Source organism: Paraburkholderia sp. A1RI_3L (assembly GCF_048957895.1).
Lineage (GTDB): Bacteria > Pseudomonadota > Gammaproteobacteria > Burkholderiales > Burkholderiaceae > Paraburkholderia > Paraburkholderia kururiensis.
On sequence record NZ_JARCHA010000011.1, the window covers coordinates 1 to 115343 of the forward strand.

The window sequence follows — 115343 nt, forward strand, 5'->3', positions numbered from 1 at the left end:
CAAAAATGTCGATAATTTATCTTATGTAAATTCAATGACCGGGAACGAGAAACTCTCAACTCCGGTCCATCCGACGTCCTGCATATCCCACGTCCTGCGTTCGCTGCACCTAACCCCAACCTGCCTCATCCACACCGCCGCAGCTTCAAAAACGCCTCCGCCGCCATTACGGCATCGTTGAGCGCATCGTGCGCGTTGCGCATGGGAAGCCCTAGCGCATCCATCATGGTCGCAAGGCGCAGGTCGATGTCCGGCGCGCCTTGCTGGCGCCATGGCGGCAGTCGGCGAAACATGTAGTCGTAGAACATGGCCGACACCTCGATCCTGCGCTGCGGCAAACCAATGCCCAGCATGGGCACCGCCACCCGGTCGAGCATCGCCAGATCGAATTCGAGGTAATAACCCACGAGAGGCCGGCTGCCGATGAAACGCAGCAGCGCCGCCAGCGCCTGCGCAACCGGCACGCCATCGGCCAGGTCTCTGTAACGCAAGCGGTGCACGCATACGCTGTCACGCGAAACGTCCCGTGTGGGCCGGATCAGCATCTCGAATCGCTGGCTGGTCAGGATCACGTTGCCGGCAATGCGGACCGCCGCGATCGAAATGATTTCGTCCGCGCGCCTGTCCAGCCCGGTTGTTTCGCAGTCCAGCGCAACATATTCGTCAGGTGGCGGCGGTTCGAACATGAAGTGGTAGGCCGGATCCTTCAGCCGACGCGCAAGCCATCGCCGGCGCAGCGGCTGCAGCCAGGCACTGGATGTGAGCGTCACGCCCCTGCTCCGCTCACAGGAACTCGGTCCGGAAGCGCTGCCGCAGCAGCGTCCTGAACCGCTTCACCACGCCGAGCGCGTCCTTGAGCAGGTCGCGCTCCAGCGACGACAAATGCCCAACCTGCACTTCGCCCGACACGGGCCTGTGCGCGTCGATTTCCGTGAGACCGGCCTTCAAGCGCAGCCCCATCAGAAAATGCAGGCTCTCCGTCAGTTCCGAAGCCATGTCCGCGCTCACGGCGTCATGAGCGATCAAGGCGTCGAGCCGTTGCACCGTACCGGTCTCGCGCGTGACCCGGTACGCGAGCGCGAGGCTGCGCACGCCGTGCACGATCGGGAAGATGCCTTCCTTCTTGATGTCCAGCCCGCGGTCGGCGTCGGCGAGTGTGAGCAGCCGGTTCCACCATCCCTGCGTGTTGCCGAAAGCCTCGGTTGCCGACGCAAACCGCGCGAGCATGACTTCGCTGTCCAGTGCGAACTCGATCAGCGATGCCCGCAACGGGTCCAGCAGCGCGGCGTCTCCGCACACGGCACGCGCGTCGAAAAAAATGGCCAGGTTCATCAATCCTTCGGCATCCGGAGCGATGAGCCACTCGCGGATGCGCCGGCCGAACGCACTCACCGGCATGCACCAGTCGGGCCGGCTCAACATGATGCCGCCCGGGCACGGCGGATAACCGAACGCGGCGAGCGCATCGGAAAACCGCGCGACGATCGCGTTCAGGTCCGCGGGCGGGCTGTATCCATCGCGCAGCACCAGGGCGTTGTCCTGATCGGTCTTGAGCAACTGCTCGCCGCGCCCTTCGCTGCCCATGACGAACAGGCAGCTGTTCGCGACGAGGTCAGGCGGCGCAATCATCTTCCAGGCGCGTTCGAACAGGCGCCCGTTCACTTCCTGCACCTGGCGCGCGATCAGTTCCACACGCGAGCCGCCCCGAAACAGCAGCGACACCATGCGCGTGACGCTCGACGCCGCCTGGGCAAGCGCGTCCAGATCGCGCGCCATGTCGATCTGCTCGGCCAGCAGGAACGAATGGTTGGCGAGAAAGCTGAAGACGTCGAGCGATTCGAGCAGACCCACCACGTCGTTGTCTCGCATGACGACGAGACGATGAACGCGGTGGCGCAGCATCGTGGTGAGCGCGTCGCCGATCTGCGAGGAAACCGGCACGGCGACGAGCGTGAATTCGCTCATCCTGCCCACAGGCAAGCGGTCCAGCGGCGTGCCGTCGAGAATCGCCCGTTGCAGCGACGTGCGCGTGAAGATGCCAAGCCGCGGCAGCGCGGTGGTGTCGTCGCGCACCAGCACGCTCGACACGTTGTGCTCCTGAAAAAGCCGGACGACGGAGACCACGTCCGCACCCGCGTCGACAAAATGCGCCGGCCGGATGAACGCGGCGTCGACGCGAGCCAGCAGCAGCGACTGCATCTCCTCCTGGCTGCGCCGCTGCGCGATGACACCGAGCTTCCTGCCGATATCCGAGAAAAGCAGCGCGCCAAACCCGGTGTTGGACGCAATCAGATCCTTTACCGTCTGGCGTGCGAGGCGGTACGCGAGCACCTCTTCGATCGCGACGAAGCGGCTGCCCGACTTGCCGGCCACGAGGGCGCGTCCGTCGAAGCAGTCGTCCGGCCCGTAGGTCGCCACGACCTCCTCGCCTTCGTACTGCGTGACGCACCCTTTGGTTACGACGAAGAGATACGCGGGCGTGGCGCCCGCTTCGAGAATGGCCTCGTTTTCCGCGTAATACGCGATATCGACGTTATCGCGCACGAGGCGCCGTTCGCCCTCGTTCAGGCAGTCGAACGGCGAAGCGGCGAAATTGAAGGCGTTCGGCATGGATGCCTGTCCAGACGAAAAACGTGCGGACCGCCTTCAAACAACTCATGCGGTCCGCACGCCTCTACCGTTGCAGCAATGCTCTGCGGCAATACGCTTAGTGGCCGGAGGCGCGCGCGGCACCCAGCCCGGTTTCCGAGCGCACCTGCTGAATAGCGAACGACTCGCGCTCACGCTTTGCCCGCTCGCTGCGGTCGAGCACGGAGAAGAGCCACACGCCCACGAAGCCGATGGTCATCGAGAAGAGTGCCGGAGACGTGTACGGGAACCACGCCGAACCCTTCGGATAACCCAGCGTGGCTTCCCACACCGAAGGCGACACGATGGTCAGACCCACCGACGAAATCAGCCCGAGGAATCCGCCGATCACCGCGCCTCGCGTGGTGCAGCCCTTCCAGAGCATGGAGAGGAACAGCACGGGGAAGTTGGCCGAGGCCGCGACAGCGAACGCAAGCGACACCATGAACGCGATGTTCTGCTTCTCGAACGCGATGCCGAGCACGACGGCCACGATGCCGAGCACTACGGTCGTTACGCGCGACACGCGCAGTTCGTCGGCGCTGTCCGCCTTGCCGCCGCGGAAGACGGTCGCGTACAGGTCATGCGAAACCGCAGACGCACCCGAAAGCGTGAGACCCGCGACGACCGCGAGGATGGTCGCGAATGCCACAGCGGAGATGAACCCGTAGAAAACGTTGCCGCCCACGGACTTCGCCACGAGCACGGCCGCCATGTTGGCCGTACCGGCCCCGCCCTTGATCACGCCCTTCGCGACGTCCGCCAGTTCCGGATTGGTGAGCACGAGCGTAATCGCACCGAAGCCGATGATGAAGATGAGGATGTAGAAGTAGCCGATCCACGTGGTGGCCCACAGCACCGACTTGCGTGCCTCCTTCGCGTCCGGAACGGTGAAGAAGCGCATCAGGATGTGCGGCAGACCTGCCGTGCCGAACATCAGCGCCATGCCGAACGAGATGGCCGAGATGGGGTCTTTGATGAAGCCGCCGGGGCCCATCACGGAGCGTCCGATCTTCGCCGCTTCTTCAGGCGACTTGCCCGCTGCCGCGGCGATGGCCGTCTTCACTTCCACGCCCTTCGCGAACAGCGCTTCGGGGCTGAAGCCGTACTGCGACATGACCATGATGGCCATGAACGTGACGCCGGCCAGCAGCAGACAGGCCTTGATGATCTGCACCCACGTGGTCGCCGTCATGCCGCCGAACAGCACATAGACCATCATGAGACCGCCGACGATCACGACCGCCACCCAGTAGTCGAGCCCGAACAGCAGCTTGATGAGCTGCCCCGCGCCAACCATCTGCGCGATCAGGTAGAACGCGACCACCACGAGCGTGCCGATAGCGGCGAACGTGCGGATGGGGCCCTGCGCGAAGCGGTAGCCGGCCACGTCGGCGAAGGTGAATCGCCCGAGGTTGCGCAGGCGTTCGGCCATCAGAAACGTGATGACGGGCCAGCCCACCAGGAAGCCGATCGAGTAGATGAGCCCGTCGTAGCCGCTCGTCATCACCGCGGCGGAAATGCCCAGAAAGGAGGCCGCGGACATGTAGTCGCCCGCAATGGCAAGGCCGTTCTGGAAGCCGGTGATGCCACCGCCCGCCGTATAAAAGTCGGCGGCCGAGCGCGTGCGCGAGGCGGCCCACTTCGTGATCCAGAGCGTGCCGGATACGAAGAGCGCAAAGAGAACGATGGCCGTCGTGTTGGTGGCCTGCCGCGTGGTTTGTCCGACGTCGCCGCCTGCAGCCAGCGCCACGCCCGTCCACGAAAGGGCCGCGAACGCGGCAAGGCTGATGAGATGTTTCCTGTTCATTTAGCAACGTCCCTGAGAATGTCCTGCGTCATGCGGTCGTATTCGCTGTTGGCCCGGCGCACGTAGATGCCGGTGATGACGACCGTAAAGACGATCAGTGCCACGCCGACGGGGATGCCAACCGTCGTGACGCCGGTGCCGATGGGGCGTGCGAGGAACGACTTGTCGAACGCGATAAGGGCGATGTAGCCGTAGTAGACGAGCAGCATCAGGGTGATCAGCAGCAGCCCGAGGCCGTTACGCCTTCGTTTCAGTTCGGCGTACCCGGGGTGCGCCTGGATCTTTGCGATCAGGGGATCGTCCATTTGAGGTCTCCTCGATTGTTCTGCATGGGACGCCTCATTCTCGCCACGGATGCTGACTGACTTCTTACGCGGCAGGCGGAAATCCCTGCCTTGCGCGCCGTGGTTTTCCCTGGGCTGAGGCAATTTTCGGCATGCGCGCGGCGGCGCCCGGCCGCCGTCTGGCTGGTTGCGCGGGTTGCGCGCGCAACAGGAGATGCATGCCGGAATCACGCCGGCATGCCGCGGTGGTTCGTCGGGTTCCGTGAGGTTCGTCAGGTTCGGCGGTCAGCCAGGCAGCCCTGCGCAGCCGATGGCGTGCCGCCGCGCGATCTCGTCGAGTTGCGCCCGCCACTCGGCCACCTGCCCGGCATCGTGCAAATCTTCAAGATCGCGCAGCAGCGCGGCGACTCGCGGTTCGTACGCGTCCACGCCCGACCTCGTCAACGCGTGCAGCAACGGGCCGTCCTGCCCCGCCGTGTAGTAGCCGATCCCAAGACCTTCCAACGCGTAGCTGTAGTACTCGTCGTTGATGAGTACCCCGATGGCGCATCGGTGTCCGTAGCGTCCGCGAAGTCGGCAACTGCCGCTTTCGTCCTCGGAAATGGCCCCTTGCGTCAGCAGATGCGACTGCACCGTCGTGAAAATTTCGTTGAGCCCTTTCATCGCCGGCCACCCCAGGCCATCATGCGGTTCGTTGCAGGTCGTTCCAGGCTTCGTGCGAGCGCTGCTTGCGCCGCCAATCTCAGCCTCTCTGCTTTTTTATCGTCAAATAGAACGACCGGCCGCATCCTGACAAACCCTGTTTCGCCTCGGTGTGACGCTCGCTTGTGCGCTTTCCACGCTATCAGCGCCCTCAGCGTCCCCTGCCGCCCTCCCCGCGCGGCTTGGCCGCCGCGAGCGTATGGCCGACCGGTAACGACCTCCAGCGTTTTCGCGTGGTGAAGGCGTAGGACGGATGCAGGACGAGAGCACGCCGGCCTTCGGCGAAAGCGGCCAGCTTGGCGCACACGCGCGCATTCACGCTTTGCGCCGGGAAATTGCCCTGCGCATCGGCTTCGCCTGCCGGTAAGCCCGTCAGCAGTCCGATCGCTTCATCCACCGTTGCAATCGCGTAGATGTGGAACTGCCCCGCGGCCGCGGCTTCCACCACGTCCTCGCGCAGCATCAGGTGCTTCACGTTGGCCTGCGGGATGATCACGCCCTGCTCGCCGGTCAGTCCGCGCGCACGGCACAGATCGAAGAACCCTTCGATCTTCTCGTTGACCCCGCCGATCGCCTGCACCTCGCCATGCTGGTTCACCGATCCCGTCACGGCCAGCGACTGCTTCACGGGCACATCCGCGAGCGAGGAAAGCAGCGCGCACAGCTCTGCCACGGATGCACTGTCGCCCTCCACCTGGCCGTAGGTCTGCTCGAACGTGAGGCTCGCGGCGAGCGGAACCGGCTGGTCGCCGCAATAACGTGCCGTGAGAAACGACGACAGGATGAGCACCGCCTTCGAGTGCACCGCGCCCGCCAGCTTCGCCTCGCGCTGGATGTCGATGACCTGCCCCTCGCCCGCGTGGGTGCGCGCCGTGATGCGCGCGGGGTGCCCGAAGGTGAAGCCGCCCATTTCGGCCACCCACAGACCGTTGACCTGGCCCGGCCGCGCCCCGCTGCTGTCGATGAGCAGCGTGCCGCGCAACGTCTCTTCCGCGAGGCGCGAGCGGACGCGGTCGCAGCGTGCCACCTGCGTGTCGAGCGCACGCTGCACGTCTTCGCGCGCCACCACCGCGGCGCCCCGCTCGCGCGCCCGGTAGTCCGATTCGCGCAGCAGGTCGACGAGCGTGCGCATGTGCAGCGAGAGCTTTTCGGCGTCGCCCGCGTGGCGCGCCTGCTGTTCGATCACGCGCGCCACGGCACCGGCATCGAGCGGCAGCAGGTGCTGGCGCCGCGCCACCGAAGCAATGAGCCGCGCGTAAAGCATCTGGCTTGGGCCGTCGCGCTGCAGGTCGTCTTCGAAATCGGCGGGCACCTTGAACAGCTCGCAAAAGTCGGGGTCCAGTTCGTAAAGCAGGTAATAGAGCCAGCGCTCGCCAAACAGGATCACCTTCACGTCGAGCGGCACCGGCTCGGGCTCCAGCGAAACGGTGCTGACCATGCTGTACATTTCCGCGAGCGATTCGATGCGGATCTCGTGCTTGAAGAGCGCGCGCTTCAGCCCTTCCCAGGCAAAGGGCTGACGCAGCACCTTGTCGACTTCGAGCAGCAGATAGCCGCCGTTCGCGCGATGCAGGTCGCCTGGCTTGATGAGCGTGAAGTCGGTGACGAGCGTGCCGAGCAGCGCCCGATGCTCCGCCCGGCCAATCAGGTTCTGGTAGGACGGGAAGTCCTGAAACACGACCGGCGCGCCGGCGTCGCCCTCGTGGTCGAGCAGCACGTTGACCTGATAGCGCGAGAACGATTCGTTGCCCGGGGCCGCATCGCCGTCCGGGCCTTTGCGGAATTCGTCGACGCTGTCGAGCACGTCCAGTTGCACGGCATCGAGATACGTCAGCACGTGCGGCAGATCGGCATAGCGTTGCCGGACCTCGTCCACGAGATGCGCCACCGCGGCCATGGCGACCTCGCGGTTCAGCGCGCGCAGCCGTTCACGCCGCTCCTTCTGCCAGACGGGCACCTGGCGCAGCAGCCGCTCGAGCCGCTCCTGCAACGCGGCAAGCGCCGTGTCGAAGGCGCTTCGCCGTTCCTGCGCAAGCTCCTGATATTCCTTTTCGCTGAACGTTTCCCCGTCGTGCATGGGCGCAAGCGAAAAACCGAGCGGCGTGCGCACGAGCGCCACGTTCTGTTCGGCCGCGTCGTCGCCCAGCGTGGTGAAGGCCTTCTCCTGGAGCGTGGCGAATTCGGAGTCGATCTGTTCGGCCCGCGCGCGATACGCGTCGCTTTCGAACGATGCGGGAATGGCGAGCCGCAGCTCTTCCACGAGCTGGTACATGTCCCGCTGCAATTTGCTCGCGCGGCCGGGCGGCATACGAAGCGCACGCGGCTTGTGCGGCTGGGCGAAGTTGTTGACGTAGCACCAGCCGTCCGGCGCGGGCTGCGTCCTCGCGCGCTGCTTCAGAAACTGCTCGAGCACCGTGTGCTTGCCCGAGCCCGACGGCCCTAGCACGATGAGGTTATAGCCGTCGTGGGCCATTTCGATGCCGAAGCGAATGGCGTCCACGGCACGTTGCTGACCGACGATATCCGGCGGATCGGGCAGATCGGCCGTGGTTGCAAAGCTGAATTGTTGCGGGTCGCAGACACGGCGCAGGCGGTCTGCGGGGACAGGCAGGGTGAGGGACATGGAGAACGAGCCCTTTCGTTATGGATGATGGAGGTTCGTGTGCCGCACGATCTTCCTCAGGACCAGCGCGGCGGCCGCGATCAGGCAGACGACCACGAACCACAGGGCAAGGACGTAGCCGATCAGGAGCCAGAACTCTTCGACGCGCTGCTGGAGCACGCGCGCCTGGTAGGACGGCGCGTCGTGTGCGGCGTCCGCAAACGACACGCGATAGCGGAAAAAGGACCGGCAAACGGCGCTCTCCGGTTCGCGGGACGCGAACAGCGAGCCGGCCGGTATCGCCTGCACGCTCGCGCATTCGGGCGCGTTCATGCCGGCCACGATCGCGGCATCCACGGGATGATCGTAGGTAGCGCCCAGCCACGTCACGGCGGTCGCAAAGGCGAAGCTCAAGACGAGCGCATGGAACCACCGGGTCGCGCGGCGATGCCGCCGGCCATGAAGCCTGGCTTTCATGACGTCACTCCACGTTGTTTCGCGTTGTGCTGCGTTGCCCGCACCGCCCTTGCTCGCCCGCAAACGTGCGCACGCACCCTGCGCGGCGTGGCGAAAACGGTCGTGCCGGTATCCGTTCATGCTGTGGATTTCACGGCTCGTACCTGTTGATATGGCTCAAACTTGTCGGCCGCGGGAACAAATGGGCGAGCTGGAGCCGGCAGACCGCGCATCGGGCGGTCTGCCGGGATGAGACATCGCGTCTCAGGAAGGGAGGAGGCAGAAGGCGCTTGCCGGCATGCGCAAGCGCGGTGAGATCGGGTTAGTGGATTCGACGCGCTTCGACATGCCCCGCGCGGGCGTTTCAGTCTTGCGGATCGAGGTCGAAAACCTGTTCCATCATCGCCCACTGCTCGCCTTCGGGCGTTCCGGCAAGGCGCATCTGGCACGGGTCGGTCAGCGTCCACCAGCGCTGGGTCTCGGGGTCGGCGGCCATTGCGGCCATGTCGGCGGCGAAGTCGTCGCCGTGGTATTCCCAGTAGCCGAACAACAGGTTTTCCGGCTCGCGCAGGAAGATCGAGTAGTTGCGTATGTTGCTTTGCCGGATCCGTTCGAGCACCGCGGGCCACACTTGCGCGTGCAACCGCCGGTACTCCGCGATCTGTTCCGGCCGGATTCCCACCACCATCGCCATCTTTCGCATGCGTCCTCTCTATGCGGTTTGCAGGTTCGATGCGTCGACGGTGAATTCCACATGCGCGGCCGCGCGAACCGCGTCCCAGTCCCACTCGATGCCAAGGCCCGGTTCGTCCGGGGCATAGGCGTGACCGTCTTCGATACGCACGCGGTTCGTCGTCAACGAATCCAGTTGCGGAATGTACTCCAGCCAGCTCGCGTTCGGCACCGCCGCGCACAGGCTCACGTGCAGTTCCATCAGAAAGTGCGGACAGATGTCGAGGTTGAGTGCCTCGGCCATATGCGCAACCTTCAGCCACGGTGTAATGCCGCCCACGCGGGCGACGTCGGCCTGCACGATCGCGCAGGCATCGGCCTTCACGTATTCGCCGAACTGGCCCAGGTGATACAGCGACTCGCCCACGGCGACCGGCACGCTCGTCGCAAGCGAGAGCCGGCGATGCGCATCCACGTTCTCCGCGGGCATCGGCTCCTCGAGCCAGCCAGGGCGAAACGGCTCGAATGCGTGCGCGCGCCGCAGCGCTTCCTGAAACGTGAAGCCCTGATTGGCGTCGGTCATGAGCTCGAAGCCCTCGCCCACGGCTTCGCGCACGGCTTCGAGGCGACGCACGTCCTCCGAAACGTGCGGCCGCCCCACTTTCAGCTTCGCGCCGCGAAAACCGTCCGCGCGCGCCTGCAATGTCTGCTCGACGAGTTCTTGCGTCGACAGGTGAAGCCAGCCGCCCTCCGTGGAATACGTTTTCGTGCGCGGTTTCGCACCGCCTGCCGCAACCCACAGCGGCACACCTGCGACGCGCGTGTTGCGGTCCCACAGCGCGGTATCGATGGCGGCCAGCGAGAGGCTCGTGATCGCGCCCACCGCGGTCGCGTGCGTATGAAACAGCAGGTCGCGCCAGATCGCCTCGAACGCAGCCGGGTCGCGGCCGATGATGCGCGGCGCCAGGTGATCGCTCAGCAGCGCGACCACCGACGACCCGCCGGTGCCGATGGTGTACGTATAGCCGGTTCCGCTGCTGCCGTCGTCGCAGCGAATCGTCACGAGCACGGTTTCCTGCACGACGAACGACTGGATCGCGTCGGTGCGCTTGACCTTCGGCTGCAGATCTACCTGGCGGATTTCGACCGCATCGATTCTTGTCATGGACATTCGTCTCCGAACGGGAATGGTCACGCCGCGTCGCCCGGCGCTGCAACGTCTCAGCGCCTCAGCGTCTCAGCCTTTCACGCCGCCCAGCGTGAGCCCGGCGATCAGATGTTTCTGCACGATGAACGTCAGCACGATGGCGGGCACGATGATGACCACCGCCATCGCGCACATGCCCGCCCAGTCCACCGAAAACTGCGCGGTGTAGTCCATCAGCCCCACGGGCAGCGTCTTGGTTTCGGGGCTGCGGCACAGCTGGGTGGCGAGCGCGAATTCGTTCCAGCTCGTGAGGAACGAAAAGATGCCGGCCGATGCGATACCCGAACGCGCAAGCGGCAACTCCACGCGCCAGAACGCCTGCCAGCGCGTGCAGCCGTCGATCAGCGCGGCCTGCGAGAGTTCGATCGGCACTTCGCGAAAGAACCCGTCGATGAGCCACACCGTGAACGGCACGTTCATCGCGAGGTAGACCACGATCACGCCAAGGCGCGTGTCGAGCAGCCCGGTCCAGGCCCACAGCATGAAGATAGGCAGCGAGAGCGCGATGCCGGGAATGGCCCGCGTCAACATGAGCAGCACGAACAGCACGTTCTTGCGGCGGAACTCGAAGCGCGCGAACGCATAGCCGCCCAGCACGCCGATCACGAGCGCCGCGGCCGTGCTGACGCTCGAAATGATCAGCGAATTCACGAAGTACTTCGCGATGGGCAGTGACGCCATGGCGCCGAAGCCGAACATCGCACGGAAGTTGTCGAGCGTGTAGCTGCTCGCCACAAACGGCGACTCGTTGGAGAGAATCGCCACGTTCGGGCGAAACGCATTGAGCACGACCCAGAGCCCGGGCAGGCAGATCACGCACATCACGGCGAATACGCCCACCCACAGCGCGCAGCGCTTCAAGGCCGCGCCCCACGGAAACGGGGCCGATGCGAGGAGCAAGGGTTGGGCAGCTTGTGGCTCGTTCATCTATGCCGGTCCCATGTGCCGCCGAGCGGCATTGAGTTTGCGAAAGAAGTACAGCGTGAAGAGAATCGACACGAGCACCGACACGTAGCCGATCGCGTTCGCGTAGCCCATGTGCGAGTCGTCGTAGGCGATGCGGCCCACCATGGTCCACAGCAGTTCGGTGCGGCCTCCGGGGCCGCCGTTCGTCATGATCCGCACGATGTCGTAGGCGCGGCCCACGTCGAGCGAGCGGATGGTCATCGCGATATAGATGAACGGCATGAGGTACGGCAGCGTCACGTAGCGAAAGGTCTGCCACGGTGTGCAGCCGTCCACCTTCGACGCCTCGACGGGATCTTTCGGCAGCGCCATGAGCCCCGCGAGCAGGATCACGGCGAACACGGGCGTCGAGTTCCACACTTCCGCAACGATCAGCGAGGCGAGCGCCAGGTGCTCATTGACGAGAAACGGCACCGACGTCTCCATGCCGAACACCGACTGGAGCAGATGATTGATCACGCCGGTGCTGTCGTTCAGCATGAACTTGAATTGGAACCCGACCAGCACCGGCGAAAACATCATCGGGAACATCATCACGGTGCGCAGCGCGCGCTGCCCTGCCGTTACGCGGTTCAGCAGCAACGCGATGCCGAGGCCCAGCAGCATCTCCAGGTTCAACGCGACCGTGAGAAACAGCACCGTGCGGCCGAACGCCGACCAGAAGTCGCCGTTGGCAAGCGCACGCGCGTAATTGCGCCAGCCGATGAAGTGCGTGAGCGTAGCCGGATCCGTGAGCCGGTACGACGTAAAGCTCGTGTACAGCGAAAACAGCAGCGGCAGCACGACGACGATCGCGACCGAAAGAAACGCCGGCAACAGCAGCTTCGCGGGCAGCGACAAGCGCTCGCGCACGACCTGTGGCGCGTAAAGCGCGCGCCGTGTGAGCGGTGAATTGCCGGGGTGCATGTCGTCGCCGTCCTGTCGTTCGAGGTTCGCCATTTGGCGGCAGGTGAGATCAGTCAGATCGATCGGTCACTCGTCCTGGGCCGCGTCCTGCATGATGTCCGAGACTTTTTTCGCGGCATCGTCGAGCGCCGCTTTCGAACTCTTGTCGCCGATAATCGCCTTCTGCAGTTCGGGCCACAGCGCGTTGGAGATCTCGTTCCACTGCGCGATGCGCGGCGGCGTGAACGAATCGTCCTTCGCCGCGGCACTGAACACGGCGATCGCGTTCGCCATGTAGTCGTCGTGCTTCGCCTGAAACTCCTTCACAGCGTCGCGCTGCGCGTCGAGCCGCGACGGAATGGTGCCGAGGCGCGCCTCCACCATCTGCGAATCATGGCTTGTCAGGAACTCGATGAAGCTCGCCGCGATGTCGGGCCGGTTGCATGTCTTCGTGATCGAGAAACTGTGCGAGCCCGACCAGCCCGGCCGCTTGCCGGCCGCACCGAGCGGTGCGCGCACCACGCCGACGTTGCCCGAAAGCTTCGAGGTCTTCGGGTCGTTGTAGAACGACGCGAAGCCCGGCCAGTCCATGTCCAGCGCCACTTTGCCCGCAGCGAAGTTGTTGCCCAGGTCGTCCCAGACGTAGTTCGGCGCGCCCTTCGGCACCGCGCCGGCCTTGTAGAGGTCGACGAACCAGTCGAGCGTCTTCACGCCCGCGGGCGAGTTGAACACGGGCCGCATTTTCGCGTCGAGCAACTGGCCGCCGTTCGCGACAAGCAGCGAATAGAAGGTGCCGGTCAGCGCCTCGTCCTTGCCGGGGAATTGCGTGCCGTAGAAGCCGGGCGCCTTCGTGAAGAACTTCGCCTGCTGCGCGAATTCAACGAAATTTTTCGGCGGCGCCAGCGCTTCGTTGAACTGCTTGCGGTACGCGGCCTGGGTGGCGGGATCGTCGAAGACGGTCTTGTCGTAGTAGAGCGCCTCGATGTCCGTCGAGCGCGGAATCTGCACGAGATGCCCCTTCACTTCCGACTGCTTGAGCAGGCTCGGCGCAAATTGCGCGAGATAGTCCGCGGGGAAAAGGCCCGTCAGGTCACGGAAGATCGGATACTGCGCGGCGAAGTTGGTGTGATTCGACGATACGCAGTAGTCGATGTGATTCGACGCGATGTCCTGCTTCAGTTCGCGATCGAGCTCGAAATGGCTCTTGCGCGACACGATTTCCACCTTCGCGCCGGTTTGCTTTTCCCACAGCGGAATACGCGTATAGAGCGCCTCGTACTGCACGCCGCCTATCAGCTTTACGCGCAGCGTGTAGCCCTTGTATTCGTTGTCGGCATGCGCCGCGCCGGCAGCGACAATGCCCGCCAACGCCAGTACCGACACCACCGCCCGCACGATCGCACCGTGCGCAGCCTTCCTCCTGTTGCAGCCCGACATGTTGCGTCTCCTTGTGTTGGCCGTCGTGCCGCGACGGCTTTGCTGTTGCGGGTTGTCATGCCATGCGTCGTACCGCTTCGCTGTTCCGGGTGTTCCTGTCGCTCCGCGTTGCCCTTGCGACTCGCGCCGGCACGCAGGGTGGCCCCGTCAACGAAGACGTCGGCCGCTTTCCTCGTCAAACAGATACACGTGCTCCGGCGCCGCGTGCAGCGTCGTGACATTGCCCGGCTTCAAGGCAGCGCGGCCGTTCACCAGCACGCAGCACCGCTCGCTCGCAATCGTGCCGAACAGTTCGGTTGCCGCGCCCGTGGGTTCCACCACGTCGACGCAAAATGGCAGACTGCCGGCCGTGTCGGACGCCCGATGCGGCACCAGATGCTCGGGCCGCACGCCCACGGTCACACGCTGCCCCGAGGCCGCTGCCACCACCGGCGCGGCCAGCGCGCTGTCGCCGATACGCACCCGCGCGCCCTCGCCGGTGCGCTCATAGATGCCGCTGAGGCGGTTCATGGCAGGCGAGCCGATGAAGCCCGCGACGAACAGGTTGTCGGGATCGTCGTACAGGTCGAGCGGAGCGCCGATCTGTTCAATGGCCCCGCCGTTCAGCACGACGATGCGGTCGGCCATGGTCATCGCCTCGATCTGATCGTGCGTCACGTACACGGTGGTGGCCTTGAGCCGCTGGTGCAGCGCGCGGATTTCGGCACGCATCTGCACGCGCAGCTTCGCATCCAGATTCGACAACGGTTCGTCGAACAGAAAGACCTTCGGGTCGCGCACGATCGCCCGGCCCATCGCCACGCGCTGCCGCTGCCCGCCCGACAGATGGCGCGGATAACGGTCCAGCACACCTTCCAGCCCGAGAATCGCCACGGCTTCGCGGGCGCGCGCATCGATCTCTTGCGGTTTCAGGTCGCGCAGCTTCAGCGCGAAGGTGAGGTTTTCCAGCACGCTCATATGCGGATAGAGCGCGTAGTTCTGGAACACCATCGCGATGTCGCGTTCCTTGGGCGGCAAGCTGTTGACCACGCGCCCGTCGATCAGGATGCGCCCGTGCGTCACGCCATCGAGGCCCGCCAGCGCCCGCAGCAGCGTGGACTTGCCGCATCCGCTCGGGCCCACCAGCACGAGAAACTCGCCATTGCGCACGGTCAGGTCGATGCGCTTGAGCACCGGCACCGCGCCGAACGACTTCTGAACCTGCTCGAACACCACCTCGGCCATGCGTGCGTCTCCTCCAGCGGAACTGCGTCTGCAACGGACCGGGCGCACGATGCGTCGCGACCCCGGCTGCGCCTCTGCGCTTTGCCTCTGCGCTTTGCCTCTGCGCTTTGCCTCTGCACTTTGCCCGATACCTTTCGCCATATTTTATTTATAAAATTCTCTTTCATACATAAAATGATGGTCGGTGTTTTCCCGCCCCCCTCGGCGTGCTTGCGCATCGGTGTATCGGCTCCGGCGGCCCGCGGTGCGGCACTACAATCGACCCCGGGCGACATCCGAACCTTTCCCCGGCATCTGCGAAGGACACTACGTTGGACACGACGCGCTACTCGGCACCGGCTCTCGAAAAGGGCCTCGACATCATCGAACTGCTGGCCAACCATCCCGAGGGCCTGTCGCTCGTCGAGCTTGGCCGCGCGCTTGGCCGCACGACGAACGAAATCTTCCGGATGGTCGTGACGCTGGAGACCCGCGGCTACCTGATTGCGAACGGCGAACGCTACGCGCTCTCACTGCTGCTGTTTCGGCTCGCGCACCGGCATCAACCCGTGCGTTCGCTCGTGTCCACGGCGTTGCCGCTGCTGACGCAACTCGCGAACGAGGTGCGGCAGTCGTTTCATCTGTGCGTCTATCAGGCGGGGCGCGTAATCATCGTGGCGGGAGTGGAAAGCCCCGAGCGCTGGGGTTTCTCGCTGAAGGTGGGCACGCTCATCGGCATGACGGACACGGCATCGGGCCAGGTGCTGATGGCGTTCCAGGATCCGACTGAGCGCGAGCGCATGCTCGCCCTGCACGTGCCCGTGGATGGCGAACTCGAAGTCGATGCGCCGGCGCTTGCGCATGAACTCGACCTCATCCGGCAGCGCGGTTTCGCGCGCATGCCGAGCCGCCAGGTGAAGGGCGTGCGCAACCTCGCCTACCCGGTGTTCGGCCGCGACGGACACGCCATCGCGTCGTTGACGACGCCTTATATCGAGCGCATCGACAACGCGCCCGTGCCGTCGATTGCCGAGGTCGGCGAAAAAATGAAGGAAGCCGCGAACATGCTGACCACGCTGATGGGACTGGACGTGTACTGGCACGCACCGTCGGATTGAGCGGATACGCCGGATGGCGGCTATCGGTCATTCCGATATTCCTGAAATATCGCCAATGCCGATATCTTGAATTTATCGCTAATGCCGATATACTGCGTTTATCGACATTAGCGATATTTCCTCCCATGCGGCAACTCATCACCACATCAGAGCAAGTCGGGCAGATTCTGCGCAGCGCACGGCGGGCGAAGGGGCTCTCGCAGGCTCAGGCCGGCATTCGGCTCGGGCTCAGCCAGAACCGCGTGTCCGAACTCGAGAAGGGGGCGGCCACCGTCACCGTCGCGCAACTGCTCGCCATGACCGCGCTCTACGACCTCCAGCTCGAAGTGGCGAGCCGCGGCGAGCCAGGCGCGACGGCGTGGTGACCATGGGCCGTCCTACCCATACCCGCGCACTCTCGGTCTGGGCCAACGGCGCGCGCATCGGCGAGTGGCGCAACCCGGCCAGCGGTGCCATGGAGTTCCAGTACGACGCCGGCTGGATGTCCTCGCCGCTCGGCCGTCCGCTCTCGCTCTCGCTGCCGTTCGGCGTCGACACCACGCCGCTGCGCGGCGATCGCGTGCGCAACTTCTTCGAGAATCTGCTGCCGGACAACGAAGCCATTCGCCAGCGCATCGGCGCGCGCTTCAAGACGCCGTCGCTCGACGCGTTCGACCTGCTGGAGGCCATCGGCCGCGACTGTATCGGGGCGTTGCAGATTCTTCCCGCGAACGCGACGTCCGACGGTTGGGACACCGTCAGCGGGCGCGTGGTGGACGAGGCCGCCATCGAGCGTCACCTGCTCGACACGGTATCGCCCAACCCCGGCCGCGCACCGGCGGATCAGGACCCGGACGACTTCCGCATTTCGCTTGCCGGCGCACAGGAGAAGACGGCCTTTCTGCGCTACGAGGGCAAATGGATGCTCCCGCACGGCGCTACGCCCACCACTCATATCTTCAAGCTGCCGCTCGGGTTAATTGGCGGCCGCAAGGTGGACATGCAGGCATCGGTTGAAAACGAGTGGCTCTGCATGCGCATTCTGGGCGCCTACGGGCTGCCCGTTGCATCCACGGAGATGCTTCAGTTCGGCAGCCAGAAGGTGCTCGCCGTGGCGCGCTTCGACCGGCGCTTCACGCCGGACGGCAAGACGTTGCTGCGTCTTCCGCAGGAGGATTTCTGCCAGGCGCTGGGCCTGCCGCCTCATCTGAAATACCAGCGCGACGGCGGGCCGGGACTCGTGCAGATTGCCGACCGGCTTCGGCAATCCGCGAACGGGCTGAAGGACATCGAAACGCTGCTGGGCGCACAGATTCTGTTCTGGATGCTGGCCGCACCGGACGGCCACGCGAAGAATTTCAGCCTCCACCTGCTGGCGCGCGGCGCCTTCGCGCTCACGCCGCTCTACGACGTGATGTCGATCTGGCCGGTTGAAGGCGACGGCGGCAGCCAGTGGTCCTGGTACAAGGCGCGCCTCGCCATGGCCGTTCCCGGCAATCACCCCCGCTACCGCATGCAGGAGATCCGCCGCGCACATCTGGACGAGATGGCCCGGCGCTGCTTCTACGGTGAGAACGCGACGTCGCTTATCGCGCCGATCATCGAGAGAACACCGGCGGTCATCGCCGAAGTGGGCGCGGCGTTACCGTCAGGCTTCCCGCCGCGCGTGGCCGAGACCATTTTCAAGGGGCTGCAGCGCAATGCCGATGCGCTTGCAGGCGAGTACGACTCATGACGCCTGCGGTCCGCCTCGTGTTTCCTCGGCAGCCACGACCCGCTCGAGCGCGGCTTCGAGCATGGCTCTCGCCTGGTTCGCCACGTTGCCCAGGTGCCGATGCAGCACGGCGTCGTCCACCGATCGCGAGGTGCAGTCGTCGCTATAGCGCTCGAAGGCGTCCAGACGCATGATCAGTTCGCCCAGGTGCTGCGGACATTCGCAGCGCACCACCGACGACGACTGAGCCATCACGCGTTCCAGCGCTTCGTCATCGAAACGGCGCGGCGCACGCACGCCGTTGCTCTCCAGACCCACGGGCGCTTCGCCCTTGCCGCCCGCGTAGAGGTCGCCCGCGAGCTGGCGCATTTCCACGGCACTCATCGGTGCGCGATACAACCGCACGCCGCCCATGCGCAGCGTTTCAGTCGCCTGCGCGTTGCCGTATGCGTAGCTGACGGCAGCCATCCGCGCATGCAGGCGGTCGCGCATCTCCAGCACTTGTGCAGCCATTTCGCGGGTGAGCGAAAGCACGTCGATGACGAGTGCATCCGCCGCCGCGCCCTTGCCCGCGGCCGCGCCGACCTCGGTCAGGTCTGAGAAGTCGAGCCGTTCCACGGCGTCGGCGCGCTGCGTCTGTTCGAGCGCGGCCCGCAGCCGACGCGAGATCGCAGCGCCTACCGTTGCAATGCGCACGCGCTGTCCCGACTCGTCGTGCACGGCCTGAGTGGACGCCACGGTGCCGCCCGGCCGCGTCTGCAAGAGCGCTTCCAGCTGATTGCGAGCGAGGCGCGCCACCGAACCGATGGCATGCCCTTGCCGCACGAGCGCCTTCAGCAGCACGAGCCGGCGCACGTCGTCCTCCGAATACAGACGCTGCCCCGACTCGCTCTTCAACGGACCAATCACGCCGTAGCGCCGTTCCCACATGCGCAGCGTCGTAGGCGGCATGTTCGCGAGCCGCGCCGCTTCGCCGCTGCGGTAGCGGTGCCCGCCGTCCGTTTGGCTCACGCGTTCCTTATTGCTACGGGATGTGGCCGCCGCCAGCTTGGCCTTTGTCTTCATGCGGTCTCCTGATTCGTTAAGGACGTGGGTGAGCTTCATGCCCGTGGAAAGGGATGATAGCGCACGAACCTCTTTTGAAACGCATTCTCGTGACATTGCAAGACTTAATCCCGTATCTTCCGATTCACTCTGATTGATATACCCGATACTCGTCACGCAATCGGATAAACTGTCACACATATTCACCTCCCCACCCGCCGATGCCGTCCCGCTCGCCTCGCCCTTCGCAACCGCCCGTTGTCGTCTGGTTTCGCGACGACCAGCGTCTCGCGGACCATCCCGCGCTGGAATACGCCGCGGCGAGCGGCCATCCCGTTGTCTGCGTCTATGTCTACGATCCTGAGCCGCACGATGCGCGTGCGCCAGGCGGCGCCGTGCGCTGGTGGCTGCACGAATCGCTGCGCGAACTCGATGCCGCGCTGGCAGCGCGCGGTGGCGGACTGACCGTGCTGTACGGCCCCGAACAGGAGGTCATCGAAACGTTCGTCGCGCAGACCGGCGCGGCCAAGGTGTGCTGGAACCGCCGCTATTCGGCCGCGCAGCGCAAGACGGACGCCGCCATCAAGTCGGCGCTGAAAGCGCGCGGCATCGAGGTGTTCACCTTCAACGGACACCTGCTGCGCGAGCCATGGACCGTCACCACCCGCGGCGGTCAACCGTTCCAGGTATTCGGGGCGTACTGGCGCGCGGCGCGGCACGACTATGCGCCGGAGTTGCCCCGCCCAGCCCCAGGGCGTATCGACTTTTTTCGCGTGCCGGAGCACGTCACCTCGCGCGTGAAGGCGCTCCCGGACCTGAAACTTCAGCCGTGCGCGCCCGATTGGGCGGGCGGATTGCGCGACACCTGGCAATGCGGCGAAGAAGCGGGACAGCGCCGGCTCCAGCAATTTCTCGCCGACACGCTCGCCGGTTACGCCATCGGCCGCGACACGCCGGGCGCGCAGGCCACGAGCCGGCTGTCGCCGTATCTTCGCTTCGGCAATCTCTCGGTGCGGCAGGTGTGGTACGCGGCGCTGGAGGCCAGTCACGCCGGCCCTCGAGCAGATTGTCAGGCAGAGGCAGACGCGTACCGCGCAGCCTCGCCTATTGCGGCAAGCCTCGACAAGTTTCTCGACGAGCTGGGCTGGCGCGAGTTTTCGTACCACCTGCTCTACCATTTCGCGCCGCTCGATCGCGTGAACTTCCGGCGTCAGTTCGATGCCATGCCGTGGCGCGACGACCCTGAATCGCTGGACGCCTGGCAGCGCGGCACGACCGGCTATCCGCTCGTCGACGCCGGCATGCGCGAGCTGTGGCACACGGGCTGGATGCACAACCGCGTGCGCATGGTGGCGGCGTCGTTTCTCGTCAAGCACCTGCTCATGGACTGGCGGGCGGGCGAAGCCTGGTTCTGGGACACGCTCGTGGACGCCGATGAAGCCAGCAACCCCGCGAGCTGGCAATGGGTCGCGGGCACCGGCGCCGACGCCGCGCCGTACTTCCGGATTTTCAATCCCGTCCTGCAGGGGCAGAAGTTCGATCCCGAAGGCGACTACGTGCGGCGCTGGGTGCCGGAACTGGCGCGGTTACCCGATGCATCGATCCACGCACCGTGGCGCGCGCAGCCGGCGCAACTAGAGGCCGCATCGGTGCGGCTCGGCGAGAGCTATCCGTTGCCGATGGTCGATCATCAGCATGCACGCACGCGAGCGCTCCAAGCGCTCCACGCCCTGCAGCGGTTGCGCGGCGAACAGGCGGACAGAGCGGCATAGGCGGAGGCGTTGCGCCACGCCATCGACGATCGGTGATCGGAACAGATCGCGGCGGGGAGACCGGTCCGTACCCCGTTAGCTTCGAACGTCCCCCCGTGTCGATTCCTCTATCCCTCGCGCGCCTCTTTCAAGCGGCCTCGCACAAGCCTGCAGCCCCGCCGCGCAGCGCCCGGCCACTTCGTCGCGGCACGGGCCTTGCGGACTCTCTGCATGCATGTCCTCGATTAGGACGCGCAATTCGTCTACGACTTTCGGGAGGAATTCGATCATGAAGACTTCAGTGAAGAGAATGCTCGTATCGATCGCGGTGGCCACGTTCGCGGGCGGCGCATTCGCTCAGGCGGGCGGTGGTGCCGGCGCAGGCGGTGCCGGCAGCGCGGGCGCGGGTGGCGGTGGATCAGGTGGCAGCGCAGGGGTGGGCGCGGGTGGCGGCACGACCGGCGGTGCGGGCGGTGTGGCTACACCGGGCACGTCGCCGGGTGCGGGGACGATGGGCCGCTCAGGCACCAGCCCGACCGACAGCGGCTACGGCTCGCCGGGCGTGACCGGCACGGGCGGCGGCATGGGCACGGGAACCGGGGCCACACCACCGAACCATTCCCGCATGGGTCGCTCGAACAGCGACAACTATCGCGGCGAGAGCAACGATATGAATAGCCCGAACCAGAGCGGTCAGTAGCAACGTGGCGGCGTGACGGCGGGCTGCGCGGGCGCTGCGGCGTCTGTGCGGCCCGCTCCTGTCGCGGCCCCGCAACGCAGGCCGTGTAGTTTCTTCGTCCATGCGTTCATTCCGGCAGGCCGCTCGATGCCAACTTCGATTGCCCGCTTCGCAACGCCCCCACGCGAACGGTGATGTGTCGGCGCATCGAGCACCGGGCGGTCGCCGTGTTGGTTCAAACGCTCGCTTCACCAGGTCGGCTCACCGGCCGGTCTCAAAAGCCGGTCTCAAAAACCGCGCGTCACCTGCGGCCCGAAGGTCTTTTCGTGCACGGCCTGGCAGTGCGCGCATCGCGTGGCTGTCGGGCAAGCAAGAAGCCGCTCCTCACCCACCGGCTCGCCACAGCCGCTGCACGTGCCATAGCTGCCGTCGTCCATGCGCGCCAGCGCCGCCTTGATTTCGCGAAGCTCCGCCAGATGCAGGTCGATCACCGCGTGGTCGATGTCGGCGAACAGGTCCGCTGAGGACTCGTCGCCCTCGTCGGGCGCGCTGCCGGCCATGTCCGCGTAGGGTTCGTCCGCGCGATGCGCCTCGCGCGACCCGATATCCGCGCGAACCGTTCGCTCGCGCTCCACCAGCAACGTGCGCAGGGTTTCCATCTGGCGTGGGTCCAATGCGGTCATGATTCACTCCTCGTTGTCACGCGCGCTGTCGTGCGCGTCGTCATCGTCATGCAAACAGGCTGCCGGGGTGGCTCGCCCATGTGATCCGGATCATTGCGTCCGGACCGGCAACGCAGCCACGACCGCGGACAACCGCCCGGGCCACCCTTTCCGTAACCCTATCGGCACGGTTCTTCGAGGAATTGACGCACGTCAATCCGGCCGCGGCGGCGGCGGTTAGCGTATCGGTCACGCACGCTGCGACTGACGTCGACGGTCGAGCGGCGACCAGCAACGACAACCTTCGAGTGACCGAAACAATGAAACTACCTTTGGACATTTCGTTTCAGGGCGTGGACCGCTCCGATGCCGTGGAAGACGCCGTGACCCGGCATGCCGAAAAGCTCGACGGCATCTATCCGGACATCATGCGCTGCCGCGTCAGTTTGATCCTGGAGGAGAAGCACAAGAGCCAGGGCAAGCAGTTCAACGTGCGCATCGACCTCACGATTCCGGGCCGCGAAATCGTCTCGAACAGCGAGCGCAACGAAGACATTTACGTCGCGTTGCGCGACGCGTTCAAGGACATCACGCGCATGCTCGAAGACGCCGTGCGCAAGCAGCGCGACGAAAGTCGGCAACAGCCGTAGGCTGCCGCCTTCCCGCCGTATTTCCCTCGCCGGGCGTCCCCCATCTGGCGTCGCTCATGTGGCATCGCTCATCTGGCATCACCCGGCAACATCTGGCAACACCCGGCAACACCCGGCACGAGCGGAGGTCTGGCATGACCGCCCCGCTCGGGCTCACCCGGCTATCTTCACCTCGATCTCGTCGTAGCGCTTCAGGCGGTACACGAGCGCCGACACCAGCCAGCACAGCACGAACAGGCCGATCACGAAGTAGCCGACAAGGCCGAAGTTTTCGGAGGCCAACGCGAGCGTGTCCCAGAACGGCCCCTTGAGCGCGAGCTTGTCGGCGGCCAGCGCGAGCACCTCCACGCCGCCAATCGCCACCGCCACCACCACCGAAACGAACGTCACCGTCAGGTTGTAGTAGAGCTTGCGGATAGGCCGCACGAACGCCCAGCGATAGGCGCCCGTCATGAGGATGCCGTCGGTCGTATCGACCAGCGACATGCCCGCCGTGAAAAGCACCGGCATGACCATGACCGACCAGAACGAGAGACCGTCCGAGGCCTGGGCCGCGGAGATACCGAAGAGCGCGACCTCCGTGGCGGTATCGAAGCCGAGCCCGAACAGGAATCCGATGGGATACAGATGCCAGCTGCGCGACGCGAGCCCGAAGAGCGGCCGGAAGATACGCGCCAGCAAGCCACGCTGCGCGAGCAGCAGGTCGAGATCCTCCTCCACCAGCACCCCACCGCGCCGCACCGCGCGAAACGTGCGATACACCGACTTGAGAATCGCGAAATTGGCCGCCGCGAGCAGAAACAGAAACGACGCCGACACCACCGTCGAAATCATGCCGCCCACGGCCCTGAACTGCGGAAACTGCGCGGCGATGCGTGTGGTCGCGCAGGCCACGGCTACCGACATCAGTACCACCACGGTGGAATGCCCCAGCGAAAAGAACAGCCCCACGCACAGCGGATTGCGCCGTGCGCCGACGAGCTTGCGCGTCACGTTGTCGATGGCGGCGATGTGGTCCGCGTCCACCGCGTGGCGCAAGCCGAACGTGTAGGCGAGCAGCGCGGTGCCGAGCAGCACCGGTTTGTCGTGAAACACCGCGAAGGCCCAGCCCCAGGCGGCAACATTGAACGCGAGCAGGAAGGCGTAGATGCCGGCCACGCGGCGGCGCGAGGTGGCGGGTTCATCGTTGAACAACTGGAACGCTCGTTCGAGCACGGCAACTCCCTGCGGTTGGAATTCAAGGCGGCATAAGCGTGCGGCGGTACGCGGCGCTTGACGGCAATACAACGGCGACACAACGGGGGCCCGACGAAGGGGCACAACGGGAACACTCACGGCGGGCGCCGCATGGGTTGCGGCGAGGCCCGGCAAACTCGCGGGCGAGTGTACGGGCCGCCTTCCTGGACCGTCAAGCAATGGAAAGAATTGGCCAACGGAATGGCTTTGCGCGGCGCCTTCGCGTGCGTATCGACACGCGCCGATATGCGTACTGGAAGCGTCTCTTTCGTCAGTTAGAATCGGCCCGTCATTCCGAAAGAAAAATGAAACCTGGGAGCGCGACGCATGCGACGCGGCACGAACAAACTCAAACAACCTGCCTTCTGGGCCACCGCGACCGCTGCGACCATCGTGGCGCTGGGTCTTCTCTGCGCCACGACGCGGCGGGCCGATGCAGCGCGCATCACGCACGTGTCGCCGCAAGGCACCGTGGCGCAGGTCAGGCAGATCGTCGTCAAGTTCGACGAAGCGATGGTGCCGTTCGGCGCGCCCGACCTCGCGGCACCCGCCGCCGTGAAATGCAACGACGCCTCCGCGAGCGCGGGCCAGTCGCGCTGGATCGACGAACGCACCTGGGCCTGGGACTTCTCCGCTGACCTGCCGCCTGGCGTCGCCTGTTCCGTGGACCTGAAGGACGGGCTGAAGTCGGCGGCGGGCAACGCGCTCACGGGCCCACGGCACTACGCGTTTCAGACAGGCGGTCCGTTCGTGCAGGACGTCGAGCCCTCCGGCGACGAGATCGAAGAAAACCAGGCCTTCGTGCTGAAGCTCAACGGACCGGCAACGGATGCCTCGGTTAAGCAGCACGTATGGTGCGAGTCGAGCGGACTCGGCAACCGCATTCCCGTCACCAACGTGGACGCCGCCACGCGCACGGCGCTTTTGAAGCGCTTCCGTCTGCAAAAGGAAGGCGCGCGCGTGCTCACGCTGCAATGCCAGCAGGCCCTGCCTTCGGGCACGAAGGCGCAACTGGTCTACGGCAAGGGCGTGGCGAGCCCGAGCGGCATTGCCAACGACGTGGAGCGCCGCTTCGACTTCAAGGTGCGCGAGCCCTTCGCCGCGAGCTTCAGTTGCGAACGCGAAAACGCCAGGGCGCCCTGCACGCCGCTGCGTCCCGTGCGCGTGCAGTTCAACGCGCCCATTGCGCGCAGCGACGCCGAACGCCTCCGCCTCAAGGGACCCGACGGCGACATCAAGCCGACGTTCTCGCCCGACGACAAAGACCCGCAAACCAGCACCGTCGAATTCGCGGCGCCATTGCCCGAGCGCGCCCAGTTGAGCGTCGTGCTGCCCGCCGGCCTCAAGGACGCGAGCGGCCGTGCGCTCACCAATGCCGATCTGTTCCCGCTCAAGACCACGACCGGCCCGCTGCCGCCGCTCGCGAAATTCTCGTCGGGCACGTTCGGCATCATCGAACGCTTTGCCGAGCCCAACATGCCCGCGCTCGTGCCCGTCACGCTGCGCAACGTCGAGGCGGATCTCCACATTGCCGGCCTCAACGCGGGCAACGCGCAGTTCTCGAAGCTGCGCGTGGAAGCCGACAGCGACATTCGCAGCTGGATGCGCAACGTCGAGCGCTTCGACAACTACACGATGACGCGCAAGGAAATTGCCGAGGCGATGCCGAATCTGCTCGATCACAATCCGCATCCCGTGATCGTGAAGCCGCGCAGCGATACATCCGGCGACGACGACTCAAACGACCCGAAGAATCCCCGCATCGACGTGCGCTCGCTCTCGCTGCTCGCGGGCCGCGCCAACATCGAAACGCTTTCGCTGCCGAAGGCCGATCCCAAGGCGCTGCGTCCGTTCGAAGTGGTGGGCGTGCCGGTGACGAAGCCCGGCTTCTATGTGATCGAACTGGCGTCGCCCGCGCTCGGTGCGTCGCTGCTGGGCAAACAGGCGCCCATGTATGTGCGCACCGCGGTGCTCGTCACGAATCTCGGCGTGCACTTCAAGCAGGGCCGCGAAAACAGCGCGGTGTGGGTGACGACGCTCGACAAGGGCCAGCCCGTGCCGAACGCCGACGTCCACGTGAGCGATTGCAACGGCGACGAAGTGGCTTCCGGCAAGACCAATGCACAGGGCGTGCTGATGATCGCCGGGCCGCTCGCGCCGCGTGCCGAATGCCGCAACGACGCCTTCGGCGGCTTCTTCGTCTCGGCGCGCATCGACGACCCGAAGACGGGCCACGACATGGCCTTCGTGCGCTCGGACTGGAACCGCGGCATCGAGTCGTGGCGCTTCAACGTGCCCACCGACACAAGCCTCGATCAGACCGTGCGCGCCCATACCGTGTTCGATCGCACGCTGCTGCGCGCGGGCGAAACGGTGTCGATGAAGCACCTGATCCGCGTGGAAACGATGCACGGCCTCGCCTTCCCGCAGACCTACCCGACGCGCGTCACGATCCGTCATACGGGCAGCGGCCAGACCTGGCACCTGCCGCTCAAATGGGCTGCCGACCACACCGCCGACTCCACCTTCGTTATTCCCGCTGCGGCCAAGCTGGGCGAGTACGAAGTCTCGCTCGACGACGGCAACGTAAACGCTGCATCGGGCGAGGCATCGGACCAGGCATCGAGCAACGCCGACGATAACAACGACAACAACAACGACAGCGGCGAAGGCGACGCCATGCGCCACAGCTACACGTCGGGCAGCTTCCGCGTCGAGGAATTCCGGTTGCCCGTCTTCAAAGGCACGATCGCCGTGCGCGACGAGAAGGCCCACCCGCTCGTGGCCGCGAAGGAAGCGCCGCTCACGCTGCAGATCGAGTACACCTCGGGCGGCGGCGCATCGGGCCTGCCCGTGCAGGTCTCCGCGCTCATGAAGAGCACCTCTCCAGCGTTCGCGGACACGTATCCCGACTACAGCTTCCTGCCCTACGTGAAGCGCAACGACAACACGGCGTCGTCGGACACCGGCGACGACGAAGACAGCGCATCGCAGCAATCCACCGACGACGGCTCGAAGCTCATCGCCGACAAGGAACCCGTCACGCTGGACCGCAACGGCGCAGGCCGTCTCACGCTGAAGAACCTGCCGGCCGTGGATGCGCCGAAGCGTCTCGCGCTCGAAAGCACCTTCGCGGACCCGAACGGCGAAGTGCAGACCATCAGCGGCAGCGCCACGCTGTGGCCCGCCGCGGTGGTGGCGGGCGTGAAGTCGGGGCAATGGGTGTCGGTGGGCAACACGGTGCCCGTGAAGGCGCTCGCGCTCGACCTGCAAGGCAAGCCGCGCGCGGGCGTGCCGCTCGACGTGCGCGGCATCGCGCGCATCACCATCACGTCGCGCAAACGCATGGTGGGCGGCTTCTATGCGTACGACAACCACACCGAAACGAAAGACCTCGGCACGCTGTGCAGCGGCAAGAGCGATGACCACGGCCTGCTCGCCTGCGACGCGAAGCTCAAGGAAGCGGGCAACGTCGACCTCGTCGTAACGGCAAAAGACGGCGACGGCAATGCGTCCACGGCCACGACCTCCGTGTGGGTCACGCGCGAGGAAGACCTCTGGTTCGGCGGCGAGAACACCGACCGCATCGACGTGCTGCCCGAAAAGACTGCCTACGAGCCCGGCGAAACCGCACGTTTCCAGGTGCGCATGCCGTTCCGGTTCGCAACGGCGCTCGTCGCCGTGGAACGCGAAGGCGTGATCGAAACGCACGTCGTGAAGCTGGACGGCAAAGACCCCACCATCGACCTCAAGGTGAACGAGGCGTGGGGGCCGAACGTGTACGTCTCCGTGCTCGCGCTGCGCGGGCGCATTCACGAGGTGCCGTGGTACTCGTTCTTCACGTGGGGCTGGAAGGCCCCCATCGAATGGGCCCGGGCGTTCTGGTACGAAGGGCGCCAGTACGAGGCGCCCACGCCGCTCGTGGACCTCTCCAAACCCGCGTATCGCTATGGCCTTGCGGAGATCAAGGTAGGCACGGCCGCGCATCGCCTCGCCGTCACCGTCACGCCCGATGCGAAGACCTACACCGTGCGTGGCAAGGCTCACGTCAAACTGCGCGTGCAGATGCCGGGCGGCAAGCCCGCGCCCGCAGGCACGCAGATCGCGGTGGCCGCCGTGGATGAAGCGCTGCTCGAACTCATGCCGAACGACAGCTGGGACGTGCTTGACGCCATGCTCCAGCGGCGCGCCTACGGCGTGGAGACGTCGACGGCGCAGATGGAGATCGTCGGGCGCCGGCACTTCGGACGCAAGGCCGTGCCCGCGGGCGGTGGCGGCGGACACGGCGCCACGCGCGAACTGTTCGACACGCTGCTGCTCTGGAACCCGCGCGTGACGCTGGACGCCAACGGCGAAGCGTCGCTCGTCGTGCCGCTCAACGACTCGCTCACGAGCTTTCGCATCGTCGCCATCGCCGCGGTGGGCGACGGCACGTTCGGCACGGGCAGCGTTTCGATTCGCAGCACGCAGGATCTGCAACTGATCTCGGGCCTGCCGCCGCTCGTGCGCGAAGGCGACCAGTTCCGCGCGCAGTTCACCGTGCGCAACACGACGGCGCGCGCGATGAAGGTGGTGGTTACGCCGAACGTGCCGGGTCTCACGCTCGCGCCGCAAACGGTCGACGTCGCCGCCGACTCCGCGCGCGAAGTGGCGTGGACCTTAACGCCGCCGGATGGCCTGTCAGAAGCGTCGCCGGCCGCGCTCGCCTGGAACGTGGCCGCCGCCGAACAGGGCGGACCGCACGCCAGCGACGCGCTGAAGGTCACGCAACGTGTCACGGCGGCTGTGCCCGTCACCGTGCAGCAGGCCACGCTCACGCAGGTGGACGGCTCGTTCTCGCTGCCCGTGGCCGCGCCGCCGAATGCGACCACCACGCAGGCCGGCGTGCCGCGCGGCGGCATCGCGGTCTCGTTGCAGCCGAAGCTCTCCGAAGGGCTGCCGGGCGTACGGCGCTGGTTCGAGCGCTATCCGTACAGTTGCATCGAGCAGCAGACTTCGCGTGCGCTGGGCCTGAACGACGTGGCGCAGTGGCAGGCCGTGGTGGCGCGCATGCCGGTGTATCTGGACCGTGATGGGCTAGCGAACTACTTCCCGCCCTCGGACGACAGCGGCAACACGGGCAGCACCGCGCTCACGGCGTACCTGCTCTCGGTCACGGACGAAGCCGCGAAGCTCGACCCGCGCTTCGCCCTGCCCGACGACTTGCGCGCCAGGATGGAGAGCGGTCTCGCCGCCTTCGTGGAAGGCCGCCTCGAGCGCAAGTTCTGGGCGCCGCGCAAGGACCTGGACCTGCGCAAGCTCGCCGCCATCGAAGCGCTCTCGCGTCACGGCGCCGCGCGTGCCAGCATGCTCGATTCGATCGAGGTCGCACCGAACCAGTGGCCCACCTCCGCGGTGCTCGACTACTACGCGATCCTCTCGCGCGTGAAGGACATCCCGCAACGCGACGACAAGCTCGCGCAGGCCGAGCAGATCATCCGCGCCCGCCTTACATATCAGGGCACGCGCCTCACCTTCTCCACCGCGGACGGCGACGACCTCTGGTGGCTCATGACGGGCACCGAAACGAACGCGGCGCGCACGGCGCTCACGTTCGTCGATGCACCGGGGTGGAAGGACGAGATGCCGCGCCTCGTCGCGGGCCTGCTCGGCATGCAGAAGAACGGCGCGTGGCAGACCACGACGGCGAACCTGTGGGGTCTGCTCGCCGTGCAGCGTTTCTCGCGCGCCTTCGAAAGCGTGCCCGTGACCGGCCAGACGCGGCTTCAACTGGGCGCGACCACGAAGACGATCGCGTGGAGCCAGCCGGCATCGGCGGCGAATTTTGCATCCGCCACCGCGATCACGAAGACCGCGAACACGCGCAGCGTGTTGCTGCCGTGGCCGGCCGAGGCGCGCGGCGCGCCCGCCACAGCGCCCGGCGCGCTTTCGTTGACGCTCACGCAGGACGGCACCGGCAAGCCGTGGGCCACCATCGAAAGCCTCGCGGCGGTGGCGCTCAAGGCGCCGTTCGCCGCGGGCTATCGCATCACGAAGACGGTGACGGCGGTGGACCCCGCGGTAAAGGGCATGGCCAGAGGGACGTACACGCGCGGCGACATCGTGCGCGTGCACCTCGACATCGATGCCCAGACCGACATGACCTGGGTGGTCGTCAACGATCCGGTGCCCGCCGGCGCGACCCTTCTCGGCTCCGGCCTCGGCCGCGATTCGGAGGCCGCCACGCAGGGCGAACGGCAACAGGGCGACGCGTGGCCGGCGTTCGTGGAGCGCGGCTTCGACGGCTATCGCGCCTACTACGATTACCTGCCGAAGGGGAAATTCTCCGTGGAATACACCATGCGGCTCAACAACGTCGGCACGTTCGGCCTGCCACCTACGCGCGTCGAGGCGCTCTACGCGCCCTCGACGTTCGGGGTGCTGCCGAATGCGTCGGTGGTCGTGCGGCCGGTGGCGCAGTGAGGGGGAAATGCGCGATGGGCGACGGGCGGGCAGTGGCCCGGCGCATTGCCCGCGCCGCCATCTGCGCGCTGCTCGCCGTTGCCGCGCCGCTCGCGCACGCCCTGCCCTCGTTCAACGACGTGCGCGCGCAGTGGCGCAGCTCGGACTGGCTGCTGCTCGCACGCGACGGCACGCCGCTGCAACGCACGCGTATCGACAAGACCGAGCGGCGCGGCGACTGGGTCGCACTCGCGGACGTCTCGCCGGCGCTGCGCGAAGCGATCGTCGTTTCCGAAGACAAGCGCTTTTACGAACACAGCGGCGTCGACTGGCACGGCGCCGCCGCCGCGGCCTGGGCGAATCTCTGGAACACGCGCACGCGCGGCGCGTCCACCGTGACGATGCAGCTCACGGGCCTGCTCGGCGACGATCCCCAGCATTCCGGGCAGCGGTCCGTCGCGCAGAAGGCGGGGCAGGCGGTGAGCGCGCTGTGGCTCGAACGCAGCTGGCGCAAGGACCAGATTCTCGAGGCGTATCTGAATCTCGTGCCGTTTCGCGGCGAGACGATCGGGCTCTCGGCGCTTTCGCTCACGCTGTTCGGCAAGGCGCCCTCGGGCCTCGACGAGCGCGAGGCCGCCGTGGCCGCTGCCTTGATCCGCGCGCCCAACGCGCCCTACGCCCGCGTGAGCGCGCGGGCCTGCCGGATTCTGCGCGACATGAAGGCGCCCGAACGCTGCGCGAATCTGACGAGCTTCGTACAACTCGCGTTCGCGCGGCCCGCACCCGCCGTGCTCGCCGTTTCGCCCGAAGCCGACACGCTCGCGCCGCATTTCGCGCGGCGCATCGCGGCCGAAACGCGTCCGGCGGCCGGGGCACGCATCACGACGACGCTCGACGCCCGCCTTCAGCGCTTCGCCTCGGACACGCTCACGCGCACGCTCGTCGAACTCAATGCGCCGGCGCATCGGCGCAACGTGCACGACGGCGCCGTGGTCGTGCTCGACAACGCGACGGGCGACGTGCTGGCGTGGGTGGGTTCGTCGGGCGGACTCTCGGGCGCGCGCGACGTGGATGCCGTGCTCGCGAGCCGCCAGGCCGGCTCCACGCTCAAGCCGTTCCTCTACGCCGAGGCCATCGACGAACGGCGGCTCACCACGGCCTCGCTGCTCGACGACGCGCCGCTCGACCTCGCCGCGGGCGGCGGGCTCTACATTCCGCAGAACTACGACAAGGACTTCAAGGGCTGGGTGAGCGTGCGCACGGCGCTCGGGTCGTCGCTGAACGTGCCCGCCGTGCGCACGCTCGTGATGGTCACGCCGCACCGCTTCGCCACCACGCTCACGGCGCTCGGCCTGCCGCTCACGCAGAGCGGCGACTACTACGGCTATTCGCTCGCGCTCGGCAGCGCGGACATCACGCTGCTTTCGCTCGCCAATGCGTACCGCGCGCTGGCCAACGGCGGCGTGGCGTCGCCTACGTATGACCTGCCGCGTCATCCCACTGTGCCGTACGCGACGGCGCCCGCCACGCCGCGACGCGTGTTCAGCGCGGGCGCGAGCTACATCGTGACCACGGTGCTCGCGGACAACAACGCGCGCACCCGCACCTTCGGTTTCGACAGCCCGCTCGCCACGCGCTTCTTCTCGGCCGTGAAAACGGGCACGAGCAAGGACATGCGCGACAACTGGACGGTGGGCTTCACCTCGCGCTACACGATCGGCGTGTGGGTGGGCAATGCGGACGGCGAACCGATGTGGGACGTCTCCGGCGTGACGGGCGCGGCGCCCATCTGGGCCGCCGTGGCCGGCTACCTGCACCGTCACGTGCCGAGCGACGCGCCGCGCATGCCCGCGGGCGTCGTGGAGACGCGCATCGCGTTCGAGCAGAACGTGGAGCCCGCGCGCAACGAGTGGTTCCTGAGCGGCACGCAAACGCCGGTAGTGGGACTTGCAGCGGATGCGGCGGGCGCGCCGGCTGGAGCGCGTGGAACGTCGTCGGCGGGCGCGGCGCGAGGGGTGCATGCAGCGCAGTCGGTGCAATCGGCGCAATCAGGAAAGGGCGCGCCGCGCATCGGCTCGCCCACGGATGGCACGCTCTTCGCGCTCGACCCGGACATTCCCGCCACGCGCCAGCGCATCGTCTTCGAGCGCGAGAGCGGGTCGTCCTCGCGCAGCGCGTGGCGGCTCGACGGCAAGCCGCTCGGCCACGACGACCGCGTGACCTGGTTGCCGTGGCCGGGGCGGCACGTGCTGGAACTCGTGGATGCGAACGGCACGAGCGTCGACGCCGTGCACTTCGAAGTGCGCGGCGCAACGGCGCGGCCGGGTCATGCCGCGGGCAATCGTGCAACGGGCAAGGCAGGCGCGCGTGCGACGGCGCCGGGTTCGGGCGGGGGGCAAAACCCGGCGCGCTCGGGTTTGCCCGGCGCGTAGCACATAGGCGGGCCACCATCCGCTATTGGCGCGGGCAGGACGGCGAATCATGCCGTGCCTGTATCGGCGGCCGTTACGAACGATGCGGCGGTCAACGCCGCGCCGTGGGAACCCAAACCCGAGCCTTGAGCGGCAATCCGTATATCCTGCGCGATCGCATGGCGAATCGTGCCGCGCCTGTATCGGCCGCTGTCACGATGCGGGCGGTTGATCCCAAGCGCTGAGCGCTAAACCGAATGAGCATCGCCCCGCGTTCAGTCCGCCTGCGCCACAGGTTGCGCCTGAGCGCCCTGCACCACCGGTGCCGCATTCGCGTTCTTGCCCTTCATACCAACCGCCGCCACGACCTGCTTCGCGATCGAATCGGCCAGCCGTTTCGCTTCGGCTTCGAACGTGTCGTGCTTCGCTTCGGAGACTGCGTGCAGCCCGCCGCTCGTCGCCACCGACGTCGCCAGGCTCCCCGCCGCCGCGCCCACGCCGCCCATGGCGACCATGCCCGGCGCCTTGCCGCTGTCCGCGGTGGCGTCGAAGCGCTGCAACGGCGACAGCACGCCGCCTCGCGGCTGATACAGCAGTTGCACCGACGCCTCCACCTCGCTCTTGCCCGCGCCAAAGCCGATCAGCATGCGGCGGCTGCGCCGGCCTGCATCGAGCGTGTCGAGGCTGCCTTCGATCACGAGCACGCTCTTGCCGGGCGGCGTCGAAAGCGTCGAGGGCGGCACCGGCGCGAGCACGGCATCGAGCCCCTTCGCCCGCAACTGCCGCACGAGTTCGCTCGCCACCTGGCCGCGCACCGCGAGCGCCTCGTTGTATTGCTGCTGCACCGCGGACGTCCCACTGAACGACGCCTTCAACTGCCGGCTCAGGCCGTTGTCGAACTGGACGGTCGCCGTGGCGTCGTCGAACGGGTAGACGTAGATCACGTCGGGCCGCACGGGTGCGGGCGCGGCATAGGCCTGCACGCCGCTGATGCCCGAGGCGCAGCCGCCGAACGCGAGACACGCGGCCACGAGCGTCGCACTCGCCCAACGCCGCGCGCGGCGCACGGCCCATCCTGATGAAAATGACATCGGCATCTCGTTCCACCTGCCCTCGTTCACGCTGAAATAGCCGGCCCGTTCCCGTCGAAGGCGAAAGACAGGGAGAGGCCGGTGCGACTACCGTGACGGCGACGCCGGCGAGGCGCGCCGTGGTTCACGCGGTGGTTCAATCGTGCACCGCGTGCTGCCAGCTGTACATCGCGTACTGCCAGTTGTTCGTCGCGTGCCGCTATCTGTGCACAACGTACTGCCAGCTGTGCACGCGCGTACCGCCAGTTGTGCATCGCGCCAGTTGTTCACCGCGTGCCGCCCCTGGCGCATCGCGTACCGCTCAGGCCCAGTGCGGCGGAATCCACACGCCGCCCACCCAGTGGCCCGGTACCCAGACGGCGGGCCGAACCGCGGGCGCCACGTAGACGGTGGTCGGCGCGACGCCATAGGCGGTCTTCGCGGGAGCCGGCGCCACCATCAGCGGCGCCGGCGGAACGTAGGTGACCACCGGTGTCGGCGCCGCGTAGACGACGGGCGGAGGCGCCACGATGACAGGCGCGGCCACGACCGCGGTGCCGCGCAGCACCCACGTCGCGGCGCATGCCGAGACGCTCGTCATGGCGAGCACGCCGGCCGTCGCCGCGAATGCAAGCTGGCGCGAGAGGTGGTACGAGACGCGCGTCGTCCGCATCGCCGGATTCGAGGGCTGCGCCTTGCCTGCTAAACCGATACGGTTGATGAGAGATGAGAAGTTCACGGAACGTCCTTCAGTGTGTGGGCCGCGTCTCGAACGCGAAGATCGGCACGATCGGCACGATCAACTCGATCAGCAAGCGCTGGAAACGCGGCGGGTTGCGGATGGCTGCCAATGTAGAAGAACGCTCGCGCGGAGTCTGTTGGAAATTCATGTCGTGCGGTTTCACGGCTTTTTTTGAGCCGCGTTTTTGAGGTGCGCTTTTTAAGGCATATTCCTGCAATGGAACAAAAATTCCATTTCACTGGATGATGCAATTTCCGTTGTACATCGATGCGGTCTTGTCTATGCTGAGGTCATACGTGCGCCCGCGCGGCGCGCGATGCACGCGGATGGACGACATCGCATCGTCCCACAGCAGCCAATTACACGATCACAGGACCGGCCGATCAGGAGACACGCCATGCAAAGCTTCAGTCCCGCCGAATGCACGCCCGAAGCCGTGGTGGACGCCCTGCTCCACGGGCCGGGCGCAGTCCGCGTGCGCGGCCTCTTCAGTCCAGTTCACGTGAGCGAAGCGCGCAGCGTCGTGATGGCCCATTCCGACGCCCGCGCACAAACCGTCACGCACTTTCAGGGCGAGGCCGCGCAGGCGGCGCGGCTGCATCTGCAACGCCGCGTGTGGAATCTGCTTGCAAAAGGGGACGTGTTTTCGCAGATGGCCGAGCAACCGCTGATCGTTGCCGCCATGCGCGCGTTTCTCGGTGAGGATTTCGTGATGGGATCGATTGCCGCAAACCGCATCCTGCCCGACGGCCCCGGCCAGGAACCGCACATCGACTACCCGTATTGGGATCTGCACGCGCCGCAGACGTTTCCCGTGGGCATCAACGCGAGCTTTCCGCTCAACGCGCAGGTGACCATTCCGCTCGATCCGTTCACGGCGCAAACCGGCGCCACCGCGTTCGTGCCGGGCACACAGCGCGACCTGCGCTACCCCGGCCCCGACGACCGGTTCTTCGAACGCTGCGAGCGCATGGAGGCGGACCCCGGCGACGCCATCCTGTTCTTCGGCGCCACCTGGCACTGCGCCATGCCGAACCGCAGCAACAGCGACCGCAGCGCCATCCTGATCCAGTACCTGCCGAAGTTCGTGAAGCCGATGGAAGACCTGCGCGCAATGGTGGGAGAGGCGTTCGTGAAACGCGCGAGCCCCACCATGCGTCAACTGCTCGGCCTCACGTACCCGTATCCGCAGAATCTGGACGACGTAACGGGCGCCGCCAACACCGAAGGACGCGTGAACGCGGCGAGGTACTGAGCCCTGAGATGCTAAGTCCCGAGGTACTGAGTCCGATACCCCACGCCGCTACTGCCCGCCGTCGAGCCGATTGACCCGGAAGTCCCCTGCCAGCGCGCCGGGACCGCGCTGTTCCATCAGGCTGCCGAATTCGTTCGAGATGCGCTTCAACGCATGCCGCTTGCCTTCCAGGTCGCGCTGCGTGAAGTCTTCGTAGGCGCCGTCGTCGAAGGAAACCGTCACCGACGCGCGGTGCCCTCCGTTTTCAAAGCCGATGTGCAGCGTGTGGTCCGGGCGTTCGTCGATATGAAAACCGATCGCGCGCGCTTCGAAGTAGCGGCCCAGCGTCTCGGCCACCTCTCTCATTTCGCCTGCCTGTACGTGAATGTTCATCGCGGCTCCGTGGTGACGAAGGGCGGCGCCTTGCTTCTCGTCCTGCTTCTCGTCCTGCTTCTCGTCCTGCTTCTCGTCCTGCTTCCCGTCTGCTTCCAGTCTTTTATGCTCCGACGTCTTGCCGCCCGACAATGGCGTCGCGGCGTCGCGCTGCATGGTGCGTTCCTGCGAGCGGCGCCCTACACGGCGCAACGCCCGGAGCGGCCCTCTCAGCGCGAAGCATCCCGCCAGCAAGTCCGAATGCAGTGTAGTCAGACGTAAAGCGCTGTGCGCGGATTGAAATGTTTGCCCGCACGCTTGCAATAGTTGCGCACTCTTCTGAGGAATCGTGTTTTCGCAAGCGGCCGTTTCGCTGCGATGCAGCGTGTCCGGCGGCTTTCCAGCGTATTTCGGCGCGGACCGAAACTTGCTGCTCATCACCGCTTTCCCTTTGTTCGCCCGGCACGCATGCACTTCTGGCCGCCTGCGAGCCACGATTTTGCCTCCGATGTCTTTGCACACTGCCGCACCCGGCCCGCGCGCCGCAGCCCCGCACGTAGCCGATGCTCCACTACCCCTACGGACCGTGTCGCCGCCTCCGGCCCACGTCATGCGTCGCCGCGCGCTGTGCGTCGCGCGCACCTGGCGGCCACCAACGATCGCTGCATGGCGCACGGCCTTGCGCGGCCTGCGCCCCGCCGCAGTGTGCCTCGCGTGTCTGTGGCCGCTTGCGCCGCACGCGGCAGGGCTCTCGCATGGCTTCATTCCGTTGCCCCACGCCGTGGCGGCGTCCGCGGGAAAGGCGAGTCAGGCGCCGAATCCGCATGCGCAGCCATCGCCGGTCGTGCCAGTGCCGCCCTCCGAGTTGTACGGCGACCTCTACCGCGAAGTCGAACTCGCACGCGTGTTTCCCGACAGCAAGACCTTCGCGGACATGGAGCCCAGCGTGCCGCCGCAGCAGGTCATGGCGGCGTTCGCGCAATACCGGGCCCAGCATCCGGACGAAGCGGCATCGCAAGCAGCCGGTGCGTCGGGGTCCGCTGCTGCGGCCGCTGCCGTCGTTGCATCGAGCGCGGCGAAAGGCAACGGCGCGTCGTCCCCGCTCGCGCAGTTCGTCGCGCGCTATTTCACGCTGCCGGGGCGGCAGGCGAAAAACTGGACGAGCGATCCGAACCAGGACGTGACGAGCCACATCGATACGCTCTGGAACGTACTGCGCCGCAATCCCGACAGGGTGAAGAACGCGTGGTCGTCGCTGCTGCCGCTGCCGAAGCCGTACATCGTGCCGGGCGACCGCTTCGACGAGATCTACTACTGGGACTCGTACTTCATCATGCTGGGCCTTGAAACGAGCGGGCGCCACGATCTCACGCGCGACGAACTCGACAACTTCGCCGCCTTGATCGACCGCTATGGCCACATTCCAAACGGCAACCGCACCTACTACCTGAGCCGTTCGCAGCCGCCGTTCTTCGCGCAGATGGTCGAACTCGTCGCGCAGCGCGACGGCGACGCGGTCTACCTGCGCTATCTGCCCGAACTCAAGGCGGAGTACGCGTACTGGATGGAAGGCAGCACGAACCTCTCGCCTGGCCACGCGTCGCGACATCTCGTGCGACTGGCCGACGGTACGCTGCTGAACCGCTACTGGGACGAACGCGATACGCCGCGCGACGAGTCGTATCGCGAAGACGTGCTCACCGCGCAGGCCGTGAAGGGGCGCGAGCCCGCTTCGCTGTGGCGCGACCTGCGCGCGGGCGGCGAAACAGGCTGGGACTTCAGCTCGCGCTGGTTCGCGGACGGCAAGACGCTTGCCAGCATCGAGGTGACGTCGCTCGTGCCCGTCGATCTGAACAGCCTGCTCTACCTGCTCGAACGCACGCTCGCGAAGGCGTATCGCGTACAGGGCGATGCCACGCATGCCGAAAACATGGAGCAGCACGCACGCATTCGCGCCGATGCGATCCGGCGTCTGCTCTGGGACCCGCAATTGCGCGCGTTCGGCGACTACGACTTCGCGCGCGGCACGCTCACGCACCGGCTCAGCGCGGCGACCGTGTACCCGCTCTATGCCGGCGTCGCGACGCGTGAGGAAGCACGTAGCGTCGCCGAAACGCTGAAGACTGCGCTGCTGCGTCCGGGCGGACTCGCCACCACGCGCGTGAACACTGGCCAGCAGTGGGACGAGCCGAACGGCTGGGCGCCGCTGCAATACCTCGCCGTGATGGGGCTCCGCCGTTATGGCGAAGCGGAACTGGCACGCACGATCGCCACGCGCTGGATCCGTACGAACGTTGCGTACTACCAGCGCACCGGCAAGCTCGTGGAAAAGTACGACGTAGACGTGGCGAACCGCGCGGCGGGCGGCGGCGAATATCCGTTGCAGGACGGCTTTGGCTGGACCAACGGCGTGCTGCGCGCGCTCATGAAGTTCTACCCCGACGTGGCGCGCAACACACGACCCACCGACGTGCCCGAGGGACCGTCGGGTGTTTCGGCCGCGGCGTCGGCGGCGAGGCAGGCGCCGAAGACCTCGCACCGTTTGCAGGCGGCGCCCGCCGGGGCCGCCAAATGATCCCAATGAAAATCGCCGTGAACGACCTGCCCGAGGAATTCGCGAACCCTGTCTCGGCGCGGCCGCTGCACGACAGAAAAACGATGCGATGCAACGCGACCGAGAGCACCGTCCGGCATGGCTGTTGCTTGAAGCAATACGGGCGCCGCAGTGCCAAGCCCGCATGTCATGAAGGGCGGGCCGCCCTTACGTGGACCGCCCTGACGTGCGCCGCCCCTGCGGCATTCTCGAGAGACGCGGTGCAATGGCAACGATCATGAGCGTCGGCAGCATCAACGCGGACTTTCAGGTGCGCGTGGATGCGTTGCCGCACAACGGCGAAATGGCGATGGGCCGGGAGTTCGCGAGACTCTCGGGCGGCACGGGTCCGAACGTGGCCCGCGCCGCGCAGTTGCTCGGCTTCGGCACGCAGGTGCTCGGCATGGTGGGCGACGACGACCTGGCCGACCAGGCGCTGGGCCCGCTGCGCCGCGCAAACGTGGACCTCTCGCACGTGCGGGTGGCGCACGGTCACGCCACCGCGATGGCCACCATTCTCGTCATGCCCGACGGCAGCCAGCACAAGGTCTTCGCGCCCAACGCAAGTGCGGCCTGGAGCGACGACGACCTCACCGCTGCGCGCACGGCCATCGACGCGCTCGCGCCCGACGACGTGCTCGTGGTGAGCTGCGACATCTCGGCGGCTGCGGTGACCTGCGCGCTGCAGGCCGCGGCGCGGCGCGGCATTCGCGTGGTGCTCGATCCGGTACCGGGCGACCGCGTATCGACGCGCGCCGTGCGCAAGCTATGGGCGCACGTGTCGGCCGTCATGCCCGACGACACGGCGGCCAGCCGGATGAGCGGCGTGAGCGTCAGCGACGACAACAGCGCAGCGCGCGCTGCCCAGGTGATGCACGCACGCGGCGTCGCGCTCGCCTGCGTGCGGCGGGCGCATGGCGGCTGCGTGGCGGTGTTCGACGGCAACACGCTGTTCGTCGCGCCGCAGCCGGTCACGATCGTGGATACCTCAGGCGCCGACGACGCCTTTGCCGGCGCCCTCGCCGTTGCCCTCGCGGAAGAACGCGGGCCCCTCGATGCCGTGCTTTTCGCGGCGGCGGCTGCGCATCTCGCGCTCACGCGCTATGGCGCCCAGGCTTCGTGCGGCGAACGCGACGAGGTCGAAGCGATGCAGGCCACGTTGCGGCCCCTGGCGCGGTTGTATCGGTAGCGGCGGGCGTCGCGCTTTTGCGTGGCAGCGTAGCAATGTCGAAGCATCGCGGCCTCGCGGTGTCGTATCGTTCGACGCCTTGATGCCCTCGCCGCCTCGCGCTCACTCGTCGTAGGCGGCCATGACGAGCCACAGGTCGCGCTCGCTGGTCTGCACGTGCGCCGCGAGCGCGTACGACGCGTGCGGATCGCACATCTCGCGCAGCAGGCTCTGCGCTGCTTCGCTGTTGCCGAATACGCGCTCGGATACGCGGCGCACTTCGTTCTTGCCTTCGAACATGCGGCGGTTGTGCTGGAACACGAGCGGTTGCTGCTTCCACTCGTTGAAACGCTCCTTCACGTGCTTGAAGTCGCCGCCGCACACATTCGCCTGGTAGTGCGTGTGCGCGCCCTTCGGCACGCCGGGTGCACTGCCTGCGTCGGCGAGACGGGTTGCGTGAACGTCCCAGCTGTCGGGCCCCGAAAATGATCTGTCTTCCATGATGCCTCCCCACTGCGTGCTGCCCGCCGTCCGTCTTTCAGGTGGTTTGCCGGTGGCCGGAATGGCGGCGCACTCGATGGTGTGCTGCGTGTGGCGCGCAGTCGTGCAGCACGTGCTGCACGGTGGGCGCTGCCCTGTGGGGGTTACCCGGTCGGGGCCGCGAGACGCTATTCGCGCCGTGCTGCGTCCGCCGGGGCGCCTCTGTCCTGCCGCGCTAATGGCATGAAAGCACGACGGTGTATCCGCGTGTGTTGTCCTACCCACGCACCAACCCGAAATGCCCGCTCACCTCACCCACCCCACTCGCTCCACTCACACCACCGTCACCTACGGTGCCTTTGTGATCCACCCGTCGCCACGACTGCTGCAAACAGGCGCAATGCCGCTACGGCCGTGATCGTCGCGCCGGACGGCAGCGAACGCGTCGTCGGCGTCGTTGGCGTGGACGGCAATTTCGCTCTGCACGACGAAGCGCGCAACCGCGCGGCCTAACCGGCGATGGCGTGAATCGATCAATGCCGCATGGCGTCCGACCATCACGTGCGCGGCGGGTAAGGTGGTCGACCCGAGTGGACGACGCGAACGAAGCCGGACGGGGCATCGCGCGAGGCCTCGCGTTCGCATCGGCTCTTACCGCTGCGCGTCCGTCCGTCGACAACTATCTGCCAACCCACGGGCTAACCCACCGCCCAACCACCGCGCCATTACTGGCTCGCGCCCGACGCCGGCGCGAGGCCCGAAGCCGCCGAGGCCGGCGCTGCGCCCATGCCGCTGTTCATGCCGCCGGCGGCCGCCGTGCCGCTCGCGCCCGCGGAACTGTTGGTGTCGGTGCTGCTGTTGTCGGCGCGCTTGCAGCCGGTGCCGCCCATTGCGATCAATGCGATAGACGAGACGACGAGCATCTGTTTCAAAGCCGGTTTCATGAGCCCCTCTTCTGTTGCTAGTCCTGGAGCTCACCGACCCGCAAGCGGTGTTCCCATCTGCCGTGGCCCAGCGCGCGCGTGTTGTAGCTGAATGTGCGAGCGCGGGATGAAGTCATCGAGCGTGCGAACCATGCAAGCGCTCCAGGCGCATCGCCATTGCGCGGCCGATGCGGGCTGCCACGCATCGGTCGCGGCAACGCGGGTACACTGGCTGCTCGCTTTTTCCTTCCCCTCGTGCGGCCTCGCCGGGCGTAGTCTCGCGGCGCCGCACGCCTCTCGCCGGAGCCCTTCATGCGCATTGAAACCGCGTTTCTGTTCGATCTCGACGGCACGCTCGTCGACAGCGTCTATCAACACGTGCTCGCATGGAAAGAGGCGCTGGACCAGGAAGGCATCGAGCTGTCGGTCTGGCGCATTCACCGCAAGATCGGCATGAGCGGCGGTCTGTTCACGAACCAGCTGCTGCGCGAAACGGGCGGCGACATCAGCCCCGCGCGCGTGGACCGGTTGCGGCAACTGCATGCCGATGCCTACAAGCGTCTGCGTGCCCAGGTGCGCCCCCTGCCGGGCGCGCGCGCACTACTCGATGCGTTGAGCGAAGCCGGCACGCGCTGGGCCATTGCGACGAGCGGCCGGCTCGAAACCGCGGCGGTGAATCTGGAAGCGCTCGGCGTGGATCCGGCACTCAACACCGTGGTTACGCGCGACGACGTGAAGTATGCGAAGCCCGACCCGGATCTCTTCATCGCAGCCGCCGCGCGGCTCAACGTGCCGATCGAACACACGGTCGTGGTGGGCGACAGCATCTGGGACATGCTCGCGGCACGCCGTTGCCGGGCGCTCGGCGTTGGGTTGCTCTCGGGTGGATACGGGGCGGAAGAACTGGAGCGCGCAGGCGCGCTGCGCGTCTACGACGATCCCGCCGATCTGCTGCACCATCTCGACGAGGTTGCGGCGCGGCCTTGAATCGCCCCGGTGCCCGATATCTGCCGGATACCCGCGCCCCTCCATTGCGCGGCGTCTCACGGCAGCGCTCACCAGTCCGGTGCGTTCGCGTCGAGCGCGTGGCCGGCACGGCGATTGACGACGCGATATGGGCGTTCGTGCTCGTCCAGCACGCCGCGCCATTCCGCGAGCCGCGCGAGCGAGTCGGTGCGCAGCACCGCGAAGGTGCGGCCCGAACGCGCCTTCGCTTCGGTCAGCTCGATCGTGCCGCTGGCACTGTCCGTGCCGTTGCCGCTCGTCGGCAGCGCGCGCAGCATCGGCACATCCCGCTCGTGCAGTTGCAGCTCGTATTGTCCATAGTGACCCATGGAAGTCTCCTGAGGAATCGGAAGTATTTCAGCGCGCTGGTGTAGCGCGCGTTGGTCGGTCTGGTGGTTGGTCTGTTGGTCCGTCTGCGGGCCGGTCTGTGCGCACAGTCTCCGGCCGATGCGCGTTTTTCAACGCACCGACGCGGCGCGCGCCGCGAGCGCAAGCTGCGTCCCTGCGAAAACAGCACGCCCCGTTCCCGAATGAGCGACTTCCAGCGACGCCGTTCGCCGCCTGGGCACTCCGTATGCGAGGGGTCGCAGGAAGCGCCCCGAACGCAGACACGGATGCCTCCCACCCGCTTGCGCCGGCTTGCATCGCCCCAGGGAAAGTGCCGTCATCGCACCTTCCACACGACGTGCGGCAACGGCGTATGCTCGTGACCATGGCAGCCGCAGCGGACCACAGCGGACCACAGCGAACATCACGACATGTCGCGCTGCCTGTTTTCCGGCCTTCTCCCCTGGCGTTGTTCCCATTCCGCGCAAGGCTAGCGATGAACCCGTCCAACGCATTCGCCGCACCCGAATCCGTGCCGCGCATCACGGTGGTCGTGCTCACGCATAACCGCGTGCGGGTGGTGCTGGAGACGGTGGCGCGCCTGCTCGCGCTGCCGGACGCGCCGCGCCTGATCGTGGCGGACAACGGTTCCACCGACGCTACCGTGAAGCTGATCGGTTCGCTCTTTCCTTCGGTCCGCATCGTCCAGTGTCTGGGCGACCTTGGCGCATCGGCGCACAGCCGCGCGGTGGCCCTCGCGCACACCGACTACGTGGCATTCACCGACGACGACACCTGGTGGGAACCGGGCGCCCTCACCGAGGCCGTGCGTGTGTTCGATAGCGCGCCGCGCGTGGCGGTGCTGAGCGCACGCGTGGTGGTTGGCGACGAGGGCGAGACGGATGCGCGCTGCACGCGCCTGAGCGCGAGTCCGCTGGATCGAAACGGGTTGCCCGGCCCCGCGCTCACGAGCTACCTGGCCGGCGCATGCGTGTTCCGGCGCGCGGCCCTGCTCGCCGTGAACGGCGACGAGCCGCTGCGCTTTGCGAGCGGCGACGAAGAACGCGTGGCGCTCGACCTTCTCGCGCAGGGCCACGCGATCGTCTACGGCGAAGGCGTGGTGGCACGCCGCTATCCGGGCGGCGATAGTGAAAACGGCGGCGGCAACGATGGCGAAAATAGCAGGCGCGCCAACCATCGCAGCGACGGTCCCGACGCCCGCCTGCGACGGCGCATCGCCGCACGCCATGCAGCCTGGGTGGCGTGGCAGCGGCTGCCGCTCGCGAGCGCCGTGGGCGCCACATTGCGGGCCTTCGGCGTACTCGCACGGGAGCATGCGTTGTGGCGCGACACATGGCCGTTGATCGCCGGCATCGGTGCAGCGCTCAAACGACGCCGTCCGGCACCGCCCAATGTGCTCGCGATGCGCCGCAAAGTGCTCGATGCCGAGCGCCTCGAACAGGCACGCGCCGCACGCGCGATGGCCGAAGAGCATCACCAGCACCCGGCGCGTTGATGTTGTGGTGCCGTTATGGCGTTGGCGCATTCGGCGCGTTCGCTCACGCTCCATCTGCGCCGGCTTCTCCGGCCCTTCTGCGCGGTCTCTGGAACACCCCTTGCTGAACGCCTGCTAAACGGCATGAGCGAGCTTTTATCCTGACCGATGAGCCGCCTGCAAAGCGCAAGCGTTCACCCGGCCACATCAAAGCGCTAACCGGATCCCCCCATATCGTCCCGAGACTCCTCGCCATGAGCACCACTCGCTCCGCTCATCCTTCCACGCGCACACGCAGCGGCCGTCCGCCCCGGCAGCGGCACGCGCAGGCGAAGGAACATCACGCCCGCACCCAACCGGACGCAGGCAAAGCCAAAACCAGCACGCGCCGCTGGTCACATGAAGTCATGGAAAAGAGCGATGCGCTCGATCTCGAACAAGGCGTTTTCCGCAGCGGCAGCGCCGACGAGATTGCCGAGTCGCTGAAGCGCTCGTCGCTTGCGAGCAAGCGACGCAAGGGCACGCCGTTTCAGTCGGCGATGTCGATGCTTAATTTCTACATCAATCGCGCCGGCAGGCACCTGCCCAAAACCCGGCGCACGACGCTGGAGCGCGCCAAAAAGAAGCTGCGCGAAGCGTTCGGGCGCGCGCCTTGAAGGGTGGGTGGACAGTGTGTCCTGACGCGCCCGGGCGAACGTTACGCGCGACTCCCGTCGAGCTGCCCCGCGCCGCTTCCGCCGCTTCCGCTGCCCTCGCGTTCTCGCGTGGCAGCGGCAAGCGAGTCGAGCAGTTCGATCACGCGCAGCGGGTCAACCGGCTTCACGAGATGCTCGGCGAAACCTTCGCTGCGCGAACGCGCGATGTCCTCGGTACGCCCCGAGCCCGTGAGCGCGACGAACGCCGTCCCGCCCGTGCCGGGCAATTCGCGCAGACGCCGCGCCAGCGTGTAGCCGTCCATGCCCGGCAAGCCGATGTCGAGCAGCACGACGTCCACCGGCGAGAGCGCGCTCACCCGCTCGATCGCCTCGTCGGCATCGGCGGCCGTGCGCACTTCGTGCATGTCGAGCACCATGGCGAGAGACTCCGCGGCGTCGCGGTTGTCGTCCACGATCACCACGCGCAGCGGTCGGCGCGCGCTGGTTTGCGGCGCGGCGGGCTCGGTGACGGCGGCCACCGCGCCAGCCTGCGCCACGGGCAGGCGGATCCTGAAGTGGCTGCCGCGATTGATGCCCGCGCTCGACGCAATCGCCTCGCCGCCGTGCATCTCGGCGAGCGTGCGCACCACCGAAAGACCGATGCCGAGACCGCCCACCGCGCGGCCCGGCCGGTCCTCGGCCTGCACGAACAGCTCGAACACATGCGGCAGCTCGGTCGCCGAAATGCCGATGCCCGTATCGCTCACCTCGATCAGCGCACGCTCGCCCGCGCCGCGACCCTCGGTGCGCACGGCGACGCGAATGTCGCCGCCGTCGGGCGTGTACTTGAGCGCGTTGTCGACGAGGTTCGAGACGATCTGCGTGATCCGCGTGACGTCGGCGTCCACATACACCGGCGCGTCCGGCATCGAAACAGCGATGCGGTGATGCCGTTCCTCCGCGTGCGGCGCGTTGATTTCGAGCGCGCCCGCCACGGCTTCGCGCAGATCGAACACGCGGCGCTTGAGCGTGATCTTGCCCGTGGTGATGCGCGAGACTTCGAGCAGGTCGTCGATCAGGCTCGAAAGGTGGCGAATCTGCCGGTCCACCACGCCCGGCACCCAGCGCGCCTGCGGCGGCAGTTCGGCCTCGCTGCGCTTGAGCACCCATGCGGCGTTGCGGATGGGCGCAAGCGGATTGCGCAACTCGTGCGCCAGCGTGGCGAGAAACGCGTCCTTGCGCCGGTCCACTTCGCGCAATGCGTCCTCCACGCTCTTGCGGTCAGTGACGTCGGCGAGCGTGCCGATGAACGCGTTCGCGTCGCCCTCGGGCGCGTAGCGGAAGCTGCCGCACATTTCGAGAAAGCGCAGCGCGCCGTCGTTGCGGCGAAAGAGGCGAAAGAGCGCGTTCACCTGGCGGCCCGGCACGTCGTCGGCACGCACCTCGGACACGAGTTCTTCCAGATCTTCGGGATGCACGCAGCCGAAAAACTCTTCGCTCGACATCGGCCCGTCTTCGGGACGCTGCCCGGTGATCTCGTACATGCGGGCGTTTTCCCAGACGGCTTCGCCCGTCTCCACGTCCCACTCGAAAATGCCGAGCCCGGCGGCCGCGGCGGCGATGCGCAGCCGCTCTTCGCTGTCCTGCTGCGCCGCGAACGCGAAGTCGCGGGCGCGCAGCGAGTCGTTCACGCGCTGGTTCTGCTCTTCCAGCAACTGGCGGATGGCGCCGTAGATCATGGCGCTGAACAGGTCTTCGATAAGCTGGTGCGCCCGCGGCTGTGTGTCGTCACGGTGCGCGCGGTGCGCGAAAAACTCGCGCGTGGCCTGCTGCGTGCATTTCTGCAGCAGGTCGAGTTCGCGAAACAGCGCATCGAGCTGATAGCCGTGCTGCCAGCGGTGCTTGCCGTGCTGGCGCGCGTCGCGCTCCACCTGGCCGTAGCTCGCCTGCGGCACGGCCGCGCGCAGCGCCTGGCAGACTTCGTCGAAGACCTGCGGCAAATAGTCGATGAGCTGCGCATTGGTGAGCCGTCCGGTGTTTTCGATGGCAGGATCGGAACGCACGAGCCGCAACCAGCGGCGTGTGATCAGCCATCGTTTGCGTTCCAGCCAGTTCGCAAGATCGGCGAAAGTCTTTCCCGCCTGCGTGTCCATTTGCGGTTCTCCAGGCTGCGGTCCGAGCCGCCGGCCCCCGTTTCTCCGATATCGGGCGACAACGGCCGGCGCCGGGCATCCCCGGGCCGGCCGCGCAATCCTTGCGTGCAAGCACATTCGATGCCCACTGCGCTCGCACGATGTCGCTTTCCGGCATGCAAACTGCTTATCCCATGCCCCAATGGGTTGCAGTGGTGCGGGCGGCGCGCTGCAACGCGTGCGTGGAAAACGCGACCAGACGGCGCCGCCTGCCCCACGTGCCGGGGGTTGCCGGCGTGTATCTCTGGCTGGCAAGAATTACATTAGATGGACGTTATGACCGACCACCCATCTCGCCCGCACGCGGGCCACAGCGCCCCATCGTCCGGCGCGGCGCCCAGAGGAGATGCCGATGACCGCTTCGAAGCGGTGGTCCATTCGATCGAGGACTACGCGGTCTTCCTGCTCGACAGCAACGGCTTCGTCACGAGCTGGAACCGGGGCGCGGCGCGCATCGAGGGATACGAGGCAGAAGACATTATCGGCAAGCACTTTTCGCGTTTCTATACGCGCGAAGCCGTGGCGCGCAACTGGCCCACCTACGAACTGGAGCAGGCCACGCTCACGGGCCGTTTCGAAGACGAAGGCTGGCGCGTGCGCCAGGACGGCACGACGTTCTGGGCCAACGTGGTGATCACCGCGATCCGCAATCGCCGCGGCGAACTCACCGGTTTTGCGAAGATCGTGCGCGACCTCACCGACCGGCGCCGCCAGATGGACGCGCTGCGGCAAAGCGAGGAGCGCCTGCGGCTCTTGATCGAAAGCGTGAACGACCACGCCATCTTCATGCTGGATCCGACCGGCCAGGTGGTGAGCTGGAACAGCGGCGCGACCAACATCCACGGTTATCAGCCCACGGAGATCGTCGGCCGGCATTTCTCGACCTTCTACGTGCCCGAGGACATCGCCGCCGACAAGCCCCGGCGCAATCTGGAAACGGCGAAGCGGCGCGGCCGCTTCGTGGACGAAGGCTGGCGCATGCGCAAGGACGGCTCGATGTTCTGGGCCAACGTCACGCTCACGGCGGTGTACGACGCCGACCGCCGCCTCACCGGCTTTGCCAAGATCACGCGCGACATGACCGAGAGCCGGCACCGCGACGAACTGGAACGCTCGGGCCAGCGCATGCGCGACTTCCTCGCCACGCTCGCGCACGAACTGCGCAATCCGCTCGCGCCGGTGCGCAACGCCATCAGCTCGATGCAGATCGAGCGCGACGTGCCGGCCGGGGTGGCGCGCTCGCGCGACTTGATCGACCGGCAGATCGCGCACCTCTCGCGCCTCGTGGACGACCTGCTCGACGTGGGCCGCATCACGTCCGGCAAGATCGAGCTGCGCCAGGCGTCCGTGAATCTGGGCGACGTGATCGGCAACGCCATCGAGGCCGCCCGGCCGTTCACGGCGCGACGCGGCCAGACCGTGGACGTCCACCTGCCTGCGGAGCCCGTGCTGCTCAGGGGCGACATGACCCGGCTCGTGCAGGTGTTCCAGAACCTGCTGCACAACGCGGCGAAGTTTTCGCCCACCGATAGCCGCATCGCCATCAACGTCGAGGTGGAAGAGCGCACCGTGGAGATCCGCATTCGCGACCTGGGCCGCGGCATCCGCCGGGAAGCGCTCGAATCGATCTTCGACCTCTTCACCCAGGAGCGCACCGGGCAGGACGCGCTCGACGAAGGACTCGGCATCGGCCTCACGTTGTGCCGCTCGCTCGTGGAGCTGCACGGCGGCACGATCTCGGCCATGAGCCACGGGCACGGCACGGGCAGCACCTTTATCGTGCGGCTGCCGCGCGGCCCCCGCGAGCCCGAGGAGGCACCGCCGCCGCTGCCCGTGCAGGCCGTGCCGGACGCGCACCTGCGGGTGCTGGTAGTGGACGACAACCGCGATTCCGCCGACAGCCTCGCCATGCTGCTCGAACTCAAGGGTCATGAGGTGCGCGTGGCCTACGACGGCGCCGCGGCGCTCGACCAGGCAGAGCGCTTCGTGCCGCACGTTGCGTTGATCGATATCGCGATGCCGAAGATGGACGGCTACGCCGCGCTGCGGGTGCTGCGCCAGCGGCCCGAACTGGCCGACACGTACTTCGCCGCGATGACGGGCTTCGGCCAGCAAAGCGACATCGCGCTCTCGCGCGAAGCCGGCTTCGACATGCATCTCATCAAACCCGTGGACCCGCAGTTGTTCGACGAACTGCTCTCGCAGGCGGCAAAACGACAGGCAGCGCGACAGCAGCGGCCACCTCTGCGGTGAAGCGCGAATCTCGCCCTACTTCGCCGCCATGTGGGCATCGACGATGGGCGCAAGGAAGCCTTCGAAGCCGGTGAGAATGATCTGCACGCCAATGCACAGCAGCAGGAACGCCGACACGCGCAGCGCGACGCGCGTGCCTTCCGCGCCCAGATAGCGCGCGAGCACTGAGGCGCGGCTGTACGTGTAGTAGATGACGAGCATCACGAGCCCCGAGATCGCGAACGACGCCACGCCCGACAGCAGGAACTCGGAGAGCTTGTGCGTGCGGTTCGCGTTCAGCGCGATCACCGTCGCCATGGTGCCGGGGCCCGTGGTGAGCGGCACGGTGAGCGGGAAGAAGGTCTTCGCCGTGGCCGACTCCGGTTCGACCTGCGGCACGGCAGAGGCCGAGGCGGTCTCGTTCATGCGCACGCGCGTGTCCGGCGCGTTGAGCATCTGCCAGCCGCCCACCGCAACGGCGAGGCCGCCGCCAATGCGCAGCGCCTCGATCGAGATGCCGAAGAAATGCAGCATGGGCGTGCCGACGAAGAACACGACGATGAGCACGAAGAACGCATTGATCGCGACGCGACGCGCGAGGAAGCGCCGCTCCGCGTCGGAAAGCGATGCCGTGCGGTCCAGAAACACGAACGCCACGCCGAGCGGATTGATGATGCTGATGAGCCCCGTGAAGCCGAACAGGATGTCGGAGATCAGGCTTTCTATCATGCTGTGGTCGAGTCCGGAAAACGTGGGTTGAACGCAGGTTAAAAATGCGAGCAGTGTAACCGCATCGGCAAGCACCTGGATCACGCATGCCGGTACGGGCAAACGATGCTGCGCGACGCGGCCGGATGGGCGGCCCGGGCACCGGAAGCATGCTGCGACGCACACGTTCCGGATGCATCGAAAGGCCTGTGTGTCCCGATGCGCGGACGCCTTTCAAAGCGCCTTCACTATTTTTGATCTGCTTTACCTGGCCGATCCGGCGGGCATACAGTCGAACGGATAACACGCAGTCTCCGACGCATCCACCCCGTTCCAGGAGTCGCTCATGTCCTTCCGGTTGCTTGCTGCCTTGCCCTTCATCGGCATCCTGCTCGGCGTGCCGTTCGTGAACCGCGTCGAGCCGCTCGTGCTCGGCATGCCGCTCGTGCTCGCGTGGATCGTGCTGTGGGTGGTGCTCACGGCCGTCATCATGGCGATCGTCTATCGGCTCGACCCCGCCAACCGGGAACCCCAAGGCGCGGATGTCCGAAGCACGGCACCGGAGGTGCGTTCATGAGCAGCGCTCTCGTCATCATTGCCGCCGTCACGCTGCTTGCGCTCTACCTCGGCATGCGGGCCCGCCGCGGCCACGACATGAATCTCGAACAATGGACCGTGGGTGGCCGCAGCTTCGGCACCGCGTTCGTGTTCCTGCTGATGGCGGGCGAGATCTACACGACGTTCACGTTCCTCGGCGGCAGCGGCTTTGCGTACGGCAAAGGCGCGCCTGTCTACTACATCCTCGCGTACGCGACGCTCGCCTACGTGCTCTCGTACTGGTTGCTGCCGCCTGTATGGCGCTATGCGAAGGCGGAGCGGCTCGTCTCCCAGCCGCATTTCTTCGCGCGCAAGTACGCGAGCCCGGCGCTCGGCGTGCTGGTGGCGCTGGTCGGCGTCGCGGCGCTCGTGCCGTACCTCGTGCTCCAGCTCAAAGGGCTCGGCATCATCGTGTCCACGGCGTCGTACGGCGCCATTCCTTCGACGGCGGCCATCTGGATCGGCGCCGCGGTCGTGACGGCCTACGTGATGGTGTCCGGCGTGCGCGGCTCGGCCTGGAACTCCGTCGTGAAGGACCTGATGATTCTCGCGGTCGTGCTATTCCTCGGCATCTATCTGCCGATTCATCACTACGGCAGCCTGGGCGAAATGTTCCACGCCATCGACGCCGCGAAGCCCGGCTTCCTCGCGTTCCCGGCCAAGGGGTCGAGCGTGATCTGGTTCCAGTCCACCGTGCTGCTCACGGCGCTCGGCTTCTTCATGTGGCCGCACACGTTCGGCTCGGTCTACACCGCGAAGGACGAACGCATCTTCCGGCGCAACGCGATGGTGTTGCCGCTGTATCAGCTGATCCTGCTGTTCGTGTTCTTCTGCGGCTTCGCGGCGTCGCTCAAGGTGCCGGGCCTCAAGGGCGGCGACATCGACCTGTCGCTCTTCAGGCTCTCGCTCATGACGTTCGACCCGTGGTTCGTCGGCGTGATCGGCGCGGCCGGTGTGCTGACCGCGCTCGTGCCGGGATCGATGATCCTCACCACGGCGTCCACGCTGCTTGCAAACGACGTCTATCGCGGCCTCTTCAACAAGCGCGCCGACGACCGCGTTATCGCCCGGCTCGCCCGGCTTTTCGTGCCGATCGTGGCGCTCGTCGCGGTGCTGTTCACGCTGCATGGCGGCGAGACCATCGTGGCGCTGCTGCTGATGGGCTACAACTTCGTCACGCAGTTGTTCCCCGGACTCGTGTGCAGCCTCGCCGCGCACAACCGCGTCACGAAACAAGGCGTGTTCTGCGGCATCGTGGCGGGCGTGGCCGTAGTGGTGACCACCACCGTCATGCACATCAGCGTCGCGCAACTGCTGCCGTTCCTGCCGGATGCGCTCAAGGACATCAACATCGGCTTGCTGGCGCTCGCGCTCAACGTCGTGGTGCTCGCGCTCGTGAGCGCCGCCACGCAGCCGCGTACGGAAGCCGGCGGGTCGCACGCCGAGGTGCATTGACGCCGTATGCCGACATGCGCTGAGGTTCGACGCTGACCTGCGACAAACCCGAGGCACATCCTGAGCCAACCCGTCGTCGCGCCCGCGTAGTTCCCAGGGCGCGGCGGCGGGGCTGCCGTGATAAGGTGACGGGCCTTTCCACACGCCTTTTCTGCCGCCCTGATCCATGGCCCAGCCTTTCGACGACGCCGAACGCGCAGCCGTATATCGCGCCATCTACGAGCGGCGCGACATGCGCCACTTCACGCCCGGACCGGTCGCTCCCGAAGTACTTGCGCGTCTGCTGGACGCGGCGCACCACGCGCCGAGCGTGGGCTTCATGCAGCCGTGGCGCATCGTGCGCATCACCGACACCGCGGTGCGCACGGCGCTGCACGCCATCGTGGAGCGCGAACGCATGGCCACCGCCGACGCGCTCGGCAAGCGCCGCGACGAGTTCATGAAGCTGAAGGTGGAAGGCATGCTCGAATGCGGCGAGCTGCTCGTGATGGCGCTGATGGACCGGCGCGAGCCGCACGTGTTCGGCCGCCGCACGATGCCGGAGATGGATCTCGCGTCGGTGGCCTGCGCGATCGAGAACATGTGGCTCGCAGCGCGCGTCGAAGGGCTCGGCATGGGCTGGGTGTCGTTGTTCGACGTCGATGCCGTGCGCGCGCTGCTCGGCATGCCGGCGGGCGCGAAGCCGGTGGCGATTCTGTGCCTCGGCCACGTCGAAGCGTTCTATCCGCAACCGATGCTGGAAATGGAGCACTGGGCCGAGCGCCGCGCGCTCGACACCTGTGTGTTCGAAAACCGGTGGCACGACGATGGTGGCGATAGCGGCGATGGCGGCGATAGCGCCGATACGGCTGGCTGATCGCACGCTGGACCGGCCAGGCCGCACACATGGAAGCGTGCGGCCCAGTTGGGTGAAAGGCTACGAATGCTCCAGATATTCGGCGCGAGCACGGTTCACGCGCCGTCGCGCATGCATACCGCTTCGATGTTGTTGCCGTCCGGATCGATGAGAAACGCGCCGTAGTACGTTGGGCTGTACTCGGGTCTCAAGCCGGGGCCGCCGTTGTCCTTGCCGCCCGCGCGAAGGCCTTCGCTGTGGAAACGCGCTACGGCGTCGCGGCTCACCGCCTCGAAGGCAAGATGGACACCGCGCGGCGTTGCGGCATCGTCGTGAGTCGCATGCAGCCACAGCTGCGGATGCCCAGGCTTGCCCAATCCCGCCAGGTCGCCTTCATGCATGCATAGCTCGAAACCGAGCGGCGCGAGCGTCTGCTCGTAGAAACGCACGCTGCGCGCCAGATCCGACACCCTCAAACCGATGTGATGGAACATACGTTTTCTCCTCGTTGGCTATCGAACGCGATGCCAGCATACGGCGTACCGGGGCGCGACGCCTGGGGAAAATTGCTTCGAGTGTTCGGCTTTCTGGCGGGCCGCCCGCGCGCGGGCTGGCCGTTCACGGCCGCCGTGCTTCAACGTGCCAGCGGCTTGATCGACACCACGCCGGGCAACGCGCCGTCTTTCGCGGGATGCAGCTTCACGCGCCACACGCCGGCGCCCGCGTAGGGGAACTCGGCGAACGCGCTCTTCACGAGGAACGGCACGGCGTGAGCCGCGTCGGCATCGTGGTCGCGGCTCACGGCCACGACCTTGTAGACCTCGCGCGCAGCCTCGCGGTCGAAGAAGCGCAACGTGAGCACGTGAACGTAGCTGCGCAGAAAGAACCAGAATCCCGACGACGGCGGCATGCTGCACGAACCGCTCGCGTCGCCGCATTCGGGCACGTCGAGGCCAATCGACGCCGCGCGCGTGGCGTGAGCGATCGAGACAAGATAGCGAGGATTGGCGCCCGCCGAGCCGGCGTCGCGAAAACCATAGCTCGCGAGCGCGCTGCGTACCTGCGCTTCGTACTGCAAACGCACGTCGCTCGTTTCCTGCGAAGCCGTGCGCGCGAGACGGTAAGTCGCGTCGCCCTCGGGCGGGCGCGGCATGCTGGTGGCGCGCACATTCGTGCTGACGTCGGCACAGCCGGCAAGACTGACCGTCGCGAGCGCCGCAAATGCCGCGATGAGCGATGGGCGGACCGTCACAGGCGGGAATTTCATCGAGGCTTCCGCATCAAGGGGTTCCGGCGTCCCGCAATTCGTGCGCCGCCGGGTTCGGCGACGCTGCTCGGGCGCCACGCGCTGCCGCGCTCGCACAGCAAAGTGCTTGCGACGGACAGGCTCACCACGTGAGCGTAAACGATTGCACCGCGCTTGCCTGCTGGTAGAAACGGCCATGCTCGAACTGCTCGGCGATCACCGTCCAGTAGTAGACGCCGCGCGGCAGGTTCTGGACCACCACCTCCGCCCCCGTGACGTCGGTCTGATCGACCAGCGGCCGCGCCAGGTCCGGCGTCGTCGCCAGCACCAGGCGATAGCGCGTGGCCACGTCCGGGCGGCCCGTCAGCCAGCGGAACACATAGTCGTGCGAGTCCGCGCGCGCCGTGGCCGAGGTGGTCAGGCTGAACTGCCGGCGTTCGAAGGCATAGGTTTGAGGCAGGCCTTCCAGACCGTTCGCGTCGATTGCGCTGATGCGCACGAAGTAGGTCCCGTCGGACAGATCGCCGAATGTGGCGTGCGGCGTGTCCACGCGCTGGTCGCGGATCACGTCGAGCAGGCCCGCGTCGCGGCCCACCTGCACGCGGTAGCTGCGCGCACCGTCGAGTGGCACGAGGTCGAAGGCCACGTCCGGTGCGTCCTGGATCTTGCCCGGCTGCGCCAGCGACGGCTCGGCCAGCAGCGCCAGGGGCGCGCCCGCTGCCGCCCCCGCCCGCGTCACGCTGCCGAACTTCGCCTTCACGAGTTGCGCCGACGCGGCCAGCGGCGCGCCCGCAGGCGGTGGCGTAGCGCCCGCTGCGTCGACGCCCACGGCCCCGTCGAGCACTTCCACCGCGCTCACCTGCGTGCCGGCGTCGTAATTGACCCGGAAGCGCGTGCCGCGCACGCCCGCCACCACTGACGGCGACCGGATCTGGAAGCGGCTGTCCTTCTTCGTGGCGTGCGTGACTTCGTTATCGACCTCGCCACGCTCGAGCCGGATGAGGCGATCGGTGGAGCCTGTAAAGACCGTCTGGCGCAACCGGTCGAGGCCGATCGTGGAGTCCTGCGGCACGCTCACGTGCGAGCCGTCTTCGAGTTCGAGCGTGACGAAACCGTTGTGGCCGGTGCGGATGCGGTCGCCTTCGGTAAGCTTCATGCCGATGGCCAGCGGCGTGTAGCCCCCGTTGCCGTAGGCCCGTTCGACAGGACCGCTGGTGGCCACGACCGTCGCCGCGACGCGCTCCTCGCGCAGCAGCGCGACGGGCAGACGCAGCGTGACGCCCGGCTGCAGATGCCCGGGCGTGCCGACGTGGTTCAGGCGTGCGAGCGTGCGCCAGTCGCCGGAGTCGCGCAAGTAGCGCGCGGCGATGTCGTAGAGCGTGTCGCCCTTGCGGGTGACGTAGGGGGTGGTCTGTTGCCCGGCGGGCTGTGCCCGGGGCTCACGGGCTTCGGTCGGGAGCGCCCACGCGAGGCTCAATGCCATGACAAGCGCGGCAAGGCTCGCACCCGGCATCACCGCGCGCGAGTTCCCCGCGCAACGGCGACCAGACAGTCCTTGCGTGACAAAACCCTCCACCACGCTGTTGCCGTGCTGTCCAACGGTATGCGAATGCTTCGGCATTGTCGGCGCGAGGCTGGCCGGCGTCACTCATCCCCCTTTTCTACGCGCTCCAGCCGATAGCCATAACCGTAAATGGGCGTCAGCCGATAGCCGTTTTCGGGCCGCAGGCCAAGCTTGGCGCGCAGCATGGAGATGTGCGTGTCCATGGTGCGTGACGGAATGTCCGTGTCCTGCTTCCAGATCATGTCGAGAATATGCGCGCGAGAGAGCGGCCGGCTCAGGTGCTGGAACAGCAGCAGTGCAAGCTCGAATTCCTTGTTCGTAAGGGACACCGCCTTGCCTCTCGCGCTGACCTGCTTGGCGCTCAAGTCGAATTCGAAGTCGTCGAAGGTTTCCTTCAACGCCATGGGCTTGATCTGATAGGCGCGCCGCAGCAGGGACCCGACTCGCGCGAGCAGCATGCCCGCCGTGACCGGCTTCACCACGTAGTCGTCGGCCCCGCTGTTGAGGATCGACATGATGTCCGTCTCACGACTGCGGCTCGTCATGAACAGCACCGGCAGCCGTTCCGAGAGACTTTGCCTCACCCAGCGCAGCACCTCTTCGCCGGACATGTCCGGCACGTTCCAGTCGAGCACCAGCAGATCGAAGGTCTGCCGGCGCAGTTGCTTGACCAGCTCGCGCCCTTCCGAGAACGAGTGGCAGATGTGTCCAACCGTCGAGAGCGTCTGGCACACAAATTCTGTCTGAGCCTGATCGTCATCGAGAACCGCAATTCTCATAACACCCCGCAACGCAAATTCGTTGTCCATCGTTGGTGAATGGCGAGGCGAATATCCGCCCATTTCCTGAGCGCTTCCTTCGCGCTCTGGCCGCGATTTTGTCCGCGACTGTCTCCCATTAACGGTTAAAAGCGTGGGCCACAGCCGCTCGTGGCCGCGCGGCGCAATCATGCAATCATGAAAAGGGGCGAGGAAATGCCGTGATGACATTGCTGTGAACCCCTTGAATTGGCGCGCTCGACGCTTGACTGCTCATGCTTGCGATCGGGGCGTTCATGATAATCGAAAACCCCTACCCTCTTATCGCAGAGCACCCGCGCATTCGGAACGGAGTTTTGCTAATGCGATCAGGCCCGCCTTCTGACCTTCGTCGCAGGCCTGTTGCGGCGTCGTCCCGTTCGCCTTGTCCATGACCACCTCGCGGCGCGCATTAAGCCGCGACATGGCGCACAGTATAAGAAGTCAGCAAACCGAAAATTTAAAGATTGTCAAAATCGGCGGCACTCCGCGTCCGCGTTCGAAGCATCGGCGCGCGGCCGCCACGTTCACGCCAAGCGGCGCAACGTCTGACGCTTCCAGCGGATGGTGGCGATCGCTCTCGTGTACACGCGTCCAGCAGCGGACCGATGCACCCACTTTGCCGCATGCCTGGATGCGCTTGCGAAACTGCTGCTGATGCAGATCATCGTGGCCTCCCTCGCTCATTTGTTCGTCTTTCGTCATGCCTCGACGCCTTTCGGCGCACTCCGAAAAAACCGGCGGCGGCAGCGCAAACTGCACGGCCCATCCGTTTGCCACTACCGCCGCCCTTTTTACGACCGCCGCCATTCCGGCTGTTGTTCTTTTCTATTGTTTTTCTTGTCATGGCGAACTGGCGTTCGCTCTTCTTCTCTCCCTGCCCCGTCGCCCCAGCTACCGTCGATACCAGCCTGAGCCCCCGTAGCTAAACCGCGTCATTCCCGCGTCATTCGCAAAACTTGTGATCATTGTGGACGGCAATCTGTCACGGCATTGTCAGAGATTGTCAAATCCTGAGGCCTGGTTTGTTAAGCATTGAAAAACCGTGGCACTGGCCGGCGATATTGGGTTCGGACGCGGCCTTCCCGGGCCTTGCTCCGCTTTGCCTGCACATCCATCAAGAGGGAAAAGAGTGCGTCTGGAGAAGCCGTTATGGGCCCTTAGCAAGATCTTTGTGGGCCTGTTGGCGGCGACGTCCCTTAAGGGCGCCGGCCAGTTCAAACGTCCTGCTGCAACGTTGCGTTACCGAAGCGTGTGGTGTGCCTCGATACCTCGCTCGGTGACACCCCCAACAGGCGATTCATCCACGACGCAAGATGGCTCTGATGCGCGAATCCCACCTCGAGCGCGATCTGCCCTACCGTCAACCGGCCTTCCAGCAGCAATCCCTTCGCGCGGTCCACACGCCGATGCACCACGTATTGATGAACCGGCGCCCCAAAGGTCTCGCGAAAGAGCACCTTGAAATGCGGCACGCTGAGGTGCGTCACCGCGGCGAGGTCCGCGAGCGTGAGGCGTTGGTCCAGATGCGCCTCGATATAGTCGGCCACGCGCACGGCCATGGCCGGGGCAAGCGTACGGCGCTTCGCGCCGGCCACGGGCACGCCTTCGATCAGCCGCACGACGATGGCCGTGCACAGGCTCTCGGCATAGAGGGCGTTCGATGCGTCGTCGGCGTCGAGTTCTGCCCTCAGCGCCCACGCGAGGTGCTCGAGACGCTTGTCGCGCAACTGGAACTGCGGCTGGAGTTGCGCCTGCGAGGGTTTCAGGTCGAGCCGTCCGACGACGTCCTGCACGAACGCCTCGCCGAGCCAGATGCGCAGCAGTGTGCAGTCGGCCTCGTCGGCCCATTCGCCGTCGAGGCCAGCCGGCACCACGTCGGCATCGCCGTGTGCCTGGATGCGCGGCCTGCGCCGCCCGTTGCAGACGCAATTCGCCTTCACCGCCGCGCCCACGTGCACGCCAATGCGGTGATGATCCGCGGCGGGAATGCGATGCACGCCCGCCGGAATCTGCAATAGCTCGGCGCCGAAGCCCTGCCAGCCGAGCGCCGCGCTCGATTGCACGCTCACGGCCGAGCTTGGCAACGGCGAGGGATTCTGCTTCAAAACGGCGGGGATTGCACTCATCGCGGGGGCCTTCCGAAACGGTGAATTCCTGCATTGTGCTGCGTCCTGGCGGCGGCTGCAGCGACTGGCTTCGGTTCGAGGGTTGCCTCGCAAGAGGCTGCAGCGGATGCCGGCCATCGCATCGCTCAGTCTGTCATCCAGATCTGCTCATGGGCATCTTTGCCTGAGCGCGCGGCGCGCCGCGCTTCCCTACCATGCGGCTCTACCGTCAACGTACAGACAAGGAGCCGACTGTGTTCGTCATCTTCGGGGCATCAGGCAATGTAGGACGTGCAACCGTCACCGCGTTGCGCGAGTCGGGCCGCCGCGTGCGCGCCGTGGTACGCGACCGGCGTCATGCGCCGTCGCTCGAGGCGTTGGGCTGCGAGGTGATGACGGTAGACCTGAACGATCGCGAGTCCGTGGAGCGCGCCATCCGCGGCGCCCAGGCCGTGCAGATGCTGTGTCCGGTTCCGGACGGCGCCCACGACCCCGCAGCCACCATGCGCGACATGATCGACGTGAGCGCCGCCGCGTTGCGGGCGCGGCCGCCCACGCGCGTGCTGGTGTTGTCGGACTACGGCGCGGAACGCGATGAGAACACCGGCATCACGCGGTTGTTTCACTATCTCGAGCAGCAGGTCAAGCCGCTCACGTCGAACCTGATCCTGCTGCGTTCGGCCGAGCACATGGAGAACTGGGCGCGCGTACTGCCGGCGGCGCGCGCAGCCGGCGTGCTGCCGAGCCTGCATCATCCGCTCACGAAGCGTTTTCCGACTGTCGCCGCGCGCGACGTCGGCCTGGCTGCCGCGGCGCTGCTACAGGACGAAGCGCCCACACCGACCTCGCGAGTCGTCAGCATCGAGGGGCCGCGGCGCGTTTCGGCGTGGGATGTCGCGAGCGCACTCGGCGACGTGCTGGACCGGACAATCGAAGCGCATGCCCTGCCGCGCGAAGAATGGGCGGCGGTGTTGCAGCGAGCCGGGCTCAGCGCTCGCCACACCCAGTTGATTGTCGACCTCTACGATGCGCACAACCTGGGCCGCATCGACGTCGAAGCCGGAGCGTCCGAACGGCGTTTTGGTACGACGACGATCGAAGCGGTGCTGTCGGAGTTGACGCAGCGGACGGATGTGACAGCGCGGGCGTGATGCGATGCGCTCTTTCTATTCGTCTTCTTCGAAGTAGTGAATGGGCCTTTTCCAGAAGGCCTGCTTCTCGCAATGTTCCGTCCGACTGCATTGGATCTCTTTGTAGTGGTCTCATGAATCCGGACACTGATTTAGGCGAAGATGGTCGCCATGAAGAGGTGTCTGATGAGCGAGCAACGCCGTACGTCTTCCCCGGAGTTCAAACAGCAGGCCGCCTGTCTGGTACTCGACCAGGCTATTGCCATATGGAGGCAAGCCGCTCGGTTGGTGTCGGCGAGACGGTGCTGCGTAGTCGGGTACACGAACTGTTCGTCGAGAGCCGAAGCTCTGGTGTGGTGACATCACCTATGTCTGGACGCAGGGCCGTTGGCATTATCCGGCCGTCGTATTCGACCTGTTCACGCGTCGGGTGGTTGGCTGGGCGTTCTCGACACGCCCCGATGCCGACCTGCTCGTGCAGGTGTTGGAGATGGCTCATGAGCAGCGTGGTCGGCCGCAAGGCGTGCTGTTCCACCCGGATCAAGGCGCGCAGTATGCAAGTCGGAAATTCCATCAGCGCCTGCGGCGCTATCGGATTCAGCAGAGCATGAGCCGTCGTGGAAATTGCTAGGACAACTGCCCGGTGGAAAGGCTGTTCCGCAGCGTCAAGACGGAATGGCCGCCTATCTTGCCAGCGATGATTCCGGCTTTGTGACGACGGCGACATTCCTGATCGATGGCGGCATTCGCTGCGCATTCACTGTGCCCGATACACCTGGTCGAATGTAGCCCCGTCCAAGGAGGCTGCGATGGCATGTATTGGCTGCGCCCAGGTGAGGATGCGTGCGGTACGTGTTAGCGAAGCGTTGGGATATTGAAACGATTCGTAGATGCAGGCCTAAACGTTGAGGGAACGCTCCGGCCACCGCTGTTCAAGGTCTGTGGCCACCATCGTGGCCGCGCATGTTGTCCCCGTCAAGACGTGGCCACGCCGCGACGCTGTCTGACACAACCGCCGCCCGGCTATGCAAACGATGCCAGATCGGCGTTGCCGCCGCAAACCACCACGGCGATCTTCTCACCGGGCGAACGCACATAGGCGCCCGAGGTCAGTGCCGCAAAGGCAGTTGCACCTCCCGGCTCCGCAACGATCCTGTACTTCTGCCATAGCGCCAATTGCGCTTCGCGAATCTGCTCGTCCGACACCAGTACGGAATCCTGAACGCTCGAAAGAAGAACGGAAAAAGGCACGTCGCCGACACGTCTGCACCCGAGCGAGTCTGCGGCGATGCCGCCCGTGTCGACGTCGACGGGCATATGGGCCTGCAACGCGCGATTAAGTGTCGGGCATTGCTTCGGTTCGACGGCCACTAGCTTCACGCGGCCAGCAAACCAGGCTGCGATGCCGCCGATGAAGCCGCCGCCGCCAACGGAAATCAGAATGGTATCGACCTCCGGCACTTGCGCGTCGAGTTCGATCGCGATGGTTCCTTGTCCTGCGACCGTCGCGGGGTCGTCGAAAGCATGCACTTTCAGGGCGCCCGTTTCAGCCGCCCGCGCCTCGCTGGCCGCGAGCGCTTCGACATAGTTGTTGCCAGCGACGACAACCTGTGCGCCAAGATTTGTCAGCATCTTGCGCTTGAGCGCGGTCGCAAGGCTCGGCACATAGATCTCTGCGCGAGCGCCGAGCTTTTGCGCCGCGTACGCGACGGCGATACCGTGGTTTCCTCCGGACGCCGCGACCACGCCAGCACGCGGAAGCGGCTCGCCGAGCAGCCGGTTGAACGCACCTCGCGGTTTGAACGAGCCCGTCACCTGGAGCGATTCGAGCTTCAGGAAGGTATCGCCTGGCACGTTGGAGAGGCCGGGCTCGACCCGCATGACCGGCGTGGTGCGAATGTAAGGAGCGATACGCTGCGCGGCCGCGCGAATGTCTTCTTTCGTGATCATTTGACGAGATCCTCGTAACCGGTTTCCTGCTGGCGCACGGAAGGGATCACCGTGACCGGCGCCTGGCGGCGTTCGTCGACGGTCAAGCGAAAGATGTCGGGACGGCTATAGTGGCCCGTCACGTCGAAATCGAACTTGCCGCGCGCAACGTTTCGCAGATCGATCTCTGCTGTGAGAATGGTTTCTTCGCCAAACGCGGGGCCCGCAAGGATCTGGCCGAACGGATCGACGATACAGCTTCCTCCGGCCTGAACCACCGCTTCAGGATCGTCGCCGAATAGACTGGCGTATGCGTGGGGAAAATCGCGTCGGCGCAAAAACTGGTTGCTTGCAAGCACGTAGCACCGACCTTCTATGGCGATGTGTTGCATCGACGCGACCCATGTCGGCCTCGAGTCGGCCGTGGGCGCGCAATAGAGTTCAATACCCTTCGAGTACATCGCGGTGCGCATCATGGGCATGTAGTTTTCCCAGCAGATCACGGCGCCGAGCTTTCCTAGTGCCGTGTCGAGCACGGGCATGGTGGAGCCGTCACCATAGCCCCAGATCAGTCGTTCCGCGCCGGTCGGCATCAGCTTGCGATGTTTGCCGAGAAGACCTCCTGTTGGGCTGAAAAACAGCACACAGCAATAGAGCGTTCCTGCGTCACGTTCGATCACGCCGATCACCATGTGCACGCCGTGGCGGCCCGCTATTGCGGCGAGTTCGTCGACGCACGGCCCCGGTACATCGATCGCCGATTCCCAATACTCGCGGTACGCATCTCTCCCTTCGTCACTGCGTCCACCTACGTACGAGCCGAACGCATGTCCCTTCGGATAGCCGCCCACAAACGCTTCGGGGAAGACCACCAGCTTCGCGCTGCGAGCCACAGCCGACGCGACGAGGTCGTCGACCTTTGCCAGGGTGCGGCGCTGGTCAAAAGGAACAGGCGTGCCCTGGATGACGGAAGCGACCCACGGCCCTTCCCTGTTGATGTCGTTCATTGCGTCTCCTTGTGTATCTATAGTGAACGTGTTAGTATCAATTATGAACATCATAGGCGCTTGTCCAATTTGTGGCAAGCGGTGGATGGTCGTCTGCGCGCACTACGTTGAGGAGAGGGAACTGATGGGAGAGATCGCGACGGTCAATAGCGTCGAACACGCCATCCGGCTCGTCGAACTGATGGCCACTTCGAACAGTCTTCTCAGCGTCAGTCAGCTGGCGCAGTCTCTCGAGTTGCCGCGTGCAACCGTGTACCGGCTCCTCAAGACGCTGGCGCAACGCGAATGGATCATTCAGGATGACAAAACGTATCGCCTCAGTTTCAGGCTCGCTGAGCTTTTTCGCGGCGCCGGTGCAAGTGCCCAGGCAGCGCTGGCCGAGCAGGTTGCACCGCTGCTGCAGCGCCTCGTAAATGAAACGGGCGAAACGGCGCACTTTGCCGCGCTCGACGGCGACCGCGTCGTCTACCTTGCGAAAGTCGATTCCCCGCATCCCATTCGTATGTTTTCCCAGGTCGGCTGGCGCGGGCCGCTACATGCAACCGGCGTGGGCAAGGTGCTGCTCGCTTCGGCAGAAGCCAAGCTTCTTCCACGAGTGTGCGAGCTGGGACTGGAGCGGTTCACGCCGAATACGATTGTCAAAATCGATCAGCTTCAGGCCGAGTTGGCGCGAATCCGCGAGCGGGGATATGCCTTGGATGCCGAAGAGTTAATCGCCGGTTTGACATGCGTCGCGGTGCCGGTCGTGAGCGGAGGACAGGTTTGCGGTGCGCTATCCGTTGCGGGTCCAACCGCTCGCATTGGCAATCCAGCGGCCTTGGCGAAAATCCTTAAAGCGGCGGCGCAGACATTGCCGGCATCGTTGTAGAACCGCTGGAAGCTCTATTCGGGGGGCGCGGCTTTCCTCGTCGACGTCGGACAGGTCGCGCACAGCGTTCCAGATGGGGAAATCGAAGTGGTCCATCACCCAGTCGAATCGCGTGATGCTGGCAAGCAGGCGCATCGCAAACCGCGAGTAGGCTTCGACAGCGATATCGAGCGCCGGCTTCGTGACGGTCGGCTGGAACACGATGTCGCCACGCGCCACCACGCGCCACCATCTCGCGCTCGGTGCGCCGACGGAAGCCCTCCGCCACCCGGAAATGGTCGAATGGGCCCTCGCCTATTCCAGGCCGCCCGCAATAAATCCGCCGAGCTGGAAATAATGGGTTAATTCAGCGCATGTTATATTCTGCCGCGCACTAAAACCCTGCGCTTAGACCGTCCACAACGTACCAATAAAACGGTCTTCAAAGCGCAAACAACAAATGCTCCACAACGCTGACGCATTCCCCGGCTCATTCAAAACCCGGCCGGTTTGCGCCGGGGGAAAAGAATAATGAATCGCGTTTATCGGCTCGTCTGGAATCCCGTCCGACGGCAGGTGCAAGTGGCGTCCGAACTCACGGCCACCCCGCGCGGCAATACAAATGACAGCCGGCCCGTGCGCGGCGCCCTCGTTCACTCGGCCGCGCCGACCCTTTCCATTATCGCGGCGGCAGTGGGCCTCGCCGGCTTCTCACCGACGGCATCGGCCGTCACATGCTCCGCAACGTCCACCGCGGGATGCAGCGCCGTTGGCGGCGCGGGCATACCGGCCCGCACCGGTAGCGGCGGCGCCGGCAACGGCAACGGCGGCGGCGCGAGCACCTTCAATGTGAGCACCGGGACGACCGACCTCATCTCCGGGTTCGCATCCTCGACGGGCGTCGGCGGCCAGGGGGCAGCCACTCAGGATGGATCAGGCGGACCCGGGGGCGCTATCGGCGGATCGGGCTCCGGCTCGCTCGGGGTCAACACCTCGGTAGTCGGAATCAACGGAACGGCCGGCCCGCTCGCGACGAACTTCGGCACGGGCGGCGGCGGCGGCGGCGCGGGCTTCGTTTTTTCCGGATTTAATCTGACGTTGGACTCCGGCGCGACGGTTCTAGGCGGCGCGGGCGGCGTGGGCGGGCAAGGCGCAGCCCCTGTGGTTTCAAATGGCGGCGGCGGTGGTGGCGGCGGCACCGGTTTGCTGTCGACCGCCGTCGGCACAGGCATCGTCAATAACGCGACCGTGGCCGGCGGTGCCGGCGGCGCAGGCGGTGGTGGCGGCGCGACCGGATCCGGCGGCGGCGGCGGCGCAGGCGGAGACGGCATGCTTCTGCTCGGCGCCAACACGAATATCGTCAACACGGGCAGCGTGACCGGCGGCGCAGGCGGGGCTCCGGGTAACGGAAGTTCCGAAATCCCTAACACGACAGGCGGCGGTGGCGCCGGCGTTCGCCTCGTCGGCGCGGGCAGTTCCATCGCCAACATCGGGACGATCAGCGGGGGCAACAGCTCGGCAGGCGTTGCGGGGGCCGGTATCGTGACGTATGGCAACACGACGATCACCAACGGAGGGACGATCAGCGGCGGCCTGAGCGGCGGAGCAAACGCATCGTCGATCGAGTTCGGTGGCACCGGCAACACGCTGAATCTCCTGTCGGGCTCGACGCTCAACGGCGCAGTCACCCTCGATGCCGGCGCAACCGCCACCATCGCCGCTCAAAATCCGGGGCTGTCGCTGGCCCCGTCGGTGGTGCTGACCGACTCGGCCTCGACCGTGACCTTCAGCGGTATGGCCACCGGCCTCACCATATCCGGCGTAGTGGCCGGCGCAGGCAACACGGTCGTGACGGGCACCGGCGGCAACATCACGATGGCGGCCGTCAACACCTACACCGGCAGCACGACCATCAGCGGGGGACAACTCGCCCTTACCGGCAGCGGCAGTATCGCGGCGTCCAGTGGTCTGCTCGACAACGGTCTATTCGACATTTCAGGAACGACGAGCGGCGCACAGATCGAGAATCTGACGGGGTCGGGCACGGTTGCACTCGGAACCCGCACGCTAACGATCACAAACGGCAACGGTACATTCAGCGGCGCCATCGGCGGCACCGGCGGCGTGACCACCAGCGGCACCACGACGTTGGCGGGCGGCAATACCTATACCGGGGCAACGACGATCAGCAGCGGCACGCTGGCGCTATCCGGTGCGGGCGCCATCTCGGCATCGAGCGGCGTAGTCGACAACGGTACGTTCGACATTTCGGGAGCCACGAGCGGTGCGCAGGTCAAGCAGTTGACCGGCACAGGCACGGTGACGCTCGGCGCGCGCACGCTCGGCGTGACCAACGCGTCCGGCACGTTCGCGGGCTCCATCAACGGCACGGGCGGGTTCTTGCTGACATCGGGCACGCAGACGCTTACCGGCGCGAACAGTTACACCGGCGGCACGATGATCACTGCGGGCACGCTCGCGCTATCGGGAGGCGGCGTGCTGTCGTCGGCGACGCCCATCACGCTCGCGTCGTCGAATGCGACGCTCGATCTTTCGGCCGCCAGCGCTCAGCAGTTCGCCAGCCTCAGCGGCGCATCGGGCTCGCGCGTCGTGCTAGGCAGCAACGCGTTGACCGTAGGCGATGCAACCGATACGACATTCGGCGGTACCTTGTCGGGCCCTGGTGCGTTCGTTAAACAAGGCACGGGCACGCTGACGCTCGATGGCGTCAGCAGCGCGTTCTCCGGAACGACGACCGTCGCCGCCGGCACGCTTGAAGTTGGCGATGCCGCCAATCCGTCGGCGCTGCTAGGCGGGAATGTACAGGTCGCGTCGAATGGGACGTTGCGCGGTCACGGTACCGTTGCCGGCAACGTCGCGAATGCGGGCGTGGTTGCGCCAGGCGGCACGATCGGAACGTTGACGCTCGGCGGCGACTATACCCAGGCGTCCAACGGCACGCTTTCGATCGAAGTCAGCCCGACCGCCGCATCGCAATTGCACGTCGGTGGCGCCGCGGCGCTAAACGGCACGCTGCACATCGTTTATGACCCGGGCACCTACAGCGCGGGCCGCTATGCGTTGCTGAGCGCCGGCAACGGCGTGAGCGGCAGGTTCTCGAGCGTCACCAACAGCGCGCTCGCGGGGGCGGATCTATCGTCGCTGCAACAATCGATCACCTACGGCGCGAACGAGGTCGACCTTGCTCTCGCCGCTGCGTCTAACACGACGACAGGCGGAACCACCCCGGTCGTGATTGCGCCGCAGGACACCACCATCTTTGCAACGGAGGGCACGTCGGCCCTGAACCGGGCACAGACGATCAGCTCCGCCCTCCTCGCCCGCTCAGGACGGAACAGCGTAGCCGGCGGTTCGGCCACCTCGCCGGCCGGCAGTTGGATTTCGGCGACGGGATCGAGCACGAAGGTCTCGGGTACCGACGGCCGCCCCGGCTTTCTCGCGCGCGAATACGGGTTCATGGCCGGTATCGATCATCGCGAAGGGGCCGGCACGGTAGGCATCGCCGCCGGTTACTCGCACACCTCGATCGACGAATCTTTGACCGGCGATTCGAGCGCCGCCGACACGCTGCGCGTAGCGCTCTATGGCGCGCGTTCTTTCGGCCCGATCGATCTGGCTGCAACGGTCGGCTACGGTCTCGATTTTCTTTCGCAGAAGCGGCCGTTCGGATCGATCGGTACGGCCGAGGGCGATCACTATGGCAACGAGTTCAGTGCCGCACTGCAAGCAGGGATGCCGATCGCTGTCGGCAGCGTCACGATGACGCCGCGGCTCGGACTGCGGTATGCGTACTTCCGGGGCAACGGGTTTGGCGAAAGCGGTGCGCAAGGGCAGAACCTTTCCGTCGACGCGGACAACGCACGCAGCCTGCAACCTTTCGTCTCGCTCGCGATCGACAAGGCGTTCGGCAATACGCTCGCGCCGATCGACGTCCAGTGGCGGATTGGCTATGCCTGGGAGGCGCTAAGCCATGCTCGCGGCTTAGCCGTCACGTCGCAAGACGGTACGACGTTTTCAGCGCCGGGCACCGACCTTCCACGGGCCTATCTCACGACGGGTGCCAGCGTAAGCTTCCATCCCGCGAAGTCCATGTCGGTCGCGGTGGGGTTGGACGCGCTGCTGAACGTGGGGCATGCGTCGGCGCAGTCTGCATATGCGAGGCTCGACTACCGGTTCTGACCTGCGATTACGGTCGCGATCGTATGGCGTTGAATCCGGTCACGCGACGATGCCAGCAGGCGTGTCATGGTCGCTGAAGTCGCGTCGGCTTCGGCTTCGCGCGCCAGGATATGCTCAGCGATGGCACCGGCGAGCGACATTGCCGGCCATTCACCGAGCTTAACCTGTCGCCTGCGGCTGTCGACGGCCGACTTGTCGCGATACGTCCAGGATTTGCGGTTCGTCGAAGCTTGCAGGCGCAGCCCCGAAAACCCCTCGAACGTCATGTGATCGCCGCTCGGCGGCTTGGCTGCGGCGCGTGCCTCGAAGCGCATTCTTCCCTCGGCGTAGTTTATTTCTGAGGAAAAAATATCCGGCGCAGCTTTCCTGGCAACGCCGAAAAACCTGCGCCGACCTCTCAAGTCTTGACGCACGGGGACAAGCGTCGATGTGCTGACGGCGGATCATCCTGGCTCACAACAGGCGACTGCGGACGACTATCGAATTCTGGCTACTCGTTCTCTTCGAAGTAATGCCCGAACTTGACCTGCTTGGTCCGGATATACCGCTCGTTTTCCTCGCGCACGGGAATTGCCAGCGCGACGCGCTCGCAGACGGGAATGCCGTGCTTCGCGAGCGTGTCGAATTTCTTCGGATTGTTGCTCATCAGCCGCACTGACGAGACCTTCAGAATGCGCAGGATGGCGGCCGCCGAGTCGTACTCGCGCGCGTCGTCGGGCAGGCCCAGTTCCAGATTGGCCTCGACGGTATCGAGCCCCTGCTCCTGAAGCGCGTACGCGCGAATCTTGTTGGAGAGTCCGATGCCGCGCCCCTCGTGGCCGCGCAGGTACAGCAGCGCGCCACGCCCTTCAGCCGCGATGTAGCGCAACGCGAGATCGAGCTGCTCGCCGCAGTCGCAGCGATACGAACCCAGCACATCGCCCGTGAGGCATTCGGAATGCAGCCGCGTCAGGACGGGTTCTCCGTTCGCGACGTCGCCCATCACGAGCGCCACGTGCTCCGCGCCGCCATCGGCGACACGAAAGACGTAGGACATGAATGTGCCGTAGCGGGTGGGAAGCGTAGCGGCTGCATCGAGCACGACGCATTCGTCGGTGATTGCGCCAGGTGCGCACGGCGGCTCGTGAGGCGTAGACATGATGTTCGAAGATGCCAAGGCTTGATCCGGCGTGCTGCCGGGATGTGGTATGGACGGGCAGTTTACCGCCAATCGCCCCGGCGCACCGCAATGCGGGCGGAGCGGGGCATCGTCACCCCCAATGCCCCGGCCGGTTTGCGCCGCCTATACTGGAACGGAGCCTGCCGGCAGCGCGTCGCCGAGAGAAGTCGGGGATGCGCGGCGCCACGCCGGCAGACCTTCTCTGACGAAACGGAGCCGCCTCATGACAACCGTTGCACAAGTACTCAAATCGAAGCCGGAGCAAACCGTCTACACCATCCTGGCGGATGACTCGGTCTACAACGCGATCAAGCTGATGGCGGAAAAGCAGATCGGCGCGCTCGTCGTCAAGGAAGGCGAGTCGATCGTCGGCATCATTACGGAGCGCGACTACGCACGCAAAGTCGTGTTGATGGACCGCTCGTCGAAGGTCACGCCGGTGCGGGAAATCATGAGCCCGCACGTGCGCTTCGTGCGCCTCGACCAGACCACGGACGAATGCATGGCGCTCATGACCGAGCGCCGCATGCGGCACCTGCCCGTCATCGATCAGGAGAAACTGGTGGGAATGGTCTCGATCGGCGACCTGGTGAAGAACATCATTGCCGAACAGCAATTCACGATCGAACAACTGGAGCACTACATCACGGGCGGCAAGGTATGAGCGCCACGCGGCGGGTGACGCAAAGGCCGGTGATGCAAAAAAAGCCCAATCGATAGCGGTTGGGCCAAGCCGCCTTCCGGCGGCGGAGGTTCCACAAAACCTGTCTTATGGTCGAGCCGCGCACGGCGCGTTAATGAGAGCGCCCCGAGCGCGCCTGCGCGACCGCCTTCGAGCGAAACGGCATCCGGCGACGTGCATCGTCGCGCAGCAATCAGTCTGTGCGCGGTGGGGCGCCGCGCACGACTTCCTCGCTCAGTCGCCGAATCAGTTACCGAAGTAAGTGGATTGCTGCGGCGTCACGTGCACCGGCTGACCTGCCTGCGACGAACCCGACGTCGACGGACCGTAGCCCGTGTCGGCGGTACGTTGTTGCGCCATCGCGGTGCCGTTCTGCGCGGCAACGCGCGCTTCGGCGGCCTGGATGTCGGCCGGATAGGTAGCGTCGTTCGATACCGCCGGGTTGTAGCCGGCGCGTTCGAGGTCGATCAGTTCCTGGCGCACTTGTGCGCGAGTCACGGGGCCGTTCGACTGGGCGAACGAAGCAAGCGGAGCAGCAAGCGCAACGGCAACAACAGCAGCCTTGATCAGGGACTTCGAGTTCATGATGATTACCTCCAAAAATTGTTTTGTCGCTGGCTCGTCACACCATGTGTCGAGCAAGTGAGTCCAGTTTAGGAAGCCGATCACCAAGGGAAAACCCCTATTTCAGATAAAGATTTTTTCGGCTGGGAGAACAATGAATGACACGCTCCGGACTTGCCGCGCCGCTCGACAGCAAGATGTAAGGTTTTCCGCGCCCGGGCCGTGGCCGCTCCGTGCCAGCGCGGTGGCGGGCAGAAATTGCTGAACGTCGGCTGGTGACCCGGCCCGAGCTATTGCGCCGCCAGCAGTTTGCGAGGGCCGCTGACGAACGGGCTCCCCGCTTCGTAGAAGCGCAACATGTGGTGCATCTCACGCGACAGCCCAATGCGCTTCGTCGCCGCCACCGCCTTCACCGCGGCATCAGCGTGAATGGGCATCTGCCCGATCCACAGTCCGTGCCCCGTACAGAGGTCCCGACCGTCGAATGCCTGGCCAATACCGAATGCGCGCGTGAGCCGCCCTGGCCCGCGCGCCAGATCCCGCAACGGTGCGCCGTTACGGCGCGCAGTCATCGCGGCGATGCCTTCGAGCGGCTCGATGGCGCGAATCAGCACGCCCGCCCCGATGCCGGCCAGCTCACTCGACATGTTGAGCATGTACTCCGTGCCATAGGTGAGTCGCACGTAGGCGTGGCCGCGATCGAGGAACATCGAGCCGTTCCAGGCACGGCGCCCGATGAACGCATGGCTTGTCGAATCGCCGACCGGGTAGGCCTCCATCTCCACGATCCGTCCGCTCAAACGGCGCTCGTACAGAACAGGCTCGGCCTCCCCGTTCCTGATGCCTGGGACGCCTCGCACCGGAAACGGCTCGGCGAGGTCGTAGACGAGATACTTGCCCACCATGAAGCGCGCCAGCTCGACGGTATCGAGCGGCAATTCGTCGCGCGTGAGCGGCACGATGGGCAGCAAAGGCGTCGAGTCGCAGCCGGCGGACCGTGTACCGCCTGGCGTCGCGGTGCGTACGCGGCCCTTGCGCTTCGCCTGTTGCTGCAATGCTTCGCCCGTGGGCGCGTTCCGAGTCACGTTTTTCCCAACTAGAGTATCGTTAGCTTGCCGCGCGTCCCGGGGCTTGCAACACGGAGCGTGCGGAGCTGGTTCTCGCGCATTATCGCCACAATTTCTGCAGTATCAGCAGTTGCTGTACGCGCAGCGCCGCATTTCCCGCAATAACGTTCACTCAGGTTTCATTCGGCAACGCCCGCAGCAACAGGCGGTTGCAATGAACGCCCTCGACATCATGACAACTGGAGAAAACGCATGAAGGCAATTCACGCAATCAGGATGGCAGTCGGCGCACTCGTCGTCGCGGCTTCGGTCAACGCATGGGCGCAGGCGAGCGACACCAGCGCCGCAACCGACACCGCCAACACCGCCGCGTCGGCCAAGGCGAGCAAGAAGGCTGCACGCACGGCCAATCGCGCCTTGCAGAAGAAGGTGCGCGCCGCGCTCGCCCATGCGAAAGGCATTTCAGTGGCCAACATCACGGTCCGCGCGAACAACGGCGCCGTGACGCTCGCGGGCACCGTGCCGGACGCCTCGCAGATCGATCAGGCCACGCAGGTGGCACAGGGCGTAGCCGGTGTCACGTCGGTCAAGAACGCGTTGACCGTGCGTTCCGAGGGCGGCCAGTAAGTACGGCGATTCCCGCTCGCGCTTGCGTCAGCCTTGCGCCTGTTTCCCGCCTTCCTGTCTTGCCGGCATGCGGTGCTTCGCATGGCCGAGGCGGGAAGACGGGACAGGCGCCTGCGCGGCCGCCGGCATTAGCCCTGCGCGCGGCGTTGCATTTCACGGGCAATCACGATCTGCTGGATCTGCGTGGTGCCTTCGTAGATGCGAAAGAGCCGCACGTCGCGATAAAACCGTTCGATCCCGTATTCGCTCATGTAGCCTGCGCCGCCGAAAATCTGCACGGCGCGGTCAGCCACGCGCGAGCACATTTCCGTGGCGAACATCTTCGCGCATGACGCCTCAGCGGTAACGCGCTCGCCATCGTCGCGACGGCGCGCGGCGTCCACGATCATGCAGCGCGAGGCGTAGATTTCGGCCTGGCTGTCGGCAAGCATCGCCTGAATCAGCTCGAATTCCACGATCGGCTTGCCGAACTGTTTGCGCTCCATCGCATAACGCAGCGCGTCGGCCAGCATGCGTTCGGCGGCGCCGGTCGCCACGGCGGCGATGTGCAGACGGCCCTTGTCGAGCACCTTCATCGCGGTCTTGAATCCCACGCCTTCACGCCCGCCGATCAAGCTCTCAGCCGGCACGCGGCAGTTCTCGAAGATCACGTCGCACGTGTGGGCGCCCTTCTGCCCCATCTTGCGGTCGATCTTGCCCAGCGACAGTCCCGCCGTATCGCGTTCCACGACGAATGCCGAAATGCCGCCGGCGTCCTTGCTTGCCGGGTCGGTGCGCGCCATCACCGTGTAGATGCCCGCTTCCGGCGCATTGGTGATGAAGCGCTTCGTGCCGTTCAGTACGTAATGGTCGCCGTCGCGAGTGGCCGTGGTGCGCAGCGACGCGGCGTCGGAGCCGGCTTCCGGCTCGGTCAGACAGAATGAGCCGATGAGTTCGCCCGAGGCGAGCCGCGGCAGATACTTCTGCTTTTGCCCGGGCGTCCCGTCGATCACGATGCCCATGGACCCGATGCCGTTGTTGCTGCCCACCGCGGAGCGGAACGCGGGCGACGTCTTGCCGAGTTCCATGGCGGCCAGCACTTCCTCTTCCATGGTGAGGCCAAGCCCGCCGTATTCCTCCGGCAGGCAGAGGCCGAACAGGCCAAGCGCCTTCATCTCGGCAAGCAGGGCCTCGGGAATCTGGTCGGTTTCGGCGACGATCGCTTCGGCGGGCACGAGGCGCTCGCGCACGAAGCGGGCAATGCTGTCGAGCAGCAGGTTTAGCGTTTCCTGGCTACGAATCACAACGTCTCCTTTTGGCGGCTCTTCGGGTTTGCGGCGCGGGTCTTTGCTTCGGCCGGTCACTCGGTCGGTCATTCGGCCGGTCAGTCGGCCGGTCATTCGGTCGCCCGATGCGATGAAGAACGTCCACTGTCATTTGCTATATTGGATCGGGCCTGTTCATCCGGCAGACGAAGCATAACTGTTGCCGCGCCGTGGCATCGACGAACCACAAGAGGAACGACCGCATGACGACGACATCGACCGCGCTGCCCCGCTGGACCCTCCTCACGCCGATTGCCGCGTGGATCGTGCTGTGCGCAGGCCTGCTGTTGCCGGGTCACGCGCCGCTGCTGGTGCTGGTGGGCATCGCGCTCGCGGGGGCAGTGTTTGCGGGCGTGCATCACGCAGAGGTGGTCGCGCATCGCGTGGGCGAGCCGTTCGGCACGCTGGTGCTCGCCGTCGCGGTGACCGTGATCGAGGTGGCGTTGATCGTCTCGGTGATGATCGGCGGCGGCCCGGAAAAGGCGGGCCTCGCGCGCGATACCGTGTTTGCGGCGGTGATGATCGTGTGCAACGGTATCGTCGGCCTTTGCCTGCTCATGGGCGGCTTGCGCCACCGCGAGCAGGACTTCCAGATTCGCGGGGCGAGCGCGGCGCTCGCTGTGCTGGCGTCGCTCTCCGTGCTCTCGCTCGTGATGCCCAACTACACGAGCCAGAACCTCGGCCCCATGCTCTCGCCCTCGCAGCTCGCGTTCGCGGGCGTGTCGTCGCTCGTGCTCTATTGCGTGTTCGTATTCGTGCAGACCGTGCGGCACCGCGATTACTTTCTCGCAGCGGGCGACGGCGAGCACCACCATGCGGCGCCGCCCAGTGCGCGCGTCGCGATGGTGTCGGCGGCGCTGCTACTGGTCAGCCTCGTCGCTGTCGTGCTGCTGGCCAAGCTGCTGTCGCCGGCCGTAGAAGCGGCCGTGCGCGAGGCGGGTTTGCCCGAAGCGGTGGTGGGTATCGTTATCGCCGCGCTCGTGCTGCTGCCCGAAGGGCTCGCGGCGTTGCGCGCGGCGCGCGCGGACCGGCTGCAGACGAGTCTCAACCTGGCGCTGGGCTCCGCGCTCGCCAGCATCGGACTCACGATTCCGACCGTGGCGGTCGTCACGCTGGGGTTCCACATGCCGCTCGCGCTCGGCATCGGCGGACGGGATACGGTGCTGCTCGTGCTGACGCTGATCGTGGGTACGCTCACGCTCGGCACCGGCCGCACGACCATCCTGCAAGGCGCCGTGCACCTGTCGCTGTTCGCGGCGTATCTGTTTCTTTCGGTGGCGCCGTAGGTCTTGCTGCGAGCATCAGGTGTCGAGGCTGATGCCGCCTCATGCGCGGGCGCTTCGCGTGATCGCCCCGGGTTGTGGTTCTTCGCCGGTCCTTCGGGGCGGCCGCTCAGTTTGCCCTCAATGAGCCCTCAATGAGCCCTCGGTGAGCCCTCGGTGAGCCCTCAATGAGACCTGGCTGAGCCCCTCAGTCGGCCCAATGGGCCGCAAGCCACTCCCGAAAGCGCTGCACCTTTTGCAGATGCGCCACGCTTTCGGGATAGACGAAAAAGTAACGCGCGCCCGTGGTGAGCACCGTATCGAACGGACGCACGAGCCGCTTCGCCGCCACGTCTTCCTCGATCAGCGCGAGGTCGCTGATCGCCACGCCGAAACCCTGCAGCGCCGCGTTGGTCGCCAGATCGAGGGTTTCGAAGCTCGGCCCGTGGCTCGCATCGACACCGCCCGCCTCGCTCACGCCCGCGTGCGCGAGCCACATCTTCCAGTCGCGATGATCGCGCGTGGGATGCAGCAGCGTGTGCCGCGCCAGATCTTCGGCCCGCGCGAGCGGTTTATCGACGAGCAGTTCGGGCGCACACACCGGCGTCAGGCGTTCCTCGATCAACGGCACCGCCTGGACATCCGCGCCGGGAGACGTACCGTAGACGATGGCGGCATCGAACGGCTCCACCTCGAAATCCACATCGTGCTGCCACGTCGTGGTGATCTGCACGTGCAGGTCCGGATACTCGCCCTGAAAGCGCATGATCTTCGGCAGCATCCAGCGCATCACGCAGGTGGGCACCTTGAGCGCGAGATCGGTGCGCTGGCGCGTGAGACGCAGCGAAATTTCCTCGATACGGGCAAAGCTCTCCTTCACCGCCGGCAGCAGCAACTCGCCTTCGGCCGTGAGCGTGAGCCCTTTCGCGTGACGCTTGAAGAGCGGAAAACCGTAATAGTCTTCGAGCGCAAGAATCTGCCGGCTCACCGCACCTTGCGTGAGACACAGATGCTCCGCCGCACGCGTGAAGCTGCGGTGACGCGCGACGGTCTCGAAGATCTGCAGGGCGTTCAGAGGCGGAAGTCGTCGCATGGCGGGAACGGCGGGAGGAGCAGGATGGTTGGGCGGCCAAGCATCAGTAAAACTCATCCCAGCCGGTGGGGCGAAACGAGTTTTTGATGCGCTTGGGGCCACAGGATAAGCGAACAAAAACCGATGCGGCGTGGGCGGTTACCCTGGAGGTATGCGAAGCGCTCATACCGCCGGCGCGCGGGCGCAGACCTGCGGCTGTCGATCGGTAATGGAAGCGGCTGTCGCCAACCGGCCGCCGGCGTGCAATGTTCGTGAGGTCCGCGATGACGCCACGAGCCGGTTAACCGCCCGAAGGCAGCCTGGTCAGCGTGTGCTTTGCTTCTGCGCTGCGTCGTCCAGGGCCTCGATCTGCCGGTCCACCAGCGTGAGCCTGAGCGGTTTGTCGGCATCCAGCTTTTTCTTTTCGATGACGCGCTTCCAGGCGCCGTCCTTACCCGGCTCCCGGTAGAGCGCCACGATCGCGACGTACCTTGTGCCGGGCTCCATGGGCTGCGAGAGGCTCACCGATGCGCCGGGATTCAGCACCGACGCCATGCTGGCCTGCAGGTCCTGTGCGAGAACGGTGCGGTCGTTCTTCAGCAGATCGTCGTAGGACGCTGCGTCGAACAGCTTGCGGTCATTGAGCTGATACACACGCACCGCGACCGACGTCGGGCGGCCAGCCTCGTCCGCGTTCAATCCGTCGCGGGCGGACAGATCGACGTTGAGCGTCTTGATCTGCTTGAAAAACACGGCGTGATACGCGCTCGCCGTCGAGTCGGACACGGCCTGCCAGGCGCCGCAGCCCGACAGTGCCAGCGCCAGCGAGATGGTTGTTGCAATGAAACGAATCGACATCTTCAGTCCTTGTCAGGCGGATTGGGGTGAGGCTGAAACAGACGCAGCGCGCGGAAAAGCCTCATAGACCCCCAGCGAAATATTGATGAGCCGCTCGGCCTGCGCCGGCAGCACGGTGGTCCAGCCCAGACGCGGCGACGGACCTGCGCCAGGCGGGCCGATGGAAGGCTGCGGCGCGTGGCGCGACGACATCTCCATGCGCAGATGCACGTCGGCCTTCACGCCCACGTAAAGCTGCACGAAGGCCATCAACTCGCGATGCAGCGACGCGCCGGGCAGCAGGTCGTGCGCCTGGCGCCGGTCGGCAGGCCGCAGCGTCACGCGCACCGCGCGGCTGCGATACGCCATGCGTCGGCCCAGCACGTAGCCGCCGCCAAGCCCCCTGCCACTGCCGCCCTCGCCCATCGCCGCGCCGAGCGGCTGTGGCCTGCCGGTCGACGTCGTGACCGGCCAGAACTCGTTCACGTGCACGTCGACGCCGGGTGCCGCCAGCGCGATCACGCCCGCGAGCCCCTCCGGCGTGCGCGTGCGCTGGACCAGCAGACCGAGCAGCGCCAGCATGCGCGAGTCGGGCAGGCCCGCGCGCGCCGGCTTTTCGCCCCAGCCGAAGCCCGCAAGGCACAGCAGGCTGCGCGAATGCGCGTCAGCGCCACCTGCCCGGAAGCTCTCCGCATGGCGGTACTTCTTCCACGCGCGGTACAGCAGCGTGACGTAACGGTGATTGAACTGGTCGAGGAACGACTCGACCGCCTCGTGGCCCTCCTCGCGCATCACGATGTCGTCGATCATGTGCGACGGCACCGCGGCATCGACGCCGTACAGGCCCATGAACGTCGTGCGTACGGTGGGTGGTGCGTCGGGATGCTCCTCGTCGAACCCGACGGAGGCGATCTCGCCAGCGGGAAAGCCGGTGCGAGGCCGCGGGCGGAAGCGCACCGGTTCGTGCTCCGGCGTGTCGCGCGTACCGAAGCCGGGCTGGTCCGGCGCACGCGCTTCCAGCAGCCGGCACAGTTGCATGAAGCTCATCTGCGGCGCGCGTGCGAGCAGCGACGCTACAAGCGGTTCGAGATGGGACAGGCTGGCTGCCTTCATGGCTGCACTCATAACGGTGCCCGCTGCGCCTTGCTGCGCGACCATTCCACCCGCGCCTGCGACGGCAGGCTCACGATCGCGAGCTTCGTGAACAGGTTGATGTCCGCGTAGAGCGCGAAGAAGCGATGCAGCAGTTCGCCGAACAGCATCACGTCGCCCTCGCCCGCGAACGCGTGCGAATCGAGCGTCACCTCGATCAGCACGCCGCGCTCAACCGCGCCGCCCGTCACCTCCTCGATCAGTTCCTGCGATACGCGCAAGATGCCCGCGAGCCGGCGGCGGTTGAGTTCGTCGTCGGTCCAGTCGTAGAGCGCGAGCGCGCCGCGCAGCACCTCGGCGTTCATCATCGAGAGAAAGTTCGGCGCGAGATGCGACAGCAGGCGCCACTGGAAGCGGTCCTGCGTGGGCGGATAGAGCGGCAGCGTCGGCGACACGAGATTGCGCACGCCCGTGACGTTCGGCGTACTGGCCGCCAGTTCGTCGAGGCTCGCCTCGCGCAGACCCTTGCGCGGCAGCAGGCCATTCGTGCCTGTCACGCGCAGCGAGAGGCTTTCCTCGGGCAGCGTGTCCATCGTCTCCCACGCGTGGCCGCCGAGAATCACCCACGTTTCGTGCAGGCCCGACACGCCCGGTCTCACGCGGCTGTGGAAATAGCGCTCGGGCGCCTCGTGGCGCAGCATGCCGCCGCGGTGCCGGAACGTCGCAAACGGCACGTATTCGTAGCGCTCGGCTGTCTCGTGGTCGAAGGTCTCGATCGCGTCGACCGAGTAGGTTTCCACGTGCGCGCCCTGGTGGCCCGCGGGCACCACGCGGTACTCGGTCTCGTGATGGTTGATCACGATGGGCTCGGCATCGAGTTCGAACAGGTTGATCACGGGGCTGCAGAAGAGGCGCACGTTCTCCGCGCCGAACCGGTGGTCGGCGGGCCAGGCGTGCTGCAGCACGATCTCCAGCTCAAACCGGTCCGATTTCTCGGGGAGCTTCGCGACGTCGAGACCACACAGATCCACAAAGAGAAATTTCTCGCGGAACGTGAAGTATTCGAGCAGCAACTGGTAGCCGGAGAACGCGGCATCGGCCTTGGGCCACAGCCTCTCTTCTGCGGAAAAGCCTGCGGGCTCGATCGTCATGCCAGCAAGCGGCACGGCTTCGCCGTCGCGGATTTCAGGCACACGCCAGTGAACCGCCTCCACCTGACGCGTGAGCGCAAGATGCATTGCGAACGCAGTGGGCAGGTCCGCGTTCAGATAGAGGCGCAGCCGCGACAGATCGATCTCCTGCCGGCGCGCCGAGTGGTGCAGCTGGAAACCCAGGCGGATCACCGAGCGTCCGTCGTAGCGCACCGTCGGCCCGGCATGCGTGATCGACAGCGGCTGCACGGTGACGTCCTGCGTCGTGCGGTAGAGGCACTGGACCGTCTTCGGCGTTGTGCCTTCCGCGCCTGCGGGCGGCGGCACGGCGATGGGCGCGGAACGCACCGGCACGCCGGCGGGCACCACCTCGGTTTTCTGCAGCTTCTCGCCGAGCGGAATGAGTTCGACCACCGAGAGCGATGGGATCATCCGCAGGTAATGCGGCCACAGCAGGCTCACGAGGCCCTCGGTCAGCTCGGGCAGCTCGTCGTCGAGCTTCTGTCTGAGTCGCCCAGTCAGGAACGCGAAGCCTTCGAAGAGTCGTTCGACATACGGATCGCGGTCGCCCACGCGGTCGAGGTTGAGCAGGCGCGCGCGGTCGGGATGCGCCTTCGCGAACTCCCTGCCGGACTCGCGCAGGTAGCGCATCTCGGCTTCGTAGTAGCGCAGGATGGGATCGTCGTTTTCCATGGGTTTGTTCTTATGAGAGGGCGAGCGCGCGCGCCGGATCCAGCACGGTCAGTTCCGCCTGCAGTTCGCCGATGCGCCGCGCGAGCGCCGGCTTATCCGCATCCTTGCGGTTGCTCATGGCCTTCAGCGTGCGAAGCAACTGCTGCTTGATTTCGAAGACGAGCGCCGGCTCCCAGCTCGCGAGCGGCAGAGAACGCGCCGCGCCGTCGAGTTCGTTCAGCAGTGCCAGCGCCGTGTCGGGCTTCCCGCCGTAGTCGGCGAGGCGCGCCATGACGAGCCGTTGCAGATAGCGGTGCCGCTTCGTCTTCATGCCGGGCAACGCGTCGAGCCAGCCAAACGCCGCCTCCACGCCCTCGCGCGCCGACAGGTCGCGGGCCTGCGCCTCGATCTCGGGCCAGTCGCCGGCCGCCTCGCCTTCCTTGTCGGCGGAAACCGGGAACGGCGCCACCGTCTCCCCTGCTTCCAGGTCGCGTACTACGGCGTGACGTGCGATCCATTCGAGCGTCGCGTCGTCGGCGAACGGCGTGCCGTCGTTGAAGGCGAGACGCTCGATGCCGGGCAGCCGTTCGAGGAACAGCGCGAAATCCGCGCGCAGCAGTTCACGCCAGGTGCTGTACGGCGCGCCGACGTGATCGAGCGCCACGTGCTGGAAATACTGGAGGTCAAACCATAGGTGATTCACGCCCTCCATGAAGGCACCCTCGACACGTTCGAGCAGTTCGTGCCACTGCTTCTGCAGCACGAGCCGCTTCATCTGCTGGCGCAGCTCGCCGCGCGGCGGCGGCAGACGCGTCTGAGCCGTGGCATCGGCAGGCGGGACTTCATGCAGCGTGTCCCAGCGCACGCTGCGCACGAGCCGCACCGAGGGCAGATAGCCGTTTTCCTGATCGCGCAGCCACACCGCCATCGTGCGGGCCTGGTCGAGCAGGTCGCGTGTGGACCCGATGGGGCTCGACGTGGCCGTCCTCGCCGACGGAACCGCTGCCGCTGGCATGCCCCCATCGGCCTCCGTCGTGCGTGCGGGCTCGCCCTTCTGGTCGAAACGGGACACGAGCGGCTGCAGATTAGGCCGCGCCGTTTCAGGCCACGTTGCGGTGCGTTCGAGCAGCACGTCGAGCGCGGCGAGCGCACGTTCGAGGTCCTGCGGTGCGAAGGCACCCCGGCGCTCCAGCAGCTCGATCATGCGCGTGGTCGCCAGCATTTCGAGCGCGCCCTTCTTCGCTTCGGCACGCGCGGGGAGCAGCGCTTCGCCAAAGCGGTCGACCAGTGCAGCCGCCAGTTCAAGGCCGTCGGCGAAACCGGCGGAGCCGTCCTGCCTCAGCCGCGCGAACGCGTAATAGCCCGCGAGACGCAGGTCTTTGCCGGTCTCCTTCAGTAGCTGCTCGCAGGAACGGATGACGAGGCCGTCGTCGATGCCTGAAAGCTTCTGTGTTTCCTCGCGCACTTCGAAGAACGCGTCTTCGTAGCCGGGGTCGCGGCCCGCCCCGCCGTCGCCGGGAAGGGGCTGGACCCAGGCAGACCAGGCATCGAGCCGGGTTCGCGCGAGTTGCTCGCCGTCGTCGCGGGCCGGAAAAAGGCGCTTGAACAGTCCGCCCAGCATCATTGAACCTCCGGTACGTAACCGCCAGGCAGCGGCATGGCGGCGTGTTTTGCCGCGGCGATGGCTGAAGCCGGCAACGGCGGAGGATTGACGCCCGAGAGCTTCGGTCCGCCCGTAGACGCGCCTGTGACGAAGACCCGCGCCGGCAGCGTGAAGTGACGCAGCTGCAGCACGTCGAGGGGGCCCGCACCCGCCTCGCTGCGCAGCTGGACCTTGAGCGGAATGCCCTGGCTCGTGTCGGGCGTCCACGTCAGCAGGTAGCGTGCGCTGTCCTGCTGCGAAACCTTCGCGCGCTCGAGCAGCCGGATCAGGCCGAAGCGGCCCTGCGCATCGAGCGCGCTGCGCAGTCCGCCCTGCGCCGTCTGCCATTCGATGTGCGAGAGGTTTTCGAGCGACTGGCCAGGCCATTCGAACGGCGTCCACTCCTGCTTCTGGTTGAAGTAGTGCAGCTCGCGGCCGGCCAGCACGAACCTCATGTCGGTCACGCCTGGCGTGGGCACGGCGCTCAGTTCGTAGCGCACGTGCGCGTCGCCGGACGGGAACACGACCGACGAGATGCGCGTGAGCTGGTTGAGGCTCTTGAGGAAAGCTGGATCGATGGTCAGTGCGCCGTGGTCCGCGCCCTGAGCCGCCACCCACCGGTCGCCCTGCCGCTCGACGACGCCTGCCAGCTGCGTCGTCACGAACTGTGCGATGACGCCGTTGTCGGGCCGCATGAAGCGCGCCATCTCGGGCAGCGACGCGTCGTTGTCCGAATCCGCGAACGGATAGCGGCCGCCGAACGAGCGGTTCCAGTCCGCGACGATCGCGCTGCGCCAGATGTCGTTGAGGCTCGACGCGGCCGGCTGCACGACCACCTGCCAGGTCTGGTCGAGCGGCGCCCGGAACAGCTCGCCGAAACCGGCCCACTGCTCGCCGAGGCTGGCGGCCACGCGGCTTGCGTAGTCGCGGCTTTCGGCGATGTCGGACGTCTTGCCCTGCAGCACCGACTGCGCGGCCATGCGTGCCATCGCGTCCGGGTCGCTGCTCGAGACGATTTGCGTGGCTTTGAGGCGCATCGCCGTGACGCGTTCGAGGTAGCGCGCGAGGCTCAGGTCGCCCGTTGCAGCCTGCTGGGCCGCGGCCTTGCTGCCTGCGGGCACGGCCTGAACGATGTCGCTGCCCGTGAGCCGCAGGATCGGCCCAAACGCTGCGGCGAGCGGCGCGAGTTGCGGCTGCGCCTGCTTCGACGGATTTTTTTCGTCGGCGCCGACGAGCTGCTGTGCCTTGCTGACCAGCGTATCGGACAGCGACTGCGCATTCGCGCCCGCCCCGGCCTGCCAGACGATCGCGTTCATCAGCGCGACGAGCGGCGAGCGCTGCGGGTCGCCCAGCAGCGTGAGCTGGTCGGCGGTGGCCGAGAGCGTGGGGGCCGGCTGCCAGCGCAGGCTGTTGAGAAACAGCGCCCATGCGCGCGTGTAGTCGTCGAAGTAACGCTGGCGCAGTTCGGCCTTCAGCGTCGACGGCGCGGGGGTTGTCGCTTTCGTGTCCGAGAGCACCCAGTCGCCGGCGACGTCGCGCTGCCCGCTCGCCTCGTCGATCGCCTTCGAGATGCGTTCCTCCCACGCGGTACGCGTGAACACACCGGGAATGGTCGCCGTCGTGTTGAAGAGACCGCGGCCCGTGGTGTCGCCGAGCAACGTCGCGAGGGACACCGGCGGGTACTTCGGCGACGCGTCCGCGATGATCTGCTGGTACAGCGCGTCCTTCGAGTTCTGGATGCCGCGCACGCCGATGACGGTCTGGCGCGTGGCCGCGATCAGGCCGCCGTCGGGCACGATGGCCAGCGACGAACCGTCTGCCGAAGCACCGCGTCCGACGTGGTTCGCAAAGAACGCGATAGTGTGCTGGCGCAGGTCCTCCCAGGTGCCCGCCGACACGGGCGAATGCTCCGGTCGCGCGGGCGCTGAAGTGGCGACGAGTTGCGGCGCGAGGAATGCCGCCATCGCACGCTCGGGCCTCGCGAGCATCAGGTAGGCCTTGAGCGTGTCGTAGGCGGCCTGCACCTGCGCGTTGCCGCCGCTCGCGATCTCCGCGTCCGACAGCGAAGCGAGCTGGCGCAATCGCGACTCGAGCTTCTCGCGGATGGGACCGACGAGGATGCGACCCGCGGCGTTCTCGTAACCGGGCCACAGGGCGGCCAGCAGCGCGGCGTCGTGGTTCAGGCCGAAGCGTGTTGTCCACGGAGCGCCGTCGCGCTGACGGGTTTCGAGCGTGTCGATCTGGCGGTCGAGGCTGTCGAGCGTCTGCAGGGCCTGTGTGCGGTCCTGGGCGGTGGACAGCTGCGCGACGGTACCAGCCGCGTTCTGGATCGTTGCAAGGTTGATGAATCCTGACAGCATCGTGCCTGCAATCCAGCAACCAGTCAGGCCGGTCGTGATCCATGCCGCTGTTGTCGACAGCGAGAAGCCGACACGGCGGCCGTGGATTCGGCGGCTATGTTCGCCAACGGTATGCCAGATCGAGCGGTGCCGCGGCTCGGGCCGCTCATCGTCGCCGGTCCTTTCGGTGTTGGCAGGAGGATCCAGATGCCGGTCCTTGAAGAGCGGCGCGAACAGGAGCCCATGCACGGCATGCCGCCAGTACCGTGAACGTGCGGTCTGCATCACGAGACCCGGCAGCGCGCTACCCAGCCGTTCAATGTGTTGCGACAACTCGGCGGGATAACGGTCTGCCCGGTCCGCCGCCAGGCGCACAACGCCTGCGTCCACGAGATTGTGAGCGAGCCGTTGCAACGATGTTCCGACTTCTTCCGCACAGGCCCGGGCATTGGACCAGGTGAAGCCGATGGCCTCGTCGGGCCCCGAAGGCTCGGTGCCGAAATCAGTGACGTTGAGCAGATACGCGGGTGCCGCCCAGCGCAGGGCACGAGCGTGGCGGGCGAGGCGTTGCGACAGTTCTTCAGTGTCGAACGCAGAGGTAGCCGAGTTGCGGTCGCGCGTCACGGCAACGATTGCATCGACCGGCCGACGCCGGCGCAGGTGGCGGATCTGTTCGAGCCAGGCCGTATCGAGTGTGCTGCCCGTCTGCTTCGCGTAGAGCAGCACCGAATCTCCGGTGACCGCATAGCCGGTATCGGTCAGCCCCGGTGCAAGACGTTTCACCAGGGGCTCGTCGCCTACGACGAGGACCCAGCGGTCACGGTAAGGCCAACCCCATCGCGCACCGTGGCGATCCTTGATTGCATCCGGAAGTGAAAGCGTTGATTCGGCAACTTCCTCGGACGTGCGAGTGCCCCTTTTTGCGTCGTATCGCAATAGCCATTGTGTTGCCCGCATCGACGCGATCCAGAGCAGGATGGCTTCAAAAAACTTCGCAAAAAGAAAGGACAGCAGCAAGCCCGAGAGCAGCACAAGCTCAAAAATGATCGACCGTTCTAGGCCCCATCGCTGTTCTCGCGCGACTATCAACGTCGCAATGGCAATAATCAGAAACAGGATGGCAAATGCGATGCCGATAAACAGTGCTGCGGGCCGTTGCTTGTTTTCGCTCATGTCTGTTTCTCGCATATCAGTGCAGTCAGGACTTCACCCTCCTGCGCGACCACGAGTTGAGGTTCATCCGCAAGTGCGGCGTGCGCGACTGCCAGGGTTGTAGCCAACCACGCACGCGCAACACCAGCATCTCCGACAGTTGTGTCCAGATCGATGGTTTCCATGGAGCGACCGAAACGACAGGACGAGCGAATTGTCCGGGTCGAATCCTCCGCGAGCCCTGTGCGCCAGCTCGTTCCGATCGCGTCGAATGCCGTCCTTCCCCAACGAACGGCAAGCTTCAGTGTGTTGGCGACGTCGACCACCGTACCTCTCGCCGGGCGATGGAGATACACCGGAGACATCTGCCCCAGGCGCCGCGCCATGAAACGACTTGATACAAGTAACATGCTCCCTGCTTCCGCCACACCGCTTGCCAAAACAGCGTTTGTCACGTTGCGCAACTGCAAGGCGACCAGAACTTTGAATACGTCGGAGCGACATTCATCGAACCACTCGTCCGCTTGAAATAGCGATAATTCAGCTTTGGGCTCATTGACCTGCACTCGCAACGAGAGGCGGTTCTCATTGAGAAGCGAAAGCAGGCGTTCCTTGACGGTCGCGGGATCCAGTGCGGAATCGACACAAAGATCGAGCTTCACAGTAGCCCGTCGCGGCAGTGCCAGAAGCTGAGGCGCGATTCCGTTCACCAACTGCCTGAGTAACCAGTCGCAGACTTCTGTCTGACGTGCGTGTTCTGTCAGCGCATTCCCTGCATGAAATTGTCGATCCGGCACATCCAGCCATCTCGCGATGACGTCGGTGTTGGGCATGGCCACACTCGGGACAGAAAGTAGCTTCGTCCTCTTTTCGACCAAGGCATCGACAGAATTCTCCTCTTCTTTGGAGCTGAATCTCCATGCATGCCCCAGCACCGCAATTGGCTCGCTTGAAGATTCATGACACTGCGCCTCGATCCGATCGCTGGTTTTATTCGTCGCCAATGCGGAATTGACCCGGCCGTATGTATAGGCGAGTCGACAACTCAGCAAGAAGGCCCATACCGAAATGGGGAGCCCAACCGAACAGAACCAGAACAGAACACTGTCTGGTGTTCCGGCTGGCCAGACGAAAACGGCAAAGATGGTGCAACCCAGGATCATGACGCAAAGCAGCAGCGCCCACCCCAGAATTGAAGGGCGGCTAGCCTCCGGGACGCTAACCTTCGGCGGGATGCGTAAAAAGTCGACGGGCATGCTTCAGCCGACCTGGGCACCGTCCGATGACGCAATCAGGACGCTACCGCATCGTGTTGCGTCGCCATCTCTGGCCAGGGGTACGCCGGCGTCCGTAAGACGACCGCTCCCCTCGACGATCTCGTTATCGCCGTGAATCGGGCAGGATACGAGCGCCCCCACTTTTGCAGCACGACGCCCCTTCACCCCAATCCTGTCCGAGCCAGAAAGGACGACTCCACCATGACTCGTATGATCGCCTTCGTAGACTAGCTTTTTCAATATGTATATTCCTATTCAATTCATGAATCTCATGGGCATGCTAAACATGCCTATCTACAGTTCGCATGCTTGCATTTGAAGTAAGACTTCACAGCATCCGCGTTTTTGTAGGGGAATGAAACTTGACTCCCATCTTGATACCCGTCCACTCCCGTCATCTCGCTGTTGTTAGCTACAGCTTCCGTAAGCGCGAGCTCTTGCGAAGAGCTCATTTTCTCCTCTGCTCGTCGAACAAGCTCGCTCACTTCGATTCGTTGGTGCCGTTGCTCTCGACATAATCTGTTTGAATCCACCTGCGCAAGACGTGGCCGTTCTTTTCCTGGTAATCCACCTGAGCCCATCCAAGTGTATTGGCGTCAACTACCGTGACGACATCTCCTCGAACGAGATACATTCTCGTTTTTGCCTTCGTATTAGGTGAGTCATATAGCCAGGCTCTGTCCGCACTTACTATAAGCCGCGCTCCTTCCAGTTTGCCCGACCTACCAATTGTCACCGCTAATTTAGACTCAACAAATTGAGCCTGCGAACTTGCTTTTTCAATCTTAAGTTGCTCTGCAATCGCCAAGTAACTTTTACGATTCACTCCACTAAGGGGATCGCACGCCATAACGTTAGAAATTCCCATGTTACTGAGAATCACATCACTAAGCTTTAAGCGGACGCTCGAATTCACGAATTCGCTCCACAATTTGTTGGCACCAGATGTAGTCTTCCTCGTCATTTCTGACGTGCGATCGGTACTCGAATCCATCCACCTGTCACCTTTGGAGCTCCACTCACCGCCGCAAATTTCTCCCGTTTGCATCGTAACAATGCAACCCGTTGCCGTTTCGATAACTGGGCAATACTCCCTTCCCTCGACGCGAGGTCTCTCACCTGCACTTTCCAACGTTCCCTGCCGAACGAGCGGCAATACAACAAAACGACCGGTGGCGGAAACGTTCCTTTGATCGAAATCCTCAAATACAATTCCACCGTTTTTCCTCAATCTTTCCTCAGAAAATAGCTGAAGACGCTGGCCGTTCTTACCGATGAATGTCGCCTTATCCCAACCCTCTCCAAAGCGATTCTTGGCTTCTCCAGTCAAACGACCATCAAGTTCGATTGCCTGTCCGCCGGGAAGCGACGTCTGTGTTCCGTAAGCTGCCCCAGGAAATACAGAGATAGTGAAACACGACAATACGGAAACGATGGCGAGTTTTCCTGTACTAGTAAGGGAGTTACTGAGTCTCATGACAGTCTGCTCTTCAAGTGCGCAAATCGAGGATGACAATCGTTCATGTGCCTATGTTCCCCATAGTAGGAAAGTATCTCGGATTCGTACGCCGCATGAGAGTCGCCCCACGTAGAGGGGTCCCGTTGCACAGTCGAATGCGCATGGAAGAAGACATCCAGCGCTTTCCCGACGTCTTTCACGACGTTACCTGGACGATTAACGTGGTGGTCGAGAGCAGTCGCACGGCCAAGATCGGTCAAAAAGTATTCCGAAATCGAATGAGTGTAGCCAACAGGAGTGAGAGCGTTGACTAGGCGCAATCGATCCACGAAGTCCTTCACTTGTTTGTCCTGAAATTCGTCATCTGCGATCGCATGAGCAATAACCGCGAGTGGCTTTTGTCGAATATTTTGTCCTAACGTAGCTTGGCTACAGCCCTCCCTCATCTTTGCGTGTAGTTGATCGCCAGTTATTTTTACACCTCCGGTGATCTCTGAGTCTTGGTAATACATTTTCGTAACGGAACTAGTTTCAACTGTCCAACCACATTGCTCAAAAAGACGTTGATATGCTGCTTCGTTGTCAGATTTAAACTGAGCTACTTGTATCGGGAATTCACCATCTCCTGTTCGGGTAATCGTTTTTTGGCACGTGCCTGCAGTAAGGATTTCACTGTCGTATGCCTGAACACCGTCAACATTTCCTTCGTTTTTGGACATGGCTGCGAGTATGCGATGTTCCCTTTCTGTCATTCGGCCACTATCAAGGAACCGTCGCATAGCAGGCGAATTCTCCAATGACAGATTACCTTTATAGATCGGACCATAGTGAACTTTCCAGCGCGTCACCTTGAATTGTTTTTCTAAGCAACATCCGCAGTTACAACTATCTAGCTTTCGAAAATTTCCTACCAACGCAACCGGATGAATGTGAAAAATATCGGGATCCGGGAAGGCCTGCACGCCCGCCTTAACCTCGTCCCACCAAACGAGCTTCGCGATGCGCTTTTTCTCCTCTTCGTGCTCGGGTTGCGGTCCACTGTGCTCCGCAATGGCGCTGACCAGGTCCTGCCATTTCGCAGGATTGGCCCATTCGCTTTCGTGCTTCGGGATCAATCGTGATGCCCTGAACCCGACCCACGGAAATGCGCTCTCCGGTGGATTCTGGGCAGCACCGCGAAGCTTTCCCACCGCGTCACCCCCGTCTTCGTTCGGATAGAGAGCACGGTAGAGTGCGGACATGAGGGCACTAAGCTTGCTGACCGAACCGAGGTCAGGCGCACCCCTGCCCGTGGCATAGTTGACGTAGTCGTTCGTGCTCGCAAAAATCGTATGCGTCGGGTCGTGATCCTCATCATGGCACTCAAAGTCCACCCAGCTCTGCGAAAACTCTCGGGTAACACGGCCACCTGCAAAGCTCTGCTCTCGCACCCAACCCGTGATGGCATTTCGCTGGACATCTGCGCTGTCTACGTTCCACCATCGCCGCTTCTGCCCATCGGTGCCTGCGGTCGTCTCGGTAAACAGGTGTGCGGCATCTTGAGGCAAGGTCGCGAACCCGTAGACCTGGACTACGTCAGTCTTCTTCGCGTCTGAGCCCGGCTGCCCATGCGCCCGATAGAGCGTGGTCCCCTTGTCAATGCGCAGGATGGCTGGGTCCGCTGGCAATCCAAGCTGGGTCCACTGGTTCGAATTCGCACCGTTGGCGTTGACCCAGGCCCGTCCAACATCGATGAACTGCTTGACACTCTCATCGCAGAACACCTCAATGTGCACCATGCGCGTCGATGTTGCGTCGCGCAACGAGTCGTAGCGTCCAGGGTAGCCCAGCACATCGCCGGCTTTGACCTTGACGCGTTTTTCCTCAGGAACGACGTTCACACAGTCGAACGAGGAGTCCGGCATGACGTTTTTTACGACGGGGCCGTTGTGTCCGGGCTCCTTGCCCAGAAAAATCCATTTGCCTTTGGCAACGCCCGAATTCACATACGCACCAGCCGTCCGCGCATACAGCGCCCCCGGATCGTCAGCTATCTGGCCCCAGACGCCTTCGCGTGTGGAAAGACTCACCTGCGTACCCCGTGGGAGGATTCCAAGAACAGTTCCGTGAGGTTTGCTTGCGTGTACATTCAGTCCTGTCTGCCCGTCAGGCGCCGTTTGCCCGCCTGCCCCGGGTTTGGGCTTGTCAACAGCGTCCTGCGTCACTTCGAGCTTTGCCGCCCAATACGCCGGCCAGGGAAGTGACGGATCGCTTTCGTAGCCAGCGTAGTCCTGAAGATGCATGTACAGGCTGAAGAAGACGAGCCTGCTGCCACGAGGAAATTCCATCACGTGCTTCACCAGCGCGAAACCCGTGCTGTACGGCACACTGATTGCGGCGTGTCCATTCCGGGCAGGAATGGAGCTCACCGGATAGGCCCGGTTCAGACGCCATGCCACAACCTCGCCGTCAGCGATGCAGCGCACGCCCCCCTTAAAGTCCAGCGCCTGACCGGCACCCGCTTCGCTGATGTGGATGCCGCCGTGCCACATGCCGCTGTCCGTTACCGCGAAGGTACCCGACGGCTCGTGCTTCAGGAGCACGTACCAGTCGTGTTCATTCATCGCATCTGCCGTCGAGCCGCCACTTCCCTGCTGCGGCTTCCTGCGAAACGGGAAAGCGAACGCCAACTGCTTGAGGGGTGGCGGCGATGTGGTCGGTGGATTACTGTTTGCCATGAAAATTCCTATTCAGAGAACCCGAACCCCAAATTTCCCTTCACGTCCTTCGGCACTGAATTCGTCCAGCTCGGGAACGAGAAATTACCTCCAGCAGGTCCGTCCACTTTCAGATTGCCCTTCGCATCGATCTGGTCGCTTGGACTCGCGAGCTCGATTCGACCATTCGCAATCCTGATGTATGCGCCTGCCCCATCGCCGAGCGTAATTCCCTTTGACCCGGTGATTGATATCTCGTCAGTTGATGAGCTGATTTTCACGCCTTTGTGCGCGAGCATTTCCAGCTCGTCCTGCTGCGCCTGAATTTGCACCTTGCCCTTTGCAAAAATTCGAATGCCCAGCTTTGCAGCAAACAGTGAGATCGCCTCGCCCGCGGCGATTGCGACGCGCTTCATGACGCCGATGTCGAGTCCATCACCGGCTGTGAAGAATAGCTGCCTTCGCGCGGCGAACAGGGCATCGCTGCCACTCGAGATTCCTACGCCGTCGGGCGCGGTGGCAACGAGTGCAGATTTTTTGAGCTGCGTCAGATTTTGTTCGACAAGCACGCGTTGTCGTTCGATTTCCGCAAGCAGTGCCTTTGCGGCACTGGCACTATCGTTGAGCGACTTAAGAATATCCTCGGACTGCTTGAACGTGTCGTCTGCGTTCTGCATCGCAAGCTGTTGCCCGGTTGCGGCAGGTTGTGGTTCCGCCGAAACAAGCACCCCCTTGGCACCCCGGATCGCAGCGCGGTCGTCGGTGCGAAGTTCCGCTCCCTTACCGCGCTCCTTGCGATCAGCATCGACCATGTGGCCGAGATTGAGCTCGCTGTCCTGAAACGGCGTCATCAGGTGGATGTGCTCGACGCCTTCCTTGTCCTCCATCCGCTGCGTATTGCCCGCAGCCGTCACGATGAGATTTCGGGTGTGGTTCAGGTTGTTGACGAGATCCGGATGCAGGCTGTCATGCATGGCCCCAATAATCACGGGTCTGTCCGGATGGCCATCGGTAAAGATGATGGCGACTTCCGCGCCGTCGATCAGCGGGAAGTGATGGCCGTAGTTGTCGCCGCTGTACGGCTTGGCGAACCGGACCGGCCGGCTGGTACCGCCCGGACTCCACTCGTCGAGGTCGAACGGCAGCTTGATCACGTACCAGCCCTGCTCCGTCAGGTACGCGTATCTGTAGCTGCCCGGTGACGTAATGCGGGCCGGCAGGATGCCGTCGATGGCCGGTCGCCTGATCGAGGCCATCGGCGTACGCCAGACCCGGTCCGACGGAATCCCTTCGAACTTCACCCAGTACGATTCGCTGCGACCACCACTCGATTCAATTGCGGTGACAAAGATCCCGTGCTTCGCGTCGGACGGATTTGGCTCGACACGCATGACCTCACCCGCTTCGAGCCAGAACGGATTGCCGGTGCCCTTGAAGGTGATCTGGTTCGCCAGATACTCCTCGTGGCGCCGGCGGGCGATCTGCCTGCCCTCTTCCGGCGTCTCGTAATGTTCACCCCAGCGGTAGTCGATACCGTTCGTCGACCTGTCGGCGCGTGCGGCGTTTTCCTCGACGAGCAGCGATACGCCCGCCTCGCGATGGTTGTAGTCGTGCAACCTCACGGCTTCGGGTACACGCCGGGTCCGCTTGTCGAGCGTCTTGATCGTGTCCGCGCCGGAGCTCTCGAGTCCGGCGTCGCGAAGGTACGGCACCGTGCGCTGTTTGCGCGCGTACGCATCGAGATCGTCGCCGAACACGATCACGGCGTGATCCTTCTTCTGCTCCCAGCGGAACCAGATGCCTTCCTGCGCACAGAGGCGCTGGATGAACGCAAACGTTGTCTCGTGATATTGGGTGACGTATTCGTGTCGCTTGTACTGGTGGCGCAACTGGAACACAAAGTCGACGCCGGCCCGGTAGCCGTATTGGCGCAGGGTGTCGGTCACGATTTCCTCGACCGACTGTTTCTGGAACAACCGGCTCGTCACGCCCCGGTTCAGGTCGGCGAGCACCGGCTCGAGCCGGACCCGGTAGTGCGTCTGGTCGGCCGACGTTGCAAATTCGTCGAATTCCGTGATGATGCCGTGGATGGTGTGCACGGGCGGCATCTTGCTGAACTTTTCCGCGGTCTCGCCGAACATCCTGCGCAGGTAGTCCATGTTCGGATCGACCGGGGCAATGATGAATTTCGCGGGCCGGCCGACCACCTGGTCCATCGGGAGTCCGCCGATTGGACTGGTGAACTCGATGTCGTAGTGATACAGCTCACTCACGGCGTCCCGGCCGTTGAAGTTGAGCACGGAGAACGGCGCCGGATGCGGCGAGAGCTTCAACTCATAGGCCTGGGTGGGCAGGATCGACGACATGCGCAAAACTCCGTTGAGCGGACAGGAGATAAGAACGGCACCGGCGGAGCCATCATGGCTCCGCCGGCTGACACGCGAGACCTACCGGATCAGCTCTTCGCCTTCGGCATCTGCGAAACCAGCGACAGGCCGATGTCCATCCCTTCCACCTGGAAGTGCGGAATGATGAAGAGCTTGATGCGGAAGAAGCCCGGGTTGTCCTCGATGTCCTCCACCGTCACCTTCGCCTCGCGCAGCGGGTGTGATGCCTGAAGCTCGTCACCGGGGTCCTTCATTTCCGTCACGAGCCCCTTGATCCAGCTGTTCAACTCGAGTTCGAGCAGACGCCGGTCCTTGGTCGTGCCGATGTTCTCGCGCTGGATCAGCTTCAGGTAATGCGCGATACGCGAGAGCAGGAAGATGTACGGCAGACGTGCGTTGATGCGGCTGTTGGCCGTGGCTTCCTTCGTCTCGTAGAGCGCCGGCTTCTGCGTGGAGTTGGCCGAGAAGAAGCACGCAAAGTCGTGATTCTTGTAGAACGACAGCGGGATGAACCCGAGGTTGGCGAACTCGAACTCGCGCGTTTCGGGAATCAGCACCTCCGTCGGGATCTTCGGCTGCACGCCGGTGCCGAGGTCATACAGGTGGACCGGCAGGTCCTCGACCTTGCCGCCCGCCTGCGGGCCGCGAATCTGCACGCACCAGCCGTTGTTCACAAAGCTGCGCACCATGTTGGCGGCGAACGCGAACGACGCATTCATCCACAGGTACTTGTCGTGGTCCGGGCCCTTCACCGCCTCTTCGTAGTTGAAGGCACGCACCGGCACCGTGTCCTTGCCGTAAGGCAGGCGACCCAGCACACGCGGCATGACGAGGCCGACGTAACGGGCGTCGTCGGTATCGCGGAAGCTCTTCCACTTGATGTACTCGGCGCGGTCGAAGTAGTTGCCGATGTCCTGAATGGCAGCAACCTCTTCCATCGACTGCTTGCCGAAGAATGCCGGACCCACCGAGCCGACGAACGGCATGTGCGCCGCCGCCGCGACCTTCGAGATGTTGCGCAGGAGCGCCACGTCCATCGGCGAGCTCGTGAACTCGAAGTCGCTGACCATCGCGCTGATCGGCTGGCCGCCCGGCGTGTCGTATTCCTCAATGTAGGTCAGGCGATACAGGCCGCTCTGGATGATTTCCGGCGTGTCCTCGAAGTCGCGCTGCAGCGCGTCCTTCGACACGTCGAGCACTTCGATGCGCGCATTCTTGCGGAAGTCCGTGCGCGAAACCAGCAGCTTGAGACCGCGCCAGCGGCCCTCCAGCGCCTGGAATTCCGGGGTGTGCATCACGGCGTCCAGTTGCCGGCTGATCTGGCGGTCCAGCTGGCCGATGTAGAAATCGAGCAGCGACTTGTCGAGCCGGTCGACCGGCCTGCTTTCCTTCGCGATGAGGTTGAGCAGCGCGTCCATGCCGCGCGCCACGCGTTCGTCGGGCGAGGCTTCCGAAAGCGTGTCGTTGTCGCGGAACGCTTCGAGCGGACGCGCCTCGGCGACGGGTTTCAGGTTGATCTTGTTGCACAGCGATGCATAGACGCTGTCGTTTTCCAGCACAACGGTCTCGGTTGCGCCAGGGCGGGATTCGTTCTGTTTCATGGATGACTCGGTTCGTATGGCGACGTGGTTGCGGAACGCGGTAAAGGCCTTTTTCGGCCTTCCACGCTCAGGCATGGCCTTCCGGCTGCGTCGCAGCCGTTGCGACCTGCGCGAGTTCGCCGCGCAGCCTGTCCGACAGACGTTTGTCCTTGAGGATCTTTTCGAACTCGCGGCGGAACGTGCCGTTGTCGAGCAGGTTCGACTTGAGGTCGCGCAGCAGATTGCGCATGGCGAGCAACGCCTGCAGCTCTGGAATCTGGCGGGCAACCTGCTCCGGCTCGAAGTCTTTCATCGACCGGAACGACAGATTCACGGGCAACTCCGAACCATCGGCGGCCAGGGTGTTATCCGCGGCGATCTTGAGGTCCGGCGCATAGTCGGCGAGCACCGCATCGAAGTTGTTTTTGTCGATATTGATCTTCTTGCGCTCGGCCAGCGGCGCCTGTTCACGGCCGGCGCTGAAGTCGCCCGCGACCAGCAGCTTGAGGGGCAGTTCAACCTTCTTCTGGGCTCCGCCCGTATGCAGATCCAGCGTAATTGAAACGCGACTCTTCGGAATTTCTCGTTGGAAGCTATCCATTGGTAGTCCTCTTTTTGGGGCGATTTGAGCTATGAGCAAGTGCACGCCTGTGCTGTGCACGGAACGCCCCTCCGGATGCTTAGGCATGGCTATTACCGTTCGTATTGAGCGCCATCAACAATCGCCGGTGTGTGATCGTGTGATTTGCGCTATACGGCGAAATAGAACAGCACCTTCGGACGGCAAACGGGAGAGCGTCGCAGAAGGTTACGCGATAGACGGATGTCCAATTGTCAAGGATTATCAAGCTTGACTACCGGCACCCTCATCTACCTCATCAGCTCAACAGTTAGATTCAATCTCTTATATGCGTATTGATTGAATTGATTCTTGGCAAACAGGAAATTCAATTTGGTCATTGAGTTTTCCAATTTAACAAACATTCGATTCCGGGTTACGAAGACACCATCGATCACAAAAATAGAATCCACAAGATCAGGATTGACAATTATTCATAATTCAATCAACCACGCCATTAAAATGGCAATCCAAGTTCATCGTGTATTCATTAGTCTTCCAGCCCGTATATCAGGCTTGCGCACCCGTAAGCTATAACCAGATAAACAACAGACCATGCGGATCGACAAACCGCTCTGGCATGAGGGCCTCATCCTCTCCCAGCAGCACTTCCAGCAACAGGACAGATGGACCGGCTTCGCGATGCAGCAGGTCGCATCCGTCGCGCTTGCCGATCCTTGGGGCACGCTCGGCATCGAGGTCGACGAAGAAGCGCTCGCCACGGGACGCGTGAAGCTCACGCGGCTGAAACTGCGCTTTCCCGATGGCACCCCAGTGGACACGACGGTGGCCGACCCGCTTCCTCCGGCACGAGACCTTACAAGTGGCGTGCCCGCCGATCTCCAGTCCGTCACCGTGCTCGCGGCACTGGCCCTTCCCGACGCCAACGGCAGCAACTGCCGCTTCGACGAGACGTCGCTTGCGCGTCCACGCCGTACGTACCGTGAGTTCGTCAAGGTCACAGACATGAATGGCACCGGCGACACGGAGATTGCCGCGGAGCGTCACGCGGTGCGCCTGCTGTTCGACTTCGAGCCGCACGCCGACGACACAGTCTGTGCAGTCGCCCGGCTCACTCGCGGAGCAGGCGGTCAGTTCCAGGTCGACCACCGGTTCGTGCCGCCGTGCCTGACGCTTGCCAGCCATCCGCTGCACCTCGAACGCATCAACCGGCTCGCCGATATCCTGCTTGCAAAAAGCGCAGCGCTGGGCGCGCGCCGCAGCGAGCGCATCGAACAGGTTGCCGAGTACGGCGTAGCCGACGTACAGCTCTTCTGGCTGCTTCACTGCATCCATGCGGCGTGGCCGCAGTTGCACCTCTTCGCCACGCATCCGGCCCGCTCGCCGGAGCAGTTGTACGGCACCCTCGCGCAGCTGGCCAGTGCGCTCACGACGTTCTCGACCGCAACATCGCTCACCAACATTCCGTCCTACGACCATGCCCGCGCCGACGAGGTTTTCTCAAAGCTCGAGAACATGATTCGCGACCTGCTGGACGCGATCATTCCGTCGCGCGTCGTATCGATCGGCCTGACCCGCAAGAGTCCGACCACCTGGGCCGGACAGTTTCTCGATAGCCGGATCGTGGAAGACTCGGCCGACTGGTATCTGTCCGTCAACGCGCCCGTCTCCGCGTTCCAGCTGGTCGAACAGTTTCCGCGGCTGTGCAAGATCGGCGCGCCCGACGACGTCGAACACATCGTCAATTCCGCGCTGCCCGGCATCGGGCTGAAGGCGGTACAGCGCGTTCCCGCCGCGATACCGGTGCGTCTGGACAATCAGTATTTCGCGCTCGATTCCAGCGATCCCGCGCACGCACGGATGCTGGCCGCCCGCGCATGCCAGGTCTATCTGCCGGCATCGGTGCCTGATGCGTCGCTCGAACTTTACGCGGTGCTGCGCTCATGAACGTCCTGCCCTCTCATCGCCACGAGCCAGCCCTGATGGATGCCGGTGAAGCACGCACATCGGCCCGCGGCATACGCGACCTTCTGCGCGACACAGCACTCCTCGTGACGACGCTCGCTGGCAGCCGGAAGGTCGACGATCCTGTGGGGTTCCGTAGCCGCTGCGAGCAGATCATCGACCAGTTTTCGGGCGCGCTGGGACGACGCGGCTATCCGGACGACGTGCGTCACGACGCCGTCATGGCACAGTGCGCCTTGCTCGACGAAACGGCGCTCCGGTATCTACCGCCGGACGTCCGCGCCGACTGGGAACTCGCGCCACTGCAGGTGGGAAGGTTCAGTCTGCACGATGCAGGCGAGCGGGTGTTCGAGCGGCTCGAAGCGCGCATGCGCGAGGCCACACCACATATCGATCTGCTGGAGTGTTATGCGGCCATCCTCGGCATCGGTTTTACCGGACGCTATGCACGCGAAGGCGAGGCGAAGCGCGCCGGACTGATCTCATCGCTGAACGCCCAGTTGGAAAAACTTCGGCCATCGGCGGATCGTCCTTTCGTTGTCGACCGCGCGGGACGCAGGTTTTCCGATCTCTTCTACCGGCTTTCGCCGTGGGCCGTTGCAGGGCTGGCGTGCCTCGTTGCTGCGATCGTCTGGGGCGCCTGGTCCACAGCGCTCGATCTGCACGTCGCGCAGCTCGCGCCGGCGAAGGCGCTGCGGCCGTGAAGTCCGAACTGCCTATGCTTGCTCCGTCCGGTGTGCGGCCAGCCGACGATGGCCACGAGGGGCTCGGTTACCCGTTCCGGCTGATGGCCGTACTTGGGGCCGTGCTCGCGCTCGCCGTGATCTGGCTCGTGTTGCCCGCTGGACGCGGCGTGACCTGGGCATTGACCGCGACCATTGCACTGCTCACGCTGGCACTGGTGTGGTGGCGCACGCACCAGCTTTCCCGCGCACGGGAGCAGGCCGCGCACGTGCTTGCCGCACTGGGAGCGGCGACCGCCGACATCCCCGTCAGGTTGCGCACACGCATGCCGCTCGTTCTGGTGACCGGCGACGGCCTGCCCGCGCTGTTCGACCGGAACGCCGGGGTGCGCTTCGCGCATGTCGGCGACGGAGCGATCTGGCTGCGGGTCGATCGTCCCCAGGAATTGCCGAGACTCGCCGTTGCCGTCAGGCAGTGGCGCGACGGCAGGGCGCCGGACGGCGTGGTGCTCTCTGTTGCGCCCGCCCTGCACGCCGGTGCCGACATGATGACGCAGCAGTTGCGTGTCGTACGCCAGTCCGTTGCGGATGCGGCACGGGTACTCGGCACCAGACTGCCCGGGTATGTGGCGGTCTATCAACGGCTCACCACGACGGGAACGTCGGGTGCGGCGGACAGCGAAGCGGCCGGCACTGCCGATGTCGGCCTGGCCCTGCCGCCGCGCTGGTATGGCGTCTCTTCTGCGGCGCCGCTCGTGGACGCCGTACGGCTCGATGGCGTGATCCAGGCGGCAGAGGACGAAGCCCGCCTGACGGCTGGCGACCGGAAGACCACGGAACGAGCAGCCGCGCTCGCGTCGATTGTCGGATGGACCCAGCGCGTCGTACTCGGCACACTGGCCGACCGGCAGCAGCCGGCCACGCCCTGGCCACTGTTCGGTGCCGGCTGGATCGACTGCGGGCCTGCCACCAGACCGGACCGCCCCTGGGAGTGCGACGTCGCAATGCAGACACACGTCCTGCGTGCGGACGCGGCTGCTTCACCGCTACCGTGGCCGTTGCCGCAGCCGCTTGTGGAAGCGATGCCGCGCCGGCACTGGATGTCGCCGCGTCTTGCGGCCCTGGCCCATGCGATTGCGCTGCTCGCGTGTGCGGCCATCGCCGCGTTCTGGGCCTCCGCAAGAAACAACGATGCGCTGCTCACGCGTATCGGCGCCGATCTCGGGCGCTATTCGATGATCCCCGTATCGCACGACACGGCAAGACGCGACGCCCTGCATGCGCTCGTCACAGACAGGGACGAGCTCGACCGGTACACGCGCATCGGTGTCCCGCTGCGTCTGTCGTTCGGCATGTTCCGCGGCGCCCGGCTGATGCCTGCGCTCAACGACGCGATCGCCTCATACGTCCCGCCTCCCCCGCCGCCGGCCGTCGTCACGCTCGACAGCATGTCGCTGTTCGACAGTGGCAAGGCACAGCTCAGGCCCGGTTCGACGCGTGCGATGGTCGGCGCACTGGAGATGATCAAGGCGCATCCGGACAAGCGGATTCTCGTGGCCGGCTACACCGACAACGTCGGCACGCCGGAGAGCAATCTGAAGCTGTCCGCCGCGCGCGCCGAAGCCGTACGCGACTGGCTGGTCGAGGCATCCGCCCTCCCCGCCACGCAGTTTGCCATTCAGGGCTACGGCGACACGCGTCCGCTCGCCACCAACGATACGCCCGGGGGGCGCGCAAGAAACCGGCGCGTGGAGATCACGCTGGTGCCCGACACGGCAAAAGACGCGCCATCGTCCGAAGCATCGAAGAGTTAAGGCTTTCTAGTCCCCGAAGCTTCCCGCTTCGGGATTCCAGTGCCCGGCCACAGGCTCCGGGCAATCGTCGTAGTAAGCAGTACATAACAGGGAGTTAAGCAATGGCAATTCCGGCCTACATGTGGCTCAAGGACGATGGCGGCGCCGACATCAAAGGTTCCGTGACGGTGCAGGGCCGTGAGGGCAGCGTCGAGCTCGTCGCCTTCAATCACGGCGTGCACATCCCGACCGACGGCAACACCGGCAAGCTGACCGGCACGCGCGTTCACAAGCCCATCACCCTGACGAAGGAAACGGACGCCTCCACGCCGTACCTGTACAAGGCGGTAACGAGCGGCCAGACGCTCAAGTCGGTTGAGATCAAGTGGTACAAGATCGACGACGCGGGCAAGGAGAAGGAGTACTTCAACACCAAGCTCGACAACGTCAAGATCGTCGCGGTCAATCCGGTGATGTACGACATCAAGAACCCGGACTACGAGAAGCACAACCACCTCGAGAACGTCGAGCTGCGCTACGAGACGATCACGTGGTCGTACAAGGACGGCAACATCATCCACAAGGACACGTGGAACGAGCGTTCCTGATATCCGCAGTGTGTGCCGGGACCGCGTGAGCCTCCGCCGGTCCCGTTTTTTCCGGTCCGCCAGTCCGGCTTGCGGACTGGTCCTTTTTCTCCGGAGTCTCGCTGCTAAACAGTGCGGATTCCTTTCAATCCGGTCCGTCCCCTCATGACCCTCCGCGATACGACTCACCTCCTCCGCAGGCTCAATCCCCACTGCGCGAAAACACTTGAGGCGGCTGCCAGCCTCTGTCAGGGACGCCTCGCGGGCGAGATCTTCGTCGAGCACTGGCTGCTGAAGTTTCTCGAGGAGGGCGACGGCGACATTCCCGCCATCCTCGACCACTACGCGGTGGACGTCGATTTCGTGTGGGAGGCCCTGCTCGACACCATCGAACACGTGCCGCGCAACCTTAGAGGCAGACCGGCGCTTTCTGTCCAGCTTGCCACCGTGCTGCAAGCCGCATGGGTAAGCGCATCCGACGAAGGCGAGGACGCGCTGATCCGCTCGGGACACCTGCTGCAGGCGATCGTCGATACGCCGCATGCGCTGCGCGCTCAGAAGGCATGGCCGCTGCTGTCGATAAGCAGCGCGCAGATCGGGCGCCTATTGCCGCGTCTTGGTCACCTGTCGTGCGAGAACGGGCCCGAAGACGAGGAACCGGAAGCAGAAGAAACTGCGGTTGAACCCGCCACCGATCTCCCACCGTGCACAGGCGCTGGCAATGCCACGCAGGCGCCGCCCTCCCGGCGCAGCACCGAAGGCGAAGCCCTCGCCCGCTTTGCCATCGACCTGACGGAAAAAGCCCGGCGCGGCGAAATCGATCCCGTCTTCGGACGCGACCGTGAGATCCAGCAGATGGTCGACGTGCTCGCGCGCCGCCGCAAGAACAATCCGATCCTCGTCGGCGAGCCGGGGGTCGGCAAGACTGCGCTCGTGGAAGGCCTCGCGCTGCGCGTGGCCGAAGGCAGCGTGCCGAACGTGATTCGCGACGTGCGCATTCTCACGCTCGATCTCGGCCTGCTGCAGGCCGGCGCCGGCGTGAAGGGCGAGTTTGAACAGCGCCTGAAGAACGTGATCGAAGAGGTGCAGGCATCGGCCGTGCCCGTCCTGCTCTTCATCGACGAAGCCCATACGCTGATCGGCGCAGGCAATGCTGCCGGCGGCGCCGACGCGGCGAACCTGCTCAAGCCCGCGCTCGCGCGCGGCGAGCTTCGCACCATCGCAGCCACCACGTGGTCCGAATACAAGGAATTCTTCGAACGCGACGCCGCGCTCGAACGGCGCTTTCAGGTCATCAAGGTCGACGAGCCCGACGACGATGCCGCCTGCCTGATGCTGCGCGGTCTCAAGAGCCGTTACGCGACATACCACGCCGTGCACATCAGCGACGACGCACTCGTCGCCGCGGTGAAGCTCTCGCGCCGCTACATTCCCGCGCGCCAGTTGCCCGACAAGGCGGTCGACCTGATCGACACCGCCGCCGCACGCGTGCGCATGGGGCTGGAGTCCCCGCCCGCGGAACTGCAGCGCGCCCACGCCGCCGTGTCGGCGCTGGAACTGGAATGCGCCACGCTCGATGACGACGCACGCGCCGGTATCGGCGACATCACGGCGCGCCGCACCGCACTCGATACGTCGCTTGAACAGGCAAGAACCGGGCTAGTGCAGTTGCAGGCCCGCTACGACGGCGAACTGAAGCTGGTCCGGACGCTACTGGAACAGCGTGGCATCGACCCGGCTGCACGCGATGAAGCGTTGCTCGCACAATCCCGCGAAGCGCTCTCCCAGGCGCAGGGCAAGACGCCACTCGTCTTCGCGGACGTCGACGCGCAGGCCGTCGCGCGCGTGGTGGCCGAATGGACCGGCGTGCCGGTGGGCGACCTCGTGGAAGACGAGCTGCAGAGCCTGCTCACGCTCGAAGCGCAGCTGGCCCGACGCGTGGTGGCGCAGAACGACGCGCTGACCGCACTTGCCGAAAGCCTGCGCACCGCAAAAGCGGGGCTGCGCAGCGAGCACGCGCCGCTCGGCGTGTTCCTGCTGGCCGGACCCTCGGGTGTCGGCAAGACCGAAACGGCGCTGGCGCTCGCGGACCTGCTGTTCGGCGGCGAAGCAGCGCTCACGACCGTCAACATGTCGGAGTACCAGGAAGCCCACACAGTCTCGCAGTTGAAGGGCTCGCCGCCCGGCTACGTCGGCTATGGCCGCGGTGGCGTCCTCACCGAAGCGGTGCGCCAGCGGCCCTACAGCGTCGTGCTGCTCGACGAGGTCGAGAAAGCGCACCGCGACGTGCTCGACATGTTCTATCAGGTGTTCGACCGCGGCACGATGCGCGACGGCGAAGGCCGCGAGATCGACTTCCGCAACTGCGTGATCCTGATGACCTCCAACCTGGGCAGCACCCAGATCGACGAGGCGACGGCTGGCAACCCGGAGATTGCGCACGCCGCCCTGCTCGACGCGATTCACCCCGAACTGGTCGCGCACTTCCAGCCCGCGCTGCTCGCGCGTTTCCAGACGCTCGTCTACCGGCCGCTCGACGTCGCGGCGCTTGCCTCCATCGTGCGGCTGAAGCTGGCGAAGGTCGCAGACCGTCTGCGCCGCCAGCACGGCGTCGAACTGACATGCGACGAATCGCTCATCGGCGCGATGGCCGAGCTGTGCCTCGCACGCGAGTCCGGCGCGCGCAACGTCGATGCGTTCCTCAACCAGCGCATCCTGCCGACGGTATCGCGTGAGCTGCTGGCGCGCATGGCCAGCGGCACGGCGCCGGCGAAGATTGCGCTCTCCAACTCCGCTGAAGGCAACCTCGCGATCGACTTCGTCGACCCGGCCGACGTGGTCGATGGCGACGCCGCGCCCGCGTCGGTAGCAGCCTGACGGAGCGCACACGATGCCGGTCGGCCCTTCTCTCTACGACATGCTGCTCGGACAGATCGGCGGCGAGCCGCTGGCCGCATACGACGACCGCACGCTCCAATGCATGAGCGTGCAGCAGAACGTGCTGCGCATTCTCAACACGCGCGCCGGTGCGCTCAAGCATCTGCCGGACTACGGCCTGCCGGATCTCACCAACATCTACAAGGCGTTGCCCGCCTCCTCTCACATGCTCAAGCAGCAGATGGAGGCCACACTGCTGAAGTACGAACCCCGCATCCGTTCCATCGACGTCGGGATCATCGAAAACAACGACCCCGGCGTACTCGTGAGCTTCGAGCTGACATGCCACCTGAAGAAGGCTGGGCTCGTGCGCTTCGGCACGTATTTCGAGCCGCCGGGACGCATGCGTCTGAAGCGGCGCGCGTACAGGAGCACAGTTGATTCACCCGGAAAGTAGTAGCAACAAGCGATTTCTTATGTCGAACAGTTCAAGGCAGTACCAGGCGAACGTAGTCCAAGCGAGCCCAGGGCATACCGGAAGTGCAGGACGTATCGGGCACGGCCGATGCAACACGCGGCGCGTCTGCGCGTCGTTCGTGCTTCTTTTTGTTGCCGGATTCGTCCGTGCCGAATACCGGGAGCAGTGGTTGAGTCCGGCGGAACTCAGAAAGGAAGCGCAAAAGCATTCGGCGACCGCGCCTGGCTCCCGCCGCCCTCCGCATCGGCCCGAGGCTCGCGACAAGCGCGCAATGCAGCGTGCTCGGCATAGCGACCCCTCGGCCTCGCGGACGGACGTGACACAGACAGATCCCACGCAGACCGACCCTATAGCGGCATTCGCGCGCGGCAAGCGATGAACCCGTGACGCCCGTGAGGGAGCGCGCGGCCAGCGCGCCGGCCTGGCCTTCGCGACCCTGCCATTTCTCCAGTCGATAACCGGAATCCCCGTCGGCGGAGTCTCCCGCAAACCCGCTCCAGGTGGGGAGACGTCGCTTCGGACTCGATGCACGACCCCGAGCTCAAGCCTCGAAGCTGCCGGTCGACGCTCATCCAGCGCTAGCCGCCCCCCCGTCATTCCGCAGCCCGGTCCGCTAACAACACCTCGGACCAACGCGCCCGTGCTCACCCGTCTCCCACCCATGAGCCCCGCTCATGCCGCCCATGCAGAGATTTCGATTGTTGGGGGATTTTGGCAAACCTAGAGTGCGTTCGAACCCCATCCTTCGGGGCTGCTTCCGGTCCGCCAGTGCCCCTGCGGCCCCCTGCGACCCCATTCGACAGAGGAAAACGATGAACCGCTCTCCATCCGCGCTCCGCCAGCACGCCGAACGCCGCTTTGCCTCAGCCCCAGCGCGCCTGTACGCCCATGCGTCCCGCGTCGCTCGCACAGCCTGCATCGGTGTGGCTGCGCTCATCGCCCTTGCCCCGGCAGCCCATGCCGACGCCATCGACACCATCGCGAAATCCGGTGTCGTCAAGATCGGCGTGTTCGAAGACTATCCGCCGTTCGGCTCCATCGGTCCGGACATGCAGCCGCAAGGCTACGACATCGACGTCGCGAACCTGATCGGCAAGGCGCTCCACGCCAAGGTCGAACTCGTGGCCGTGACGGGCGACAACCGCATGGCCTACCTCGCGGACCACAAGGCCGACATGCTGCTCTCGGTTGGCGAGACGCCCGAGCGGGCCAAGGTCATCGACTTCTCGCAACCGTACGCGCCGTACTACCTGGCCGTCTTCGGACCAAAGGCGCTCGCCGTGAAAAACGCGGGCGACCTGGCCGGCAAGACCATCGCCGTGGCACGCGGCACGCTGGAAGATTTGTCGGTGAGCAAGATCGCGCCGGCGAGCGCGTCGATCAAGCGCTTCGACGACCCCAACGGCGCCATTTCTGCATTTATTTCTGGTCAGGTACAGTTGCTCGTGGTCGGCAACGACGTGGGCGCCACGATTCTGGCGCGCCACCCCGCCAACGACCCGGAACAGAAGTTTTCGCTGTTCAGCTCGCCCGATCACGTCGGCCTGAACAAGAACGAGCCGCGCCTGATGCAGCAGGTCAACAGCACGATTGCCCGCGCACGCAAGGACGGCACGATGAACGCAATTTCGCAGAAGTGGCTGCACGCGCCGCTGCCCGCCGATCTCTGAAGTCTCTGAGGCCTCTGGGGCGGCACGGCGCGCGCCGCCGTGCGCTGCGCGCTTTTGGAAACGGTGATTCCCCTCGATGACTTACGCGTTCGATTTCAGCGGCTTCGGCCTCTATGCGGGCATGCTCGCGCGGGGCGCGGCCGTTACCGTGGGACTCACCGCCGTTTCCACCGTGCTGGGCGGGCTGGTGGGCGTGGCGGGCGCGAGCATCGCCGTGTCGGGGCCGCGCACGGCCCGCGCGGTGGTGGCGGCCTATGTCGAGCTGATCCGCAACACGCCGTTTCTCGTGCAGCTCTTCTTCGTGTTCTTCGGGCTGCCCAGCCTCGGCATCCACATCGACGAGGTGCAGGCCGCCGTGCTGGCCATGACGGTCAATCTGGGTGCCTACGCCACGGAAATCGTGCGCGCCGGCATCGATTCGATTCCGCGCGGCCAGGTGCAGGCCGCCATGGCGCTCGGGCTGCATCCGCGCCAGACGTTTCGTCACGTCGTGCTGCCACAGGCCCTTGCCAACGTTTTTCCGGCGTTGCTAGGTCAGGTATTGATCGTGATGCTGGGCTCCGCGGTCGTCTCGCAGATTTCGGTCCCCGACCTCACCTACGCAGCCAACTTCATCCAGTCGCGCAACTTCCGCTCGTTCGAGAGCTACGTGATCATCACCGCGGCCTATCTCGTGCTCTCCATTGTGCTGCGCCAGTTGCTCAACCGGCTCGGCAAGCGGCTCTTCGCGGGTCGTGCGGCACGGGCCACGTCGGCAGTGAGTCAAGCTGGAACGCGGCGCCGCGGCAAGCTGTTCGCGCGCGCATCCATTGCCGACACCACCGCGAACCCGCCGGCCGTTTCGCCGGCCGTTCGCACGGAGCGCTCGTCATGATCGAATTCACGCTCTGGGACATCGCGCGCAACCTGATCTTTGCCGCGCGCTGGACGGTTCTGCTCTCGCTCATCGCGTTCGTGGGCGGCGGCGCGGCGGGCCTCGTGCTGCTCGCCATGCGCGTGTCGCCCGTGGCCTGGCTGCGCCGCGTCGTGGTGCTCTACGTCGAGCTGTTTCAGGGCACGCCGCTCCTGATGCAACTCTTCCTCACGTTCTTCGGGCTGCCGCTCGTCGGCATTGACGTCTCGCCGTGGTTTGCGGCGACGATCACGCTCACGCTCTACACGAGCGCCTATCTCGTGGACATCTGGCGCGGCTGCGTGGAAGCGGTGCCGCGCGGTCAGTGGGCGGCCGGCGCGAGTCTCGGTATGACTCATGGGCAACAGCTGCGCTACATCGTGTGGCCGCAGGCGCTGAAAATCGCGGTCGCGCCCACTGTCGGGTTTCTCGTGCAGGTGGTGAAGAGCACGGCACTCACCTCGATCATCGGCTTCGTGGAACTCACGAAGACCGGCACGATGATCACCAACGCGGCGTTCCGCCCGTTTCCGATCTACGGCATGGTGGCGCTCATCTATTTCGCGATGTGTTTTCCGCTCACGTGGTTTGCCCGTTCGCTCGAACGGCGTCAGCGGGTCGCGCAGCGTTGAACGCCTATCCGGCCGAGCCTGTCTGGCCGAGCCTGTCCGGCCGCAGATCGCACCATAAGCGAGGGCAGGCAAGCGATGCCGAACGCGCACCGCCTGCCCGCCGCTCTGTCCTTCATCGCTTCGTTCAATGCATCGCGGTCTGCGTGCCGCGGCGTATCTTTGCCACGTCGTCCGCGCTGACTGCCGGCGCGTGATTGTTCCAGCCCGCTCGAATGAACGTGAGCGCGTCCGCGATCTGCCGGTCCGTCAGCACAGAGGCGAACTGCGGCATCGGATACGGCGCCGGAATGCCCTGAATCACGAGGTCGGGCGTGCCGTTCAGCGTGACGTTGATGAGCGACGACGCGTCCTTCTCTAGCACATTGGGGTTGCCGGCGAGCGGCGCGAACATCGGCGCGAACGCGCGGCCGTCGGTGCCATGGCAGTGCATGCAGTAGGTGGCGTAGACCTTCGCCCCTGCATCGCCGGCCGGCCGCGTGAGCGGCACCTTCGTGGCCTGCGCGTCGTAGGCGTACTGCGGTTGTCCGTTGCCGCCCGCGGGCGCCAGCGACTTCAGGTAATGCGCGATCGCCCCGACGTCGCTGTCCGTCATGGCCTGCGTGCTGTTGTTGATCACGTCGCTCATCGAACCGAACGCCGACGCATGCGCGTTCGCCCCCGTCTTCAGGAATTGCGCGAGTTCGGCCTCGGACCATCGCCCGAGCCCGACGTTGTGCTCGCCCGTCAGATTCGACGCATACCAGTTGTCGAGCAGCGCGCCGGAGAGATAGAGACCGCCACGTTCATCGAGCGCCTTCTCCTGGAACAGCGCGCCGCGCGGCGTGTGGCACGAGCCGCAGTGCCCGAGGCTCTGCACCAGATACGCGCCACGGTTCCACGCCACGTCCTGACCGCTCTTCGCCTGATAAACGCCCTTCTCGAGGAACACCGCGTTCCACAGCTTGAGCGGCCAGCGCATGCCGAGCGGCCAGGGAATCTGCGGCACGCGGTTGGCCTGCCTGACCGGCGCCACGCCGTGCATGAAGTACGCGTAGAGCGCCTTCGTGTCGTCGTCGCTGATCTTCGCGTACGAGGCGTACGGCATCGCCGGGTACAGGTTGTGGCCGTCCTTCGCCACGCCCTCGCGCAGCGCGTGCGCGAAGTCCTCTTCCGTGTAGCCGCCGATGCCGGTTTCCGGGTCCGGCGTGATGTTCGTCGTGTAGAGCGTGCCCATAGGCAGGGACATCGGCAGGCCGCCCGCGAACGGCTTGCCGCCCTTCGCGGTGTGGCATGCCACGCAGTCGCCCACTTTCGCGAGGTAGGCGCCGCGTGCGACCAGCGCGTCGCTGGCTGCGGTGGTGGCAGGATTGTCCGCAGCATGGGCGTGCGGGGCAAACAGGACGGTGGCAGTGAATGTGGCCACTGCGGTGGTCAATGCAGTGGCCACAGCGGTCGCCACTGCGGAGGCCACCGAGGTGGCCGTACCAGCGGCCACCGTCATTGCGTTGAATCGCTTCATCGTACGGTGCCTCCCGTCAGGCGGTTTGAGCGTTCTGGAGCTGGCGGCCCACCGGCAATTGCCGCAGCCGCTTGCCCGTAGCCGCGTAGATCGCGTTGGTGATGGCGGGCGCGAGCGCCGCCGTGCCCGGCTCGCCGATTCCGCCCGGCGCCTCCGCGCTCTTCACGATGTGGACCTCGATGGGCGGCGTCTGGTCGATGCGCATCATCCGGTAGTCCGTGAAGTTGGTCTGTTCCACGCGACCGTTGCGGATCGTGATCTCGCCATACAGCGCAGCCGTAATGCCAAAGATCACGCCGCCCTGGATCTGCGCCTCGATGGTCGATGGGTTCACGGCCATGCCGCAATCCACGGCGCACACCACGCGGTTCACGGCCACCTCGCCTTGCTGGTCCACGGTGACGTCGGCCACCATGCAGAGATAGCTGCCGAACGCGTGCATGACGGACACGCCGCGGCCCTGGCCCTGGCCCTTTGGCAGCGCGCTGCCCCAACCTGCGGCCTGCGTGGCGACGTCGAGCACGTGCGCCGCGCGCGGCGACTTGCCGAGCAGGTCACGGCGATATTTCACGGGATCGGTCTTCGCCTGCGCGGCGAGTTCGTCGATGAAGCTCTCCACGACGAACGTGCCGCGCGTGGGACCCACGCCGCGCCAGAACGCCGTGGGTACCGTGTGCGGCTCGACTCGCACGTAATCGATCAGCTGGTTCGGCAGGTCGTAGGGCAGATCGACGGCCACCTCCACCGCGTCGGGATCCACGCCGTTCTTCACGGCGGGCGGCGCGAAGCGCGCAAGAATCGACGACCCCGCGATGCGATGCTGCCAGGCCACCGGCTTGCCGTTCGCATCGAGCCCGGCCGAAAGCGTGTCGTAGTAGTACGGGCGGTACATGTCGTGCTGGATGTCTTCCTCGCGCGTCCAGACCACCTTCACGGGCGCGTTCACCTGCTTGCCGATCTTGAGCGCCTGCGTGATCGCGTCCACTTCGAGGCGTCGCCCGAAACCACCGCCCAATAGAAAGTTATGCACGACGATCTTTTCCGCAGGCAGCCCCGTGATCTTCACGCCCGCATCCACGGCGCGCGTAGGCACCTGCGTGCCCACCCAGATATCGCAGCCGTCGGGACGCACATGCACCGTGCAGTTGATGGGCTCCATCGTGGCGTGCGCGAGGAACGGCTGCTGATAGACCGCATCAATGCGCGTCTTCGCTTCGCCGAACGCCTTGCCCACGTCGCCGTCTTTGCGGGCCACCGCGCCGTCGTGTTTCGAGGCATCGGCGAGATCGGCCACGATCTGCTGCATCGAAAGCGTTGCGGCCGGCCCCTCGTTCCATGTAACGACCAGCGCGGAGGCGCCGCGTTTCGCGGCCCACGTGTGGTCACCGATCACGGCCACGGCGTTGTCGATCTTCACGACCTGGCGCACGCCCGGAATCTTCTTCGCGTTCGTGTCGTCGACGGAAGCGACGGTGCCGCCGAACACCGGGCTGTTCACGATCGCGGCGTAGACCATGTCCGGCAGCCGCACGTCGAAGCCGAAGCGCGCCGTGCCGTCCACTTTCTCCGGCGAATCGAGGCGCTTCGTCGGCTTGCCGATCAGCGTGAACTGCTCGGGCTTCTTGAGCGGCACGTCTTGCGGCACGGGCAGCTTCGCCGCGGCATCCACGAGTTGGCCGTAAGCGATGCGCCGGTTCGTTTCCGCGTGCACGACCTCGCCCTTCTCGGCGTGGCACGACGCCGGGTCCACCTGCCACTGCTGCGCGGCGGCTGTCACGAGCAGCACGCGCGCGGTCGCGCCCGCGCGGCGCGCCGGCTCCCACGCATAGCGGATCGAAGTGGAGCCGCCCGTAAGCTGGCCGCCCAGCAGCGGGTCCATGAACAGCTTCTCGTTGGGCGGCGCGTGATCGAGCGTTACGCTTTCGAGCGGTACTTCAAGCTCTTCGGCCATCAGCATCGGAATCGACGTGTAGACGCCCTGGCCCATTTCGACCTTCGGCATGACGAGCGTGACCTGGCCGTTGCGGTCGATCTGGATGAACGCGTTGGGCGCGAATACGCCCGCGGGCGCGGGTTCGCTCGCATCGCCGCCCACCACGGATTTGCGTGCCGCGCCGCCTGTATCGGTGGCTGCAGCGTTGTTCGCCGCCGCTTCGTCGCCGCTCGCCGCCCGCACGCTGAAGCCGAGCAGCAGACCGCCGCCCGCGAGCGCACCAAGCGTCATGCCGGCCTTGAGGAAGGTGCGGCGCGAGAGACCGCGTTCGTGCGGCGCGAGCGTCGCGTCTGCCGCTTCGAATGCTTCGCGCGCGTCGCCTTGTGCGTGCTTGCCTGCTTCGAGGAGTCCGCGCGACATGTCACGCCCCCTTCGCGGCGTGCTTGATCGCCGCGCGAATGCGGTTGTAGGTACCGCAGCGGCAGATGTTGCCGGCCATCGCGGCGTCGATGTCGGCGTCGCTGGGGGCAGGGTTTTGCGCGAGCAGCGCAGTGGCGGTCATGACCTGACCCGACTGGCAATAGCCGCACTGCACCACATCGACCTCACGCCATGCCTGCTGGATCTTCTGGCCGGCAGGCGTTGCGCCTACCGCTTCGATGGTCGTGATCTTCTTGTCACCCACCGCGGCGACGGGCAAGACACAGGAGCGCACGGCCGCGCCATCCAGATGCACCGTGCAGGCACCGCACTGTGCAATACCACAGCCGAACTTGGTTCCCGTCAGTCCGACGAGATCGCGCAGCACCCAGAGCAGCGGCATATCGGGCGGAGCGTCCACCGTATGGATCTCGCCGTTGATGTTTAGCGTCGTCATGAACAACTCCGATTGTGGGCTATTGTTTGTGAACACGGGCCAATGAAGCGCCATGCGGATGAACTGTTCTGCATTGCGCACGGATGGCCGATTGAAGACTGAAAGAACGCGATTGCATTGCACGAAAATGCAGTGAATCCGGAGCGAATCGAGAGCGGCAAAAAATTGTAGCCGCTGCCGGCAAGATGCGTCGCCAGACTGCACAATGCCGCATGAGGCATCATGCATTGCATGCCGCCCCATCCTCGATACGCAGCAACTGCATTGCAGTGCATCGCATTGCATTGCGTCTTCCGACCGCCGACAGGAGCCCGACCATGAACGAACAGCGCGCCATCCAGTTCCTCACTGAAGTGCGCAAGCCCCTGCTCGCGCTCCACAAGGCGATACTCGACCACGAACGCGCGTCCTATGAAGCGGAGTACGGCCCCACCACAGCCGCGAGCTTCCTGCAAGTTCTCATCAACGGCGAGGCGTTTCGCTGGATCACGCCGCTCTCTACGGTGATCGCCAATATCGACGAAACGCTGGACGGCAAAGACGCCACCGCCGACGACCGCATCGGCTCCGCACAGGCGGTCAGGGCGCTGTTCGGCAACGAAGGCATGCAGCAGGCGTTTCTGGAGCGGTATCGCGCGTTGCTGCAACAGAGTCCCGGCGTGCTTCACGAGCATGCGCGCGTCGCGCAAGTGCTGCGAACCGTGGAAGCCGCGTAGCGCGCGGACGATTGACGCTCGACCGATTCGTTGCCCTCATCCCATTGCCCTCATCCCATTGCCCTCATCTTTCGCGAGGCATCGTTCATGAAGCCATGGCTGCTCGATCAGCGTTATCTCTTCCAGGGTCAATCCGTACCGTTTCGCGTAAGCGGGAGCGGCAGGCCACTCGTGCTCATCCACGGCACGCCGTTTTCGTCGTGGGTATGGCACCGCGTCGCGCCGTGGCTCGAATCGATCCGCACGGTCTACGTCTATGACCTGCTGGGTTACGGTCAGTCGGAGCAACGCGCGGGGCAGGACGTCTCGCTCGGCGTACAGAACGAACTGCTCGCGCAACTCCTTGCGCACTGGGAACTGGATCGTCCCGATGTGATTGCGCATGACTTCGGCGGCGCCACGGCGCTACGCGCCCATCTCGTCAACGGATGCGAATACCGTAGCCTGACGCTGATCGACCCGGTCGCCGTGGCGCCATGGGGCTCGCCGTTCGTGCGGCATGTGCGCCAGCACGTCGATGCGTTTGCGGGCATGCCGCCGTATATCCACGAAGCCGCCGTCAAGGCCTACGTGCGCGGCGCCGTGGCGCGTGCCATTCCGGACGGCGAGTTGCAGCCCTATGTGACTCCGTGGCTCGGCGAAACGGGCCAGGCCGCTTTCTATCGCCAGATTGCGCAGATGGATCAGCGCTACACGGACGAAGTGGAGCCGCGCTACAGCACCATTCGCTGCCCCGTGCAGATTCTTTGGGGCGAAGACGATCAATGGATTCCGCTTGAACGCGGCCGTCATCTCGCGAGCGTGATTCCGTCGGCGCGGTTCCAGGCGGTACCGAACGCAGGACATTTGATGCAGGAAGATGCCCCGGAGGCCATCGTCGCGGCGGCACTCGAATTCCTGCGTTAGAGGCTCAGCAGGGGCTCGGTGGTATGCACGCCAGCCGTTGCCGGCCATGCACGATCGTGCCGTGCAACGTACTGCATACCTACTGCCCTACCTACTGCACTCCCTACTGCCCTTTGCGCCCGCTTCCGCCCGCCTGCAGGCCAGCCGCAGACGTCAAAGGCTTCGCGCCCGCGTTGAGCTTTCTCCACAGCGTCGTCTTGCTGATGCCCAGCATCGCGCACACCTGTTCGCGATCTCCGTTGCAGGCGTCCAGTGCGGCGCGAATCTCGTCGGCTTCAACGCGTCGGCTGCGTTCGCGCAACGAGAGCGCAGCCGGCGCCGGTGCGCTGCCCTCCGTATCGGCGACTGCAGCCTCCGCCGGCTCCTTGTCGAACAGCTCGGGGGCAATCGAGTGCAACACCTCATACGTCAGCGTTGCGCCCGGGTCCGTTGAATCGGCCAGTTCCACCGCTGCACGCTCGATCACGTTCTGCAGCTCGCGCACATTGCCGGGCCAACTGTGGCGGCACAGCGGTTCAACTGCCGGCGCGAGCATCGCCGCGGCATCCGTCAGGCTGGTCACGCGCGGCGCGAGCCGTGCTTCGCGGCGCGCAGCGGCCAGCAGCAGTTCTGCCGCGAGCGGCATGATGTCCGCCGTGCGTTCGCGCAGCGGCGGCAGCGCGATGTTCAGGATGTTGAGACGGTAGTAGAGATCGGCGCGGAACTCGCCGGTCTCGATGGCATCCGTGAGCGCGCGGTGCGTCGCGGCCACGATGCGCACGTCCACGCGCGTCGGCTCCGTTGCGCCGAGGCGAATCACCTCGCGCTCCTGCAGCACGCGCAGCAGCCGGCTCTGCAGGGGCAACGGCATCTCGCCGATCTCGTCGAGAAACAGCGTGCCGCGATGCGCCGCTTCGATCAGGCCAGCTTTGCCGCCGCGCCGCGCGCCGGTAAACGCGCCCTCCTCGTAGCCGAACAGTTCGCTTTCGAGCAGCGCCTCGGGGAATGCTCCGCAGTTGATTGCGACGAACGGAAAGTCGCGGCGGCCGCTCGCGCGGTGCAGCCCCTGGGCCACCATTTCCTTGCCTGTGCCGCTCTCGCCGCGAATCAGTACGGTGGCGTCCGAGGCCGCGTAGCGCAGCGCAAGCTGTCGCGCGCGTTGCATCGCGGGCGATTCGCCGACCAGATCGTCCAGCCGGTAGCGCGCCACGAACTGCGGCGCGCGCTGACGCGAGCGCAGCGTGCGATCGAGCCGCTCCACGGCGCGCGACTCCTGGAAGGTCAGCACGGTGCCGGTCGTCACGCCCTTGTCGACAATCGGTCCGCGATGCAGGACGTAGCTCGAGCCGCGCACCGTTTCCAGCGACTCGCCCTGCCCGTCGGGTCCGAACACGGCCATGTCGCGCACGGTCGCGGCCACGTCGGGCGCGAGGTCGGCGAACCGGCGCCCCGCACAGGCATTCGGGTCGATGCCGAGCACATTGGCGAGCCGCTGGTTGATGGCCTCCACGCGGCCGGCGGCATCGAGCGCCACCACGCCGTCGCGCAGATGCTGGAGCACGTTGTCGAGCCGCTGCCGCCGCACGCCTTCGCGCCACGTGGCCTGGGCGACGTCGAGCGCGTTGTCGAATGCGGCATGCACCGAGGCGCGCGAGTAGAGGAACACGGCAGCCAGCCCCGCGCGCGCCGCCAGATCCGTCACGAGCCCGGGGCCCACGATCGTGCCCACGCCGCGGTCGCGCAGGTCCAGCACGCAGGTCTCCGCGTCCTGGGCCGACTGGTACGACGCGAACACGACATCGATCCCGTACGCGGCCACGAAACGGCGCACTTCGGGCGGCGTTTCGCCATACGTCACCAGCGCGACGGACGACGACGCATCGCGCCGCGCCCTTGCCAGCGCGTGCATCACATCGAAGCCGGTGGGCATGACGAGCACCACCGGCACATCGATGCGCGCCTTCAGATAGGTGCCGTTCGAACCGGCGGCCACCACCACGTCGGGCCGGCTCGCGCCGGCCACGGCGATTTCGTTCGCGGCGTCTTCGTAACCGCGCGAGACGATGCGCAGGTCGGCGCGCTCGATGTATTCCGACGCGATGTCGCGGAACAGGTCGCGCAGGCGGCTGATGCCGATGGCCCACACGCGCGGTCGCGGGCCGGGTTCGGGAAGGCGATTCATGAGGATGGAACGTTGACGGCAAGGTGCTGCCGGGATGGCAGAGGATCTAGCCTCATTATGGACTACGTGTTGCGTTTTTGAAATTCGATATTCCACATATGAAACCACGGCCGGTGCCGGCTCGCATACCTCTTCGAGCAGTTTCCCACCGAATCAACAGGTTATCGCCCGGGATAGGGCTCACCCCGCTATTGGCCCGGTCCTTGCAATACTTGCGCAGCCGGAACCGGCTCGTACGGCTTGCTCTTCTGCGCCGAGGCCGGTTCCCTCCGCTCATTCCTCATTGCGCGCCGACGCGCAGCCCCAAGGAGACGAACCATGAACAACGCATCCCTCGCCAGCGCGGGCGCCCGCTTCCGCGCGGTCGTCGCGACTGAGCAGCCGCTGCAGGTAGTCGGCGCGATCACCGCCTACGCCGCAAAAATGGCCGAAGCGGTGGGCTTCAAAGCCCTCTATCTCTCGGGCGGCGGCGTTGCGGCCAACTCGCTCGGCGTACCCGATCTGGGCATCAGCACGATGGACGACGTGCTCATCGACGCCCGCCGCATCACGGATGCCACGCCGCTGCCGCTCCTCGTCGACATCGACACGGGCTGGGGCGGCGCCTTCAACATCGCGCGCACCGTCCGCTCGTTCATCAAGGCCGGCGTAGCCGCCGTTCACCTCGAAGATCAGGTCGGGCAGAAGCGCTGCGGCCACCGCCCGGGCAAGGAATGCGTGCCCAAGGAAGAGATGGTGGACCGCGTGAAAGCCGCCGTGGACGCCCGCACCGACGACCAGTTCGTCATCATGGCCCGCACCGATGCAGCCGCCGCCGAAGGGCTGGATGCGGCCATTGAGCGCGCCGTTGCATACGTGGAAGCCGGCGCGGATATGATCTTTCCGGAAGCGATGAAAACGCTCGAGGACTACCGCCGCTTCAAGGCCGCCGTGAAGGTACCGATTCTCGCCAACCTCACGGAATTCGGCAGCACACCCTTCTTCACCGTGGACGAACTGCGCGACGCGAACGTCGATATCGCGCTCTATTGCTGCGGCGCGTATCGCGCCATGAATGCAGCGGCGCTGAACTTCTACGAAACCGTGAAGCGCGACGGCACGCAAAAAGCCGCGGTGCCGACGATGCAGACGCGCGAGGATCTCTACCGCTATCTCGGCTATCACGCGTACGAGCAGAAGCTCGACGCGCTGTTTGCCGGCAAAAAGTAACCCCCATACAAAGACTGAGGACGACACCATGAGCGAAGCAGACAACACCACCGCAACCGCCAGCGGCTTCAAGCCCAAGAAATCCGTCGCACTTTCGGGCGTGACCGCCGGCAACACCGCCCTGTGCACCGTGGGCCGCACCGGCAACGACCTGCACTACCGCGGCTACGACATCCTCGACATCGCCGGCGCCTGCGAATTCGAGGAAGTCGCTCACCTGCTCGTGCACGGCAAGCTGCCCAACGCCGCCGAACTGGCCGCCTATAAGACGAAGCTCAAGGCCCTGCGCGGCCTGCCCGCCAACCTGAAGGCCGCGCTCGAGTGGATCCCGGCCTCGGCGCACCCGATGGACGTCATGCGCACCGGCGTCTCCGTGCTCGGCACCGTGCTGCCCGAGAAGGACGACCACAACGTGCCCGGCGCGCGCGACATCGCCG

92 protein-coding genes and 2 pseudogenes (1 of these 94 running past the window's edge) are annotated in these 115343 nt (G+C 65.3%); 38 read left to right on the forward strand and 56 right to left on the reverse strand.

The features are described from left to right. Window positions 1-125: 125 nt before the first annotated feature. From PXJ20_RS25135 to PXJ20_RS25195, 13 genes are all read right to left on the reverse strand, one after another. Complete coding sequence (locus tag PXJ20_RS25135) at window positions 126-770, reverse strand: 3'-5' exonuclease (protein ID WP_421032352.1); 645 nt, start codon at window positions 768-770, stop codon at window positions 126-128. A 13-nt stretch (window positions 771-783) separates the two neighbouring features. Beyond that, the gene (locus tag PXJ20_RS25140) at window positions 784-2610 is read right to left on the reverse strand and encodes a DUF294 nucleotidyltransferase-like domain-containing protein (protein ID WP_421032353.1); all 1827 of its coding nucleotides are present in this window, start codon (window positions 2608-2610) and stop codon (window positions 784-786) included. 97 nt (window positions 2611-2707) lie between these two features. Continuing rightward, the gene (locus tag PXJ20_RS25145; protein WP_017776100.1) at window positions 2708-4438 is read right to left on the reverse strand and encodes a cation acetate symporter; all 1731 of its coding nucleotides are present in this window, start codon (window positions 4436-4438) and stop codon (window positions 2708-2710) included. Continuing rightward, the gene (locus PXJ20_RS25150) at window positions 4435-4743 is read right to left on the reverse strand and encodes a DUF485 domain-containing protein (RefSeq protein ID WP_017776099.1); all 309 of its coding nucleotides are present in this window, start codon (window positions 4741-4743) and stop codon (window positions 4435-4437) included. The genes PXJ20_RS25145 and PXJ20_RS25150 overlap by 4 nt, the downstream gene beginning before the upstream one ends. A 264-nt stretch (window positions 4744-5007) precedes the next feature. Continuing rightward, on the reverse strand, window positions 5008-5385 hold the full coding sequence (locus tag PXJ20_RS25155) for a hypothetical protein (protein WP_421032354.1): 378 nt from the start codon (window positions 5383-5385) through the stop codon (window positions 5008-5010). A gap of 190 nt (window positions 5386-5575) precedes the next feature. Then, the gene (locus PXJ20_RS25160; protein ID WP_421032355.1) at window positions 5576-8047 is read right to left on the reverse strand and encodes a Lon protease family protein; all 2472 of its coding nucleotides are present in this window, start codon (window positions 8045-8047) and stop codon (window positions 5576-5578) included. Window positions 8048-8065: 18 nt separating this feature from the next. Continuing rightward, a complete protein-coding gene (locus PXJ20_RS25165; protein ID WP_126879612.1) occupies window positions 8066-8503 on the reverse strand; it encodes a hypothetical protein in 438 nt (145 codons plus the stop codon). Window positions 8504-8846: 343 nt separating this feature from the next. Then, window positions 8847-9185: an L-rhamnose mutarotase gene (locus PXJ20_RS25170; protein ID WP_026121721.1), complete on the reverse strand. Its 339-nt coding sequence runs from the start codon at window positions 9183-9185 to the stop codon at window positions 8847-8849. A gap of 9 nt (window positions 9186-9194) precedes the next feature. Beyond that, entirely contained in the window at window positions 9195-10319 is a 1125-nt protein-coding gene (locus PXJ20_RS25175) for a mandelate racemase/muconate lactonizing enzyme family protein (RefSeq protein WP_421032356.1), read from the reverse strand. A 72-nt stretch (window positions 10320-10391) separates the two neighbouring features. Next, a complete protein-coding gene (locus PXJ20_RS25180; protein WP_026121720.1) occupies window positions 10392-11222 on the reverse strand; it encodes an ABC transporter permease subunit in 831 nt (276 codons plus the stop codon). 66 nt (window positions 11223-11288) lie between these two features. Beyond that, window positions 11289-12233, reverse strand: coding sequence for a carbohydrate ABC transporter permease (locus PXJ20_RS25185; protein ID WP_421032670.1), 945 nt, complete (start codon window positions 12231-12233; stop codon window positions 11289-11291). Between the two features lie 66 nt (window positions 12234-12299). Next, complete coding sequence (locus PXJ20_RS25190) at window positions 12300-13649, reverse strand: ABC transporter substrate-binding protein (RefSeq protein ID WP_421032357.1); 1350 nt, start codon at window positions 13647-13649, stop codon at window positions 12300-12302. Window positions 13650-13796: 147 nt separating this feature from the next. Then, the gene (locus PXJ20_RS25195; protein WP_421032358.1) at window positions 13797-14873 is read right to left on the reverse strand and encodes an ABC transporter ATP-binding protein; all 1077 of its coding nucleotides are present in this window, start codon (window positions 14871-14873) and stop codon (window positions 13797-13799) included. 311 nt (window positions 14874-15184) lie between these two features. Between PXJ20_RS25195 and PXJ20_RS25200 the strand changes: the two genes are divergently transcribed. The 3 genes from PXJ20_RS25200 to PXJ20_RS25210 all read left to right on the forward strand — a co-directional run bounded on the left by PXJ20_RS25200 (window position 15185) and on the right by PXJ20_RS25210 (window position 17684). Further along, entirely contained in the window at window positions 15185-15970 is a 786-nt protein-coding gene (locus PXJ20_RS25200) for an IclR family transcriptional regulator (protein WP_199541939.1), read from the forward strand. A gap of 125 nt (window positions 15971-16095) precedes the next feature. After that, window positions 16096-16335: a helix-turn-helix domain-containing protein gene (locus tag PXJ20_RS25205; protein WP_042301760.1), complete on the forward strand. Its 240-nt coding sequence runs from the start codon at window positions 16096-16098 to the stop codon at window positions 16333-16335. A 2-nt stretch (window positions 16336-16337) separates the two neighbouring features. Beyond that, on the forward strand, window positions 16338-17684 hold the full coding sequence (locus tag PXJ20_RS25210; protein ID WP_421032359.1) for a type II toxin-antitoxin system HipA family toxin: 1347 nt from the start codon (window positions 16338-16340) through the stop codon (window positions 17682-17684). On the opposite strand, the gene PXJ20_RS25215 is transcribed toward PXJ20_RS25210, so the two are convergent. Continuing rightward, complete coding sequence (locus PXJ20_RS25215; protein ID WP_421032360.1) at window positions 17679-18728, reverse strand: MerR family transcriptional regulator; 1050 nt, start codon at window positions 18726-18728, stop codon at window positions 17679-17681. The genes PXJ20_RS25210 and PXJ20_RS25215 overlap by 6 nt on opposite strands. Window positions 18729-18928: 200 nt before the next feature. Here PXJ20_RS25215 and PXJ20_RS25220 point away from each other — a divergent pair, with 200 nt between their 5' ends. Together PXJ20_RS25220 and PXJ20_RS25225 are read left to right on the forward strand one after the other, a co-directional pair. Continuing rightward, window positions 18929-20479 (forward strand): cryptochrome/photolyase family protein, encoded by a 1551-nt coding sequence (locus tag PXJ20_RS25220; RefSeq protein WP_421032361.1) that lies wholly within the window; start codon window positions 18929-18931, stop codon window positions 20477-20479. Between the two features lie 268 nt (window positions 20480-20747). Then, window positions 20748-21158: a hypothetical protein gene (locus PXJ20_RS25225; RefSeq protein ID WP_421032362.1), complete on the forward strand. Its 411-nt coding sequence runs from the start codon at window positions 20748-20750 to the stop codon at window positions 21156-21158. 266 nt (window positions 21159-21424) lie between these two features. On the opposite strand, the gene PXJ20_RS25230 is transcribed toward PXJ20_RS25225, so the two are convergent. Beyond that, window positions 21425-21820, reverse strand: coding sequence for a TraR/DksA family transcriptional regulator (locus PXJ20_RS25230; protein ID WP_277599755.1), 396 nt, complete (start codon window positions 21818-21820; stop codon window positions 21425-21427). 299 nt (window positions 21821-22119) lie between these two features. Here PXJ20_RS25230 and PXJ20_RS25235 point away from each other — a divergent pair, with 299 nt between their 5' ends. Beyond that, the gene (locus PXJ20_RS25235; RefSeq protein WP_421032363.1) at window positions 22120-22449 is read left to right on the forward strand and encodes an HPF/RaiA family ribosome-associated protein; all 330 of its coding nucleotides are present in this window, start codon (window positions 22120-22122) and stop codon (window positions 22447-22449) included. Between the two features lie 153 nt (window positions 22450-22602). On the opposite strand, the gene PXJ20_RS25240 is transcribed toward PXJ20_RS25235, so the two are convergent. Then, window positions 22603-23664 (reverse strand): HoxN/HupN/NixA family nickel/cobalt transporter, encoded by a 1062-nt coding sequence (locus PXJ20_RS25240; RefSeq protein WP_421032364.1) that lies wholly within the window; start codon window positions 23662-23664, stop codon window positions 22603-22605. Window positions 23665-24012: 348 nt separating this feature from the next. Between PXJ20_RS25240 and PXJ20_RS25245 the strand changes: the two genes are divergently transcribed. Both PXJ20_RS25245 and pbpC read left to right on the forward strand, forming a co-directional pair. Next, window positions 24013-30147, forward strand: a complete 6135-nt coding sequence (locus PXJ20_RS25245) for an MG2 domain-containing protein (protein WP_421032365.1) — start codon at window positions 24013-24015, stop codon at window positions 30145-30147. A gap of 14 nt (window positions 30148-30161) precedes the next feature. Continuing rightward, window positions 30162-32558 (forward strand): penicillin-binding protein 1C, encoded by a 2397-nt coding sequence (pbpC, locus tag PXJ20_RS25250; protein WP_421032366.1) that lies wholly within the window; start codon window positions 30162-30164, stop codon window positions 32556-32558. A gap of 254 nt (window positions 32559-32812) precedes the next feature. Here pbpC and PXJ20_RS25255 read toward each other — a convergent pair whose 3' ends face one another. The 3 genes from PXJ20_RS25255 to PXJ20_RS25265 all read right to left on the reverse strand — a co-directional run bounded on the left by PXJ20_RS25255 (window position 32813) and on the right by PXJ20_RS25265 (window position 34566). Beyond that, on the reverse strand, window positions 32813-33628 hold the full coding sequence (locus PXJ20_RS25255) for a DUF4410 domain-containing protein (protein WP_421032367.1): 816 nt from the start codon (window positions 33626-33628) through the stop codon (window positions 32813-32815). Between the two features lie 301 nt (window positions 33629-33929). Next, window positions 33930-34346 carry a hypothetical protein gene (locus tag PXJ20_RS25260; RefSeq protein WP_421032368.1) on the reverse strand — a complete coding sequence of 139 codons (417 nt, stop codon included), beginning with the start codon at window positions 34344-34346 and terminating at the stop codon, window positions 33930-33932. Window positions 34347-34356: 10 nt separating this feature from the next. Next, window positions 34357-34566, reverse strand: a complete 210-nt coding sequence (locus tag PXJ20_RS25265) for a hypothetical protein (protein WP_421032369.1) — start codon at window positions 34564-34566, stop codon at window positions 34357-34359. Window positions 34567-34746: 180 nt separating this feature from the next. On the opposite strand from PXJ20_RS25265, the gene PXJ20_RS25270 reads away from it, so the two are divergent. Continuing rightward, complete coding sequence (locus tag PXJ20_RS25270; RefSeq protein ID WP_421032370.1) at window positions 34747-35604, forward strand: phytanoyl-CoA dioxygenase family protein; 858 nt, start codon at window positions 34747-34749, stop codon at window positions 35602-35604. Window positions 35605-35652: 48 nt separating this feature from the next. Here PXJ20_RS25270 and PXJ20_RS25275 read toward each other — a convergent pair whose 3' ends face one another. Continuing rightward, window positions 35653-36393: a hypothetical protein gene (locus PXJ20_RS25275; protein WP_421032371.1), complete on the reverse strand. Its 741-nt coding sequence runs from the start codon at window positions 36391-36393 to the stop codon at window positions 35653-35655. Between the two features lie 172 nt (window positions 36394-36565). On the opposite strand from PXJ20_RS25275, the gene treF reads away from it, so the two are divergent. Both treF and PXJ20_RS25285 read left to right on the forward strand, forming a co-directional pair. Then, window positions 36566-38530 carry an alpha,alpha-trehalase TreF gene (treF, locus tag PXJ20_RS25280; protein WP_421032372.1) on the forward strand — a complete coding sequence of 655 codons (1965 nt, stop codon included), beginning with the start codon at window positions 36566-36568 and terminating at the stop codon, window positions 38528-38530. A 256-nt stretch (window positions 38531-38786) separates the two neighbouring features. After that, the gene (locus PXJ20_RS25285; RefSeq protein ID WP_421032373.1) at window positions 38787-39737 is read left to right on the forward strand and encodes a PfkB family carbohydrate kinase; all 951 of its coding nucleotides are present in this window, start codon (window positions 38787-38789) and stop codon (window positions 39735-39737) included. 102 nt (window positions 39738-39839) lie between these two features. On the opposite strand, the gene PXJ20_RS25290 is transcribed toward PXJ20_RS25285, so the two are convergent. Then, the gene (locus tag PXJ20_RS25290) at window positions 39840-40217 is read right to left on the reverse strand and encodes a hypothetical protein (RefSeq protein ID WP_421032374.1); all 378 of its coding nucleotides are present in this window, start codon (window positions 40215-40217) and stop codon (window positions 39840-39842) included. Window positions 40218-40921: 704 nt separating this feature from the next. Next, window positions 40922-41140 carry a hypothetical protein gene (locus PXJ20_RS25295; RefSeq protein WP_233411619.1) on the reverse strand — a complete coding sequence of 73 codons (219 nt, stop codon included), beginning with the start codon at window positions 41138-41140 and terminating at the stop codon, window positions 40922-40924. A gap of 291 nt (window positions 41141-41431) precedes the next feature. Here PXJ20_RS25295 and PXJ20_RS25300 point away from each other — a divergent pair, with 291 nt between their 5' ends. Next, a complete protein-coding gene (locus PXJ20_RS25300; protein ID WP_017776069.1) occupies window positions 41432-42106 on the forward strand; it encodes an HAD family hydrolase in 675 nt (224 codons plus the stop codon). 68 nt (window positions 42107-42174) lie between these two features. Here the strand turns inward: PXJ20_RS25300 and PXJ20_RS25305 are convergent, their stop codons facing one another. After that, window positions 42175-42453, reverse strand: a complete 279-nt coding sequence (locus PXJ20_RS25305; protein WP_199541952.1) for a hypothetical protein — start codon at window positions 42451-42453, stop codon at window positions 42175-42177. A 494-nt stretch (window positions 42454-42947) separates the two neighbouring features. Between PXJ20_RS25305 and PXJ20_RS25310 the strand changes: the two genes are divergently transcribed. Further along, window positions 42948-43967 (forward strand): glycosyltransferase family 2 protein, encoded by a 1020-nt coding sequence (locus PXJ20_RS25310; protein WP_421032375.1) that lies wholly within the window; start codon window positions 42948-42950, stop codon window positions 43965-43967. Window positions 43968-44200: 233 nt separating this feature from the next. Then, entirely contained in the window at window positions 44201-44602 is a 402-nt protein-coding gene (locus tag PXJ20_RS25315; RefSeq protein ID WP_421032376.1) for a DUF3175 domain-containing protein, read from the forward strand. A 41-nt stretch (window positions 44603-44643) separates the two neighbouring features. Here the strand turns inward: PXJ20_RS25315 and PXJ20_RS25320 are convergent, their stop codons facing one another. Then, the gene (locus tag PXJ20_RS25320) at window positions 44644-46734 is read right to left on the reverse strand and encodes an ATP-binding protein (protein WP_421032377.1); all 2091 of its coding nucleotides are present in this window, start codon (window positions 46732-46734) and stop codon (window positions 44644-44646) included. A 315-nt stretch (window positions 46735-47049) separates the two neighbouring features. On the opposite strand from PXJ20_RS25320, the gene PXJ20_RS25325 reads away from it, so the two are divergent. Then, the gene (locus PXJ20_RS25325; protein WP_421032671.1) at window positions 47050-49026 is read left to right on the forward strand and encodes a PAS domain S-box protein; all 1977 of its coding nucleotides are present in this window, start codon (window positions 47050-47052) and stop codon (window positions 49024-49026) included. Window positions 49027-49041: 15 nt separating this feature from the next. Here the strand turns inward: PXJ20_RS25325 and PXJ20_RS25330 are convergent, their stop codons facing one another. Then, window positions 49042-49734, reverse strand: coding sequence for a MarC family protein (locus PXJ20_RS25330; RefSeq protein WP_199541956.1), 693 nt, complete (start codon window positions 49732-49734; stop codon window positions 49042-49044). A gap of 325 nt (window positions 49735-50059) precedes the next feature. Here PXJ20_RS25330 and PXJ20_RS25335 point away from each other — a divergent pair, with 325 nt between their 5' ends. The 3 genes from PXJ20_RS25335 (at window position 50060) to bluB (ending at window position 52621) form a co-directional block, all read left to right on the forward strand. After that, window positions 50060-50290, forward strand: coding sequence for a DUF3311 domain-containing protein (locus PXJ20_RS25335; RefSeq protein ID WP_017776062.1), 231 nt, complete (start codon window positions 50060-50062; stop codon window positions 50288-50290). Beyond that, window positions 50287-51765, forward strand: a complete 1479-nt coding sequence (locus PXJ20_RS25340) for a sodium:solute symporter family protein (RefSeq protein WP_421032378.1) — start codon at window positions 50287-50289, stop codon at window positions 51763-51765. Before PXJ20_RS25335 ends, PXJ20_RS25340 begins: the two co-directional genes overlap by 4 nt. A gap of 166 nt (window positions 51766-51931) precedes the next feature. Next, on the forward strand, window positions 51932-52621 hold the full coding sequence (gene bluB / locus PXJ20_RS25345; RefSeq protein ID WP_421032379.1) for a 5,6-dimethylbenzimidazole synthase: 690 nt from the start codon (window positions 51932-51934) through the stop codon (window positions 52619-52621). Window positions 52622-52716: 95 nt separating this feature from the next. On the opposite strand, the gene PXJ20_RS25350 is transcribed toward bluB, so the two are convergent. The 6 genes from PXJ20_RS25350 to PXJ20_RS25375 form a co-directional block, all read right to left on the reverse strand. Next, window positions 52717-53094 carry a VOC family protein gene (locus PXJ20_RS25350; protein ID WP_126879588.1) on the reverse strand — a complete coding sequence of 126 codons (378 nt, stop codon included), beginning with the start codon at window positions 53092-53094 and terminating at the stop codon, window positions 52717-52719. Window positions 53095-53234: 140 nt separating this feature from the next. Next, entirely contained in the window at window positions 53235-53867 is a 633-nt protein-coding gene (locus PXJ20_RS25355) for a DUF4136 domain-containing protein (protein ID WP_421032380.1), read from the reverse strand. Between the two features lie 121 nt (window positions 53868-53988). Further along, window positions 53989-55467, reverse strand: a complete 1479-nt coding sequence (locus PXJ20_RS25360) for a FecR domain-containing protein (protein WP_421032381.1) — start codon at window positions 55465-55467, stop codon at window positions 53989-53991. A gap of 23 nt (window positions 55468-55490) precedes the next feature. After that, window positions 55491-56189: a response regulator transcription factor gene (locus tag PXJ20_RS25365; protein WP_017776056.1), complete on the reverse strand. Its 699-nt coding sequence runs from the start codon at window positions 56187-56189 to the stop codon at window positions 55491-55493. A gap of 462 nt (window positions 56190-56651) precedes the next feature. Beyond that, on the reverse strand, window positions 56652-56912 hold the full coding sequence (locus PXJ20_RS25370) for a hypothetical protein (protein WP_421032382.1): 261 nt from the start codon (window positions 56910-56912) through the stop codon (window positions 56652-56654). Between the two features lie 512 nt (window positions 56913-57424). After that, on the reverse strand, window positions 57425-58336 hold the full coding sequence (locus tag PXJ20_RS25375; RefSeq protein WP_421032383.1) for a helix-turn-helix transcriptional regulator: 912 nt from the start codon (window positions 58334-58336) through the stop codon (window positions 57425-57427). 233 nt (window positions 58337-58569) lie between these two features. Between PXJ20_RS25375 and PXJ20_RS25380 the strand changes: the two genes are divergently transcribed. Both PXJ20_RS25380 and PXJ20_RS25385 read left to right on the forward strand, forming a co-directional pair. Continuing rightward, the gene (locus PXJ20_RS25380; RefSeq protein WP_421032384.1) at window positions 58570-59466 is read left to right on the forward strand and encodes an NAD(P)H-binding protein; all 897 of its coding nucleotides are present in this window, start codon (window positions 58570-58572) and stop codon (window positions 59464-59466) included. 322 nt (window positions 59467-59788) lie between these two features. Next, a pseudogene (locus PXJ20_RS25385) lies at window positions 59789-60073 on the forward strand (DDE-type integrase/transposase/recombinase); the annotation flags it as partial. Between the two features lie 395 nt (window positions 60074-60468). On the opposite strand, the gene PXJ20_RS25390 reads toward PXJ20_RS25385, so the two are convergent. Both PXJ20_RS25390 and PXJ20_RS25395 read right to left on the reverse strand, forming a co-directional pair. Then, entirely contained in the window at window positions 60469-61395 is a 927-nt protein-coding gene (locus tag PXJ20_RS25390; RefSeq protein ID WP_421032385.1) for a threonine/serine dehydratase, read from the reverse strand. Continuing rightward, window positions 61392-62381, reverse strand: coding sequence for a nitrilase-related carbon-nitrogen hydrolase (locus tag PXJ20_RS25395; protein WP_421032386.1), 990 nt, complete (start codon window positions 62379-62381; stop codon window positions 61392-61394). The genes PXJ20_RS25390 and PXJ20_RS25395 overlap by 4 nt, the downstream gene beginning before the upstream one ends. 124 nt (window positions 62382-62505) lie before the next feature. Between PXJ20_RS25395 and PXJ20_RS25400 the strand changes: the two genes are divergently transcribed. After that, the gene (locus PXJ20_RS25400; RefSeq protein ID WP_421032387.1) at window positions 62506-63249 is read left to right on the forward strand and encodes an IclR family transcriptional regulator; all 744 of its coding nucleotides are present in this window, start codon (window positions 62506-62508) and stop codon (window positions 63247-63249) included. 30 nt (window positions 63250-63279) lie between these two features. Here the strand turns inward: PXJ20_RS25400 and PXJ20_RS25405 are convergent. Next, window positions 63280-63517, reverse strand: a pseudogene (locus PXJ20_RS25405) (ATPase); the annotation flags it as partial. 242 nt (window positions 63518-63759) lie between these two features. Between PXJ20_RS25405 and PXJ20_RS25410 the strand changes: the two are divergent. Then, window positions 63760-67428 carry an autotransporter domain-containing protein gene (locus PXJ20_RS25410; protein ID WP_421032388.1) on the forward strand — a complete coding sequence of 1223 codons (3669 nt, stop codon included), beginning with the start codon at window positions 63760-63762 and terminating at the stop codon, window positions 67426-67428. On the opposite strand, the gene PXJ20_RS25415 is transcribed toward PXJ20_RS25410, so the two are convergent. Then, the gene (locus tag PXJ20_RS25415) at window positions 67416-67742 is read right to left on the reverse strand and encodes an integrase arm-type DNA-binding domain-containing protein (protein WP_421032389.1); all 327 of its coding nucleotides are present in this window, start codon (window positions 67740-67742) and stop codon (window positions 67416-67418) included. The genes PXJ20_RS25410 and PXJ20_RS25415 overlap by 13 nt on opposite strands. Window positions 67743-67918: 176 nt before the next feature. After that, window positions 67919-68566, reverse strand: a complete 648-nt coding sequence (gene ribA, locus PXJ20_RS25420) for a GTP cyclohydrolase II (protein WP_026121705.1) — start codon at window positions 68564-68566, stop codon at window positions 67919-67921. A 244-nt stretch (window positions 68567-68810) separates the two neighbouring features. Between ribA and PXJ20_RS25425 the strand changes: the two genes are divergently transcribed. Next, complete coding sequence (locus tag PXJ20_RS25425; RefSeq protein WP_421032390.1) at window positions 68811-69251, forward strand: CBS domain-containing protein; 441 nt, start codon at window positions 68811-68813, stop codon at window positions 69249-69251. Window positions 69252-69515: 264 nt separating this feature from the next. On the opposite strand, the gene PXJ20_RS25430 is transcribed toward PXJ20_RS25425, so the two are convergent. Continuing rightward, entirely contained in the window at window positions 69516-69854 is a 339-nt protein-coding gene (locus tag PXJ20_RS25430; protein ID WP_042303940.1) for a DUF4148 domain-containing protein, read from the reverse strand. Between the two features lie 269 nt (window positions 69855-70123). Beyond that, complete coding sequence (locus tag PXJ20_RS25435; protein WP_421032672.1) at window positions 70124-70804, reverse strand: DNA-3-methyladenine glycosylase; 681 nt, start codon at window positions 70802-70804, stop codon at window positions 70124-70126. 348 nt (window positions 70805-71152) lie between these two features. Here PXJ20_RS25435 and PXJ20_RS25440 point away from each other — a divergent pair, with 348 nt between their 5' ends. Beyond that, on the forward strand, window positions 71153-71527 hold the full coding sequence (locus PXJ20_RS25440; protein WP_026121703.1) for a BON domain-containing protein: 375 nt from the start codon (window positions 71153-71155) through the stop codon (window positions 71525-71527). Window positions 71528-71655: 128 nt separating this feature from the next. Here PXJ20_RS25440 and PXJ20_RS25445 read toward each other — a convergent pair whose 3' ends face one another. Continuing rightward, window positions 71656-72810, reverse strand: coding sequence for an acyl-CoA dehydrogenase family protein (locus tag PXJ20_RS25445; RefSeq protein WP_277599734.1), 1155 nt, complete (start codon window positions 72808-72810; stop codon window positions 71656-71658). 224 nt (window positions 72811-73034) lie between these two features. Between PXJ20_RS25445 and PXJ20_RS25450 the strand changes: the two genes are divergently transcribed. Further along, window positions 73035-74117 carry a calcium:proton antiporter gene (locus PXJ20_RS25450; protein ID WP_199541969.1) on the forward strand — a complete coding sequence of 361 codons (1083 nt, stop codon included), beginning with the start codon at window positions 73035-73037 and terminating at the stop codon, window positions 74115-74117. Between the two features lie 184 nt (window positions 74118-74301). Here the strand turns inward: PXJ20_RS25450 and PXJ20_RS25455 are convergent, their stop codons facing one another. From PXJ20_RS25455 to tssB, 13 genes are all read right to left on the reverse strand, one after another. Beyond that, window positions 74302-75186, reverse strand: coding sequence for a LysR substrate-binding domain-containing protein (locus PXJ20_RS25455; protein WP_199541970.1), 885 nt, complete (start codon window positions 75184-75186; stop codon window positions 74302-74304). A 303-nt stretch (window positions 75187-75489) separates the two neighbouring features. Beyond that, on the reverse strand, window positions 75490-76023 hold the full coding sequence (tssJ, locus tag PXJ20_RS25460; protein ID WP_421032391.1) for a type VI secretion system lipoprotein TssJ: 534 nt from the start codon (window positions 76021-76023) through the stop codon (window positions 75490-75492). Window positions 76024-76035: 12 nt separating this feature from the next. Further along, window positions 76036-77115, reverse strand: a complete 1080-nt coding sequence (gene tssG, locus PXJ20_RS25465; RefSeq protein WP_421032392.1) for a type VI secretion system baseplate subunit TssG — start codon at window positions 77113-77115, stop codon at window positions 76036-76038. 8 nt (window positions 77116-77123) lie between these two features. Then, window positions 77124-78938 carry a type VI secretion system baseplate subunit TssF gene (tssF, locus tag PXJ20_RS25470; RefSeq protein WP_421032393.1) on the reverse strand — a complete coding sequence of 605 codons (1815 nt, stop codon included), beginning with the start codon at window positions 78936-78938 and terminating at the stop codon, window positions 77124-77126. Window positions 78939-78948: 10 nt separating this feature from the next. Next, window positions 78949-80541 (reverse strand): type VI secretion system protein TssA, encoded by a 1593-nt coding sequence (gene tssA, locus PXJ20_RS25475; protein WP_421032394.1) that lies wholly within the window; start codon window positions 80539-80541, stop codon window positions 78949-78951. Next, on the reverse strand, window positions 80538-84071 hold the full coding sequence (locus tag PXJ20_RS25480) for an ImcF-related family protein (RefSeq protein ID WP_421032395.1): 3534 nt from the start codon (window positions 84069-84071) through the stop codon (window positions 80538-80540). The genes tssA and PXJ20_RS25480 overlap by 4 nt, the downstream gene beginning before the upstream one ends. Further along, window positions 84068-85306 (reverse strand): hypothetical protein, encoded by a 1239-nt coding sequence (locus tag PXJ20_RS25485; protein WP_421032396.1) that lies wholly within the window; start codon window positions 85304-85306, stop codon window positions 84068-84070. Before PXJ20_RS25485 ends, PXJ20_RS25480 begins: the two co-directional genes overlap by 4 nt. A gap of 3 nt (window positions 85307-85309) precedes the next feature. Next, complete coding sequence (locus tag PXJ20_RS25490; RefSeq protein WP_421032398.1) at window positions 85310-85567, reverse strand: PAAR domain-containing protein; 258 nt, start codon at window positions 85565-85567, stop codon at window positions 85310-85312. Window positions 85568-85808: 241 nt separating this feature from the next. Next, window positions 85809-86804: a hypothetical protein gene (locus PXJ20_RS25495; protein ID WP_421032399.1), complete on the reverse strand. Its 996-nt coding sequence runs from the start codon at window positions 86802-86804 to the stop codon at window positions 85809-85811. After that, window positions 86801-89503, reverse strand: coding sequence for a hypothetical protein (locus tag PXJ20_RS25500; RefSeq protein ID WP_421032400.1), 2703 nt, complete (start codon window positions 89501-89503; stop codon window positions 86801-86803). Before PXJ20_RS25500 ends, PXJ20_RS25495 begins: the two co-directional genes overlap by 4 nt. A gap of 8 nt (window positions 89504-89511) precedes the next feature. Then, complete coding sequence (locus PXJ20_RS25505) at window positions 89512-91848, reverse strand: type VI secretion system Vgr family protein (RefSeq protein WP_421032401.1); 2337 nt, start codon at window positions 91846-91848, stop codon at window positions 89512-89514. Between the two features lie 89 nt (window positions 91849-91937). After that, window positions 91938-93470, reverse strand: a complete 1533-nt coding sequence (gene tssC / locus PXJ20_RS25510) for a type VI secretion system contractile sheath large subunit (protein ID WP_421032402.1) — start codon at window positions 93468-93470, stop codon at window positions 91938-91940. A gap of 67 nt (window positions 93471-93537) precedes the next feature. Continuing rightward, entirely contained in the window at window positions 93538-94050 is a 513-nt protein-coding gene (tssB, locus tag PXJ20_RS25515; protein ID WP_017776030.1) for a type VI secretion system contractile sheath small subunit, read from the reverse strand. A 573-nt stretch (window positions 94051-94623) separates the two neighbouring features. Between tssB and tssK the strand changes: the two genes are divergently transcribed. The 9 genes from tssK to PXJ20_RS25560 all read left to right on the forward strand — a co-directional run bounded on the left by tssK (window position 94624) and on the right by PXJ20_RS25560 (window position 105606). Beyond that, complete coding sequence (gene tssK / locus PXJ20_RS25520; RefSeq protein WP_421032403.1) at window positions 94624-95976, forward strand: type VI secretion system baseplate subunit TssK; 1353 nt, start codon at window positions 94624-94626, stop codon at window positions 95974-95976. Beyond that, on the forward strand, window positions 95973-96698 hold the full coding sequence (locus PXJ20_RS25525) for a DotU family type IV/VI secretion system protein (RefSeq protein ID WP_421032404.1): 726 nt from the start codon (window positions 95973-95975) through the stop codon (window positions 96696-96698). Before tssK ends, PXJ20_RS25525 begins: the two co-directional genes overlap by 4 nt. Then, window positions 96695-98491, forward strand: a complete 1797-nt coding sequence (locus PXJ20_RS25530) for an OmpA family protein (RefSeq protein ID WP_421032405.1) — start codon at window positions 96695-96697, stop codon at window positions 98489-98491. Before PXJ20_RS25525 ends, PXJ20_RS25530 begins: the two co-directional genes overlap by 4 nt. Window positions 98492-98592: 101 nt before the next feature. Beyond that, window positions 98593-99078, forward strand: a complete 486-nt coding sequence (locus PXJ20_RS25535) for an Hcp family type VI secretion system effector (protein WP_012733890.1) — start codon at window positions 98593-98595, stop codon at window positions 99076-99078. A gap of 144 nt (window positions 99079-99222) precedes the next feature. Further along, window positions 99223-101934, forward strand: a complete 2712-nt coding sequence (gene tssH / locus PXJ20_RS25540; protein WP_421032406.1) for a type VI secretion system ATPase TssH — start codon at window positions 99223-99225, stop codon at window positions 101932-101934. A 13-nt stretch (window positions 101935-101947) separates the two neighbouring features. Continuing rightward, complete coding sequence (gene tssE / locus PXJ20_RS25545; RefSeq protein ID WP_421032407.1) at window positions 101948-102391, forward strand: type VI secretion system baseplate subunit TssE; 444 nt, start codon at window positions 101948-101950, stop codon at window positions 102389-102391. An 833-nt stretch (window positions 102392-103224) separates the two neighbouring features. After that, the gene (locus PXJ20_RS25550) at window positions 103225-104082 is read left to right on the forward strand and encodes a transporter substrate-binding domain-containing protein (protein WP_413214602.1); all 858 of its coding nucleotides are present in this window, start codon (window positions 103225-103227) and stop codon (window positions 104080-104082) included. A gap of 76 nt (window positions 104083-104158) precedes the next feature. Then, the gene (locus tag PXJ20_RS25555) at window positions 104159-104956 is read left to right on the forward strand and encodes an amino acid ABC transporter permease (RefSeq protein ID WP_421032408.1); all 798 of its coding nucleotides are present in this window, start codon (window positions 104159-104161) and stop codon (window positions 104954-104956) included. After that, entirely contained in the window at window positions 104953-105606 is a 654-nt protein-coding gene (locus tag PXJ20_RS25560; RefSeq protein ID WP_017776022.1) for an amino acid ABC transporter permease, read from the forward strand. The genes PXJ20_RS25555 and PXJ20_RS25560 overlap by 4 nt, the downstream gene beginning before the upstream one ends. A 124-nt stretch (window positions 105607-105730) precedes the next feature. Here the strand turns inward: PXJ20_RS25560 and PXJ20_RS25565 are convergent, their stop codons facing one another. From PXJ20_RS25565 to PXJ20_RS25575, 3 genes are read right to left on the reverse strand one after another with little or no spacing between them, the layout of a single operon-like run. Continuing rightward, window positions 105731-107086 (reverse strand): c-type cytochrome, encoded by a 1356-nt coding sequence (locus tag PXJ20_RS25565; RefSeq protein WP_421032673.1) that lies wholly within the window; start codon window positions 107084-107086, stop codon window positions 105731-105733. 34 nt (window positions 107087-107120) lie between these two features. After that, window positions 107121-109457: a molybdopterin cofactor-binding domain-containing protein gene (locus PXJ20_RS25570; RefSeq protein WP_421032409.1), complete on the reverse strand. Its 2337-nt coding sequence runs from the start codon at window positions 109455-109457 to the stop codon at window positions 107121-107123. A gap of 1 nt (window position 109458) precedes the next feature. Next, a complete protein-coding gene (locus PXJ20_RS25575; RefSeq protein WP_042303945.1) occupies window positions 109459-109914 on the reverse strand; it encodes a (2Fe-2S)-binding protein in 456 nt (151 codons plus the stop codon). A 317-nt stretch (window positions 109915-110231) separates the two neighbouring features. Here PXJ20_RS25575 and PXJ20_RS25580 point away from each other — a divergent pair, with 317 nt between their 5' ends. Together PXJ20_RS25580 and PXJ20_RS25585 are read left to right on the forward strand one after the other, a co-directional pair. After that, window positions 110232-110630, forward strand: a complete 399-nt coding sequence (locus PXJ20_RS25580; RefSeq protein ID WP_126877450.1) for a hypothetical protein — start codon at window positions 110232-110234, stop codon at window positions 110628-110630. A gap of 87 nt (window positions 110631-110717) precedes the next feature. After that, window positions 110718-111536 carry an alpha/beta fold hydrolase gene (locus tag PXJ20_RS25585; protein WP_421032410.1) on the forward strand — a complete coding sequence of 273 codons (819 nt, stop codon included), beginning with the start codon at window positions 110718-110720 and terminating at the stop codon, window positions 111534-111536. 103 nt (window positions 111537-111639) lie between these two features. Here PXJ20_RS25585 and prpR read toward each other — a convergent pair whose 3' ends face one another. Beyond that, window positions 111640-113697 (reverse strand): propionate catabolism operon regulatory protein PrpR, encoded by a 2058-nt coding sequence (gene prpR, locus PXJ20_RS25590; protein ID WP_421032411.1) that lies wholly within the window; start codon window positions 113695-113697, stop codon window positions 111640-111642. Window positions 113698-114015: 318 nt separating this feature from the next. On the opposite strand from prpR, the gene prpB reads away from it, so the two are divergent. Both prpB and prpC read left to right on the forward strand, forming a co-directional pair. Next, entirely contained in the window at window positions 114016-114906 is an 891-nt protein-coding gene (gene prpB / locus PXJ20_RS25595) for a methylisocitrate lyase (protein ID WP_017776015.1), read from the forward strand. Between the two features lie 28 nt (window positions 114907-114934). Next, a protein-coding gene (prpC, locus tag PXJ20_RS25600; protein WP_126877453.1) for a bifunctional 2-methylcitrate synthase/citrate synthase crosses the window boundary here: on the forward strand, window positions 114935-115343 show its start. It continues 758 nt past the right edge of the window; the window shows 409 of its 1167 coding nt (coding positions 1-409); it begins with the start codon at window positions 114935-114937; its stop codon lies beyond the right edge, outside the window.

What these genes read in the sequence shown, in the direction of transcription:
- PXJ20_RS25455 (WP_199541970.1), bottom strand. Translation starts at nt 75,186, where the DNA reads ATGCGACGACTTCCGCCTCTGAACGCCCTGCAGATCTTCGAGACCGTC.
- tssJ (WP_421032391.1), bottom strand. Translation starts at nt 76,023, where the DNA reads ATGTCGATTCGTTTCATTGCAACAACCATCTCGCTGGCGCTGGCACTG.
- PXJ20_RS25350 (WP_126879588.1), bottom strand. Translation starts at nt 53,094, where the DNA reads ATGTTCCATCACATCGGTTTGAGGGTGTCGGATCTGGCGCGCAGCGTG.
- PXJ20_RS25505 (WP_421032401.1), bottom strand. Translation starts at nt 91,848, where the DNA reads ATGTCGTCGATCCTGCCCACCCAGGCCTATGAGTTGAAGCTCTCGCCG.
- PXJ20_RS25550 (WP_413214602.1), top strand. Translation starts at nt 103,225, where the DNA reads ATGAACCGCTCTCCATCCGCGCTCCGCCAGCACGCCGAACGCCGCTTT.
- PXJ20_RS25480 (WP_421032395.1), bottom strand. Translation starts at nt 84,071, where the DNA reads ATGAGCGAAAACAAGCAACGGCCCGCAGCACTGTTTATCGGCATCGCA.
- PXJ20_RS25340 (WP_421032378.1), top strand. Translation starts at nt 50,287, where the DNA reads ATGAGCAGCGCTCTCGTCATCATTGCCGCCGTCACGCTGCTTGCGCTC.
- PXJ20_RS25205 (WP_042301760.1), top strand. Translation starts at nt 16,096, where the DNA reads ATGCGGCAACTCATCACCACATCAGAGCAAGTCGGGCAGATTCTGCGC.
- PXJ20_RS25170 (WP_026121721.1), bottom strand. Translation starts at nt 9,185, where the DNA reads ATGCGAAAGATGGCGATGGTGGTGGGAATCCGGCCGGAACAGATCGCG.
- PXJ20_RS25165 (WP_126879612.1), bottom strand. Translation starts at nt 8,503, where the DNA reads ATGAAAGCCAGGCTTCATGGCCGGCGGCATCGCCGCGCGACCCGGTGG.
- PXJ20_RS25575 (WP_042303945.1), bottom strand. Translation starts at nt 109,914, where the DNA reads ATGACGACGCTAAACATCAACGGCGAGATCCATACGGTGGACGCTCCG.
- PXJ20_RS25495 (WP_421032399.1), bottom strand. Translation starts at nt 86,804, where the DNA reads ATGAGACTCAGTAACTCCCTTACTAGTACAGGAAAACTCGCCATCGTT.
- PXJ20_RS25175 (WP_421032356.1), bottom strand. Translation starts at nt 10,319, where the DNA reads ATGACAAGAATCGATGCGGTCGAAATCCGCCAGGTAGATCTGCAGCCG.
- PXJ20_RS25325 (WP_421032671.1), top strand. Translation starts at nt 47,050, where the DNA reads ATGACCGACCACCCATCTCGCCCGCACGCGGGCCACAGCGCCCCATCG.
- ribA (WP_026121705.1), bottom strand. Translation starts at nt 68,566, where the DNA reads ATGTCTACGCCTCACGAGCCGCCGTGCGCACCTGGCGCAATCACCGAC.
- PXJ20_RS25140 (WP_421032353.1), bottom strand. Translation starts at nt 2,610, where the DNA reads ATGCCGAACGCCTTCAATTTCGCCGCTTCGCCGTTCGACTGCCTGAAC.
- PXJ20_RS25370 (WP_421032382.1), bottom strand. Translation starts at nt 56,912, where the DNA reads ATGACGAAAGACGAACAAATGAGCGAGGGAGGCCACGATGATCTGCAT.
- PXJ20_RS25310 (WP_421032375.1), top strand. Translation starts at nt 42,948, where the DNA reads ATGAACCCGTCCAACGCATTCGCCGCACCCGAATCCGTGCCGCGCATC.
- PXJ20_RS25195 (WP_421032358.1), bottom strand. Translation starts at nt 14,873, where the DNA reads ATGGCCGAGGTGGTGTTCGAGCAGGTTCAGAAGTCGTTCGGCGCGGTG.
- PXJ20_RS25215 (WP_421032360.1), bottom strand. Translation starts at nt 18,728, where the DNA reads ATGAAGACAAAGGCCAAGCTGGCGGCGGCCACATCCCGTAGCAATAAG.
- PXJ20_RS25145 (WP_017776100.1), bottom strand. Translation starts at nt 4,438, where the DNA reads ATGAACAGGAAACATCTCATCAGCCTTGCCGCGTTCGCGGCCCTTTCG.
- PXJ20_RS25410 (WP_421032388.1), top strand. Translation starts at nt 63,760, where the DNA reads ATGAATCGCGTTTATCGGCTCGTCTGGAATCCCGTCCGACGGCAGGTG.
- PXJ20_RS25160 (WP_421032355.1), bottom strand. Translation starts at nt 8,047, where the DNA reads ATGTCCCTCACCCTGCCTGTCCCCGCAGACCGCCTGCGCCGTGTCTGC.
- PXJ20_RS25450 (WP_199541969.1), top strand. Translation starts at nt 73,035, where the DNA reads ATGACGACGACATCGACCGCGCTGCCCCGCTGGACCCTCCTCACGCCG.
- PXJ20_RS25330 (WP_199541956.1), bottom strand. Translation starts at nt 49,734, where the DNA reads ATGATAGAAAGCCTGATCTCCGACATCCTGTTCGGCTTCACGGGGCTC.
- PXJ20_RS25565 (WP_421032673.1), bottom strand. Translation starts at nt 107,086, where the DNA reads ATGACGGTGGCCGCTGGTACGGCCACCTCGGTGGCCTCCGCAGTGGCG.
- PXJ20_RS25290 (WP_421032374.1), bottom strand. Translation starts at nt 40,217, where the DNA reads ATGGAAGACAGATCATTTTCGGGGCCCGACAGCTGGGACGTTCACGCA.
- PXJ20_RS25390 (WP_421032385.1), bottom strand. Translation starts at nt 61,395, where the DNA reads ATGATCACGAAAGAAGACATTCGCGCGGCCGCGCAGCGTATCGCTCCT.
- pbpC (WP_421032366.1), top strand. Translation starts at nt 30,162, where the DNA reads ATGGGCGACGGGCGGGCAGTGGCCCGGCGCATTGCCCGCGCCGCCATC.
- PXJ20_RS25305 (WP_199541952.1), bottom strand. Translation starts at nt 42,453, where the DNA reads ATGGGTCACTATGGACAATACGAGCTGCAACTGCACGAGCGGGATGTG.
- tssH (WP_421032406.1), top strand. Translation starts at nt 99,223, where the DNA reads ATGACCCTCCGCGATACGACTCACCTCCTCCGCAGGCTCAATCCCCAC.
- PXJ20_RS25185 (WP_421032670.1), bottom strand. Translation starts at nt 12,233, where the DNA reads ATGCACCCCGGCAATTCACCGCTCACACGGCGCGCGCTTTACGCGCCA.
- PXJ20_RS25285 (WP_421032373.1), top strand. Translation starts at nt 38,787, where the DNA reads ATGAGCGTCGGCAGCATCAACGCGGACTTTCAGGTGCGCGTGGATGCG.
- PXJ20_RS25400 (WP_421032387.1), top strand. Translation starts at nt 62,506, where the DNA reads ATGGGAGAGATCGCGACGGTCAATAGCGTCGAACACGCCATCCGGCTC.
- PXJ20_RS25275 (WP_421032371.1), bottom strand. Translation starts at nt 36,393, where the DNA reads ATGAGCAGCAAGTTTCGGTCCGCGCCGAAATACGCTGGAAAGCCGCCG.
- PXJ20_RS25360 (WP_421032381.1), bottom strand. Translation starts at nt 55,467, where the DNA reads ATGCCGAAGCATTCGCATACCGTTGGACAGCACGGCAACAGCGTGGTG.
- prpR (WP_421032411.1), bottom strand. Translation starts at nt 113,697, where the DNA reads ATGAATCGCCTTCCCGAACCCGGCCCGCGACCGCGCGTGTGGGCCATC.
- treF (WP_421032372.1), top strand. Translation starts at nt 36,566, where the DNA reads ATGCGTCGCCGCGCGCTGTGCGTCGCGCGCACCTGGCGGCCACCAACG.
- PXJ20_RS25365 (WP_017776056.1), bottom strand. Translation starts at nt 56,189, where the DNA reads ATGAGAATTGCGGTTCTCGATGACGATCAGGCTCAGACAGAATTTGTG.
- tssF (WP_421032393.1), bottom strand. Translation starts at nt 78,938, where the DNA reads ATGGAAAACGACGATCCCATCCTGCGCTACTACGAAGCCGAGATGCGC.
- PXJ20_RS25585 (WP_421032410.1), top strand. Translation starts at nt 110,718, where the DNA reads ATGAAGCCATGGCTGCTCGATCAGCGTTATCTCTTCCAGGGTCAATCC.
- PXJ20_RS25485 (WP_421032396.1), bottom strand. Translation starts at nt 85,306, where the DNA reads ATGCCCGTCGACTTTTTACGCATCCCGCCGAAGGTTAGCGTCCCGGAG.
- PXJ20_RS25395 (WP_421032386.1), bottom strand. Translation starts at nt 62,381, where the DNA reads ATGAACGACATCAACAGGGAAGGGCCGTGGGTCGCTTCCGTCATCCAG.
- PXJ20_RS25230 (WP_277599755.1), bottom strand. Translation starts at nt 21,820, where the DNA reads ATGACCGCATTGGACCCACGCCAGATGGAAACCCTGCGCACGTTGCTG.
- PXJ20_RS25355 (WP_421032380.1), bottom strand. Translation starts at nt 53,867, where the DNA reads ATGAAATTCCCGCCTGTGACGGTCCGCCCATCGCTCATCGCGGCATTT.
- PXJ20_RS25425 (WP_421032390.1), top strand. Translation starts at nt 68,811, where the DNA reads ATGACAACCGTTGCACAAGTACTCAAATCGAAGCCGGAGCAAACCGTC.
- PXJ20_RS25190 (WP_421032357.1), bottom strand. Translation starts at nt 13,649, where the DNA reads ATGTCGGGCTGCAACAGGAGGAAGGCTGCGCACGGTGCGATCGTGCGG.
- PXJ20_RS25150 (WP_017776099.1), bottom strand. Translation starts at nt 4,743, where the DNA reads ATGGACGATCCCCTGATCGCAAAGATCCAGGCGCACCCCGGGTACGCC.
- PXJ20_RS25235 (WP_421032363.1), top strand. Translation starts at nt 22,120, where the DNA reads ATGAAACTACCTTTGGACATTTCGTTTCAGGGCGTGGACCGCTCCGAT.
- tssC (WP_421032402.1), bottom strand. Translation starts at nt 93,470, where the DNA reads ATGAAACAGAACGAATCCCGCCCTGGCGCAACCGAGACCGTTGTGCTG.
- PXJ20_RS25220 (WP_421032361.1), top strand. Translation starts at nt 18,929, where the DNA reads ATGCCGTCCCGCTCGCCTCGCCCTTCGCAACCGCCCGTTGTCGTCTGG.
- PXJ20_RS25300 (WP_017776069.1), top strand. Translation starts at nt 41,432, where the DNA reads ATGCGCATTGAAACCGCGTTTCTGTTCGATCTCGACGGCACGCTCGTC.
- prpB (WP_017776015.1), top strand. Translation starts at nt 114,016, where the DNA reads ATGAACAACGCATCCCTCGCCAGCGCGGGCGCCCGCTTCCGCGCGGTC.
- PXJ20_RS25500 (WP_421032400.1), bottom strand. Translation starts at nt 89,503, where the DNA reads ATGGCAAACAGTAATCCACCGACCACATCGCCGCCACCCCTCAAGCAG.
- PXJ20_RS25535 (WP_012733890.1), top strand. Translation starts at nt 98,593, where the DNA reads ATGGCAATTCCGGCCTACATGTGGCTCAAGGACGATGGCGGCGCCGAC.
- PXJ20_RS25255 (WP_421032367.1), bottom strand. Translation starts at nt 33,628, where the DNA reads ATGTCATTTTCATCAGGATGGGCCGTGCGCCGCGCGCGGCGTTGGGCG.
- PXJ20_RS25335 (WP_017776062.1), top strand. Translation starts at nt 50,060, where the DNA reads ATGTCCTTCCGGTTGCTTGCTGCCTTGCCCTTCATCGGCATCCTGCTC.
- PXJ20_RS25580 (WP_126877450.1), top strand. Translation starts at nt 110,232, where the DNA reads ATGAACGAACAGCGCGCCATCCAGTTCCTCACTGAAGTGCGCAAGCCC.
- PXJ20_RS25315 (WP_421032376.1), top strand. Translation starts at nt 44,201, where the DNA reads ATGAGCACCACTCGCTCCGCTCATCCTTCCACGCGCACACGCAGCGGC.
- PXJ20_RS25320 (WP_421032377.1), bottom strand. Translation starts at nt 46,734, where the DNA reads ATGGACACGCAGGCGGGAAAGACTTTCGCCGATCTTGCGAACTGGCTG.
- PXJ20_RS25430 (WP_042303940.1), bottom strand. Translation starts at nt 69,854, where the DNA reads ATGAACTCGAAGTCCCTGATCAAGGCTGCTGTTGTTGCCGTTGCGCTT.
- bluB (WP_421032379.1), top strand. Translation starts at nt 51,932, where the DNA reads ATGGCCCAGCCTTTCGACGACGCCGAACGCGCAGCCGTATATCGCGCC.
- tssG (WP_421032392.1), bottom strand. Translation starts at nt 77,115, where the DNA reads ATGAAGGCAGCCAGCCTGTCCCATCTCGAACCGCTTGTAGCGTCGCTG.
- PXJ20_RS25270 (WP_421032370.1), top strand. Translation starts at nt 34,747, where the DNA reads ATGCAAAGCTTCAGTCCCGCCGAATGCACGCCCGAAGCCGTGGTGGAC.
- tssB (WP_017776030.1), bottom strand. Translation starts at nt 94,050, where the DNA reads ATGGATAGCTTCCAACGAGAAATTCCGAAGAGTCGCGTTTCAATTACG.
- PXJ20_RS25295 (WP_233411619.1), bottom strand. Translation starts at nt 41,140, where the DNA reads ATGAAACCGGCTTTGAAACAGATGCTCGTCGTCTCGTCTATCGCATTG.
- PXJ20_RS25570 (WP_421032409.1), bottom strand. Translation starts at nt 109,457, where the DNA reads ATGTCGCGCGGACTCCTCGAAGCAGGCAAGCACGCACAAGGCGACGCG.
- PXJ20_RS25210 (WP_421032359.1), top strand. Translation starts at nt 16,338, where the DNA reads ATGGGCCGTCCTACCCATACCCGCGCACTCTCGGTCTGGGCCAACGGC.
- tssE (WP_421032407.1), top strand. Translation starts at nt 101,948, where the DNA reads ATGCCGGTCGGCCCTTCTCTCTACGACATGCTGCTCGGACAGATCGGC.
- PXJ20_RS25155 (WP_421032354.1), bottom strand. Translation starts at nt 5,385, where the DNA reads ATGAAAGGGCTCAACGAAATTTTCACGACGGTGCAGTCGCATCTGCTG.
- PXJ20_RS25225 (WP_421032362.1), top strand. Translation starts at nt 20,748, where the DNA reads ATGAAGACTTCAGTGAAGAGAATGCTCGTATCGATCGCGGTGGCCACG.
- PXJ20_RS25375 (WP_421032383.1), bottom strand. Translation starts at nt 58,336, where the DNA reads ATGAGTGCAATCCCCGCCGTTTTGAAGCAGAATCCCTCGCCGTTGCCA.
- PXJ20_RS25245 (WP_421032365.1), top strand. Translation starts at nt 24,013, where the DNA reads ATGCGACGCGGCACGAACAAACTCAAACAACCTGCCTTCTGGGCCACC.
- PXJ20_RS25415 (WP_421032389.1), bottom strand. Translation starts at nt 67,742, where the DNA reads ATGCGCTTCGAGGCACGCGCCGCAGCCAAGCCGCCGAGCGGCGATCAC.
- PXJ20_RS25560 (WP_017776022.1), top strand. Translation starts at nt 104,953, where the DNA reads ATGATCGAATTCACGCTCTGGGACATCGCGCGCAACCTGATCTTTGCC.
- PXJ20_RS25440 (WP_026121703.1), top strand. Translation starts at nt 71,153, where the DNA reads ATGAAGGCAATTCACGCAATCAGGATGGCAGTCGGCGCACTCGTCGTC.
- PXJ20_RS25525 (WP_421032404.1), top strand. Translation starts at nt 95,973, where the DNA reads ATGAACGTCCTGCCCTCTCATCGCCACGAGCCAGCCCTGATGGATGCC.
- tssA (WP_421032394.1), bottom strand. Translation starts at nt 80,541, where the DNA reads ATGATGCTGGGCGGACTGTTCAAGCGCCTTTTTCCGGCCCGCGACGAC.
- PXJ20_RS25555 (WP_421032408.1), top strand. Translation starts at nt 104,159, where the DNA reads ATGACTTACGCGTTCGATTTCAGCGGCTTCGGCCTCTATGCGGGCATG.
- tssK (WP_421032403.1), top strand. Translation starts at nt 94,624, where the DNA reads ATGCGGATCGACAAACCGCTCTGGCATGAGGGCCTCATCCTCTCCCAG.